The sequence below is a fragment of the Shewanella sp. SM32 genome (genome assembly GCF_025654235.1).
In the GTDB taxonomy this organism is placed as follows: Bacteria; Pseudomonadota; Gammaproteobacteria; order Enterobacterales; family Shewanellaceae; genus Shewanella; species Shewanella oncorhynchi.
In genome coordinates, this window is the sequence record NZ_JAKKRO010000006.1 from 1 (window position 1) to 115343 (window position 115343).

General features: G+C 44.2%; 111 protein-coding genes, 1 tRNA gene, 1 other RNA gene and 1 riboswitch (1 of these 114 running past the window's edge). Of the genes, 52 read left to right on the forward strand and 61 right to left on the reverse strand.

The window, feature by feature from the left end:
• The coding region (locus L5M10_RS03735; protein ID WP_263254856.1) for a transposase at positions 1–207 on the forward strand (207 nt) is incomplete at its 5' end.
• Positions 208–327: 120 nt separating this feature from the next.
• On the forward strand, positions 328–789 hold the full coding sequence (locus L5M10_RS03740; RefSeq protein WP_049821724.1) for a Fur family transcriptional regulator: 462 nt from the start codon (positions 328–330) through the stop codon (positions 787–789).
• A 335-nt stretch (positions 790–1124) separates the two neighbouring features.
• On the opposite strand, the gene L5M10_RS24215 is transcribed toward L5M10_RS03740, so the two are convergent.
• Together L5M10_RS24215 and L5M10_RS03745 are read right to left on the reverse strand one after the other, a co-directional pair.
• Positions 1125–1313 (reverse strand): Arm DNA-binding domain-containing protein, encoded by a 189-nt coding sequence (locus L5M10_RS24215; RefSeq protein ID WP_411569199.1) that lies wholly within the window; start codon positions 1311–1313, stop codon positions 1125–1127.
• Between the two features lie 985 nt (positions 1314–2298).
• On the reverse strand, positions 2299–3039 hold the full coding sequence (locus tag L5M10_RS03745; RefSeq protein ID WP_219252817.1) for a carbonic anhydrase: 741 nt from the start codon (positions 3037–3039) through the stop codon (positions 2299–2301).
• A gap of 549 nt (positions 3040–3588) precedes the next feature.
• Positions 3589–3700, forward strand: a riboswitch (yybP-ykoY riboswitch).
• Between the two features lie 92 nt (positions 3701–3792).
• On the opposite strand from L5M10_RS03745, the gene L5M10_RS03750 reads away from it, so the two are divergent.
• The 3 genes from L5M10_RS03750 (at position 3793) to L5M10_RS03760 (ending at position 7246) form a co-directional block, all read left to right on the forward strand.
• Positions 3793–4797: a sodium:calcium antiporter gene (locus L5M10_RS03750; protein ID WP_263254857.1), complete on the forward strand. Its 1005-nt coding sequence runs from the start codon at positions 3793–3795 to the stop codon at positions 4795–4797.
• Positions 4798–4889: 92 nt separating this feature from the next.
• Positions 4890–5282: a GGDEF domain-containing protein gene (locus L5M10_RS03755; RefSeq protein ID WP_263254858.1), complete on the forward strand. Its 393-nt coding sequence runs from the start codon at positions 4890–4892 to the stop codon at positions 5280–5282.
• Between the two features lie 242 nt (positions 5283–5524).
• On the forward strand, positions 5525–7246 hold the full coding sequence (locus tag L5M10_RS03760; RefSeq protein ID WP_263163183.1) for a potassium/proton antiporter: 1722 nt from the start codon (positions 5525–5527) through the stop codon (positions 7244–7246).
• A gap of 196 nt (positions 7247–7442) precedes the next feature.
• Here L5M10_RS03760 and L5M10_RS03765 read toward each other — a convergent pair whose 3' ends face one another.
• Genes L5M10_RS03765 through L5M10_RS03775 form a run of 3 tightly spaced genes read right to left on the reverse strand, consistent with a single transcriptional unit; the run spans position 7443 to position 8319 of the window.
• Positions 7443–7802 (reverse strand): hypothetical protein, encoded by a 360-nt coding sequence (locus tag L5M10_RS03765; RefSeq protein WP_263163184.1) that lies wholly within the window; start codon positions 7800–7802, stop codon positions 7443–7445.
• Entirely contained in the window at positions 7792–8007 is a 216-nt protein-coding gene (locus L5M10_RS03770; RefSeq protein ID WP_168823718.1) for a helix-turn-helix transcriptional regulator, read from the reverse strand. The genes L5M10_RS03765 and L5M10_RS03770 overlap by 11 nt, the downstream gene beginning before the upstream one ends.
• 54 nt (positions 8008–8061) lie before the next feature.
• Entirely contained in the window at positions 8062–8319 is a 258-nt protein-coding gene (locus L5M10_RS03775; RefSeq protein WP_251073342.1) for a hypothetical protein, read from the reverse strand.
• Between the two features lie 122 nt (positions 8320–8441).
• On the opposite strand from L5M10_RS03775, the gene L5M10_RS03780 reads away from it, so the two are divergent.
• Both L5M10_RS03780 and L5M10_RS03785 read left to right on the forward strand, forming a co-directional pair.
• Positions 8442–8567, forward strand: coding sequence for a hypothetical protein (locus tag L5M10_RS03780; RefSeq protein WP_263163186.1), 126 nt, complete (start codon positions 8442–8444; stop codon positions 8565–8567).
• Positions 8564–8779 carry a helix-turn-helix transcriptional regulator gene (locus L5M10_RS03785; RefSeq protein ID WP_105252880.1) on the forward strand — a complete coding sequence of 72 codons (216 nt, stop codon included), beginning with the start codon at positions 8564–8566 and terminating at the stop codon, positions 8777–8779. The genes L5M10_RS03780 and L5M10_RS03785 overlap by 4 nt, the downstream gene beginning before the upstream one ends.
• A gap of 71 nt (positions 8780–8850) precedes the next feature.
• On the opposite strand, the gene L5M10_RS03790 is transcribed toward L5M10_RS03785, so the two are convergent.
• From L5M10_RS03790 to L5M10_RS03805, 4 genes are all read right to left on the reverse strand, one after another.
• On the reverse strand, positions 8851–9090 hold the full coding sequence (locus L5M10_RS03790) for a hypothetical protein (RefSeq protein WP_263198157.1): 240 nt from the start codon (positions 9088–9090) through the stop codon (positions 8851–8853).
• A gap of 197 nt (positions 9091–9287) precedes the next feature.
• Positions 9288–9902: a hypothetical protein gene (locus L5M10_RS03795; RefSeq protein WP_263254859.1), complete on the reverse strand. Its 615-nt coding sequence runs from the start codon at positions 9900–9902 to the stop codon at positions 9288–9290.
• A gap of 227 nt (positions 9903–10129) precedes the next feature.
• On the reverse strand, positions 10130–10759 hold the full coding sequence (locus tag L5M10_RS03800) for a site-specific integrase (RefSeq protein ID WP_263254860.1): 630 nt from the start codon (positions 10757–10759) through the stop codon (positions 10130–10132).
• A gap of 136 nt (positions 10760–10895) precedes the next feature.
• Positions 10896–11339 carry an Arm DNA-binding domain-containing protein gene (locus tag L5M10_RS03805; protein WP_263254861.1) on the reverse strand — a complete coding sequence of 148 codons (444 nt, stop codon included), beginning with the start codon at positions 11337–11339 and terminating at the stop codon, positions 10896–10898.
• Positions 11340–11515: 176 nt separating this feature from the next.
• On the opposite strand from L5M10_RS03805, the gene sbcB reads away from it, so the two are divergent.
• Together sbcB and cdd are read left to right on the forward strand one after the other, a co-directional pair.
• The gene (sbcB, locus tag L5M10_RS03810; protein WP_263254862.1) at positions 11516–12934 is read left to right on the forward strand and encodes an exodeoxyribonuclease I; all 1419 of its coding nucleotides are present in this window, start codon (positions 11516–11518) and stop codon (positions 12932–12934) included.
• A 211-nt stretch (positions 12935–13145) separates the two neighbouring features.
• Positions 13146–14036 carry a cytidine deaminase gene (cdd, locus tag L5M10_RS03815; RefSeq protein ID WP_212599913.1) on the forward strand — a complete coding sequence of 297 codons (891 nt, stop codon included), beginning with the start codon at positions 13146–13148 and terminating at the stop codon, positions 14034–14036.
• A gap of 125 nt (positions 14037–14161) precedes the next feature.
• Here the strand turns inward: cdd and L5M10_RS03820 are convergent, their stop codons facing one another.
• The 3 genes from L5M10_RS03820 to L5M10_RS03830 all read right to left on the reverse strand — a co-directional run bounded on the left by L5M10_RS03820 (position 14162) and on the right by L5M10_RS03830 (position 15527).
• Positions 14162–14395, reverse strand: coding sequence for a DUF1289 domain-containing protein (locus L5M10_RS03820; protein ID WP_131524340.1), 234 nt, complete (start codon positions 14393–14395; stop codon positions 14162–14164).
• Positions 14370–14720: a VOC family protein gene (locus tag L5M10_RS03825; RefSeq protein ID WP_105252887.1), complete on the reverse strand. Its 351-nt coding sequence runs from the start codon at positions 14718–14720 to the stop codon at positions 14370–14372. Before L5M10_RS03825 ends, L5M10_RS03820 begins: the two co-directional genes overlap by 26 nt.
• Positions 14721–14822: 102 nt before the next feature.
• On the reverse strand, positions 14823–15527 hold the full coding sequence (locus L5M10_RS03830) for a DUF445 domain-containing protein (RefSeq protein ID WP_105253144.1): 705 nt from the start codon (positions 15525–15527) through the stop codon (positions 14823–14825).
• 434 nt (positions 15528–15961) lie between these two features.
• On the opposite strand from L5M10_RS03830, the gene L5M10_RS03835 reads away from it, so the two are divergent.
• The 3 genes from L5M10_RS03835 to L5M10_RS03845 all read left to right on the forward strand — a co-directional run bounded on the left by L5M10_RS03835 (position 15962) and on the right by L5M10_RS03845 (position 20652).
• Positions 15962–16342, forward strand: coding sequence for a VOC family protein (locus L5M10_RS03835; RefSeq protein WP_028760394.1), 381 nt, complete (start codon positions 15962–15964; stop codon positions 16340–16342).
• A 255-nt stretch (positions 16343–16597) separates the two neighbouring features.
• The gene (locus L5M10_RS03840; protein ID WP_263254863.1) at positions 16598–19993 is read left to right on the forward strand and encodes a DUF748 domain-containing protein; all 3396 of its coding nucleotides are present in this window, start codon (positions 16598–16600) and stop codon (positions 19991–19993) included.
• A gap of 302 nt (positions 19994–20295) precedes the next feature.
• Complete coding sequence (locus L5M10_RS03845) at positions 20296–20652, forward strand: glutathione S-transferase N-terminal domain-containing protein (protein ID WP_263254864.1); 357 nt, start codon at positions 20296–20298, stop codon at positions 20650–20652.
• A 148-nt stretch (positions 20653–20800) separates the two neighbouring features.
• Here the strand turns inward: L5M10_RS03845 and L5M10_RS03850 are convergent, their stop codons facing one another.
• Positions 20801–21490 (reverse strand): energy-coupling factor ABC transporter permease, encoded by a 690-nt coding sequence (locus tag L5M10_RS03850; protein ID WP_263254865.1) that lies wholly within the window; start codon positions 21488–21490, stop codon positions 20801–20803.
• A gap of 131 nt (positions 21491–21621) precedes the next feature.
• On the opposite strand from L5M10_RS03850, the gene L5M10_RS03855 reads away from it, so the two are divergent.
• Positions 21622–22083: a hypothetical protein gene (locus L5M10_RS03855; RefSeq protein WP_028760398.1), complete on the forward strand. Its 462-nt coding sequence runs from the start codon at positions 21622–21624 to the stop codon at positions 22081–22083.
• Positions 22084–22220: 137 nt separating this feature from the next.
• On the opposite strand, the gene L5M10_RS03860 is transcribed toward L5M10_RS03855, so the two are convergent.
• From L5M10_RS03860 to L5M10_RS03875, 4 genes are read right to left on the reverse strand one after another with little or no spacing between them, the layout of a single operon-like run.
• Entirely contained in the window at positions 22221–22400 is a 180-nt protein-coding gene (locus L5M10_RS03860; RefSeq protein WP_006081200.1) for a Trm112 family protein, read from the reverse strand.
• Complete coding sequence (gene lpxK, locus L5M10_RS03865; RefSeq protein ID WP_263254866.1) at positions 22387–23406, reverse strand: tetraacyldisaccharide 4'-kinase; 1020 nt, start codon at positions 23404–23406, stop codon at positions 22387–22389. The genes L5M10_RS03860 and lpxK overlap by 14 nt, the downstream gene beginning before the upstream one ends.
• Entirely contained in the window at positions 23407–25215 is a 1809-nt protein-coding gene (msbA, locus tag L5M10_RS03870; RefSeq protein WP_263175926.1) for a lipid A export permease/ATP-binding protein MsbA, read from the reverse strand.
• A 32-nt stretch (positions 25216–25247) separates the two neighbouring features.
• Positions 25248–27566 carry a DNA internalization-related competence protein ComEC/Rec2 gene (locus L5M10_RS03875; RefSeq protein WP_263192889.1) on the reverse strand — a complete coding sequence of 773 codons (2319 nt, stop codon included), beginning with the start codon at positions 27564–27566 and terminating at the stop codon, positions 25248–25250.
• Between the two features lie 32 nt (positions 27567–27598).
• Here L5M10_RS03875 and L5M10_RS03880 point away from each other — a divergent pair, with 32 nt between their 5' ends.
• The 6 genes from L5M10_RS03880 (at position 27599) to L5M10_RS03905 (ending at position 30744) form a co-directional block, all read left to right on the forward strand.
• Entirely contained in the window at positions 27599–28108 is a 510-nt protein-coding gene (locus tag L5M10_RS03880) for a DUF2062 domain-containing protein (protein WP_028760402.1), read from the forward strand.
• 257 nt (positions 28109–28365) lie between these two features.
• On the forward strand, positions 28366–28770 hold the full coding sequence (locus L5M10_RS03885; RefSeq protein WP_028760403.1) for a phosphate-starvation-inducible protein PsiE: 405 nt from the start codon (positions 28366–28368) through the stop codon (positions 28768–28770).
• Positions 28771–28928: 158 nt separating this feature from the next.
• Positions 28929–29231, forward strand: a complete 303-nt coding sequence (locus L5M10_RS03890) for a PilZ domain-containing protein (RefSeq protein WP_263192887.1) — start codon at positions 28929–28931, stop codon at positions 29229–29231.
• A gap of 76 nt (positions 29232–29307) precedes the next feature.
• Positions 29308–29976, forward strand: a complete 669-nt coding sequence (locus tag L5M10_RS03895) for an AAA family ATPase (RefSeq protein ID WP_028760405.1) — start codon at positions 29308–29310, stop codon at positions 29974–29976.
• Positions 29963–30307, forward strand: a complete 345-nt coding sequence (locus tag L5M10_RS03900; RefSeq protein WP_105252895.1) for a replication protein RepA — start codon at positions 29963–29965, stop codon at positions 30305–30307. The genes L5M10_RS03895 and L5M10_RS03900 overlap by 14 nt, the downstream gene beginning before the upstream one ends.
• Before the next feature lie 239 nt (positions 30308–30546).
• Positions 30547–30744 (forward strand): hypothetical protein, encoded by a 198-nt coding sequence (locus tag L5M10_RS03905; protein ID WP_113938982.1) that lies wholly within the window; start codon positions 30547–30549, stop codon positions 30742–30744.
• Here the strand turns inward: L5M10_RS03905 and L5M10_RS03910 are convergent.
• Positions 30671–30913, reverse strand: a complete 243-nt coding sequence (locus tag L5M10_RS03910; RefSeq protein ID WP_028760407.1) for a YecH family metal-binding protein — start codon at positions 30911–30913, stop codon at positions 30671–30673. The two genes, L5M10_RS03905 and L5M10_RS03910, sit on opposite strands and share 74 nt — an antisense overlap.
• Positions 30914–31041: 128 nt before the next feature.
• Between L5M10_RS03910 and L5M10_RS03915 the strand changes: the two genes are divergently transcribed.
• From L5M10_RS03915 to L5M10_RS03935, 5 genes are all read left to right on the forward strand, one after another.
• Positions 31042–32739 (forward strand): sensor histidine kinase, encoded by a 1698-nt coding sequence (locus L5M10_RS03915; RefSeq protein WP_263254867.1) that lies wholly within the window; start codon positions 31042–31044, stop codon positions 32737–32739.
• Positions 32736–33446 (forward strand): two-component system response regulator BtsR, encoded by a 711-nt coding sequence (gene btsR / locus L5M10_RS03920; protein ID WP_028760409.1) that lies wholly within the window; start codon positions 32736–32738, stop codon positions 33444–33446. Before L5M10_RS03915 ends, btsR begins: the two co-directional genes overlap by 4 nt.
• A 199-nt stretch (positions 33447–33645) precedes the next feature.
• A complete protein-coding gene (locus L5M10_RS03925; protein WP_219252149.1) occupies positions 33646–35106 on the forward strand; it encodes a carbon starvation protein A in 1461 nt (486 codons plus the stop codon).
• Positions 35107–35288: 182 nt separating this feature from the next.
• Entirely contained in the window at positions 35289–35672 is a 384-nt protein-coding gene (locus L5M10_RS03930) for a VF530 family protein (RefSeq protein ID WP_263254868.1), read from the forward strand.
• A gap of 252 nt (positions 35673–35924) precedes the next feature.
• Complete coding sequence (locus tag L5M10_RS03935) at positions 35925–36383, forward strand: FlxA-like family protein (RefSeq protein WP_263205604.1); 459 nt, start codon at positions 35925–35927, stop codon at positions 36381–36383.
• 55 nt (positions 36384–36438) lie between these two features.
• On the opposite strand, the gene L5M10_RS03940 is transcribed toward L5M10_RS03935, so the two are convergent.
• The 7 genes from L5M10_RS03940 to L5M10_RS03970 form a co-directional block, all read right to left on the reverse strand.
• Positions 36439–37383: a hypothetical protein gene (locus L5M10_RS03940; RefSeq protein WP_263138200.1), complete on the reverse strand. Its 945-nt coding sequence runs from the start codon at positions 37381–37383 to the stop codon at positions 36439–36441.
• Between the two features lie 57 nt (positions 37384–37440).
• The gene (gene ribA / locus L5M10_RS03945; protein ID WP_263254869.1) at positions 37441–38055 is read right to left on the reverse strand and encodes a GTP cyclohydrolase II; all 615 of its coding nucleotides are present in this window, start codon (positions 38053–38055) and stop codon (positions 37441–37443) included.
• Positions 38056–38327: 272 nt separating this feature from the next.
• Positions 38328–38684 carry a YibL family ribosome-associated protein gene (locus tag L5M10_RS03950; protein WP_028760414.1) on the reverse strand — a complete coding sequence of 119 codons (357 nt, stop codon included), beginning with the start codon at positions 38682–38684 and terminating at the stop codon, positions 38328–38330.
• A 114-nt stretch (positions 38685–38798) separates the two neighbouring features.
• Entirely contained in the window at positions 38799–39260 is a 462-nt protein-coding gene (gene nrdG / locus L5M10_RS03955; protein WP_263138199.1) for an anaerobic ribonucleoside-triphosphate reductase-activating protein, read from the reverse strand.
• 104 nt (positions 39261–39364) lie between these two features.
• Positions 39365–41482: an anaerobic ribonucleoside-triphosphate reductase gene (gene nrdD, locus L5M10_RS03960; RefSeq protein WP_173496522.1), complete on the reverse strand. Its 2118-nt coding sequence runs from the start codon at positions 41480–41482 to the stop codon at positions 39365–39367.
• A gap of 261 nt (positions 41483–41743) precedes the next feature.
• Positions 41744–42433: a hypothetical protein gene (locus tag L5M10_RS03965; protein WP_131524327.1), complete on the reverse strand. Its 690-nt coding sequence runs from the start codon at positions 42431–42433 to the stop codon at positions 41744–41746.
• Positions 42434–42552: 119 nt separating this feature from the next.
• Positions 42553–43041: a MarR family winged helix-turn-helix transcriptional regulator gene (locus L5M10_RS03970; RefSeq protein WP_219252156.1), complete on the reverse strand. Its 489-nt coding sequence runs from the start codon at positions 43039–43041 to the stop codon at positions 42553–42555.
• Positions 43042–43187: 146 nt separating this feature from the next.
• On the opposite strand from L5M10_RS03970, the gene L5M10_RS03975 reads away from it, so the two are divergent.
• On the forward strand, positions 43188–44198 hold the full coding sequence (locus tag L5M10_RS03975) for an NADP-dependent oxidoreductase (RefSeq protein WP_263254870.1): 1011 nt from the start codon (positions 43188–43190) through the stop codon (positions 44196–44198).
• 135 nt (positions 44199–44333) lie between these two features.
• On the opposite strand, the gene rssA is transcribed toward L5M10_RS03975, so the two are convergent.
• Positions 44334–45281: a patatin-like phospholipase RssA gene (gene rssA / locus L5M10_RS03980; protein ID WP_105252908.1), complete on the reverse strand. Its 948-nt coding sequence runs from the start codon at positions 45279–45281 to the stop codon at positions 44334–44336.
• A gap of 250 nt (positions 45282–45531) precedes the next feature.
• Here rssA and L5M10_RS03985 point away from each other — a divergent pair, with 250 nt between their 5' ends.
• The 4 genes from L5M10_RS03985 to L5M10_RS04000 all read left to right on the forward strand — a co-directional run bounded on the left by L5M10_RS03985 (position 45532) and on the right by L5M10_RS04000 (position 48647).
• On the forward strand, positions 45532–46887 hold the full coding sequence (locus L5M10_RS03985) for a DEAD/DEAH box helicase (protein WP_263254871.1): 1356 nt from the start codon (positions 45532–45534) through the stop codon (positions 46885–46887).
• Between the two features lie 203 nt (positions 46888–47090).
• Complete coding sequence (locus L5M10_RS03990) at positions 47091–47528, forward strand: DUF3010 family protein (RefSeq protein WP_028760422.1); 438 nt, start codon at positions 47091–47093, stop codon at positions 47526–47528.
• Between the two features lie 48 nt (positions 47529–47576).
• On the forward strand, positions 47577–48101 hold the full coding sequence (locus tag L5M10_RS03995; RefSeq protein ID WP_028760423.1) for a M48 family metallopeptidase: 525 nt from the start codon (positions 47577–47579) through the stop codon (positions 48099–48101).
• Between the two features lie 90 nt (positions 48102–48191).
• The gene (locus L5M10_RS04000; RefSeq protein ID WP_317630135.1) at positions 48192–48647 is read left to right on the forward strand and encodes a hypothetical protein; all 456 of its coding nucleotides are present in this window, start codon (positions 48192–48194) and stop codon (positions 48645–48647) included.
• A gap of 371 nt (positions 48648–49018) precedes the next feature.
• Here the strand turns inward: L5M10_RS04000 and L5M10_RS04005 are convergent, their stop codons facing one another.
• The 4 genes from L5M10_RS04005 to L5M10_RS04020 form a co-directional block, all read right to left on the reverse strand.
• Entirely contained in the window at positions 49019–50320 is a 1302-nt protein-coding gene (locus L5M10_RS04005) for a peptidoglycan DD-metalloendopeptidase family protein (RefSeq protein ID WP_113938827.1), read from the reverse strand.
• Between the two features lie 264 nt (positions 50321–50584).
• Positions 50585–53641 (reverse strand): AAA family ATPase, encoded by a 3057-nt coding sequence (locus tag L5M10_RS04010; protein WP_263254872.1) that lies wholly within the window; start codon positions 53639–53641, stop codon positions 50585–50587.
• Positions 53638–54783 carry an exonuclease SbcCD subunit D gene (locus tag L5M10_RS04015; protein WP_014610311.1) on the reverse strand — a complete coding sequence of 382 codons (1146 nt, stop codon included), beginning with the start codon at positions 54781–54783 and terminating at the stop codon, positions 53638–53640. The genes L5M10_RS04010 and L5M10_RS04015 overlap by 4 nt, the downstream gene beginning before the upstream one ends.
• A gap of 383 nt (positions 54784–55166) precedes the next feature.
• Positions 55167–55940, reverse strand: a complete 774-nt coding sequence (locus L5M10_RS04020) for a TSUP family transporter (protein ID WP_263254873.1) — start codon at positions 55938–55940, stop codon at positions 55167–55169.
• 156 nt (positions 55941–56096) lie between these two features.
• Here L5M10_RS04020 and L5M10_RS04025 point away from each other — a divergent pair, with 156 nt between their 5' ends.
• Positions 56097–56984 carry a LysR family transcriptional regulator gene (locus tag L5M10_RS04025; protein WP_168823676.1) on the forward strand — a complete coding sequence of 296 codons (888 nt, stop codon included), beginning with the start codon at positions 56097–56099 and terminating at the stop codon, positions 56982–56984.
• Between the two features lie 153 nt (positions 56985–57137).
• On the opposite strand, the gene L5M10_RS04030 is transcribed toward L5M10_RS04025, so the two are convergent.
• The 5 genes from L5M10_RS04030 to L5M10_RS04050 form a co-directional block, all read right to left on the reverse strand.
• Positions 57138–57533, reverse strand: a complete 396-nt coding sequence (locus L5M10_RS04030; RefSeq protein WP_105252914.1) for a ribonuclease E inhibitor RraB — start codon at positions 57531–57533, stop codon at positions 57138–57140.
• A gap of 22 nt (positions 57534–57555) precedes the next feature.
• Positions 57556–57786: an RNA-binding S4 domain-containing protein gene (locus tag L5M10_RS04035; RefSeq protein WP_263254874.1), complete on the reverse strand. Its 231-nt coding sequence runs from the start codon at positions 57784–57786 to the stop codon at positions 57556–57558.
• Between the two features lie 74 nt (positions 57787–57860).
• A complete protein-coding gene (locus tag L5M10_RS04040) occupies positions 57861–58397 on the reverse strand; it encodes a GNAT family N-acetyltransferase (protein ID WP_028760432.1) in 537 nt (178 codons plus the stop codon).
• A gap of 83 nt (positions 58398–58480) precedes the next feature.
• Positions 58481–58759, reverse strand: coding sequence for a peptidylprolyl isomerase (locus L5M10_RS04045; RefSeq protein ID WP_263254875.1), 279 nt, complete (start codon positions 58757–58759; stop codon positions 58481–58483).
• A 171-nt stretch (positions 58760–58930) separates the two neighbouring features.
• Positions 58931–60760: a DUF885 domain-containing protein gene (locus L5M10_RS04050; RefSeq protein ID WP_263254876.1), complete on the reverse strand. Its 1830-nt coding sequence runs from the start codon at positions 60758–60760 to the stop codon at positions 58931–58933.
• A 79-nt stretch (positions 60761–60839) separates the two neighbouring features.
• Between L5M10_RS04050 and L5M10_RS04055 the strand changes: the two genes are divergently transcribed.
• A complete protein-coding gene (locus L5M10_RS04055) occupies positions 60840–61349 on the forward strand; it encodes a diguanylate cyclase domain-containing protein (RefSeq protein WP_263254877.1) in 510 nt (169 codons plus the stop codon).
• A 70-nt stretch (positions 61350–61419) separates the two neighbouring features.
• On the opposite strand, the gene L5M10_RS04060 is transcribed toward L5M10_RS04055, so the two are convergent.
• The 10 genes from L5M10_RS04060 to L5M10_RS04105 all read right to left on the reverse strand — a co-directional run bounded on the left by L5M10_RS04060 (position 61420) and on the right by L5M10_RS04105 (position 74493).
• A complete protein-coding gene (locus L5M10_RS04060; RefSeq protein ID WP_113938834.1) occupies positions 61420–62667 on the reverse strand; it encodes a tetratricopeptide repeat protein in 1248 nt (415 codons plus the stop codon).
• Positions 62667–63293: an energy transducer TonB gene (locus tag L5M10_RS04065; RefSeq protein WP_113938835.1), complete on the reverse strand. Its 627-nt coding sequence runs from the start codon at positions 63291–63293 to the stop codon at positions 62667–62669. The genes L5M10_RS04060 and L5M10_RS04065 overlap by 1 nt, the downstream gene beginning before the upstream one ends.
• 1 nt (position 63294) lies before the next feature.
• The gene (locus L5M10_RS04070; RefSeq protein ID WP_028760438.1) at positions 63295–63699 is read right to left on the reverse strand and encodes an ExbD/TolR family protein; all 405 of its coding nucleotides are present in this window, start codon (positions 63697–63699) and stop codon (positions 63295–63297) included.
• A gap of 13 nt (positions 63700–63712) precedes the next feature.
• Entirely contained in the window at positions 63713–64240 is a 528-nt protein-coding gene (locus L5M10_RS04075) for a MotA/TolQ/ExbB proton channel family protein (protein ID WP_081729046.1), read from the reverse strand.
• On the reverse strand, positions 64240–65595 hold the full coding sequence (locus L5M10_RS04080; protein WP_263166763.1) for a MotA/TolQ/ExbB proton channel family protein: 1356 nt from the start codon (positions 65593–65595) through the stop codon (positions 64240–64242). Before L5M10_RS04080 ends, L5M10_RS04075 begins: the two co-directional genes overlap by 1 nt.
• A complete protein-coding gene (locus L5M10_RS04085) occupies positions 65595–66377 on the reverse strand; it encodes a DUF3450 domain-containing protein (RefSeq protein ID WP_263254878.1) in 783 nt (260 codons plus the stop codon). The genes L5M10_RS04080 and L5M10_RS04085 overlap by 1 nt, the downstream gene beginning before the upstream one ends.
• Positions 66378–66689: 312 nt before the next feature.
• A complete protein-coding gene (locus L5M10_RS04090) occupies positions 66690–67637 on the reverse strand; it encodes a class I SAM-dependent methyltransferase (RefSeq protein WP_263254879.1) in 948 nt (315 codons plus the stop codon).
• 93 nt (positions 67638–67730) lie between these two features.
• The gene (locus L5M10_RS04095) at positions 67731–70337 is read right to left on the reverse strand and encodes a TonB-dependent receptor (RefSeq protein WP_263254880.1); all 2607 of its coding nucleotides are present in this window, start codon (positions 70335–70337) and stop codon (positions 67731–67733) included.
• A 293-nt stretch (positions 70338–70630) separates the two neighbouring features.
• Complete coding sequence (locus L5M10_RS04100) at positions 70631–71842, reverse strand: porin (RefSeq protein ID WP_263254881.1); 1212 nt, start codon at positions 71840–71842, stop codon at positions 70631–70633.
• A gap of 221 nt (positions 71843–72063) precedes the next feature.
• Entirely contained in the window at positions 72064–74493 is a 2430-nt protein-coding gene (locus L5M10_RS04105) for a DNA polymerase II (protein ID WP_263254882.1), read from the reverse strand.
• A 120-nt stretch (positions 74494–74613) separates the two neighbouring features.
• On the opposite strand from L5M10_RS04105, the gene dinG reads away from it, so the two are divergent.
• The 6 genes from dinG to L5M10_RS04135 are packed head-to-tail and all read left to right on the forward strand — an operon-like array spanning position 74614 to position 80089.
• Positions 74614–76686: an ATP-dependent DNA helicase DinG gene (gene dinG / locus L5M10_RS04110; RefSeq protein WP_263254883.1), complete on the forward strand. Its 2073-nt coding sequence runs from the start codon at positions 74614–74616 to the stop codon at positions 76684–76686.
• A 9-nt stretch (positions 76687–76695) separates the two neighbouring features.
• A complete protein-coding gene (locus L5M10_RS04115) occupies positions 76696–77469 on the forward strand; it encodes a sulfite exporter TauE/SafE family protein (RefSeq protein WP_113938843.1) in 774 nt (257 codons plus the stop codon).
• Positions 77460–78128: a primosomal replication protein gene (locus L5M10_RS04120; RefSeq protein ID WP_206765984.1), complete on the forward strand. Its 669-nt coding sequence runs from the start codon at positions 77460–77462 to the stop codon at positions 78126–78128. The genes L5M10_RS04115 and L5M10_RS04120 overlap by 10 nt, the downstream gene beginning before the upstream one ends.
• Before the next feature lie 9 nt (positions 78129–78137).
• Positions 78138–78827, forward strand: a complete 690-nt coding sequence (locus tag L5M10_RS04125) for a DUF2057 domain-containing protein (RefSeq protein WP_263181115.1) — start codon at positions 78138–78140, stop codon at positions 78825–78827.
• Between the two features lie 29 nt (positions 78828–78856).
• The gene (locus tag L5M10_RS04130; protein ID WP_263254884.1) at positions 78857–79765 is read left to right on the forward strand and encodes a histone deacetylase; all 909 of its coding nucleotides are present in this window, start codon (positions 78857–78859) and stop codon (positions 79763–79765) included.
• Between the two features lie 33 nt (positions 79766–79798).
• Positions 79799–80089: a late competence development ComFB family protein gene (locus L5M10_RS04135; RefSeq protein ID WP_028760452.1), complete on the forward strand. Its 291-nt coding sequence runs from the start codon at positions 79799–79801 to the stop codon at positions 80087–80089.
• A gap of 218 nt (positions 80090–80307) precedes the next feature.
• Here L5M10_RS04135 and ffs read toward each other — a convergent pair.
• The 8 genes from ffs to pspA form a co-directional block, all read right to left on the reverse strand.
• Positions 80308–80405: signal recognition particle sRNA small type (ffs, locus tag L5M10_RS04140), an RNA gene on the reverse strand.
• Between the two features lie 259 nt (positions 80406–80664).
• On the reverse strand, positions 80665–81027 hold the full coding sequence (locus L5M10_RS04145; protein WP_173496509.1) for a ComEA family DNA-binding protein: 363 nt from the start codon (positions 81025–81027) through the stop codon (positions 80665–80667).
• 226 nt (positions 81028–81253) lie between these two features.
• Positions 81254–82447 (reverse strand): methionine gamma-lyase, encoded by a 1194-nt coding sequence (megL, locus tag L5M10_RS04150; protein WP_263144440.1) that lies wholly within the window; start codon positions 82445–82447, stop codon positions 81254–81256.
• A 341-nt stretch (positions 82448–82788) separates the two neighbouring features.
• Positions 82789–84009 carry a YcjF family protein gene (locus L5M10_RS04155; protein WP_263175956.1) on the reverse strand — a complete coding sequence of 407 codons (1221 nt, stop codon included), beginning with the start codon at positions 84007–84009 and terminating at the stop codon, positions 82789–82791.
• Complete coding sequence (locus tag L5M10_RS04160) at positions 84006–85466, reverse strand: YcjX family protein (RefSeq protein WP_263254885.1); 1461 nt, start codon at positions 85464–85466, stop codon at positions 84006–84008. Before L5M10_RS04160 ends, L5M10_RS04155 begins: the two co-directional genes overlap by 4 nt.
• Before the next feature lie 113 nt (positions 85467–85579).
• Positions 85580–85966, reverse strand: coding sequence for an envelope stress response membrane protein PspC (pspC, locus tag L5M10_RS04165; protein WP_028760457.1), 387 nt, complete (start codon positions 85964–85966; stop codon positions 85580–85582).
• Positions 85953–86192, reverse strand: a complete 240-nt coding sequence (gene pspB, locus L5M10_RS04170) for an envelope stress response membrane protein PspB (protein ID WP_006081138.1) — start codon at positions 86190–86192, stop codon at positions 85953–85955. Before pspB ends, pspC begins: the two co-directional genes overlap by 14 nt.
• A 17-nt stretch (positions 86193–86209) precedes the next feature.
• Positions 86210–86893 (reverse strand): phage shock protein PspA, encoded by a 684-nt coding sequence (gene pspA, locus L5M10_RS04175; RefSeq protein ID WP_028760458.1) that lies wholly within the window; start codon positions 86891–86893, stop codon positions 86210–86212.
• Between the two features lie 177 nt (positions 86894–87070).
• Here pspA and pspF point away from each other — a divergent pair, with 177 nt between their 5' ends.
• The 8 genes from pspF to L5M10_RS04215 all read left to right on the forward strand — a co-directional run bounded on the left by pspF (position 87071) and on the right by L5M10_RS04215 (position 95201).
• Positions 87071–88162: a phage shock protein operon transcriptional activator gene (gene pspF, locus L5M10_RS04180; RefSeq protein ID WP_263254886.1), complete on the forward strand. Its 1092-nt coding sequence runs from the start codon at positions 87071–87073 to the stop codon at positions 88160–88162.
• A gap of 69 nt (positions 88163–88231) precedes the next feature.
• A complete protein-coding gene (locus L5M10_RS04185) occupies positions 88232–89857 on the forward strand; it encodes an ABC transporter substrate-binding protein (RefSeq protein ID WP_263254887.1) in 1626 nt (541 codons plus the stop codon).
• Entirely contained in the window at positions 89857–90888 is a 1032-nt protein-coding gene (locus L5M10_RS04190; protein WP_028760461.1) for an ABC transporter permease, read from the forward strand. Before L5M10_RS04185 ends, L5M10_RS04190 begins: the two co-directional genes overlap by 1 nt.
• Positions 90875–91765, forward strand: a complete 891-nt coding sequence (locus L5M10_RS04195) for an ABC transporter permease subunit (protein WP_006081133.1) — start codon at positions 90875–90877, stop codon at positions 91763–91765. Before L5M10_RS04190 ends, L5M10_RS04195 begins: the two co-directional genes overlap by 14 nt.
• 3 nt (positions 91766–91768) lie before the next feature.
• Positions 91769–92776: an oligopeptide/dipeptide ABC transporter ATP-binding protein gene (locus L5M10_RS04200; protein ID WP_263254888.1), complete on the forward strand. Its 1008-nt coding sequence runs from the start codon at positions 91769–91771 to the stop codon at positions 92774–92776.
• Positions 92757–93542, forward strand: coding sequence for an ATP-binding cassette domain-containing protein (locus L5M10_RS04205; RefSeq protein ID WP_263254889.1), 786 nt, complete (start codon positions 92757–92759; stop codon positions 93540–93542). The genes L5M10_RS04200 and L5M10_RS04205 overlap by 20 nt, the downstream gene beginning before the upstream one ends.
• A 105-nt stretch (positions 93543–93647) precedes the next feature.
• On the forward strand, positions 93648–94850 hold the full coding sequence (gene fabV / locus L5M10_RS04210) for an enoyl-ACP reductase FabV (RefSeq protein ID WP_263254890.1): 1203 nt from the start codon (positions 93648–93650) through the stop codon (positions 94848–94850).
• Between the two features lie 138 nt (positions 94851–94988).
• Entirely contained in the window at positions 94989–95201 is a 213-nt protein-coding gene (locus L5M10_RS04215; protein ID WP_006085368.1) for a molybdopterin-binding protein, read from the forward strand.
• Positions 95202–95391: 190 nt separating this feature from the next.
• Here L5M10_RS04215 and L5M10_RS04220 read toward each other — a convergent pair whose 3' ends face one another.
• From L5M10_RS04220 to L5M10_RS04250, 7 genes are all read right to left on the reverse strand, one after another.
• Entirely contained in the window at positions 95392–97257 is a 1866-nt protein-coding gene (locus L5M10_RS04220) for a SurA N-terminal domain-containing protein (RefSeq protein WP_219234575.1), read from the reverse strand.
• A 225-nt stretch (positions 97258–97482) separates the two neighbouring features.
• On the reverse strand, positions 97483–97755 hold the full coding sequence (hupB, locus tag L5M10_RS04225; RefSeq protein ID WP_006081127.1) for a nucleoid-associated protein HU-beta: 273 nt from the start codon (positions 97753–97755) through the stop codon (positions 97483–97485).
• A gap of 259 nt (positions 97756–98014) precedes the next feature.
• Complete coding sequence (gene lon, locus L5M10_RS04230; protein WP_105252934.1) at positions 98015–100372, reverse strand: endopeptidase La; 2358 nt, start codon at positions 100370–100372, stop codon at positions 98015–98017.
• A gap of 132 nt (positions 100373–100504) precedes the next feature.
• The gene (clpX, locus tag L5M10_RS04235; RefSeq protein WP_263254891.1) at positions 100505–101785 is read right to left on the reverse strand and encodes an ATP-dependent protease ATP-binding subunit ClpX; all 1281 of its coding nucleotides are present in this window, start codon (positions 101783–101785) and stop codon (positions 100505–100507) included.
• Between the two features lie 84 nt (positions 101786–101869).
• Positions 101870–102478 (reverse strand): ATP-dependent Clp endopeptidase proteolytic subunit ClpP, encoded by a 609-nt coding sequence (clpP, locus tag L5M10_RS04240; RefSeq protein ID WP_063883148.1) that lies wholly within the window; start codon positions 102476–102478, stop codon positions 101870–101872.
• Between the two features lie 89 nt (positions 102479–102567).
• Complete coding sequence (tig, locus tag L5M10_RS04245; protein ID WP_028760469.1) at positions 102568–103872, reverse strand: trigger factor; 1305 nt, start codon at positions 103870–103872, stop codon at positions 102568–102570.
• A gap of 261 nt (positions 103873–104133) precedes the next feature.
• A tRNA-His gene (locus L5M10_RS04250) sits at positions 104134–104209 on the reverse strand.
• 231 nt (positions 104210–104440) lie between these two features.
• On the opposite strand from L5M10_RS04250, the gene L5M10_RS04255 reads away from it, so the two are divergent.
• From L5M10_RS04255 to L5M10_RS04285, 7 genes are all read left to right on the forward strand, one after another.
• Positions 104441–105925 carry a hypothetical protein gene (locus tag L5M10_RS04255; RefSeq protein WP_263254892.1) on the forward strand — a complete coding sequence of 495 codons (1485 nt, stop codon included), beginning with the start codon at positions 104441–104443 and terminating at the stop codon, positions 105923–105925.
• Complete coding sequence (locus L5M10_RS04260; RefSeq protein ID WP_172590664.1) at positions 105922–108729, forward strand: VPA1269 family protein; 2808 nt, start codon at positions 105922–105924, stop codon at positions 108727–108729. The genes L5M10_RS04255 and L5M10_RS04260 overlap by 4 nt, the downstream gene beginning before the upstream one ends.
• A gap of 3 nt (positions 108730–108732) precedes the next feature.
• Complete coding sequence (locus tag L5M10_RS04265; RefSeq protein ID WP_263254893.1) at positions 108733–109479, forward strand: hypothetical protein; 747 nt, start codon at positions 108733–108735, stop codon at positions 109477–109479.
• A gap of 7 nt (positions 109480–109486) precedes the next feature.
• On the forward strand, positions 109487–109924 hold the full coding sequence (locus tag L5M10_RS04270; protein ID WP_172590662.1) for a VPA1267 family protein: 438 nt from the start codon (positions 109487–109489) through the stop codon (positions 109922–109924).
• A complete protein-coding gene (locus L5M10_RS04275) occupies positions 109921–112104 on the forward strand; it encodes an ATP-dependent RecD-like DNA helicase (protein WP_263254894.1) in 2184 nt (727 codons plus the stop codon). Before L5M10_RS04270 ends, L5M10_RS04275 begins: the two co-directional genes overlap by 4 nt.
• Before the next feature lie 437 nt (positions 112105–112541).
• Positions 112542–112799, forward strand: a complete 258-nt coding sequence (locus L5M10_RS04280; protein ID WP_263254895.1) for a hypothetical protein — start codon at positions 112542–112544, stop codon at positions 112797–112799.
• Between the two features lie 292 nt (positions 112800–113091).
• Positions 113092–114567 (forward strand): hypothetical protein, encoded by a 1476-nt coding sequence (locus L5M10_RS04285; protein WP_263254896.1) that lies wholly within the window; start codon positions 113092–113094, stop codon positions 114565–114567.
• A 261-nt stretch (positions 114568–114828) separates the two neighbouring features.
• On the opposite strand, the gene L5M10_RS04290 is transcribed toward L5M10_RS04285, so the two are convergent.
• Positions 114829–115343: the 3' portion of a caspase domain-containing protein gene (locus tag L5M10_RS04290; RefSeq protein ID WP_263254897.1), read on the reverse strand. 460 nt of this gene lie beyond the right edge of the window; only the last 515 of its 975 coding nucleotides appear in the window; its start codon lies beyond the right edge, outside the window — the gene reads right to left on this strand; the stop codon is at positions 114829–114831.

The following is a 115343-nucleotide window of genomic DNA, read 5'->3' on the forward strand; positions in this document are numbered from 1 at the left end:
TTACGTTTGCAAAACTTACGTTTGCAAAACGACATCAATGTTCTAAGCCAGCTACGTTTAGGCCAAAAAGTCCACTTCAAGGCCAAAGAAGGCCAAGTGTTCGGGGTGGTTATCAAAATCAACAAGAAATCAGTGATGGTGGTCAGCGATGATAACCGCCAGTGGAAAATCCCACCAGGACTGGTGCAGATCATGAAAGACATCTAGCCAGGATGCTTGGCCGAAATCTATAAGGCGTCAATACGTCCTAAAATGGACGCTTACATTAGAAGGGGTGGATCAGGTAAACTGTGCAAGTATGATCATTTCAAAAAAATTGGCAGTTCTATGACAGGAAAAAATCTTGATTTACTGCGTGAAGTAGTGAAAAAGTGTGAAGAAAAAGGCATCAATCTTACCAGTAAGCGCAAAAAAGTACTTATCGTATTACAGGAACATGATGTTCCTTTGTCTGCCTATGAAATTGCCGATGTGTTAAAACAAAGTTTGGGCGAGAGTTTACCCATAATGTCTATCTATCGCATGTTGGATTTCTTAGTACAGGAACAATTAGTGCATAAGTTATTAACGGTGAATAAGTATATTGCCTGCCATCATGTATGCGATCATCACATTCACAATCAATTTTTAATTTGTAATACTTGTCAAAAAGTCACGGAGATAGCATTGCCCACTGCTCTTGTTGAACAGTTACAGTTGAATGTTAGCCAAGCAGAATTTACCTTATCGAGCCCACAGCTTGAATTAGCGGGTTGGTGTCATGAATGTCAGCAGCAACATAATAGTTAAGTTATGTACATTAACTAATTTGGAACGCTATTTATCATGGTTGCTGAACTTATCCCATACTCACAGTAACGCTATAAATTCCCCAGCCTCCGACATTCTGGTCGATAATGTCCGTCTAAAATCGTGGATATGCCAGTCTTTATTTCATATCGCGGACCAGCTCATTAATAGAAGCAACATTACCCGGTCGCTTGCCGTGGGAAAGCGCCATGGCGAGTGATATAAGTTCCACTGTTCTTATAATATCTCGAGTAAAGCGGAATTGATCGGCCTTCGAATGTGTTAAGCGGTTTCCAAAACGCATAGGGATCTATAATATTTACCCATGAATTTAGTCACGCAGGGACCAGCTTACATGCGTCAGCAAGTCCTAAATCCGGGTAGAGACCAAAGGTTAAGCACCCTGATGGATTATCAATCCTAAATCGATACTGCCATGTTATAGTCCCTGTAGGGGTAATACGAACGCTTAAGCCGTCGCGGTCTGCAAGCTCTGGTTTCTCTAAATATGGCCTGCCGTTTATCGAACTTAACTAATTGTCAGATAAAGACATTTTTATTACTCTGTGTACATCTGATTTTAGCTAATCTGACGCAGAACCCAATATATACAGATTATGTACTCACATCGAAGAACTTCATACTAAATTGATGTAAATGACAACGAATCCAATTAAAGCAATTTAACTACTGATAACATGAAGTTACATGCTTTAGAGAACGAAAATAAATGAAGATGAAAGACGATAAAGTAGGGTCGATTTTTTGGCACGACTATGGAAACATGTAATATTAACCATTGATTTATAATAAATATATGTACACACTTCGTTTAAGAACCTTCCAATATCACAGCTGCTAAACAACAAAATCACTTCTAAATTCGATACTATTTTTAATTGCAAAAAAATGTTGTCTAATTATGTTTATCTATTAAAAAGTGGTGTGCATGACAAGTGCTTAAGAACTTCCGGCTCCATACTTCTGATTACTTTAGCAGAGTGTTCTAATTCTAAATTAAGCTCAGACCAACCATCAGTGCTCATAAACTCTGCCAGTAGATAACAAATCCTAGGTGTAACGGCTCACAATCGAAATTCCTTGTGCTCGCCATTAGCGCAATCTTCGGCTCAGATTAAGTGACAATAAAATCTTACTGAGCTCACATTAAGTGATAGACAGATGACGGTCAGCTTTATTGGTAGTGCTTAATTTCAATGCAGTGTTCAGTTCACAATAGTGTTCTGTCGCGCAGAGTTTGCGTCAGCAAGGCGAGCTCCTGATCTTTGCTTCAAACCCGAGCATAACCGTAAAAGGCCATTGTTATTAAAAATGTCTCGTTAGGCTTTAGATGAGGAAAACATAACATCCAAATGAGACAGAAAAACCGTCTCATTTGGATGTATGCTTTAGGTATACTCAAAACATACATTAGCATCAGAGATAAAATTTAATAATCTCTTAGTAGAGTGCGAGGCAGACTTTTAGGGCTAGGGACTTATGTTGCCGTTATACCTCGAAAAACTCAATCTTACCGCCAGTAAGGTGATACATACTACCAACGATTTTAATTTTATTCTGGTCTTCCAGCTGTTTCAGTACCGGGCTGTTTTTGCGGATATTCTCGATAGTCAGTTCAACATTTTTCCTTGCCACAGCATCGACAAAATCGTAATTACTCCCTTTACGCTCTCCGGTGTACTCGGTTTTTTCAATAGCAGGTTTAATTTCATTCAGCAGGCCCGTCAGGTTGCCTAGTTCTGCATTATCAATAGCGCCACGTATCGCACCACAGCGGGTATGCCCCATAACCAGCACCAATTTCGCACCAGCAAGAGCACAGGCGAATTCCATACTGCCCAATATATCGCGATTACTGATATTACCCGCAACACGGGAATTGAACGTTTCGCCGATCCCCGCATCCAGCACAATTTCCGCTGGCGCACGTGAGTCAATGCAGCTAAGGATCACTGCAGCAGGATACTGACCCGTGATACTGTTGCGTTTCTGCGCCAAATAATCATGTTTCGCCGTGCGATTCTCCCGGAAGCGCAGATTGCCCTGCTTAAAATGTTCAATCACAGCCTCAGGTGTCATGCCATCACGTTCATCTTTACTGAGGGATGCCGCAAAAGAGATAGAGGGCACCGATAAGGCCGCCAGCCCAGTTACCGAAAGGGCCGAGACAGCAAGTGTTTGTTTCAGGATTGTCCGGCGTGAGGGTTGAGCAGGTTGGTTATTTTTCATAATGTTCTGCAGTCCAGTTTGTTGAGTTAACAAAGGTTGTTGCGATAGTACTGTTAAACAAATCACAGCTTCAACCTAATGATAGTGGAGACCCAGTCAACGCGATTAAATACGGGCGGCAGGGTTACAGGTATGGCGTTTTTCATTTGCAGTTATTGTGAACCATAAGCAATGGATAGCTAGCCCGAGGGATTTCGATTGCGAGCCGCCACATCTAGGTTCTTCCACTGATGCCTGTAACATTCCTGATAAACGAAATATTCCAAAATTTGTATACATACGATTATCGAAAATTTCTTCATATGCTGCCTATAATTTCGCAGCTCAACTACCATAAGTCTAACAAAGCTAAGAGAAAGGGCGCATAAAGCAAAGATCAAAAGATCACAAAATAGATCTGTCAAAGTTGTTGTTTCCCGCATACCTACTATTTTCAACTTCTGAGAAGAAAAAAATAACAACGCAAAATCAATACCATGCACAGAGTTTGAAATTATGAGCACACTAAAACCTAATGGCGACATTTACCTGCAAGAAAGGTAAAATGCCCCCATTGTCATTGGGGAGTAGTCATCCTTAGCCTCCCACTAAGGAGTCCACGTCAACAAAATTGAGGTCTAACACCTCATGGCGTGGTCAGCCTCTGCGAATGCGGAGAGCCAGGCGAGACCTTTGGCCGCAATACGCTTTCCCAGCCGGGCGAGCAGTGTTGTCGTGCCATTGGATTATTGCTCGCCCGGCCGGATTGCTCACATGATCCTTACTCTGACTCTGTTTTTCCTCTCAGCAGGTACCATTTATTTGGCCTGCGAATACTTCGTCAACGGCATCGAATGGTTCGGCCGCCGTTTGAATCTTGGCGCGACTGCAGTGGGTTCAGTACTTGCAGCCTTCGGTACAGCACTACCTGAAACGGCGGTGACCTTCATTGCCGTTGTCTTCGGCAAAACACCAGAGCAAAAGGACATTGGCGTCGGCGCAGCCATGGGCGGTCCGCTCGTTCTCGCTACTTTAGCCTATGCAGTGGTCGGCTTGGCACTGATTTACCACCATCGCCGCCTTCAACGGGAAACGTATCATGTACGTGCCGATCACGCCCGAATGAGTCACGACCAGCTCGCCTTTCTCGCAGTGTTTGCAGTGAAAGTGGCACTTGGCCTAATCGCCTTTGCCATCAAGCCGTGGCTGGGTGTCTTGTTTCTCGCCGCCTACGCAATCTATGTCTGGCGCGAAATTCAGGAGAGCGACACAGCGCCTGAAGAAGAAGAGATTGAACCTCTCAAAATTCAGCCTTCCGTGACGGAGCCATCGTTAAAATGGGCGGCGCTGCAAGCCGTGTTGTCCCTGATAGTTATAGGCATTGCATCCCATATATTTGTAGGTCAACTTGAGGCCATTGGCACAGCGCTACAATGGTCACCACACTTGGTAGCATTGCTGCTGAGTCCGGTGGCGACGGAGCTGCCCGAGATGATGAACACACTCATATGGATACGGCAAGGAAAGGAACGCTTGGCATTGGCCAATATTTCTGGTGCCATGATGATTCAGGCAACGATTCCCAGTGCGTTGGGTATCTTCTTTACGCCATGGCTTTTTGATGGCCCACTGATGGCGGCAGGAGTCATTACTGCTTTGGCTATTATTTTTTTATGGCAGCTATTTCGACGAGGCGTTGTAGATGCGCGTGCATTGGTCGCCGTAAGCTCATTGTACGGCGTATTTGCCTTGCTGATTGCGTTCTACTTCCCTCTCTAAGGAGCAAAGTGTTAGAGAGCGCTGTGCGGTATGGCGTTCCTATTTGGCTAAATTTGCCCTACACGCCAAGAGTGTAATGTTAAATTTTGTAAATGTTGCAAAAAATTGATTTAAATGAATTAGACTTTTCAGCGATCCTTGTGACCATCAGTAGTGATGATCAATGTATATGTCTCGTCACAAAAGCACTACGCACAGCGATACACCGCCCGAACGATTTGGTTGCGCACTATGGTGGTGAGAAATTTATTTGTCTATTACCGGATACTCAGCATTTAGGCGCGATGAACATAACTCATCGTCAACGCAGTGCTCGCTTTACATTTACTCTAGTTTCCAAGCGGTCACCATTAACTGGCGTTGTGCGTATTAAACCTCATCGGCATTTGAAATGGCAAACGCTTATCGAATCCGCAGATAAGCAATCATACTTAGCTAAAAAGCATGGACGTAATCAAGTCAGCAGGGCCAGCTTGCTACGGTAAACAGCATTATTGAGTGCCAATCGTAAATTTTGATTTTTTGAAATTATCAAAGTTGAAATGTGAAGTGGGTCACGTAGCATTTGGATAAATGGAATCATTGACTACAAGACCAAAATGCATCATGCATTTGACGATTTCTAACTGACAATTAGGCTTAGTGAAGTATCATTTTAGAGCTGGCGCAGTCATTAAAAGCTCTGTAATGGTTTAATTTCCCTACATTAATTAAAGAGAAACTATTTATGTTTGTGATCGATCAAATTATTCTCCTCGCCGCGATTTTGATTATTCTTGGTATTTTATCCAGTAAATTGTCTGCGAGATTGGGTTTACCCGTACTGGTGCTCTTTCTCATGGTGGGCATGTTAGCTGGTGAGGATGGCCCTGGAGGTATTGTTTTTGATAATGCACAAATTGCTCACGCGCTTGGGTCTTTAGCTTTAGCCATTATTTTGTTTGACGGTGGTTTGCAAACACCCATCGCGTCGATTAAGCAAGTGTGGAAGCCTGCTTCTGTGTTGGCGACTTTAGGCGTATTGGTGACAGCCATGATCACTGGTGCTGCAGCGGCTTATATTCTAGATGTTTCCTTACTTTACGGTTTACTGATTGGTGCCATTGTTGGTTCAACCGATGCTGCCGCCGTATTCTCATTACTGCGTAATGCAGGTATTCATATCAACCCACGCCTTAAAGCCACATTAGAAATTGAAAGTGCGACTAACGATCCTATGGCAATTTTTTTAACAGTTGGCTTATTGGAGATCATGGTCAAAGGGCTTGAACCAGGGACTGGATTATTGATGCTGTTTATCCAGCAAATGGGTATCGGCTCCGCAGTGGGTTTAGCGGCAGGCTGGTTATCAGTACGTATTATTAATCGTATCCATCTGACGACCTCTGGATTATATCCTGTGATGGTCGCGGCATTTGGTTTACTGTCCTTTGGCGTAGCAGCTAATCTTGGCGGCAGCGGCTTTTTAGCTATTTTTATCGCTGGTGTGGTGATAGGGAATAGTCGTTTTGTTTTTCAGCGCAGTACCTTTTTATTTCACGATGGTTTGGCATGGTTAGGCCAGATTGTTATGTTTGTTTTTTTAGGCTTGCTGATTAATCCTTCGTCTTTGCTGGATGTCTGGCAGGAAGGACTGATGATTGCAATCGTCCTGACCTTAATCGCGCGACCCTTGTCGGTAATCCCTGTACTGAAGATTTTTGGCTTTAATGCGCGTGAAATTACCCTAGTATCCTGGGTTGGGTTACGTGGTTCGGTGCCTATTATTCTGGCTATATATCCGCTGATTTATGGTCTGCCTGGTGCCAGTCTTATTTTTAGCGTGGTGTTTTTCGTCGTGTTAATTTCAGCGACAATACAGGGGTCAACATTACCCTGGGTTGCACGCGCTTTAGGACTTACGGAACCGCCTCCTGCGACACCTGCAGCGACACTGGAAATTACTGCTTTAGGCGATGTGGATGCTGACATTGTCGAGTATCAATTGGGCGATACCTCACGCGCTTCTGGTCGCCGTTTATCCCAAATGGCTTTACCTGACGGTACAGTAGTGGCGATGATAACCAGAGGAAACAATGTAATTCCACCTAGGGGATCAACCTTCCTGTATGCTGGCGATCATTTATTTATTGTGATGAAGCCCGATGTGCGTGAGTTTGTTGATCTGGTTTGCTCTGGTGTTGCAGAAGCCAATCATTATGAATTACCTACGGGTGAATTGAAGTTGAAAGGCTACACCAAAGTAGCAGATTTAAAGCACTCCTACGGTATTGAACTCTCTGCTAATGATAATTTGTCATTAGATGAAGTGCTACGTCAGAGCTTGACTGACGAGCCGACCTTAGGTGCAAGTAAAGATTTTGGGGAAGTAATATTGCATGTTCGTGAGATGGTGGGTTCGAGGATTGCGACAGTGGGTATCGTACCGAACTCAGCCAATGAAAACTGATACCAAAACAATAATTTGTAAAAGCATAGTTTCATTGTGGTCAATATAGAGATCACACCTAAGCTCAGTGCATCATTTAATCGCGAATGAGTTTGCATAGGTATCTGTCCGAACTTTTGATAAAATCCAGTCAACGGGTTAGCAATCTTGGTGGACAACCGTCTAACCCGCCAGCCCTCGCAAGAGGGCGTTCCTTCTAATTCATCCTATCCAGCAGTGCCATTTCGGCTTTTCTTAGCCAGAAGATATAAGACTTTTTTCTGTCAAATCCCATTAAAGCCCACTGCTCTTTACACAAGTAATGGGCGCGAATAGCACGTTTGCAGTTAATCGATAACTGTTCAACGAGCTGGTCAAAATGGGCGACGTGGGCAGGCACGTTGAGTTCATGCTTTAAGTTGCCACCGCCCAAGGCTTCGCCTAAACGGTCGCAGGCGCTGCGGTTCGAAAACCCCTTGCCCAATTCTTGGTACACCCAATAACAGCCCCAGCGATATAACCCTAACCGTAACGCCTTAATGTTCATCCTCTGCTCGGGTTCATCGCTAAAGGCCATTAGCCACCTCATTTATCTTCTTAACCGAAAGCTTAAACACATCAATGCATATCGATGTCACATCGTCATAGGGCGCATTAGTGCGGCCATTTTCCCAACGTTGATAAGTGCTGCGACTGATGCCGTAAATCTCAGCCACTTCGTCTTGGGTCATGCCCCGTAAACGGCGCCCTACTTTCAGTAAATCCGCGGCGCGACTAGCCATAAATCCTCCTGCGTGAAGTCCATAACCCAGTTGTGCTATTTGTTATTGTCATTGTCATAACCATCCCACTAACATTGGCTCGTCCGTCTCAGTGGTCGATTGGCGCATAATCTCGGGCGCCACATCATCAAACCCTAGTGTGATTAAGTGTGTGTGGGAGGTAAATGCCTTAAACCGAATCGTTTCACTCCAATATTGCGCAGTGCGAATGCTCACCGGCCCTACATCGTAAGGGAACAAAACGCTCATACGACGGACATTGAAGCGGTGATCTGCATCGGCGAGGCGTTTTATTGCAACGCGGCGGGCCATTCACAAAAGCAAGCTGACATTGCGCAGCACAATGCTAAGGCCGAAGCCTTTAAACAGCGACTGTTATCACTGCGCCCTGCTCTCACCTTCACGGCGTTTAACAGCACCAAGGAGAAATCGGCATGAAGCAATCTGCAGTCATCAAAGACGCTTTACGCCAGTGTTATACCCTGCCCCGCAAACAAGTCGGCAGCTGCCAACAATTTTTAAAACGACTCGCCGAGGAATTGGCAAAGGAAGGTAAATGATGATTTCGACCCAATCGACCGTGGATCAGCAAATGCAAGTGCCGCTCTTTCTTACCACTAAGGAAGTCATGACACGCTACCGGATTAGCTCATCAGCAACGCTTTGGAAGTGGCGAAGAAACGACGGTTTCCCTGCTCCTATCCATAATGGCCGCCATTACTTAAAAGCGTCGCTCGATAAGTGGGATGAAAAACAGCAAGTCGCGGCTTGAATTGATTTATTAAGCCTTAAGATAAAGCCCCATTTTTGGGGCTTTATTTTTAGACCTTTATCGATGGACTGTTAGGCCATAAACTCATCGCCTTCGACATTACAGCCTTTACTACCGCAGTTAGTGCCTACTGCTACAGCATCAGCGATGATAGCGGCGAGTCCTGTGCCGACCAGTACTATTTGGGCAATTAACAAGACACCATCGGTTGATATCCATGCGACCACTGTCGCGATAAATGATACAGCAGCGACTATGGCTCCAAACCAGCTTAGGCCATTGACGTTTCTAACAAAGCTATACATCGTCATTGATAACATAGCGTTTTAATGAGCTGAAAAACTGCATCTAGCAGCCCCTAAAAGAAGGCTGTAGCGATCAGTTCATCATTTTTAAGGTTAGTTCAAATGTGACTTTTAACAAAGGCTCGCTTCGCTGGATGTTCAACAACAATCGCGTTAGTGGCAATAGTGAACTGATTGAATCATTCATGCGATATTTTGATGTTTTACCGTCCCATTTTATCGGGCTGCAGCCGAGACGTTATGTACTCTAAACCTGCTTGATAGCCTGCGGTTTCTGTTGTGTCACCGTTTTTGGCTATTAAATAAGTGGCTTTAAACATCATCAGATTACAGACGGTAAGATAATAAAAATCATCGTCTTGCTTGAAAGCACAAAACTTTTTCCACGGTATGGTGATGGATTTACCGCTAGGGGGCACAAACGTTAGCGTCGAGGCTGTGGCGGTCACTGTATGGCTACCTTCTAGGCTCGCAAGGCTCTGTAAGGTTGTATTTTCAATCGTTCGATCCAGAGTAGTTATCTTGCCTGCAAATTTGTTAGCTTGATTTTCGGCGATGTTTTTTAATACAAATTTCCACACAAGAAGGTAAGTGATAGCGCAAATTGCGATTGCGATATATGTCTCTGGGGAGTGAATTTCTACGAAAAAATAAAACAGTAGTAACGGGGATAATAACGGGATCCATAGGAGTAATGCACGAATGATAAGGGCATATAACCACTTAGCTAAACGAGCATTCTTTGCAATGCGTGCTGAATTTATTCTTTCCGCGATTGTGATTAACTGTTCCCGCATGATTAAAAATTTTAGTTCCATGACGTCCTTGCTTAACGTTAATCCGAACACTGTGCCAAGTGCATGATTAATTGAGTTGAAATGACTAAACCATAAATAAAGCTAATAGTGAACAGATAACAGTTTACCTTGTGCCGAATTGAGCTCCAATGCACCTAATTACAAAAGGGTGTTTCTGCTGCACTGCAACGCAACTAATTTACATACTGAATAAGCTCACCATTTTCTGCTGTCAGCGACAAACATGCCTAACCCCTTCTTTCTAACACGACTATTTTGCTATCACCCAGAGCTTCCAATTTCAGCTTATTTGTCCACTGTTCATAGGCCGCGGCTTGATCATCTAACCAATCGTGTTTGTTGTACACCACCATCACCCCGCCTAGTAGATGGCCTAGCATCTTCTCTGTCACATGGGGCAACACCCCAGCTTCTGACATTCTGGTCGATAATGTGCGTCTAAAATCCTGAATACGCCAGTCAGGGATTTCGAGTCTTGGTTTGATCTCGTGGATCAGCTTATTTACTGAAGCGATGTTGCCTGGGCGCTTAAGATCGTTTGCTGCGGGAAAACTCCATGGCGAGTGATAGAGGTTCCACTGTTCTTGCAATATGTCGAATAAGGCGGGACTGATTGGCCTCCGGATTGGCAAATTAGTTTTGCTATTATTTATCGGGAAGGTCCAGACCATCGACTCAAGATCAAAATCAGCCCGTTTGGATTTTAATATTTCTGATATCCGCGCCCCTGTTAGTAAACATGCCTTGATGGCATTGGTTACGGCTTTGGTCGCGCGGCATTTATCAAGCTCACGTATGATTTTGCCACACTCTAGAATGGTGAGTACTCGCGAACCGACTTTGGGCGCGGAGCCCACATCACTGACTCGTAGTTGAAGGACATCAACAAGCGATATCATTTGCCGGCGAACGGACCAGCTAAGCACCGTCTTTAATTGTTTGAGTATCGCGCCTGCGGTAACTCGACTATAAATTGCCTTTTATCGAGAAAATCTATCCACTCGCCGAGTGTGATACTTTCGACTTTGCGATCAGCAAAGCATCATAGAGATGTGCTCTAAAGCAGGATTGGTAAGGAGTAACAGTTCCCAGCTTAAGTGCTGCACTTCGCGCCGATAAAAACTGTTCACAACAATCCCTCAGTGTTGTCTGGTCCACAAATGTGTTGCACTGTTTCCAAAACACACGTGGATCTATATTATTTGCCACTGAGTTCCGTAACTCAGGGATCAGTTTCCGTGCGTCAGCTAGTTTCAAATCAGGATAACGACCAAGGGTTAAGCGTCCATGTTGATTATCAATCCTAAATCGATACTGCCATGTTATAGTCCCTGCAGGGGTAATACGAACGCTTAAGCCGTCGCGGTCTGCAAGCTCTGGTTTCTCTAAATATGGTTTGCCGTTTATTGCACGTAACCAATTGTCAGATAAAGACATTTTAATTACCCTGTGTACATGTGATTTTAGCTAATCTGACGCAGAACCCAATATATACAGATTATGTACTCACATCGAAGAGCTGCATACTAAATTGATGTGAATGACAACGAATCCAATTAAAGCAATTTAACTACTGATAACATGAAGTTACATGCTTTAGAGAACGAAAATAAATGAAAATGAAAGACGATAAAGCAGGGTCGATTTTTTGGCACGACTACGAAACATTTGGAGCGAACCCAGCGAAAGACAGACCCTCGCAATTTGCGGGTATTCGCACGGATTTAGATCTCAATATCATCGGCGAGCCTGAGACATTCTATTGTAAGCAAGCCACTGATTATTTGCCGTCTCCGGAAGCAATATTAATCACAGGGATCACTCCACAGTTAGCTAATTTAAAAGGCATCCCTGAAACTGAGTTTATGGGACGAATTCAAGCGCTATTTAGCCAACCAAACACTTGTGTTGCAGGTTATAACTCACTGCGTTTTGACGATGAAGTGACCCGTTATGGCTTTTATCGGAACTTTATCGATCCCTATGCCCGTGAATGGCAAAATGGCAACTCTCGTTGGGATATCATTGATTTAGTGCGCGCTTGTTACGCATTTAGGCCCGAAGGCATTAACTGGCCGACAAAGGAAGATGGCTCTCCGAGTTTTAAGCTAGAACATCTTACCCAAGCGAATGGTTTAAGCCATGAGAAAGCCCATGATGCTATGTCTGATGTGTATGCAACCATCGCCATGGCAAAACTCATTCGCGAGAAACAGCCTAAATTATATCAGTACTATTTTGACCTGCGTCGTAAGCAAGCGGTTAGCGATCAAATCGATGTGCTCAATATGCAGCCTTTGGTTCACGTGAGCTCTAAAATTAGTGCGCGCAATGGTTGTGCAACGTTGATCTCACCCGTAGCGCACCATCCTACTAACAAAAATGCCGTTATTTGCGTTAATTTAGCCATGGATTTAACGCCGCTATTCGAGCTAGATGTCGAGCAAATTAAAACGCGCATGTATACGTCAAGGGCTGATCTTGCCGAAGATGAATTACCTATCGCAGTAAAACAAATTCATCTTAATAAGTGCCCTTTTATCACCTCGGCAAAAATCCTCAGTGATGAGCATGCCGCTCGTTTAGGCATAGATAAAGAATTTGCCAGAGAGCAGTATAAACGCCTAAAACGTCACCCAGAATTACGCGAAAAACTGGCGCTATTATTTGAGCATGATGACAGCAGAGTAACCACAGATCCCGATTTGATGCTGTATTCTGGTGGGTTCTTTAGCCAAGCTGATAAAGCAAAAATGGAAATCATCCGTCATACCCTACCGCAAAATCTAGCGGCGTTAGATTTGCAGTTTGATGATCCGCGTATTCCTGAGATGCTGTTTCGTTACCGCGCCCGTAATTACCCTGAACTACTCGATGATACAGAGTCGCAGCGCTGGCGTGAATTCTGTCAAAGTCGCTTAGCCGATCAAGACTACGTACTTAAATTAGAAAATTTGCTACAAGAAACACAAGCGGATGAGACTAAGCAAAAGCTACTTGCTGCCCTTTGTCATTATTTGCGTGAACTTTAAGTTGTGTAAATTCAAGCTTAAGTCTTTTGTTTTATAGTCTTAAGCTTATTTGTGTGCACCAATAGACTCACTCTATACGTGAGTAACATAAGTTTATCACTCTCAATAGCACTGACATTGACAGCGTATAAACGCGAGCTAACTCGCATTTATGCTGTAACAAAATTACTAGAATGTTCTTCCATGAACTTAACAAATAAGGAATAGGGAAATGCAAGATAGATTCATTCGTAGCATAACCCAACTGCCAACGCCGTTAGCCGATGCACTTATCCCAATGTTGCACCAGAATTTTGCTGGACACATTGATGCGCAGCAACTTGCTACGCTAACAAGTGCAAGCAAAATGACCGAAGCAGAAGTGTTATTAGCATTACTGCCGATAGCAGCGGCATTGGCCAAACCGCCTATCAGTGAGTTTTATGTCGGCGCGATAGCCAAAGGTAAAAGTGGCGATATCTACATGGGTGCCAACTTAGAATTACCCGGTGAAGCGTTATTTCATTCTGTACATGCAGAACAAAGCGCTATCAGCCACGCATGGCTCAGTGGTGAAAGCCAAATTGTTGATATCATAGTTAATGCCAGTCCTTGCGGTCATTGTCGTCAGTTTATGAATGAACTGGTTGAAGGGAGCAAGATCAGCATTCATCTACCCGCACAGGAAAGCCATCCTCTGGCCTATTATTTACCCTATGCTTTTGGGCCAAAAGACTTAAATGTCACTTCGCCCTTAATGGCCAAGCAACAAACTGAATTTGCACTAGATAGTGCCGATCCTATGATCATAGAAGGCTTAGATCATGCCGGTTTAAGCTATGCACCTTACACCCAAAGTTTTGCCGCCGTGGTATTAGAAACTCACGATGGTGCAACCTATTGCGGTCGCTACGCAGAAAATGCGGCATTCAATCCCTCTATGCTGCCCATGCAGATGGCCTTATCAAATCTGGCACGCCACAATCGTGAGTTTAGCGATATCAGCCGTGCGGTTTTAATTGAGTCATCTCAAGGAAAAATCAGCTTAGTTGGCGCGACTATGGATGCGCTCCATACCGTTGCCGCCATCGAACTTGAGCACATAGTGGTAGATCCAGTGTAACGTCTGCTTCAAATGCCAAGGGGGTTTCAGAATGCCAACGGCGAAATACGTTTATGCATATTTCGCCGTTCGATTATCCACTTAAAGCTTAAAAATCAATTATCGTAGGTAATTCTGACGGCTAATCATGCACCATCCTGTCTTCTACTAACCGCGTCATTGAACTTAGCCAGATACTCCCCCTTACGCTCCTCCATCCTGATAAAACAAGCTTGCCGCTCCACTTCCGACATAACGCGCCATGCTAAAATTTCATCAAGATGCCTGAAACAACCTAAACAAATATCTTGCTGATCTAAACAACAATTTCGAATACAAGGAGTGACATTAGGATCATTCTGACCAGACGGCATATTCATTGCCACAAGGTTCAACAAAATGGAATCGACGGCCTCCCGGAAAACTAAAGATGTCAGCTGTGATAATGCCACCAGCTGTTACGACAGCCGTCAGAGTCAATTCTAAGTTCTGGCTGTAGATCACAATCAGCGGGCAACCTTTTGCGAGGGTGAAATTCACATCGGCTTGATAGAATCCCCCAGTAATGCCGACATCCATAAAGCAACTGTATTCAGGGCCATAATCGACATAGGTCCATCCAAAAACCTGGCTAAAAAAAGCCTTAGAACTCGCAATGTCGCGACTTGGGATTTCCAAATAATTGATACTGTGGTGACGGTTCATAGACTTCCTTGCTATTTAATCAGGACACAAAATGATGAACATAAAATGCGTAAGTAAAAATGGGAGCCAAAGCTCCCATTCTATTCGCGGCTTTAACTCAGGTTAACCTTGGATTAAGGCTGCGGCAAGTCCAATCAGACCGCCAAACACGCCGCCCCAAATCACTAACCAACCTAAGTGCGTTTGGATCATGTCCTGAACGATTTGTTTCACCATTTGCGGTGTTAACTCGTTTAATCTTTGCTCCACTATGTTAGCAATTTTAGTTTGCAGATCGGCCATCACATTTGGCTGTTCAATTTCTTGTTTCAGCAACTCGTGAAATGCATCGCTTTGTGCCATTTCAACTAAAGAAGCTTTCATCTTCACAATAAACGGCTCTTTTAACGGCAATAAGGCATCTGTGCCACCAAACATAGACAACATGCCACCAAAGGAAGATTGGGCGACTGTGCTAATTAACGCATCAAAAGAAGGCGCTAAATCAACCTTTTCAATCACTGGCGCCAAGTCTATTTTACTCAGCCCTTCTTTTTCAGATAGGAATCGGTCGATATTTTCAGTGGTAAAAAACTGTTTCATCATCAAATGAGCAATGCCCGCCTTAAACTCTTCAAAACGAGAAGGCACGACTCCCGAACCATAGAGTCCGGGGACTTTCTCAAACAACATATAAACTGCAACCCAGTTGGTAATCGCACCCGATAAAGCAAATAATCCGACATTCAGGACAATTGCCGAATTCATCAGGTAACCCACAACGACCAAAGCAGCCGCCAATAAATTCGTCACTAAACTCTTATTCAATCTCGTATCCCCTAAGGTGGCATCGATAAGATGCAAAACTCGCCTATATTAACAAGTTAACGGGAGTCAGGTCTAACACTCAAACCACAGTAAACAAACCCGTTTTAAAATCTGTTTTCAGTGCTAAGTCTTGGCGCAAGGGGCAAGATGAAGCCCATCAACTAAGCCGCAGCGTCACTGAGCCACAAGAAGCTGATTAGCCAGCACTGAATAAAGTGAATCTCCTTGTAGAACATTAAGTTAATTTAATGTTTGCCGACCTAAAAAAGCAAAAATTTTAATTTGCCGTCTGTGAATTATCAACTTGCCTCAACTACACTCAATCAAGATAACACACAAAAAATATGGCTCAGAATACAGCCGGCACTGAACACTGACAGTTAACCTCGGCTCAATACACAAAATTTACCCAAAATAGAATAAAGGATGCGCTTATGGAATCGGCTTTTAACACTGCAGGGGCGTTAAGTTGGCATGAATTGACAACCAATAATACTGAAGAGGCTATGCACTTCTATGCTGAGATTTTTGGCTGGCACTTTAAAACCGTCAAAATGCCCCACGGCAATTATCATATTATTGAAAATCAGGGCGTCAGCATTGGGGGGATCACCGATAGTTTGCTCCCAATGCTTCCCTCACATTGGACCGGCTACATTACCGTTAACGATGTCGATCAAGTCGCTATCAGCGCAAAAAAACTTGGCGGGGATATTCTGTTTGGTCCTGAAGATATACCCGAAGTAGGCCGTTTTTGTTGGATAAAAGATCCACAAGGCGCCATTATTGCAGCGATTAGTTATTTAAATCGCTGATCAAAAATAGCCTCCAACATGGTGAGTATTGACGACTCAAATCATTAGCCATAGGCTGAAACACATGTAGTTATCAATGTAGATGATAGGTTACCACTCAGGAACGTCTTAGATCAGAAGACGTTATTGTCTGTGTAATACCAAGATTTCATTGGTAAAAATATAAATAATTTCTGGAAACATTAGCATTATTCGCTAGAATGTCCGTACTTATGGAAGTTTTTCCCTGTCTTATGCATTGGAGCCTTGATATTAATGCTGACCCAGTTATCGCAATTCAGACACTCTTTTTTTGCCCTCCCAAGATACCTGCGAGTGATTATTTACCTCACAGCAGTCTACCTTAGCTATGTCTGCACATTAGGTTTAATCCTCCCCTATGCGATAACCATGCTGGCACCAGAAAAACTCTCAACTCTGCTCGGTCGTCCCGTCACCCTCGGTGATATACGCATTAACCCTTTTAATTTCAAAGTCGAAATCGACCAACTGGCCATTAAAGAAAAAGACGACAAACCTTTTGCTGGCATTGCACAAGTCCAATTCGAAATACATTTTTGGCGATCTGTTTTTAATCGCGCCGCCGTTATCGAAAACATACACATACAAGCGCCCTACGCACATATCATTCGCGTGGAGAAAAAAGGGAAAGCTGGATTCAACTTCGACGATATTCTGCAGACCCTGAACGGGCATTCATCCACGAGCACAGAAACAGTTCCCACAGAAGCCAGCTCACCCATTCGTGTCCTGCTCAGCCAATTTGTGTTGGATGCGGGACAATTTAACTTCGATGACAAAATTACCCATGCTCAAGTGAACTACCCCAATATCAATCTAAAACTCAGTTCCCTTGATACTGAATATTTGATGGCGGCATCATCGGCATCGATAACACCAGCCATAAAAGTAAACAAAGTTGATAATACGACACCAAACGCCCAATCAACGTCTGACTCACCCATTGTGCCTATCAAGCACAATCACTATGCGATACAACTCAGTGATGATCATACTGGTGAAATCAGTTTGCAGGGGCAATTCCAATTGTTCCCGCTAAAAGTTGCGGGTGACATCCAAGTCGCCAAACTGAAACTGACACCACTATGGCGATTTATCGACGATCAATTTAATCCCGTCCTCACGGATGGCGAGCTCAGTATTAAAACTCAATATCAAGTGGATCTTGCCGAGAATGGCGAGTTACAAGTCATCAGCAACAATGGCCAGTTTATTGTTGAAAAACTTAACCTTAACGACAAAGATCGCTCAGTGGTCAAGCTCCCCATGTTTGCCCTCGACGGCATTTCAGCCAACTTGAAGCAGCAGAAAGTGCATATCAACAAACTCCACAGCGATGGCCTAACAATGAGTGCCATTTTGAACCCAAACGGGCTCGATCTTGTTGGCTTATTCATGCCTAAATCGTTAAGTGCCTCCACAACGACTACGCAGCCGGTTGCTAAACCAATCGATGCTAAGCCAGCAGATGCTCAATCGCTTGAGCGCGTACAAGTTGCGCAAGAGGAAGAAAAACGTCAAATAGCAGAGACTGCCACTGGTCCAAGCGATAGCGCAAACAAAGCAACGGAAAGCGAATTAGCCGCAACTAACGAGAGTGATAAAACAGAACAAAAGACAGAAGCGACCGCAAATGTCACCACTGATGCCACTAAAGAAACCGCTGCAGAAGTCGCTTCTGAGGCAGATCCTCTGCTGCCAATCAAGCAAACACCAGTAACGACGTCAACTGACACTTGGTTAGTGCAACTCGATGCGCTCAATATTGAAAACTATGACCTTAATCTATCGGAACAAAAGCTAACGGCCACACCGCAGCAATGGCGAGTGTATCCGCTTAATTTTTCAACTAAGGTCATAACGAGTACCTTAACCGCTCCGATTGAATATGAGCTACAACTCAGCCTCAATGATCAAGGTACTTTGAGCTCTCAAGGCCAAGTCGATGTGACGGGCGAAACCATAGATGCCAATATCCAACTCGATAAGCTGGCATTAACCCAATTTCAGCCCTATTTAGCGCCCTACGTGAATATCCAGCTCAAGAGCGGTCTATTAAGCTCAGCAGGCAAGCTGACCGCCGATGCTAAAGGCAAAGCCATTTACGGTGGCAGTGTTGAGCTCGATGATTTAGCTATTCATGACAAATTGCGTAATGCTCCACTGGTCAAATGGCAAAAGATGAATATCAATCAACTGGATTTTGACCAACAGAAAAATCAAATCAAAATTGATCACTTAGCCTTTAATCAACCCTACGCCAAAGTGGTGATAGCCAAAGATAGAACCACTAATATCAGCGATCTTATCGTTGAGGCTCCGGCTGCAAATAGCAAGACAACTAAAAACACAACCACAGCCAGTGCTAAGCAAACCGAGCTGCAAACGGCAAGCAAGACAACGCCTGAGTTAAGCCTCGATATTCAAAAAATTAGCTTTAGCCAAGGCTCAGCTTACTTTGCCGATAACTCACTGACACCAAACTTTGCCTCAGGGATTGAGTTACTTGAAGGTAATATCACTCACTTGTCGTCAACGCCAGGGACTAAGGCCTCGGTCGATATCAAAGGTAAGATAGACAAGTATGCGCCTGTAACTCTAAAAGGCGATATTAACCCTTTGCTAGATATGCCATATTTAGATCTCGACTTAGTCTTTAAGAGCGTTGAGTTAACCTCAGTCAATCCTTACTCAGGCACCTATGCGGGTTACTACATAGATAAAGGGCAGCTATCGTTATCGTTGAACTATCAACTCGATAAGAACAAGCTCAAGGGCAGTAACCATCTGATCATAGACCAACTGAAACTTGGTAAACCCAGTGACAGTGACCTTGCCACTAGCTTACCCATCACGCTCGCGATTGCCCTGCTGCAGGACCGTAACGGCGTGATTGATTTAGGTATGGAAGTCTCTGGCGATTTAGACTCACCGAGCTTTAGTGTCGGCAGCATCATAATGACGGCGATTACCAATGTAATCACTAAAGCCGTCACAGCGCCCTTCACTTTCTTAGCAGGACTCATAGGCTCTGACGAAACCTTAGATAAGATCAGCTTTGCCGCAGGCAAATTCAGCCTAAGTGAAGATGAGCAAAAAAGTTTAGACAAACTCGCTAGCGCCTTACTCGACAGACCTATGCTCAAGCTTAGCGTTGAAGGGGAAGTCGATGCCATCAATGACAGCCAAGCCATTGCTGAGCGCATCATGAAGCGTAAATTGGCTAAATTAGCCAATATCGAATTCAGTGCGTTACCTGATGATTTAAGTCCGAGCCAATTCCCGACCCAAGGGCCGCTTGCTGATGCGTTAGTAAAGCTTTATGAACAAGAAGTTAAAGCCGATCCTACCCAAATCAGAGACACTGTTATCGCAGAGGCCAAAGACGCGCAGCTTTCCGATGACGAAATCACCACCCGCTGGCATATCGCTTTATATAATCTGTCGGTAAAAGCACAGAATGTTAACGATGGCATGTTGGGTAATTTAGCCCAAGAAAGAGCGAAAGCCGTTAAAGCTTACCTTGTGGACGTGAAAGAAATTGCTCCAGAGCGGATCTTCTTGCTCGAAAGCCGAGTGAGTTTAACCCAGAATGCAGCCCAAGTGAGTCTCACCATTGATGCTCAATAACTCAGCCAATTAACTGCTTTTTATATAAAACTAAGCCCGCTAAAGTTCGACTTTAGCGGGCTTTTACCTTATGGCTAACCGTCATAACCAATCAAAAAACCATTCTTCTACAATCAAATCATCTATCTGTTAATTCACTCTAAAATGTTGGCCGTGCTTGGTGCCATAGGTTACACTCTGCGGCCTTTATACAACTGAGATCACAGTTTTTAAACGACTGGCTCTCAGACTCGCCGCACACTTTCTGTGGCGCCATGACGCACAAATGTTCTTCCACAAAAATTATCATTAAGGTCAATAACATGTTTATCATTCGCTGGATTTTAGGCAGGATTATTCTGTTTTTAAACTTCGTATTTAGCCCTAAGAGGCGCCAACGTCCACTGGCTGAGCAACAAAAAATTGATGCTCAAACTCAAGCATTAGCCCTGTATCAATATCCTGCATGCCCATTTTGTGTAAAAGTCCGCCGTGCAATGCGTCGCCAAGGACTCAACATAGTGACCCACGACGCTAAAAAAGCGCCGCATAAAGATGAACTCATCGCTCAAGGCGGCAAACAGCAAGTGCCTTGTCTGCGGATTGAAGAAAACGGTCAAGTACAGTGGTTATATGAATCAAAAGAAATCATTAACTACTTAGACCAACGCTTCGCCTAAATCACGGCGCAACGGTCAGCGCAAATATACAAATAAGTGCGTCCAATAACCTTTTCAATCGTCTGTTCAATGGGCTCCTTACAAAGGGCTTTACGTTGGAATGACAAGGTTTCGGGCGCAGTTCTTTTATTGCGTTGTTTTATCGCATTTACTTACGCCACAAATATTCACGGTCAGAATAATCAAATAACCACTGGGGCTGATACACCACCAATAGCGTTACCGCCATGCCATTAAGCAATGCCTCTGGGAATGCCAGCAAAGGGATTAGCATCAGGTAGTCGTCCACTAACACATTCCAATCGTAATCCGCCGCAGACCACAACCACGTCGCCCAACTCAATTGATGAAACACAGTTGAGAGGCCCGCATTGATAAAACCACCGACGAAAATGAATACAAAAATATGCTTAGGAAATAAATGGTAACTGCGACTGTATAGGATAAAACACAGAAACAGCGGCACGGCCATAGCGAACAAACTAAAAGCACCAAAATCAGCGGGCTGCTTTAATACAAAAAGACTAAAAAAAGCGCTAGGCAACAGCAACACTAAGGTCGCAAGACGCCAGCCGAACATCAGCATACAAGTAACAATTCCCAGAAAATGCAGATGCAACCCTGTTTGAATACTGGCATTTAACGACCACAGCGCATTGATCCCCACCAACGTCAGCAACAAACGTAATTGGAGATGTTTATCCCGCCGGAGCTGCACTAACTCTTCTTTTGGCCATATGGCGTAAATCCATAACGCCAAGAACATAAGGCATATACCTTGAGTCAGGCTCATATCCCATTCGATTTGCGCCCATTTATTTGACCAAAACGCCCACATTACTCGCCCATCCTTAATCCATTACACCTATCGGCGCGTACTCATCCTATGAGAATGCCATAAATCCATGAACTTTAGGGCCATATTAAGGTATTCTTCTGTCAGTTAATAACTAAGAGTTAAATTTGATTATGCCGTTTCGATATCTCAGCCTTGCTATCTTAAGTTGTTTCTCGCTCATAGCCTGCAGCAGTGCGCCAATTGACCCGAGTGAACTCGCCGGAAAATTACGGGATAAGTTAACGACGGATATTAAAAGCGATGGCCTTAAACTCTTCAGCTACAAAGCGCGTCTGGTCGATGAAAAGTCGACAATGAATGATACCGAGCGCCCTTTTCCACACGAGGCACGCATACGTAATATGCAAGATCCCCGTGAGCAACGTCGCGCGATGCAAGATCTACAGGACTCATTAGAAATTTGGGGGAGACAGGTTGATTTAGGTTTAATCAAAACCCTTGAAATGACGGGTTATTGCCGCGAAGGTTATATTGAATTAAGCCGAATTATCGAGCCTGGTCGAGGAGAAATCCGCGGTGAGTGCCAAGAGGGGGCAACCAATGCTGATAAACAAAAATTTATGAGCTATTAACTAAACTCAGAGTAATGAAGAAACGTGCACAGTTACCAATACAAAAAACTGAAATCGGCTAAAAATAGCGAAAACGGTAATAAGCAGAATAAAAAGCAAGCATGCGCGTATGAGACAATACGCGCATTCACATCACACTAGACTGATTCGGTCAGTGGCACAGCACGATTTTCCAATAACACAGGGATACCTTCAGTGATCGGATAAGCAAGTTTATCTGCCTTACAAATCAACTGCTGCGTCGTTTTATCGTACTCAAGTTTTCCCTTACACACAGGGCAAGCCACTATATCTAACAATTTTTTATCGAATGCCATGGAAGTTTCCTTGTTTAGCTGCAGCCACCTCGCGAAGACGTGCGAGCAGCTGTTCATCAAATTGTGGGGATAGCTTGGCATCGACCGCCAAATACCACCAGTTTTCTTGTGCAAAATCGCGACATTTAACCGCATCTTTTTCTGTCATCAACAGTGGCAAACCTTGGGCTAAATCACCTAACTGGGTTTTATCGTAGGCCTGATGGTCATCAAAACCATGGCAGAAGGCCAGTTGATAGCCTTGTGCGCGTAACGATTCAAAGAAACGCGCTGTATTACCTATGCCCGCCATCGCAACGAGCGGCTGAGACTTATCGAAAGTATTTTCACCAGACATCGCATCACATTTAACAGGCTTCACTGCCGTAGGTGTCAGTTGCATTTCGAACTGCCCTTTTGCCGCTGGGCCGCCATTACTGACGATAAAATCCACGGTATCGAGACGCCACGCGCCTTCACGCAATGGACCTGCTGGCAATAGCAAGCCATTACCTAAACCGCGCTGACCATCAATCACCACCAGCTCAATATCGCGTGCCAGAGCATAATGCTGTAGGCCATCGTCACAGATGATGACATCGACACCAAACTCAGCAATAAGCGCATTAGCCGCATCGACCCGTTTAGCGCCAACCACCATAGGCACTTGAGTACGCGCCACTATCATGGCAGGTTCATCACCCACCTCTGCCGCACTTGCACCTAAGCAAACCGATTTAACGCCTTGAATATCAACACCGTAACCACGACTGATCACACCGGGGTGAAATCCATGTTGGCGCAGTAATTCAATCAGATAAATCACAGTTGGCGTCTTACCGCTGCCACCGACGGTAATATTACCGACGACGATGATAGGTACAGGCATTGCAGTTTGTGATTTCATCCCGAGGTGAAACAAAGCGCGGCGCACATAAGTGATAACCGCGAATAAGCCAGATAAAGGTAACAATAGCCATCGCAGTGGATGGCCCTGATACCAAATTTTATTCACTAAGGCCTGCATCTAACTACCAAATTGCATTTGGTATAATTTGGCGTACATGCCATCTAATTCCAATAGTGATTGGTGCGTCCCGCGCTCGACGATACGCCCCTGATCGACTACTAAAATCTGATCGGCACTCTCGATGGTCGACAACCTGTGGGCGATCACTACAGATGTGCGGTTTTGTCTGAGGTTATCTAACCCTTTTTGAATGGCTTTTTCTGACTCAGTATCCAGTGCGGAGGTCGCTTCATCGAGGATCAACACGGGCGCATCACGTAGCATAGCGCGCGCAATCGCAATCCGCTGTCTTTGACCACCGGACAATAACACACCATTCTCACCCACTTGAGTATCAAGGCCTTGGGGCAGCTGATCAATAAACTCCATCGCATAGGCCAAGGTCGCAGCTTCAATGATCTGCTCACGAGTCGCCTCACCGAGATAGGCGTAGGCGATGTTATTGGCTATCGTGTCATTGAACAAGGTCACCTGTTGCGATACCAGTGCCACTTGATTGCGCAGCGATTTTAGCGAGTAATCGTAGATGCTGACGTCATCAAGCAGAATATCGCCGGATTCAAGGCCCGTATAAAAACGGGTCACTAAACTCGCAATAGTCGACTTACCTGAGCCAGAACGTCCAACTAAGGCTAAGGTTTGCCCAGGTTTGACTTCAAAATCGACATTCTCAAGTGCACGACGATCTTGGCTGTCATAGGTAAAACACACATTATCAAAACGTAGATGACCCTTAGCACGCTCAACAGTATAAGTTCCCGTATCGGACTCTGGCAGCGTATCCAGTAATTCAAACACTGTGGTACAAGCCGCAATACCCCGTTGAAATTCGGCATTCACTCGGGTTAAGTTTTTGATGGGCTGTAACATGGCCATCATGGCACCAAGAATCGTCGCGAAAGTACCCGCGGTAAGATCGGCTTTCATGCTGTCTAAGCTTGCCGCATAAAGTACAAAGGCTAAGGCGAATGAGCCGATAATCATGATCAGAGGCTGACTAATGGCTTGTGCCACAGCTAACTTCATATTTTGATGGCGGTTTTGATCGTTTACTTTAGCAAAACGGGTTGCTTCTGTTTCCTGTCCACCAAAGGCCAATACGTTTTTATGACCTTTAATCATTTGCTCCGTAGTCGCACTCACCCCACCCATGGCGGTTTGAATTTGCTTAGAGACCTTGCGGAAACGACGACTAACCACCGCAATGACCATGCCCATGATAGGACCAATCACAAGAATACAGAGGGATAGTTTCCAAGAGTTATAGAACATCAGCACCAGCATACCAAACACAGTCACACTATCGCGGACGATGGAAATCAAAGCACTTCCCGATGCTCGAGCGATTTGCTCAGTATCAAAAGTCACTTTTGAGATCAAGTTACCAGTATTTTCCTTATCCATATAACTGACAGGCAGGCTCAGATAATGCTCAAACACTTGCTGACGCATGTCCATGATCAAACGTGCACTCATATATGAAATGCCGTAAGTCGAAACAAAGTTGGCAAAACCGCGTAGGGAAAACATAACGATAACCACAAGCGGCGCCATCATAAGCACGTCGTTGTTTGCGTGAAAACCTTCACTGGTTGGCAATGCTATGCCGTTGGTCACCGCAGCAGGTGCGCCGCCGGAGAAACCCTTATCAATAAAGGGGCCGATGAAAGCGATAAAGGCGGCATCGACGAGACCATAAATAATTAATCCCGCAACTGAAAGCATAAACATGCCTTTCATCTGTTTTATATAGCCCAGTAATCGTTTGAAAACTGTCCACATTTCGTCTTTAGGAGATGTTGTCATTGATAACACTAAATTATGGCAAAGTAGGCATTCTACTCTGGATTAATCAAGTCACCAAATCTAAACAGAGAGTTGTACCAAAATGGCGCTAAATCACCACGATAGGTCTTAACCTCTCGCTCAGACTGCTGAAAAATCACACTAATCTGCCCTTCTATACCTGTAGTTAGGCCCATAATCTCCCGTTGCTGATACCGTTCAACCACTGTGGATTTTGGAAATCCCCAGCGATTAGCAAAACCAGCAGGAAACAAGACTAACTTGGGGGCAACAGCATCAATAAAGGCTTCAGTTGACGAGGTTTTACTGCCGTGGTGGGGCGCAACGAGCACTTCACTTTGTAACTCATACTCACCACTTAAGGCACGACTTAATAGCGAAGTTTCGATTTGCTTTTCGATATCACCCGTAAGCAGTAGACTCTGCCTGTCATCATCAATGCGTATAACACAGGAACCATTATTACCCGCTAACGCTTGAGGCGGAGAAAGCAAATTCAAGCTCAGCCCTTGCCATTGAATCTGCCTTGGGCGGCAATCTTGGCCGCTAAAGCCTGCCACGTCTGTGATCACTAAAGCCTTAGGGTAAGCCTCAATCAAAACAGGGGCACCACCTGCATGATCGTTATCGCTATGGCTGATAACAATATAATCAATCTCTTGAATGCCTTTGGCTTTTAGGAAAGGCAATATCACCCGCTCCGCATAACTGAAGTCATCACCAAAGGCGGCACCAGTGTCGTAAACCAGCCCTCTACCATTCTTTTCAATAACCACAGCTAAACCTTGGCCTACATCCAGTAAATGCATAGCCCATCGATTATTTTGAACGGGTGACCACAGCGTAATACAGAAAAGCAAAGCGGGAATAAACAGTAAACTCAGCAGGCTTAACCAAGAAGAATAATTTTTATTTTTAGGCACATAGCGCCATAACACACCACCGATGAACGCAGATAACCCCAAGGCTAATATCGTATCTGAAAGCGCTAACCAATGGGCTGGCAATTGCTGGCTTATGTCTAGCAACTGCGCATAGGGTGATAAACTCCAATCACTTAGGCGAAGCAGTCCTAACCAAGAGAACCCAAACGCAGTACCAACCCACCAGCATATAAATCCCGCCATAGCTAATGGGATAACAACAAAACTAAACCATGGCACAGCTAGGATATTCATCCACAAGCTGTGTAAACTCACACCACCAAAGAGTGCTCCTTGCAGTAATCCAAGCCCAAGGCTCAAGCGCCACTGGATGGCCCAAAATTGTAAAAGCCCCGCGCCTACACGCGTCCTTCGAGTCGACACAGCCGTAAACTCTTTGGGCTGGATGACTAAGGTATATAAAATCACCCCTAAAGCACAAAACGACAGCCAAAATCCCGCACTTAAACAAGCAAGCGGGTCGAGTAACAATACGACAAACAATGCAAACAGCAAGCGCTCCCACGCAGTAGAAAATCGCTTTAATAAACTCAGTAGCATTAACAGTAAAATCATCACGAGTGCACGCTGAGTCGATACACCAAAACCTGCAAGATAGGCATAAAATGCTGCGCCTATACCTGCCGCGACTAACGCAAAAGTCATATTACGTCGACTCTGATGTGACACAAAACGACTCAATCCAAACAAAAGGCAAGCGTATACCCATGCCGCGACAACGGAGAGGTGCAAACCGGAAATCGCCACTAAATGGCCAGTGCCAGTCTGCCTTAGTGCTTGCCAACGAGCTTGTGAGATCAAATGCTTATCCCCCAAAAGCAAGGCAAGTAAAATGTCACCTTGAGGTAAAGAGGCTAATTCAGGTGTCAATGCGCTTATGAGGTCATTACGCAATGAAGGCGAAACCGCAAGTAACTGCGCCTCAATCACTCGTCCTTTACCGACAACATGTTGACTGATTAATTGTTTTTGTTCGTTGTAGCCGCCTTGATTTAGCACGCTAGCAATGCTCTTAGGTGTCAACGTAAACAGCCAAACCTGACCCACATCGACTTCTGGCGGATCTTTCCACGTGAGTCGCAATTTTGCGTTTGGCCCTAAGATTAAATTTGGTTTAATGAGCGATATATCCAAACTTAGCCAGTCGCTGTTTCGACTAACTAGTGATATGATTTCGCCCCTTACCTGTATAGGTTGTTGTAACACTGGCAAATCCTGCCTAGATAATCCTAAGCAAAAACCAGTTAGCCATGCTACCGCAAAGAGCCCACCTGCACAGACAGGGATTTTTCGGTGTAAGATTAACGCCCCAACAACAAAGTAGGGTATGTAACTGACTGGCGGCAGCGAAGGCCATAACATCGCTGATAATAAGATGGCACTAAAGCCAAACATGAATCGATTCATAGTGAATTAAGTTAAGACAGCAATTTCAGCATATGCCAAAAAAATTAATTAAAAGATTTATGCCTAAGCCTGAAACCTTGCGTGAGCATAAACACTTACGCATGTTCGGACGCTTGTTACACAATCCCAATCTATGGGCACTTAATCGAAAATCCGCCCCAGGCGCATTTGCCGTAGGGTTATTTGTCGCTTGGATCCCAATGCCATTTCAGATGGTTGTTGCAGCGGCTTTTGCCATTCTATTTAACGTTAATATTCCTGTTTCAGTTGCATTAGTATGGATAACCAATCCCTTAACTATGCCAGTGATGTTTTATGGGGCGTATTTACTCGGTGCTAAAATACTCGGCCATGCTCCGCAAGATTTTGCCTTCGAAGCAAGTTGGCAATGGATTGAAGCATCGCTTGCGACCATAGGTCCGGCATTCTTACTCGGGTGTCTAGTGCTAGGAGTGGTTTTTTCCGCTGTCGGTTATTTGCTGATTAATAATCTGTGGAAATATTCAATTATGTTTAAGTGGCAGAAACGCAAGAATAAATAATCTTTTATATTCAAACCGCTTATGTTGGTACAACGATTTAGTCGAGGTAACAGCATAAGCGGATTAACACATTCGCTCTCGCTTCCCTTTTGTTCATCATATAAATCACCTTCTACATACAAGCACGTTAACTCCACTTTGCGCCGAATTTAAGATCGTACATATCTGTGAATTAAATCACACAGCGGCGCCTAGCTTTTCCCTAAAAACAGATTTTTGCTGTTACTATTTATAAAAACATCAAGTAGGGAATATCCATGCCTTTTTATCATCAATATGGTTCTAAAAGCCTTAAAGCCGTTGAACACTTAGTCCTATTTATTATTGCCATTGCCACCGTTGTCGCAATAGGCCAAGAAATTGTGCATATCATCTCTGTACGTATGGTCGCACTGGCCGATTTACTCTTGTTATTTATTTTCTTAGAAGTGTTAGCCATGGTGGCTAACTACTATGAATCCGGTAAGTTACCAGTACGTATGCCGCTTTATATTGCGATTGTCGCCTTGGCCCGTTACCTAATCTTAGATATGAAGAGCATGGAAGACTGGCGTATCGCAGCAATATCATTATCGACGCTAATTTTAGCAGCAACCGTGATTGTGATTCGTTGGGGCCAATTAAAAATGCCTTATCCAAAAAATCAAGAATACGACAATTAATCAAATACCTGAGTTGGTGCTATTGAAACCTAAATCAATGGCACCTGCTTTTCTCGTTTTAAAACTATTATCAAAGACCTAGCTTTCACATTGGTATTCTGCCAAAAAGCAATTATGCTAGTTTTACTGAGATCAATAATTTACGGGGCAATTGAGTTATGGGTGACCATACTAGTGGTTTTGAAGAAAAACGCACATCGCTGCGAGTCGACATGGAAGCAGAGCGCGTGGTCTTGAATTGGATCGACACTCAAGGCATGAAGCAAACAGATGAAGGTGTGTGTATCGACTTAGCAAGACGCGGCATTTTATTCGATTATAAAAATCCGTTTGCACTGGGCGAACTCATCGAAGTGACCTTTAATCCCAATTCATCCCAACAAAATACAGTTAAAGGACAAGTCTGCCGTTGCGCGAGATGCCATGACCAAAGCTACCATATTGCTATGCAACTGCTTTAATTTAACTTAAATTTCGCAGCTTTAATGGCTCTGTTCTACACTCAATGAATTGAACAATTCATTAAGGGGCGTCAGTATGATCTTGCTGGTAGGTGGTGAAAAAGGTGGTAGCGGAAAAAGTTGTCTCGCTCAAAATCTTGCCGTTTATATTAAGCAAAAATTTCAGGCAAACGTCCTCATGGTCGATTGTGATCCCCAACGCACGACTTCAGATTGGATCCAAGCAAGAAATAATGATCCAAGCCTCCCAAGTATTAATTGCATCCAACTTTACGGCAAGATTCGTAATGATTTACTCAGCCTCAATGAGCGTTTTGACTACGTAATTGTAGATTGTGGTGGCCAAGATAACTTAGCCATGCGCGCAGCTATGTCGGTAGCGACTTATGTTGTGATCCCCCTCAGACCCAAAAGACGCGATCTCAAAACATTACCCCACATGGAAGACATGCTAAGCACTTGTAAAATGGTGAATCCTAAAATGATCGCGACTATAGTGCTCACCCAATGTCCAGCGCTTCCCACACAGTTTAAACGCATTTTAGAAGCCAAAGATGTGGTGCAATCCTTTGGACTAAGGGTGCTAAATTCAGTTACATTTTGTCGAAATATTTATGATGACAGTGAAGAAAGAGGCTCTTCAGTCGTCGAAATAGAACCCGATGGGAAAGCAGCTGATGAGATCCGCGCCATAGCGGATGAGTTATTCGCAATGCCACCAGAAAATAGCTATGAGCTTAACTGATCTTAAACGTAAGAAACCTAAGCAAATCATCAAGCCGGTTTCTGTCGATGATTTCATTGAAGATGCCAATAACTACGCCTTAGGTAAGGCGAGTTTATTAGCTGCGCCCACCACACACACCATAGTTAAGGGCTTAGATAAAAAATCGACTAAGATTTATCGCCACGCGACCTTTACCCTCACTGAAAACAGTATTTCTCAGCTTGATGCCCTATCGAAATCCACCAATATTGCAAAATCTCGATTACTGCGTATTTTGATCAATGAGTTTACCCAACTCACTCCCGCACAGCAGGAGCAAATTGCAAATAAGCGCCACGATGAAACCTGAGATTCAACAAAACGATTACACGTCTAAGCGGCTAAAAACCAATCAATAAAATACAACAAAATAAAATGAGTACGCTATGGCACTGTGTATTATACCAATAATATTAAATAGTTAGTCAGTTCAGAGCCTCACTGGCATCTCAATCCAAGGCGCATTGATGCAGAAATGGTCATTCCCTTTTAAGTCAATGCAACACCGGAGTGGGATGCCTGTGTGGCTCCCGAAGGCGGCTGATGTTAATGGCATCGCGCTTTATACTGCGTTTAAGGCTTTTGACAGAGCACCGCTATGCCTTCAAGCCTTCGCCTTGTCTAAAGCTAGTTAAATTCCCGCTGAATGAACAGATATTTAATACGATGGGTATTAATGCTCACACTTTCGCCCAGCTACAAGTTGAATACCTTGGGACGTTTCGTAAAACTTACCTTTACCTATGAGTAACTCAATTAATGCTTCGGCACTCAAATCAGTTGCACTACAAGTATGGTATCGAGCCGCCGAGCCAAACTTTTGCTCCATCATGGAAATTAATTCAGGCTTTATAATAGCGGCCCCTTGAGCTACCATCAGCGCCATAACATCATGACCGTGAACAGAATTGGACATATGTCCTCCTAAAGATGCAATATTATTGTTCTTTATATCCTAACGGTTAAATTCGAACCCTGATCTCGCGCACAAACTTTCAAATGGGGACGACTGCGCCGACATCTGTGACGATAATGTGAGCCATTATGTCTTTGATCCTATTACTGACCCAACAGATGTCGCTGTACTTAGTGATCGTTTACTTAGTCAGTAAAACGCCACTGTTTAAACTGTTTGCCGAAACGTCTCCTCGTCTGCCACATAAGATTTTTATGTATCTGATTTTTTCGAGTTTCTGCATCATGGCCACTTATTTTGGTGAGCAAACCTCGGGAGCGATTGCCAACACTCGTGCTATGGGCGCCGTTTTAGGCGGATTATTAGGAGGACCGGTTACTGGTTTTCTGGTGGGGCTGACTGGTGGGCTACACCGCTACAGTATGGGCGGCTTTACTGATATAGCCTGCGCCATCTCCACCACCTTAGAAGGCTTATCCGCAGGGATGATAAGCTTCTACTTAAGACGCTCAGATAAAAGTGAGCTCATCTACAATCCATTACTCGTTTGCCTAGTGACTTTTTATGCTGAAATGATGCAAATGAGCATCATACTTTTGGTCGCACGCCCCTTCGATGATGCATGGGAATTGGTACGTCAAATCGCGCCGCCCATGTTGTTAGTGAACTCCGTGGGAGCGGCACTCTTTATGAGCATGATCCGTGACCAAAAAACCATGTTTGATAAACTCTCATCGAGCTTTTCGACTAAGGCATTAAAAATTGCCGAACGCAGTGTCGGATTACTATCAAAAGGATTTAACGAAGAAAGTAGTAGTCATGTCGCCCAAATCGTCATCGAAGAAACCAATGTGGGTGCAGTGGCCATCACGGACAGGGAAAAACTGTTAGCCTTTATTGGCATAGGCGCCGATCACCATCTCCCAGGTACACCGATTTCGTCCAAAATCACCTTAGAAGCCATCAATCAAAATAAGGTCATGTTCGCCGATGGCGTTGAAACGCCCTATGCATGCTCTATTTCTTCTCATTGCCGTCTAGGGTCAAGTCTAGTGATCCCGCTGCGCAGTGATACCGAAGTCATTGGCACGATTAAACTCTATGAGCCTAAGAATAAACTTTTTTTGAATATCAACCGTACTTTAGGTGAAGGTATTGCCCGCCTGTTATCGAACCAAATTCTTTATGGGCGTTTTGAGCAACAGCAAAATCTACTGACTCAAGCCGAACTTAAATTGCTACAGGCTCAGGTCAATCCGCACTTTTTATTTAATGCACTGAATACCATTAGCGCGATTATCAAACGTGATCCTGATATGTCTAAGCAGCTACTGCAGCAGTTATCGCAATTTTTACGGATCAATTTAAAGCGAACGACAGGCTTAGTGACGCTTGGGGATGAGCTAGATCACATCGCGTCCTATCTCACCATTGAAAAAGCGCGTTTTATTGATAAATTACAAGTCAGTATCGCGATACCTGAATCACTCTACCACTGTAAAGTTCCCGCCTTTACCCTGCAGCCAATTATTGAGAATGCCGTAAAGCACGGCACTTCGCACATGATTGAGCAAGGGCAGATTAAAGTGACTGGCAAGCTCGAAAATGATGTGCTGGAGCTAGAAGTCACAGACAATGCCGGGTTGTATCAGCCCATTGAGGGATCAGAAGGCCTAGGGATGAACTTAGTGCATAAGCGAATTCAAAATATTTTTGGCGAACAATACGGCGTGACAGTGGAGTGCGAGCCCGATCAATTGACTCGTGTCACCATAAGATTGCCCATAGAAAGCCCTGAAACATCAAATATGGATAACCGCACGTGATCACTTGTTTAATTGTCGATGATGAGCTGTTTGCTCGTGAAGAATTAGCTGACCTTTTGGGGCAAGAACACGACATCCAAATCGTCGGTCAATGCGCCAATGCTATTGAGGCATTACAGAGCATAACCAAAGAAAAACCTCAGTTAATCTTTCTTGATATCCAAATGCCACGCATTTCGGGCATGGAACTTATTGCAATGCTCGACCCCGATGACATGCCGAAAATCGTGTTTGTCACCGCCTACGACGAGTTTGCCGTCAAAGCCTTCGACAATCATGCCTTCGATTATTTACTCAAACCCATAGATGCCGACAGACTCAGTAAAACCCTCACTCGTGTGCGTAAAAATCTAACGCCTCAGGCTATGGACTCCATTACCCCAAAGAGTCTTGAACATATTCCCTGCTACAGCGGCAATAAACTCAAAGTCATTGCAATCCAAGATGTGGAATATGTGTTCAGTGACTTAAGCGGCATCCATGTGGCCAGCACGAAAGGCAAAGTCCATACCCAGTTGACCTTGAAAGTGTTCGAAGAAAAAACCCCACTGGTGCGCTGCCATCGGCAGTATTTAATTTCACCTAAGGCGATTGCTGAAATTGAGCTGTTAGATACTGGGGCTGAAGTCACCACTCATTTAGGCGATAAAGTCCCCGTATCACGCCGCTATCTTAAAAGCCTTAAACAGCTATTTGGCTTTCAATAAACACAATCCAAAAGTCATCTTAGCGATGTATTTTTAGCCATAAGATAGCCAACAACACTCACCGTTAACATACAATGGTAACCACTTAAGCTCGCCTATTGCCGCTCACACTGCATTTTCGACCACTCATTGAGATTACAAAGTTTTATATCAACAACTTGTTTACACTCGCCAGAACTCAAATGGGGAGATAACAAAAATGATGTGGTTCCTACTCTGTGTCGGTCTACTGATCGGCGGCTACTTTATCTACGGCGCCTTTGTCGAGAAAGTCTTCGGCATTAACGCTAATCGTCAAACACCCGCTTTCAGTCAAACTGATGGCGTCGACTTTGTGCCTATGTCTAAAGGCAAAGTCTATCTAATTCAATTATTAAACATTGCAGGCGTAGGCCCAATCTTTGGTCCTATCTTAGGTGCACTCTATGGTCCTGCAGCCATGTTGTGGATTGTGGTTGGCTGTATCTTTGCAGGTGCAGTACATGACTACTTCTCCGGTATGTTGTCAGTACGCAATGGCGGTCAATCCGTGCCAAACCTTGCGGGTAAGTATTTAGGAAAGAGTGCCAAACACTTCATGAACGTGTTTGCTATTGTGCTGTTACTGCTCGTCGGTGTGGTATTTATCTCTGCGCCTGCTGGCTTACTTGGTAAGCTTACTGGTTGGGATGTCAGTATCTTCGTTGGTATAATCTTCGTCTATTACCTGATTGCAACTGTAGTACCTGTCGATAAAATTATCGGTCGTCTGTACCCCTTCTTTGGCGCTTTATTGTTCTTCATGTCGTTTGGTTTAGCTTTCGCAATTATGCTATCAAGCGAGCATACCTTACTTCCTAACGTACAAGCGGGCGATTTCTTCCAAAACTTAAATCCGAACGACATGCCACTTTGGCCTGCCCTATTCATCACTATTGCCTGTGGCGCGGTATCGGGTTTCCATGCGACTCAATCACCGTTAATGGCCCGTTGCGTTGAAAACGAGACGAATGGTCGCTTCGTCTTCTTTGGCGCCATGATTGGCGAAGGCATTATCGCATTGCTTTGGTGTGCCATCGCGTTGTCTTACTTTGGCGGAGTAGAAGGGTTAAGTGCGGGCATGTCAGGTAACCCTGCCAACGTCGTCTATGAGGCCTCTACTGGTCTGTTAGGCGCTATTGGTGGCTTTATGGCTATCCTAGGGGTGATTATTCTGCCGATTACCTCAGGCGATACGGCTTTCCGCTCTGCGCGTTTGATTCTGGCTGAATTTTTCAATATGCCACAAATCTCACTACCAAAGCGCTTAGTGTTAGCTCTCCCACTGTTTGTTATCGGCGGCATATTGACCCAAGTGGACTTTGGTGTGATTTGGCGCTACTTCGGTGTAGCAAACCAAGCCACTGCAGTATTAATGCTGTGGACGGCTTCGGCTTACCTGCTACGACATAACAAACTACATTGGATTGCGACAATTCCAGCGATGTTTATGACCACTGTGGTTATCACCTTCCTACTGAACTCGTCAACCTTAGGTGCCGGTTTACCTATGACGGTATCAACCATAGCGGGCATAGTCACAACCTTAGTGATTACAGCACTCTTGATTGTGAAAACCAAAGGTAAAGGCGAAATTGATTTACCGGTTGAAACTGAGCTTAAAGAGACAGTCAAAGACTAGTCAAACAATTCAAATGACCAACCTAAAACAGGCGCTTTATTGCGCCTGTTTTGATCATACTGCTCCACCAATAGCAGCTATCACAGGTTTAAGCTAGCAAGGTATTCAAGCTTGACTCGATACCATTCCACACTGTATCAGGCATACAAAACTGCTATACTCCCGCCATAGCACATTGCAACATGCATAATATGAATCAATCGAATAACCCGCTCCACGGCATTAAACTGGAAACGATCATCACTTATTTAGTCGAGAAATACGGCTGGGAAGAATTAGGTGAAAGAATTAATATCCGCTGTTTTACCCACGATCCCAGCATCAAATCCAGTTTACGTTTTTTGAGAAAAACAGAGTGGGCGCGGGATAAAGTCGAATATCTTTATTTAAGAGCCAATAAATTACCCTTGCCGCCCCCCAAAGCAGACTCTAGCCAAGCGGCTAAGAAGCCTGCGGCAAAAATCGCGACTAAAAAGCCCACTCAAACCGCTCCTAAAAAGCCGACTAAAAGCGATAAACCTAGCACAGATGACAAAATAAATAGCCATATTTGGGGTAACAGTTAATCTTCGCCCTCTGCAGCCATAAAACGTGAACAGCCCTCACTTAAGGGCTATATTGTTAGAATGAATCAATAACTCATCGATTTTTCACTAACCCACACCTTTAATTTAATTGTGACTAATAGCGTTTACTAAGAGGCTGTGAGCCATGAAGAAACACTCTTTTTGGCCGAGCGACAAAAAGTGACTTCAGTTTTCAAATTGATGGCCGATAAAAGTGTAGCATCATCCAAATTTGCATGAATGGAGTGTTAAATGAACATTAATGGAATAAACAATAACGCAACTGGCTCAGGTTTCACCACCGTATCAGGCGCATATATCGCAGCGACACCAGTTGCAACAAAAACACCAACAGCGAATAGTGAGTCTGCTGGCTCACAAGATACCCAAGACACAGTCTCCATTTCTAATGCGGGCCGCGAGGCTTTATCCAACGACTTTGGGGCCCCTTTGAGAGAAAAAGCATTAGCTAAAAAAAATGAAGCTGAAGTAACTCCAAAAGAAGAACCTAAGACATTAATTGATGAACAAATAGACAAAATAAAAGAAAAAATAAAAGAATTACAAGAAATATTATCCAAGCTCAAGGGAGATGACTCAGAAGCTGCAGATCAGCAACGTAAAATGCTGCAAGAACAAATAATGTTACTTAGTGGCCAAATCGCCACCTTGTTGGATAAAAAGATGCAAGATAGTAAAAAGTCAGATTAACTAAAACAGTATTCTACTAAACTAATACAAGACCAACCGACTATCGTTAACCCACTTAGATGGGAAAGCTGAACATTAAACGCCAAACATTGAGCCCATCGCCACGACGATAACTGAATCCGATGCGATCAACACTCAATAATTCACCGCCTAACGGCTTAGAAAACGCGAGGGAAAAACCGGCCTCATAACTGCCTGAAACTATGGTATCTTGCTCTATCTCGCTAATAAATCTAAGTTCATTGAAATACCAATAGCCTACAGCAAAGATCCTTGGTTGCACCTGCAGATCCCACCATTGCCAGCGTGGTGCTAACCCTAAATCAACACCTGTTTGTAGTACTGCAAATTGATCAGAAAACTTACCATAGTGCTCGCTGTACCCAGCAAAGCGTAATCTCGATACCCACACAGCATCCTGCCCTGCTAAGGTAAAGTCATACAAGCTACTAATCCCTGAGGCAATAATAGCAACGTTATCGTTTTTATCGAAGTTAGTGCCAAAACCGATATCTAAATACCCTTCCATTCGAGTGTTTTCGCTCGCCTGCCAATGATGCTCAAAACCTGGGGTAACTGTCATAGTACCTATCGACGACGGCAACTCACCTTCAGTGATATCTTTGGCTAAATAATCAAAAAAGCCAAAGGAGATAGGTAAACGTAACCAAGTTTGGCTACCGCTATCTTTCTTCAAATCAAAAGTTAACGGAATACTAACGACGGTCGCATTTTGGTTTGCAGCGCGGTAAACGCCTGTGCCAAGATAACTACCAAAGGCGTAAACAGAATTTGGATTAGCGCTAGTTTCTATCGGATTACTACCATTAGCATTATTAGGTGCATGATTGATAGAAAAGTCGGAATAATCCGCTTGAGATGCAGATATGAATGTATTTGTAGCGGAAATACTATTGGCAAAGGTGGTAGGAATAACGCTCAGTAATGCCAAGCACATTAGCGACAAGCTTAATAGCAACCGACTGAAAAAATGGCTCAATTGACTTAAACCTTCCTCATTTTTAACTCAATCGGTCGACTCATCATGATGACAAAATTACTTATTTTCATCCATAAAATGATATTCAGACATCATGTGTCCAAGCTCAGTAGATTTAGTTTTTAAGTACGCTTCGTTATAACGATTTTTACCAACTTGCAGCGGTACGCGCTCAACCACTTCGATGCCAAACTCCTTCATCGCTTTCACTTTACGCGGATTATTGGTCATCAAACGCACATGCTTCACCCCTATCTGTTCCAGCATAGGCTTGATCATATCGTATTTACGTATATCCGCTTCGAAACCGAGTTGCTCATTGGCTTCAACAGTGTTGGCGCCTTTATCTTGCAGCTCATAGGCGCGAATTTTATTCAGCAAACCAATGCCACGTCCTTCTTGGCGTAAATAGAGGATAAAGCCACTGCCCGTTTCCGCAATATTTTGCATAGCAGCTTGTAACTGAAAACCACAGTCACAACGCAAGCTAAATAAAGCATCGCCGGTTAAACACTCGGAATGAATACGGCCCAACACAGGTTCATCCGCACTGAGTGTACCGAATGTGAGCGCAACATGCTCTTTACCTGATTCGGTATCTTCAAAACCATGCATGGCAAACACGCCCCAAGGAGTGGGTAACTTTGACGTCGCGACATATTTTATCGACATACTTAACCTTAACGACAACTCTCATTCCATGAGACGAATAAGATCCCTAGAAACAAAACGAGGATTAGGCACTTAGCCAACTAAGCGCACTATTCTAAAGTGTTTTCGAACAATCCAGAAATACTTTAGTGTTTTAATCAACTAAACCAAACATGAATGTCTTTTCGATGGGCAGCACGAAGGAATGGATTAAAACGAAGCAGTGCATTAAATACAGGAGCACAAACACGTGATCGACACTCGATCCCGTGCCAGTGACATCCAATCCCACATTAAAATTTTGCGGGAGCGTATCCAGTAACTTCCGTTAGCCCCATTTCACGGCCGATAGCCGTCATAGGGTGGATTACCACAAGCCCTTTGACAGACTTTTTCAGTTTGCCCATGTCCGCTTGTTCCGCTTTTGTCAAAGCACGATGGAAAGGCAAACCTTTGATATCTGACCCTTGCTTATTCAATAAGCGGGTTTGTTGCCCTTTCACACTGCCGATTTGCTTAGTGACCGCAGCGATTTCGCGTTTGAACTGGGCAATAATGACGTCATCGCCTCTTTGTTCAGCCGCAGCAAGTTTACGACGAAATTTATCTAATTTATCGTTAAGCTGCTGCAGTTCTTGCTTTAAATTCATTCTGTTACCTTAAATTACCTAAGTTAGCCACAGTAAAATCTTAGCCTGATTATGCTAGCGTCTGTGTCAAGGCCTGAGATTATAGCAGCAAGTTACAGATCCTCGTTACCGCTTTTATAACAAACGAATGATCTGATTGCTGCTACCGCGAAAGACAAGACTCGGATCGGCAAGACTTTGTTCAAATTTTCCGTCCACCAGCACATCAATATAGGCCAACACGGCGCGCTGTTCATCACTCAACTCATCGAGCACATAACCTGTCCACAGCCAAATATCCTTCCCCTTACACTCAGCCTTGACTCGTTTGACGAGCGTCAAAATGGCACTGAGATTGACAGGCAATAAAGGATCTCCGCCCGAAAGCGATAAACCACGGCGCACAATCCGCTGATCATTGAGATCGGCAATAATCCTATCTTCCATCGTCCTATCAAACACATGCCCAGAACGGGGATCCCACGTGCTTTGGTTGTAACAACCGCGGCACTGGTGCTCACAGCCAGAGACAAACAAGGTCGCACGGGTACCTGTGCCATTGACCACATCGATAGGGAAATATTGATGGTAATTCATTGATGGTCACTCATAGTGCATTTCATCTTTTAACACTGACACTCATCCCGTGGCACTATTTGATGCCACGGAATAAGTCTAACAGGCAGAATAAGGTAATAGTGTTACAAGTGTTTGATCCTGCGTTTTACTTCTTCTTGCTTGCCATAATTAAAGGGCCGCGCATCAGGACTGCCTAAGTAACCGCACACACGGCGCGTCACAGAAACCCGACTAGGCTCATGATTGCCACACTTAGGGCAAGTGAACCCTTTACTGGTACAACTAAATTCACCGGTAAAGCCACAGTCGTAGCATTCATCAATTGGCGTGTTAGTGCCATAGTAAGGCACGCGGCTGTAGCTATAATCCCAGACGTTTTCCAGCGCTTCGAGGTTATGCTGCATATTGGGATATTCGCCATAACAAATAAAGCCACCGTTCGCGATAGCGGGATATGGCTGTTCAAAATCAATTTTATCGTAAGGGTTAACACTTTTTTCCACATCGAGGTGAAAACTATTGGTGTAATAGCCCTTATCTGTCACCCCTGTGACTAGCCCAAATTGCTTCGCATCCAGTTTACAAAAACGGCTGCAGAGACTCTCACTTGGCGTGCTATACAGACTAAAGCCATAACCTGTTTCGGCCTTCCACGCATCGGTAGCCGCTTTAAGATAAGCTACAATAGCGACGGCTTTGTCCCTTAATTGTGCATCGTCAAATACATGGGTTTGGGTGCCATAGAGTGCATTCATGGTTTCATGCAGGCCAATGTAACCGAGTGAAATCGAAGCGCGGCCATTTTTAAAGATTTGCGCCACATCATCATCAGCGCGCAAGCGTACACCACAGGCGCCTTCCATATAAAGGATAGGTGCCACGCGGGCTTTAACACCATTCAGTCGCTCAATACGAGTATCCAGCGCTTTACGGGCTAATACTAATCTGTCATCTAAAATGCGATAAAACTCAGTCTCATCGCCATTGGCTTCTAAGGCAATCCGCGGCAGGTTTAAACTGACCACTCCCAAATTATTGCGCCCTTCATGCACAAGCTCGCCATTTTCTTCATAGGTGCCTAAAAAGCTACGGCAGCCCATTGGGGTTTTAAATGAACCGGTAACTTTCTCGACTTGCTCGTAGTTGAGGATGTCGGGATACATGCGCATTGTTGCGCATTTGAGCGCCATCTGTTTTACATCGTAATTGCAATCGCCCGCTTTATGATTAATACCATCGCGAATCGCAAACACTAGCTTAGGGAATACTGCAGTCTTGCGATTTTTACCCAATCCCGCCATCCGCACTTTGAGCATAGATTGCTGAATTAAGCGTGATTCCCACGACGTACCTAAACCAAACCCAAAGGTCACGAACGGTGTTTGGCCATTGGCAGTGTGTAAGGTATTGACCTCATATTCCAAAGACTGGAATGCATCGTGACATTCTTTTTCAGTTTGCGCCGTGGCAAAGGCTTTGGCGTCGGTGATCTTCCAATTCAGGGCAATTTGGTAGTGCTTGTCGTAGCTCTTAGCGACAAATGGCGCTAACACTTCATCGATACGGTTAATAGTAGTTCCGCCATAGATATGGCTCGCCACTTGGGCAATGATCTGCGCGGTCACCGCTGTCGCTGTTGAAATAGACTTAGGGGTTTCAATTTCGGCATTACCCATTTTAAAGCCGTGGGTCAACATGCCAGCTAAATCAATCAACATGCAGTTAAACATCGGGAAAAACGGCGAGTAATCTAGGTCGTGGTAATGGATCTCGCCCGCTTCATGGGCAGCGACTACATCCTTTGGCAAAATATGACTTTTGGCGTAATGTTTGGCGACTATGCCCGCGAGTAAATCCCGCTGAGTAGGAATGACTTTTGAATCTTTATTAGCATTTTCATTGAGTAAAGCCGCATTACTTTGCTCAACTAAACCACGGATTTCGAGGTTGAGTTTACTGGTCGCTTCACGGCACACATCTCTGTCGTGACGGTATTCGATATACACCCGCGCTAGGGACTTGTACGGCCCTTCCATCAGTAAATTCTCAACCGCATCTTGTAGATGGTGGATATCGACTTCAGCTAATGGCGCGACGCTCTGACTGATACACGCTGCCACTGTCGCTGCATAGTCGCCATCCTCTATTCCAACTGAGTTTGCAGCGGCATTCACTGCATCCCTTATCCTTGTTTCATCAAAAGGTGTGCGGCAACCATCACGCTTAATTACGACTGGCATTGTTCAGTTCCTCTCCATCTCGCCTAAAAATTAACACTACATCTAGTGATTTTAAAAGCATAAAACACAATATGTAGAGCATTAGGCTACAATGACGGTAAGGAGTCCATGATCCAGATCATAGTTTTTAGGATGAAATAAAAGAACAAACAAGAACTGCAGCTAGGCCCAATTATCTGAAAATTGCGCCTTGACCTGCTGATTAAACCCAGCTAGTTGAATGCGTGACAATTTGTGTTTATCACGCACTATGGATGTGAATTAACGTTTAGCAAGCGCAAGATAACTACTGAGTTGGCCCGATGCAGATTGATGTGCCCCCATAGATGAAGCGAGTTGCATCATAGATTTTAGCCCCTGCCACTGCTGCTTTTGAGCATCCGTAAGCGGAGGTTCAGAATTCAAATAATCCGTCAATTGGCTAAGGACTTTCGTGGCCTTCTGGGCTAGCACCGGCGACTGAGCATCATCCATATTGGTTAAGACGCTCTTAGCATCAACTAAGGTATTGATAAGAGGATTATTGGGTGATTTTTTAGCTAATGATTTGATTTCATCATCTAAAAAATCTTGCAACGATTGTTTAGTCGGCGTCGTTGTGCTCGGCACTGTAATACCGTTTTTCGATAAACGCTCGAGTTGCACATCCGATAAAATGCCATCTTTTTGTAAGCGCGACACCAATGCGGGAATATCGGCGACGCCAAATTGACCATCGGCAAAAAAATCCTTCGCCATCGATTGAATTTTCTGTGCGCGTTGCGCCCTTGGCGACAGCGCTATCTCATCGGTTTTACCGTTATCGGGTTTGGTAGCATCCGTCTGCGTTTTATTTGTTTCTATCGTAGTATCGGTTTTAGCCGTGCTCGTCTTTTGGCTATTGGCACCATAGGCATCGGCGATACTGGCACTGCTGCGATTAAGATTAAAGGCATTTAAAATAGAATTCATCGTCAAAAATTCGGCGTCTAAGACTCAATGACGGTTTTAAAGCAAAAACTAAGCCAATCAAGTATTAATCAGTGCAACCGCTGAGTTAATAGCATCACTATGCATAAACCAACTTATATCTAGGACTGTATATCTTCGATCAAGGCAAGACATTGCCGCCTTAGTAAATCGAGTGCCTCAGCGTCCATCTGCACTTTATCAAGCAAGGTTTGCTTCAAGGCAAGAGCTTCGTGCCTGATATCCTCTCCTTGACTTGTCAGAGTGATCAGCTTTTTCCGCTCATCTTCAACGCAGGCTAATCGCGTAATCAACCCCTTCAACTCTAACCGCTTGACGATTGGCGTTAGGGTTCCCATATCGAGTTTAGTCGCCATTGATAGCTGGGTTTGGCTGCAGCCGTTTTGACGCCACAGGGTTTGCATCACTAAATATTGAGGGAAAGTTAACTCGTATGCCTCGAGTAGAGGCCGATAAGCACGCACCAATGCATTGCTCGCAGAATATAACGCGAAACAAACATTATCGGATAAACAGAGTGGATCGCTAGAAGCTTGGCTATGAGTCTGTTTTGTAGCGTCGAGCTCAGGTTGAGGTAAGCAATTCTGCACGTTTAAGCGCCTGTCATTTAAACATAACACTATCTTATCCGATCTGCGCCACCCCATCTAGTTTGCGCGCAAACTATTTGCATTCAATCTTAAAGCCACGTAGAGTTAACATCATTCGTTTGCGCACAAACAAAAGGTGAGTTTTTATGAAGAGTATGACTGAAACCCGTGAAATCCATCTAGCTAGTCGCCCAGAAGGCATGCCTACGGCACAGAACTTTACTTTAGTAAATAAAGCGTTAGCACCGCTCGCTGATGGACAAGTGCTGATTAAAAATCTATGGATGTCGGTTGACCCTTACATGCGCGGGCGCATGGTTGATCGCAAGAGTTATGTTCTGCCCTTCGCCTTAAATCAAGTCTTAGAAGGCGGTGCGATTGGTGAAGTTATCGCGTCAAAAAACACCGAGTTCCCGGTTGGTACTAAAGTCAGCAGCATGCTAGGTTGGCGTGAACACGCAGTCACAGATACCGCAGGACTGACAGCTTTACCACTAACTACGCTTGATAATTCACATTTCCTCGGCGTACTCGGAATGCCAGGCATGACAGCTTGGACAGGACTGACTCGCATTACAGATTTAAAAACGGGTGAGACACTGTTCGTTTCCGCAGCCTCTGGCGCAGTAGGTAGCGTAGCCTGCCAAATTGGTAAACTAATAGGTGCTCGTGTAATAGCCTCTGTCGGTTCAGATGAAAAAGCTGAATTATTAAAAAGTTATGGTGTTGATGCGGTCATCAATTACAAGACTTGTGGCAATCTCACCCAAGCGTTGACAAAAGCCGCCCCAGAAAGAATTGACGTGTATTTTGAGAACGTCGGTGGCGAGCATTTAGCCGCAGCGCTGAGCAATATGAAAGATCATGGACGTATCGCTGTTTGCGGTATGATTTCGCAATATAACAACACAACTCCAACGCCTGGCCCTGACAACTTAGCCCTAATTGTAATGCGAAAACTCAAGTTAGAAGGTTTTATCGTATCCGAACATTGGGCGCATTATCCTGAGTTCACCGCAAAAATGACTCAATGGTTAGCGGAAGACAAAGTCAAAGCAGAACAAACAATTTATCAAGGGCTTGAACAAGCACCTGATGCTTTTATCGGTCTATTTGAAGGTAAGAATCGCGGTAAAATGTTGGTAAAACTAGCCTAAGTCACCAACAAAGCGGTATAAACATCTCAATATGAGATAGCAAATAGTCGGTATCGCGAAAGTGATACCGACTTTTGTTTATCTTGCAATCAAACGCTATCTATATGAAAGCTTTTGACTCTACATTTTGCATCATCAGCCTTTCCAGAGCGCAGCTTCAATCAAGTGGGCGACTTTCTCCACCGCAGCTTCGCCGGCGGCAATCGCCTCATCAGCACGGTGAAACTCCATAGTGCCGATATTTCCCACCTCTGGCACAATACAAATATCTGGTGGATCGCCCATCAACCGCGCCCGCTTATGTCTTTGCTCTAAAATACCCATAGATTGCGACATCACAGCAATCATCCCCGGATTCGATTTAGTGCCGAGCGAAAACTTATCGGTTAGGTTACTGACATAATCTCGGCCACGGGCAAATAAATCCATAAAGCCCGTTTCTTGTCGCGCTGGCATATCCATTTCAGCTTGGACAGTCCTTTGGCTGGTCATATTCACGGGTAACACTTGGATACGCCCAGAATGATAACCATATAAATCCACTGCAATCACTACATCAACGCCCATGGCACGGCTAACCGAAACAGGAACAGGATTCACCACAGCGCCATCGACTAACCAGCGTTCTCCTTGTCTGACAGGGGCTAAAATCCCCGGCATGGAGCAAGAGGCCCGTACCGCTTGCCGTAAATCCCCTTCAGTAAACCAAATTTCCTGACCAGAGTATAAGTCAGTCGCGACGGCTGCAAAGGGACGATTGAGATTCTCAATATTCACATCTCCTATACGTGCATGCAGCACATCGAACACCTTGTCTCCGCCGATAAGCCCGCCCTTACGCCATCGAATATCCATCAAGCCAAGCACGTCCCAACTAGAAAAACCGCGCACCCATTTTTCTAACTCGGGTAAATGATCATGGGCGTAAGCGGCACCCACTAAAGCCCCCACCGAACATCCAGCCACTTTATCGGGCTTAATACCCATGGCAGCTAAACCATTCAATACACCTATATGTGCCCAACCTTTCGCCGCCCCACTGCCCAAGGCAATACCTACCGAAGGGGTTGTTCCGTTAGCCATAAATCATTTCTCCTGTAACTCAATGCAGTACACGATAACGTAAAATCCTGCCATATCCACTGTCAATCGGTAAAAACGACACAATTAAGAGGTTGTAATACCAATGTAAATAAATACAATCAACAGAGCATAAATGGCACACTTTCTACATCAATCCGTGCATGAAGCAGAGATAATCACCGATGTGGATAGCTGAGCAAGGGCGATTAAGGCTATAATCTGCCCTTACTAAGATTTAGGGGATATACCTTTGCAATTTACCGATTTTTCTCTGGACCAGCGTCTGCTTCAAAGCATAAAACATATGGGGATCACAGAACCCACCGCCATCCAGGAACAAGCACTGCCTATCGCATTGGCAGGTAAAGATTTAATGGCGTCATCAAAAACGGGCTCAGGTAAAACCTTAGCGTTTTTGTTACCCGCATTGCAAAGAGTCATTTCTACCCGCTCACTGTCGAAACGTGATCCTAGAGTCTTGATTTTATTACCGACTCGCGAACTAGCACATCAGGTTTATAGTCAGCTTCGCCTCCTTGTCGCCAACACCCAATACAAGGCCATCAGCGTACTGGGCGGTGAAAACTTTAATGACCAAGCCAAAGCCTTAGCGAAAGAACCGCATTTTATTGTCGCGACTCCAGGCCGTATCGCCGATCATTTAGAACAGAAGCATCTTTTTCTCAATGGCTTAGAGTTATTAGTCCTCGATGAAGCCGACCGCATGTTAGATTTAGGCTTTGCCCCGCAGTTAAAAGCCATCAACGATGCAGCCGATCATAAACGCCGTCAAACTCTGATGTTTTCTGCCACGTTAGATCACGACGAAATCAATGATATCGCAGCAACATTACTAAAAAATCCAGCGCACGTGGCGATTGGCGCGGCTCACTCTGAGCATAACGATATTCATCAACGTATCTTTTTATGTGACCACTTAGACCATAAAGAAGCGTTATTAGCCCGTTTGCTCAAAGATGAAACCCATAAACAAGTGATTATTTTTACCGCGACGCGTCCAGATACTGAGCGCTTAGCCGCTAAATTAACCACGCAAGGTTTTGCAACCGCCGCACTCAGCGGTGATTTAAAGCAGGCCGCACGAAACCAAATCATGGACCAATTTTCCCGTGGCCAACAACAAGTCCTAGTGACGACCGATGTCGCCTCTCGTGGTCTGGATTTGCTCAATGTGTCCTTGGTCGTTAACTTCGACATGCCTAAATTTGCCGAAGAATACGTGCATCGTATCGGCCGTACTGGTCGTGCAGGCGCAAAAGGTGATGCGATATCGCTCGTCGGGCCAAAAGATTGGGACAACTTTAAGAAAGTCCAAATCTTCCTCAGAAAAACCTTTGAGATAAGCACAATTCCAGGCCTAGAAGCTAAATTTAGTGGTCTAAAAAGCAAAGCTAAACAGACGCCAGTAAAACGTGTTGCTAAAGCGGAGCTTGCTAAAGGTAAGAGCAAAAGAACCAAATCAACCACACCAGCACCGTCGCGGGATAAGCGTTTCATCACGGGCGTGGATGTCGGCGATGCTCCTATGCGTAGAAAACCTGCTGCGGCACAATTACTGCAAGATAATGATACTGAAGAAGTTTAAAACTAATTTATGCATAAAGGCCGGTGGATTTAACATCAGATATTATCTCTGATACAAATCACATAGGCATGATCTAATACTGGAAATTGACATACTAAAATTATCAGTCTGTCGCCAAGCGAATCAAAAGCGCATGGTAAACACTGATCCTCATGTCATTTCCAGCTACAATAGCGCTATTATCGATATTTTGAAGGTGTAACATGAGAGTTTGTGGTGTTGAATTAAAAGGTGGCGAAGCCATTATCAGTTTATTGAGCTATGAAGGTGAAACCTTCAATGTGCCAGAATGCCGTAAGGTGTCTTTCACCGTTTCCCAATCTGCTACCACAGAAGCTATTCGTGAGTTTCACTTCGCTTTTCATAAGCTTATGCAAGATTATCGCGTTGATGAAGTTGTCATCATAGAACGTGAGCAAAAAGGTAAACTCGCGGGTTCAGCGACAAGCTTTAAACTTGAAGCAGCCATTCAATTAGGGGAATTACCCGTCAGTCTATTGTCTCCTGTCACTATCAAAGAGCAAAACAAGCGCAATCCACCCCAAGTTGATTTCGATAGTTTAGATCTTAAAAAAGTACAGCAGTTAGCTTTCGAAGCCGCTTACGCCCATCAAAATCGCCGAATTTTTGGCAAAGTATAAGTAATGTGATGAACTCAGGCTCCGAAGTCATTCGGAGCTAAATCCTCTATGAATCCATTAAAGTACTTAAACGGTTACAGCCTTGATATTCAGCAGCAGGTACAGCAACATCTCGATGCTGGCACATTACCCAAGCTATTGCTGAAACGTCATCCTGTCATACATAGCGTTCGTAGCGATAAAGCGCTGTACGACTATACTCAGACGATTAAAAATCAATTTTTACGCCAGTCCTCCCCGCTCTCAAAAGTGATATTTGATGACAAAATTAATATTAGCCATCATGCACTTGGCTTGCATTCTTACGTAGCACGAGTTCAAGGCAATAAAATCAAAGCGAAGAACGAAATTCGCATTTCTTCGCGTTTAAAGCGTGTACCAGAACCTTTGTTGCGTATGGTCGTCGTACATGAATTAGCCCATTTAAAAGAAAAAGATCACAACAAAGCTTTCTATAATTTGTGTACCCACATGGAGCCGGATTATCACCAGTTTGAATTTGATTTGCGCTTATTATTGACTTGCATCGACGCTAACATATCCCCTTATTCTGCAGATAAAGTCGACACCTAACCTTCGTATATTTTTCGCCCAAAACTTGACTGATAATAGTTTTCATTTAGAATGTTGTAGTATCTAGCGCAGCAAAATACTGTAATGACAATGACGAAACAGAATATCGATAAAATATTAAGCAAGTGGTGTAAAAAGCAAGCTAAAAAGCTACTCAAAACACAGGCGAAATCTGTTTCAAACACAGGGAACGCTATTACATCCTCATCACATCTACGCGCGCAGACTGATAAATCTTTGACGAATAAAAAGGCTCAACGAAAGCACCTCACCCAATTACTCTCTAAGCATATTGCTCAGCAAGAATTTGCCCATAGCAATAAATCAACACTCAAAAAACAATTAAAACTCGCGAAAGCTAATTTTATTGCCGCAAATGATGCGACATTTTCATCGACTATTATTACTCGACTTTCTCCTTTACCCACGGAACACAGCTTTGCATTACGTCCCTTTAAAAAATCACCCTGTGGTGGCTGTCCCGCATTAAAAGGTAAATTGTGCAAGTGCGCATTAAAAGTGATGCAAAGGCGCCACGCAAGCTGATAGGCACGATTTAGCACTGCATATTGGGTTCTCTGTTCAGTCCTTAATAAAAAACGTTATAAGCTCTTCATCTGCACAATTTTCCTCTTCACAACCTTTTGAATGACTCGCTATACCACTTCTAACTGAAGATCCTATCTATTTTATCCCTTATGTTTTATCGCCACGACTTCGAATCGAACAAGTTTTAAGCTTTTATACAACTCGAACAGTACTCGTGATAGCAAAAAAATGCCTACCATAATAAGTATTGTGGAAACAAAAATGCCGATGAAATTTTCATTTCATCGGCATTGATAAACTCTTCTAGAAAATCAGTGCTATTGTTTATTCAAACTTTGATACTATAAATTCTATTAGCTTAGGTTTGGCTAACCTAAGTTCATTATAGCTTCACGACTCTTCACCATATTAGTGAATGTGCGTAAATCTTGATTTGCTAACTTGCTCGACATAGGAATATCGGCTTTCAACGGATCAACAGGTTTACCATTGATATGGAATTCATAATGCAAATGCGGGCCAGTCGAACGACCTGTATTACCAGATAAAGCAATCACTTGACCGCGAGTTACACGTTGACCTTTACGCACTAACGCCTTAGACAAATGTAGGTAACGGGTACGGTACTTACCACCATGTTCAATCACAATATACTTACCGGCAAACTGATGGTCCGTCACTAAACTGACAATTCCATCACCAGGTGCAATAACTTTAGTCCCGATTGGCACGGAAAAATCTGTTCCATTATGGGGAGAAATACGCCCTGTGATTGGGTGTTTGCGATGGCTGTTAAAACGTGAACTCATACGCGGTTGCTTAGCTAACGGATAACGTTGGAATGCCCGAACTAAACTCTGGCCTTTAGCATCATAATAACTACCATCAGAATATTGATATGCACTAATTTCAGAACGACCACTTTTAATACTGACGCCTAAAATTTGGCTACTTCCCGTCGGTTCACCTTCAACATATTGATCATTTACCAAAACTGAGAATTTGTCACCAGCTCGTAAATCACGGGCAAAATTCAATTTTTCTTTGAGTAAATCTTCAATTCGCTGAATATCTGCAGCGGCTAAGCCCATTTTTTGGGCTGAAACGTAGAAAGAACCTTTAATATCGCCAGTCAAAATTCGATTTTGCCAAACACCTTCAACGTTCACTTCTTCAACATTAAAACTACCGTCTTCATAACGCGTAAAAACCACTTGGCGGGCAGCGTTAAAATAAAGTTCTAATTTTTGTAACTGACCTTCACTATCAAGCCAAAATTGCATTCTGTTACCAGGTAACAAGGTATCAAGTGCCAAAATGTTTAAATCAGCTTCTAAAACCTTATACATAGTCTGCTGATCAACACCCGCCTTGGAAAATAACCCACTTAAGGTATCACCGGAAACGATAATTCGCTCAAACTGGGGAGCATTATTAATGAGTGCAGCTTGATCTAGGACTTCAGGTTCAGAAACTTGAGGGAGAATATTTTCAATATCGAGAACAACAGGGATACGCTGAGCAGTTGGCGTAACATGGTTATTATTCGGCATCAACATCGCAGCACCCATCAACAAACTACCCATTAATAGAATGTTCTTTTGGGTCGATGATAAGTTCTGCAAACGGGTTTGCGATAAGTTGATAAAGTTGGGTTTGCCTGTTTGCAACGCTTTTCACCTTTCGTTAACTTTGCGTTCTATTTTTGACCAGTCCCTTTGAGGGAAGCCCGAATTTTTTCCAACTTATATCAAAAAACCGATTATGACAAACGCTATTTCACTCTTTTGTTGCACCATTAATGAAAAACATGCGCTAGTTGGCATTTCCAACTCACTTTGTGTGTATTATCCGAATGTTAAACACGCAGGAGATACAATAAATAACACTTATAAAACAATTTGTTATTTATCGTACTCTGTGAGAATGAGCAACTAAGGCAAAACTATCGTCATTTCGCTCCCATGTGAGGTTTTATTGATGTCGATGCGGGTATTTATCTGCTCTTTCATTTCCGACACGTGCGAGATCACCCCTATCATGCGGCCAGAGGATTGCAAATCCATCAGGGTCCGAATGGCCAGTTCTAAAGAATCTTGATCTAAACTGCCAAAGCCTTCATCGATAAATAAAGTATCGAGTTTAATACCACCAGCATAGGCTTGCACTACATCAGATAGGCCTAACGCCATAGATAATGCTGCCATAAAACTTTCACCACCGCTTAAGGTAGCCACAGGACGCACTTTGGAGGTATAAGCATCTTCTACTTCCAATTCGAGCCCAGAAGCTTTGTTACCCTTGGCCCTATCTTCCTTACGCAATAAACGATAACGCCCTTTGCTCATCAGGTGTAACCTGTGGCTTGCCTCTAACAACACATCGTCAAGCAGTACACTTAACACAAAACGTTGCAGGCTGATCTTATTACCCGTATTTCCATTAGCGACATCTGCGAGGGTACCGATAACCGCATATTCATCTTCCAAAACCTTAGCTTTTGCATCGGCAATACTCAGCTGGGTTTGGGTTTGCATCAGTAATACTGTGCGAGTGTGAAGCAACTGCCATGCCTGCTCGGCAGCGTGTAATGCTTGCTGCGCGAACTCAAGCTCAGCAGCCAGCTTAATGCTATCGGGTAGTACTTTATCCTTAAGCTTAAGCGCTAACTGCTCGCACTGTGCCTTGGTCAAAGCACTGCGCTGCTGGTAAGCCTCAATTTCGCTGGCTAATGCACGCTGTTGTTCTTCATCCAGCATGGCCTCAAATAAGGCCTGTTGATCGGCAAAACCTGCTGCGACTAATTGCTGATTGAGTTGCTGCTGTGCACGCGTTTGCTGGGCTAATGCCGCCTCAGCAGCATTTTCAGCACCATTAAGTGCCGCTTTAGCCGCAACAAAAGATTGGCCAGTCTCTTGTTGGAGCTCCCTAACACTAGTGATCTGTTGCTTAATTTGGCTGATACTTTGCTGATTTTGCGCGATTGCTGCAGTTAAGGCCTCAAGCGTTGCAAGCGCAGATGGAACACTTTGCTGCATGTGCGCTAACTGCCCCTGCAATAGATCCACTTTAGATTGCAGTGCACTGTCGTGTGTTTGTCCTTGCTCTAGCTTTTGTTGTAGATGCGTTTCCTGTGCGTGCAACAATGCAATCTCTTGCTGTAACAGCTGTAACTGCTGATGGGCTTGCTCCGCTTGAGTGAGTGAGAAAGCGTATTGCGACAAGGTATGTGTATGTTCGCCTAAAGGAATATCAACCGCAGTGCCCAATTGGACCGCGAGATCTTGTGCTTGCTGTTGCAAGGTTTCTAACTGCGTTTGTAGCCCACGATATTCCGCTCTGGCTTTGCTCAGGATTTCTTGAGCATTCGTTTCAGCCTCTAGTGCTAATTGCAGCGCTTCATCACTTGGGAGCGGCTCTTGGCTTTGTGCTGGCTGTGGATGTGTTTGGCTGCCACAAACGGGGCAAGGTTCATCTTGCTGTAATTGCCGCGCTAAAATAGCGGCCTGCCCTTGGTGCCAAGTCAACAATAAGGCTTTATATGCAACCTGTGCTTGCTGATGCTGAGCACTGAGTTGTCGCCCTTTGGCTTTAGCCTCAACAAGTTTTGCCTGTGTCGACGATACCCTTGCCGCCACTTGTTGCCATTGCTGATAGGTAGACAATAACTGCTGTTGCTGCTGATGCGCTTGTTGCAATGAGAGGCGAGTTTCGCTATTGGCCTGTAGTTGCGGCAGAGCGGATTCCAATTCACGGCGTTTTTGGACTGCGGTGGTTAACTCATTTTTGCTGTTCTGAAGTTGTGTTTTCGCGCTAATGAGTTCCGTTTGCTCTTGTTCAAGGGTTTTATTAAGCCTATCCAATTCCCTGAGCTGCGGCCCTAAGGCATTCAGTTGCTGTTTAACCTGTTCCTGTTCAAGTAACGACGCTTCCAACACGGGCAAATCAGCAGCCTTAAGCTCTGCGTTATCGAAGGCTTTTTTAGCATTGGTTAATGCTGTTTTCGCATGTTCAAGGGCAAGACTTGCCGCCTTGGCTTCCTGCTCACGGGCCACAAACACCTCAAGCATGGGTGCCAAGTGCTGCGCCTGTTTAGCCAAATTCAGTTTGTAGGTTTGCGCAGCCATGTTTTCTTGCTGTGCATCAAGCGCAGCAACCGTTTGAGTTAAGGCATCAAACTGCACAAATTCGGCCAATAAATGCTGGGCGGCATCGCTGGTTTTTATCACCCATTGTTGCTGCTGTAATGCCTGTTCTTTCGCACTTTGGGCTGTTTCAAGTTCTGGCGTAAGCTTGGCTAATTCACAGCTAAGCTCGTCATCGGATGCTAAACCCGCACTTTGTAAAATGCCATCACGGCGGCTGTGTTGATCTTTCACTAAGGCGCGGATATCTGCAGCCTTACTTTTTAAGGAATCTTCAATACGTCGATATATATGCGTTTGAAATAGCTGACTAAATATCAGTTCTCTGGCTTTAGAGTCTGCCATTAACAATTCGCGAAATTTTCCCTGCGGCAACACCATCACTTGGCGAAACTGCTCCACATCGAGGCCAGTTAAGGCTTCAATCTCAGCGGTTGCCTCAGAGACTTTGCTCGCTACAAGCAAACTTTCATTACCCTCGGCGTCTATCTTATATAACTGAGCTTCGGGCTTCTGCACCGTTGAGCCGTCACCGCTTTTTTTAACCCTGTCTTGCTCTGGCACACGGCGAATACGATAACTGCAATTACCCAACTGAAAACTAAAAGTGACTTCTGTTAGCAGACTATCATCGGCCATATCGCAGCGCATCTGGCTGCCTTCACGCTCATTACCAGTGGTTTTGCCATAGAGGGCAAAGCAAATACCATCGAGCAAGGTCGTCTTACCCGCACCAGTGGGTCCATTAATCAAAAATAACGGATTAGTGCCTAAGGCCGTAAAATCAAGTTGTTGAGTCGATGCAAAGGGGCCAAAGGCTGACATGGAAAGGCTAAGTGGTCTCATGCTTGGCGCTCCTCATTGTGTAGCTTAGTCAGGAGTTCATCCATCACGGCTTGCTGTGCTTGTGTTAATGACTCGCCGGACACTTGAGAGAAAAAGTCACGGAACATGTCCATCTCGCCTTTTTTGATATGATCTCGGCTCAAGGTGACTTGTTGCTGCCCCGCCATCAGACCAGTCCGCTCTAAATGCAGCACATTAGGGTAAACGGCTCTCAATTTACCCATAGCATCTAAAATGGCATGTTTATCAAGGAGTCTGACCATAAGGTAGTCCTCACGCTTGATATCCGTTTTACCTTGGGCGAGTAATGTGGCTAACTCCCCTTCTAAGATACGGACATCGCGTATCGACGTTAATGGCAATAAACTAATTTTAATCGGCGTTTGCGCGCTAAGTTCGACTAAGGTCACCGACTTATGTTGATGTTGTTCGCTAAAGGAATACTTCAAAATCGATCCTGAGTAGCGCACATGCTCTGCACCTTTGTATTGCGGTCCGTGCAAATGCCCAAGGGCGACATAATCAAACTCAGTAAATAGCGTTGGCGATATTTTATCGGCGCCACCAATGCTCAGTGGCCGCTCAGATTCTGACTCGCTGCCACCATCCAAAAAACAATGGCTTATCACTACTTTCGGCAAACCTTGGCTATCGTGCTGGCGTACTTGTTCAAGCAATAGCGTCATTGCGGCCTCATGGCTTGCCGCCTCACACTCAAAAACTTGGCGCACTGTGGCAGGTTCGGCATAGGGCAAGGGATAAAACACCACATCACCGCTTGAACTCGATAAAGTAATGGGATGAATGTCAGCACTCAAAGGCCCAATAATATGTAACCCACTTGCCGCCATTTGTTTTGCTGCAAAACCTAAGCGCTCGTGACCATCGTGGTTACCCGCAATCATAATGACTTGTAGACCTAAATCATGCACTAAGCGGTTAAGCACATCATCTAACAGTGCGACCGCATTCGCAGGCGGAATCGATCTGTCATAAATATCCCCCGCCACAATCACGGCATCCACCTTGTGTTCATCCGCTAGAGCAATAATTTGCTCGAGCACAAAGGCTTGATCATCCAGTAGTGATTGATTGTGTAATTGACGACCTATGTGCCAGTCCGAGGTGTGGATAAATTTCATAATCGCTCTTTTAAAGAAGTGGTGGCGCTAAACCCGAGCGCACATGCCGCCCGTCGATGCAAAATAAGACTGGCAAGATAAACACTGCACTTATATCAATCGGATTAAATATGTACACAATATTTAAAATACACACCAAAACAATAAGAAGCCTAAAAAGTGTATTAAAAATGACAGGTAATACTATTCAAAAAACTTGAAAGAGTACACCTAACTCAAAGTAGGATGAGACGTTTTAAGTCGTCATTTGGCGGATCTTTTGGGTGATATCCACCTCGGCTTAACTTTTGAGCCAAGATGGACACCACTAAGATACACTCATGCGCAGCTTAAAGAGCGTCTATTGATGAGTGAGTTTTATAAAATGCTTAATATCAAATAGTTTAAGAAAATAAATTATATTGGCTCGCCAAAAGTTTAAAACTCATAGCAAGGGACATAGTCACCACCAATGGCTTGATAATCTTTGTACCTTTAGTGACCACGAGACGAGAACCCAAGGTTGCGCCAATCGCTTGCCCTGCCAGCATGACTAATCCTAATAACCAAATCACTTTTCCGCCCAAGGCAAAGAAGATCAGCGAAGCAATGTTAGTGGAGAAATTAAGTAGTTTTGCGTGGGCAGTTGCCTTCGCCAAACCAAAACCCGCTAGCGATACAAAGGCCAGCGCAAAAAAGCTCCCAGTACCAGGGCCAAAAAAGCCATCGTACAATCCCACGCCCAATGCCGCAGTAAAAGCAAATGCGGTAGGTGTCAGCACTTGATGTTCATCATCTTCAGAAATCTTTTTCGAAAATAAAAAGTAACAACCAATAGCCAAAATCAAAAAAGGTAACATCAACTCCAGCACTTCAGTATCGACGAGTTGAACTAGAATCGTACCTAATGCCGCACCGATAAATGCACAAATCAAGGCTAACTTAACGGATTTAAGATCAACCAGCCCTTTACGGACAAAGTACAGACTCGCAAAAAAACTGCCGCCACAGGCCTGCAGCTTATTTGTCCCTAAGGCAACCGCAGGCGGCAAGCCTGCCCACATAAGTGCAGGAATGGTCAGCAAGCCTCCGCCACCGGCGATTGAGTCAATAAAACCAGCCACCATAGCGACGGCAAAAAGTATCGCTGCGATTTGTAGAGTCAGTTCAAATTCCATGATGATTTATTATTCTTCTGATAAAAAAGAGAGTGATTGCCGAACATTAGACTGCGTTTGCCAAATAAATGCAAAGGAGTTATTGTCGGCACAGCGTGAGATAAACTCACACAAAATCCCGAGTCCTGTTCTGATTTTCCAGCAGTAGGAAATAAAATGTTTGCCGAACTACCGCCCCTCAATTCTCTCCGTGCCTTCGAAGCCGCAGCACGTTTACAGAGCATGACATTAGCCAGCAAGGAGTTGCATGTCACCCATGGCGCAGTCAGTAAACAAATCAGAGTATTGGAGGATTATTTAGGTTTTGCACTCTTTGTACGCTTACATAAAAAAGTTGGTTTAACCGATGAAGCCAAACGCTATTTACCCCATGTTCAAGCCGCTCTGCAAACACTATCTAGTGCTACCAGTGACTTGCGCCGTCAGCCCACTAAGCCGCAAACCTTAGCCATCAATGTGCTGCCAAGCTTAACCATCAATTGGCTCATTCCAAGAATGGAGCAGTTTAAATCCCGCCATCCACACTTGTATGTCGACTTATCCATTGGCGACTTTGCAGTGGATTTTAGCCAAGGTCGTTATGATATTGCGATCCGTAGTAGCACAGTTATCCCTAAGGGCGCGAATTATATCAAGCTGATGGATGAGGATTTATGCTTAGTTTGTGCGCCTTCGTTAGCGCCTAAGCTGCAAAATATCGAGGACATTAATCACGTCACTTTACTGAAACACACCACAAGACCCGAACTTTGGGAGTATTGGGCGGAAAAGGTGGGTTTAACACTCACCCAAGCGCAAACCTTTGGTGTCGAGCATTTTTATATGTTGAGTCAAGCGGCAGCGAGTGGCATGGGCGCAGCACTTATTCCGCGATTTTTCATCGAAGAACAACTGGCAAATGGCAGCTTAGTCATCCCCTTCGACGCCCCCTTTACCAGTCCCTATCGATATTATTTACTCACCCCAAAATCCCCAAGCCTGCCGTTAAAAGCTCAAGCTTTTATCGACTGGTTATTAGAGATTTTTGCGCCCTATCGTCATTAATCTGCATTAAGCCTATCTCAGTTCAAGCGAGGTACAATAAAGCTATAGGTGCCAAACGAGGCTATTGAGATCACTAACTGAGCGCAGAAAAACACCAATAAAAAACCACCCAAAAGGTGGTTTATTAGATTCAAGGCTTAAAGCGCATCAGAATTAGTGATTGCAATGCTCACCGTGAACATGGTCATGGTCATCATCGTCCATAAACTCATCGTCACCGTCTTGATGTTGCATTACGCCCCAACCGTCGGTCATACCGCCGAATTCGGCAGCAAAATCATTTAGCATGACTTCTTGTTCAACCAATGTATCGTACTCAGGCACCATATTGAGACAAACAATGATTTCCCACTTACCAAGCTCATCATTCAGATTCAGCTCAAGCTCGCCTTCCAAGTCAGAATTTGTTAATTCTTCTAACGCAGTTTCAGCATCGCGTTGGTCATCAAAAACCAAAAAGAAATCAACATCTAACTCTTTAGTTAAATCGATTCCCGCTTCAGCCATTGCGGCCAGCATTTTACCATTGTCATCATCTGGAAATTGCATTTCTTGCTCCACTGTTTCAGGCTTATTCTGCCGCAATGATTTGAACTGATTCACCATTAAAGCTGACGATGTCGCCCACGATAATTTTTTTACGTTTACGAGTTTCAACTTCACCGTTCACAGTGACTTGACCTTCGTCGATAAAATGTTTGGCTTCACCACCTGCATTGCTCATGCCTTGCACTTTTAATACTTTGTACAATTCAATGAAATCTTCGCCAGAATGCAAAGCCAATTGATTAATTTGCGCCACTTAATACACGCCTTCTAAAAATAAACCTGCGGCATTATACCAGCACAGTACAAAATTCGCTGAAGATAATTTGGCTAGAGACGTCTTTCATCGGCGAGTAGGCCAAAGGCTGATTCATCGAGCCAGTTTTCACCTATTTTGAATTGCTGCCTGAGTAAACCTTCAAGTCGAAAGCCACACTTTTCGAGTACTCGTGCCGATGCGTGATTATCTTTAGCACAATGCCCAACAAATTTATGTACATTAAAACTTAAACAGGCCCAATCAATGACCGCCATTAAGCTCTCAGTCGCATAACCTTTTCCGTGCCCCTCGGCCGCCAGTAAATAACCCACTTCGGCACGCTGTTCCTCGAAACTTTGACAATAAAGGCCCGTTAAACCAATAAACTGCCCAGTATCAACTGTCTCAATCACTAAGGTCAGCCAATCGCCAGAACCGTAGAACCAAGTATCGGAACGCTGCTGAAACTTACTGCGGATCACCTCTTGCGACTCTGGAACGCGTACAAAACGATTAATCTCAGGATCGTTATGCAGTGCATAAAAATGTTCCCAATCACTATCTTGTAAGCTCCTGAGTTTCAATCTATCTGTGTAGAGTTCCAGCATAGTGACTCCGTGATGAGCATATCAAACAAAACGGCAGCAAACGCTGCCGTATCAAACAAGCTGTATTAGATAAGCGGTAAAACTTACGCGCGGCTGGTCACTTCAAGTAAATGAAAGCCAAATTGCGTTTTCACGGGGCCTTGTACTTCGTTTAATGGTGCACTAAAAACCACTTCATCAAACTCTCTGACCATCATGCCAGGACCAAATGACCCCAATTCGCCGCCTTGGACACCTGATGGGCAAGAAGAGTGCGCGCGAGCAATTTGAGCAAAATCTGCGCCTTCCATTATTTGCTGTTTCAGCGCTTGACACTGCTCTTCACTGCTGACTAACAAATGTCTTGCTGTTGCCTGGACCATAGTAAAACTCCTGTAAGGATCATGAGACATTTGCCCCAAATATCATTGAGTTCCCACTAAAACATTCGTTTTAACAGGTTTTGAATCAACAGTATAAAAACTTTCTGTTGAATAAAAAAGTCTTAAAATGCCGTCACTGACAACAAAGTCAAGTAACGGCACCTTACACGGCTAAGCTTGTTTCGACGCAATCCAACGATCGATCTTGTTTTCCATGACCGCCATGGGTAATGAACCTGAAGTGAGGATTTGATCGTGGAATGCTTTTAAATCAAATTTATCACCCAAGGCTTTTTCTGCGCGGGCACGCAGTGCCAAAATCTTCAACTGACCGACCTTGTAAGACAAAGCTTGACCAGGGATCGCCATATAGCGCTCCACTTCAGCGACTATGTCACTCTCAGCCATAGGCGAGTTGTCTTTCATGTACTGAATCGCCTGTTCACGACTCCAACCTTTAGAATGAAGGCCAGTATCAACCACTAAGCGCATGGCACGCAGCATTTCATCGGAAAGCTTACCAAAATACTGGTAAGGATCGGTAAATAACCCCATCTCAATACCTAAGTATTCAGCATAAAGTGCCCAACCTTCCTCGAAAGCGGTATAACCGCTAAAACGCTGAAACTCAGGCACACCGGTCAGCTCTTGTTTGATCGCGATTTGGAAGTGATGCCCAGGAGCGGCCTCGTGCAAAGATAAAGTCGTCATCCCCCACTTAGGCTGTGCTTTGAGGTTATAAGTGTTGATATAAAACACCCCTGGACGGCTGCCATCCACCGCTGGCGCTTCATAAGAGGCTCCCGCTGCTGATTGTTCTCTAAAACTTTCAACCGGCTTAACCACGTAATCAGCCTTTGGCATCACATTAAAGTAGTTAGGTAAGACATGATTGATTTTATCTTTCAACACCATATAACCATCAATCAAACCTTGGCGATCGCTATAGAAATACTGCGGCTCTGAAGATAAAGACGCAAAAAACGCCTTCAAATCGCCCTTAAAACCGACCTGCTCACGCACCTTATCCATCTCAGATAAAATTCGCGCCACTTCACTTAAACCAATTTGATGAATTTCATCCACAGACATAGTGGTGGTCGTATGTGAGTTCGCCAGATGCTGATACCAAGCTTTACCGTTAGGCAACCCTGCCCAACCATCAGTCGCCCGCGATTTAGGTAAATAGGTTTGCTTAAAGTAATCGCGTAAGTTCGTTAACGCTGGCACGATACGCTCGGCTATCATGGCTTGATAACGGGTGGCCAATTCCGCTTTATCTTGCTCTGAAAAACTTTCGGGGAAATGCTGGATTGGCGAGTAGAAAATGCTCTGAGTCGCATCCGTCGTTAACATAGCATCTAACTGAGGAATAATGCGCTCTACCAACACTCGAGGTAGTACCACTTTACTTTCAATGCCTTGATTCATACGATTTTCAGCAAGTGCGACCCACTTGATGAAACCATCGACTCTCTGTTCCCAATTACGATAATCTTGGACAGTCTTAAAAGGTTGTGCACTTTCGCCACTTCCCAGCTGCACCATAGTAATGACAGTGCTATAGAACTGGCTTATCGGCATAAAGCGTGAAGGGAAAGTTTCGTCCACTAACGCCATATCACGGTCATAGACGAACAGGTCATAACTTAACTGTAGATCTGCAGGCAGTTGCTTTGGATCTATCGCACGCACCTGAGCTAAATAGTGAGTGTTAAGATCATGACGGGCCTTAAGGTAATCCTCAGTTAAATCCCCACCGAAATCGGCGTTATAGTCATTTACGCCGACAAAAGTAGCGTAGATGGGCTCAAGCTTTAGGTAATCTTTAAAATAAGCATCCACAAGCGCTAAATAACGCTGCTCTGCCGTTTGTGTTTCGCCCTGCACTGCTGTCATATTAGCCGAGCTATTTTCTTGAACTGCAGTGGCTTCAGGCTTAGAACAACCTTGAAGGGTGAAGATTAACGCTATCGAACCTGCCAATAAACCCAATTTCATTTTAATATTTCTCCTTTTTGGCCCGCTATTGCAGAACTGTTTCTATACTTAGTTCAAGGTCTGCTATCGGAGTTAATCTATGATCTACTCGTTCCGCAACTCAGGTTTCAGGGATCCTGAAACTGGAGTCTATAACCAAACCTATTTCATGGAAGTATTCAACCGAGAATGGCATCGTCACATGAGAGACCACCAAAGCTTGGCACTATTGTATCTGTGCCCTCACATTCATGAAACCGTCAAACAACCCCATTTACTCGAATTCTTTACTAAACAAGTGCAAGAAGCGCTATTAAGAGCAACAGATATGATTGCTAGGCTAGATCACAATCACTTTGCGTTGGGTTTGTTCAATATAGATGAGGTGGGGACGGAAGTAGTGTTAAAGCGAATAGAACAACAAATATCTGACTTTAATCAATATTTTGGTAAACATCATAAACTGACAATCGACTATAAACTGGCTGCCTGTATTTGCCTACCTACACAGGAAAGTAAAATAGAGTCACTCTTCAGTAATGTCAGCCAACTTTCACAACAACTTGAAAAAAATCATGATCAATCACAAGCTTTAATCCGCTTACAGTAAATAGGTTTATTGATACCAAAGAAAAAGCCCCTTGCGGGGCTTTCGATTCAAACACTAAACTGCGAAGTAATTACAGCGTGATATTATGCATACGTGCTTTCTCTTTAATATAAGAGATATAGCTATTTGCACTCTTCTGTGTCTTCTTATCATTCGCAGCTAATACTGCACGGTTATAAGCCGACTTATACTGTTTCAAACTTAAATGAGCCAAAGCTAATTCGAAGTTTGCTTCACCAGGATGCTCAATACCCATTGATATGGCTTTTTCAAGCACAGGGATCGCAGCTGTATATTGTTCATTCAAGTTTAATAAGCGACCTTGTTTCAAGTAAGTCTTGCCATCATTGCTGATAGCTGCAGCTTTACCGTAATACTCAGCAGCTTGCTTAAACTCTTTCGCATTTTGATAGAAACCCGCCAAAATCTCTAAAGACTTAGCGTCCTCAGCGATCATGCCTGATTTCATATGTTTCTGATAAATTTTAGCGGCTTGATAAGGAGCACCTTTTTGTGCCATTAACTGCGCTAAACGCGTAATATTGCCCGCGCTATCTAAGAAACCATTTCTATAAGCCAAATCGTAAGTTGCAAGAGACTTGTCATAGTCTTCAACCATCAAATAAAACTGTGCTAATTGAACCCACAATCTGCCATCATCCGGGAATAAAGGCACCATGACTTCTAACACGCCAACAGCATTCTTGTACTTCTTCTGATTGAAGTAAGCTGTCAGTTTCATTTGATACAGACCTTTATCAGGAGCTTCAGCTAGTGAAAGACCTTTGTCGGCCACTTCAATCACTTTATCCCACTGCTTCAGTTCTGAATGCGCAATACCAATACGGCGATACATTTGAGAATCGGCTTTACAAGTAAATTCCATCCACTTGTAATAATAAGGAATCGCTTCCTTAAACTTTTTCTCTTGTAATAGCAAATCAGCATAAAGACGCATAGTTGCAGCATGATCTGTACCACCTAAAATATCAGCTTCAACAGCTTGTTTTAGGTACTTGATCGCGGTATCCATTTTGCCTTTCTCGGCATAAAAGTTACCCAACATACGTGCAACATAGGCTTTGTCGAAGTCGTTCTTGGCATTTGCCTCTAGCAAAATAGCAATAGCTTCATCGACCTGACCATTGGTATAAGCTTCAAATGACTTCTGAACTTTCTTCGCCGCACTTTCACCCACAGCTTTAGATTGACGTTTGTCGATAGCACACTTTTCTTCTGCGACTGCAGATGAAAGAGTTAATGAACCGCCACAAACAGAAAGCAATAATAGAACTGCGATTTTATTAACATTACGCATTATTGGTTGCCTCCTTTATCTAAGGTGAAGTCTAGTTGTACTGTCATACCAGGTTGTTTCAATGGCTTGCCATCAACAATCTTTGGCTTGTACTTCCACTTCTTCAGTGCACGAATCGCTTCTTTATCAAATAAGCGTTTTGGTTCTGCTTGAATAACTTCAACGTCGTCGATACCACCGAGTTCGTTAATGGTAAAACGAAGTTGTACCCAACCTTCTTTACCATCACGCGCCGCAGCAATTGGATACTGAGGTTCGATACGAACGATAGGTGTAGCATCACCATCGCGAGTCATCATATTGCCTAATTTAAAACCACCTGCTGAGTGACCTCCTGCTTCTACACCACCCATATTGAACGACATTGCTGTGTCAATATTGCTCGAAGATTCTGGCGGCGTTGCCTCAGGCTTCTGTGGCTGTTCTGGCGGTGGTGGTGGCTTAGGCACTACCCTTGGCTTATTCTGTGCTTTTGAATCCTGTCTATCCATAGTGATTTCAATTACAGGGGTCTCGGCCGATGTTTCGCCGCGCTGTGCGCCGCCACCGACCAAGAACGCCATAAAAGCGAACAGACCAAAAGTCACAGCAGCACCAATAATGATCGATACTAGTGCTCTTAGCATATTAATCGTTCCCCGCAGATACCGAAATTTTATCTATACCAGCCGCTTTGACTTGGTCTAGAACTTTAACAACTAAGCCATGCGTTGCGTCTTTATCTGCCTGAATCAATACCGCAGCTTCAGGAGCTTCAGCTAACATACGTTCAACGTTTGCTGTTACACGTTCGATATCAACCTGACGGTTTTCCATCATGATCACGCCTGTTTTACTGACGCCGATAAAGATGTTAGCCGAAGGCTTTGAAGTCGCTTGCGAAGCTTTGGGTTTGTTATAATCCAAACCAGAAGGTTTCACAAATGACGTTGTTACAATGAAGAAGATCAACATGATAAACACGATGTCGAGCATCGGTGTCATATCAATTTGCGCTTCCTCGTCTACACTGGAATGCTTTTTACGTGCCATGTTCAATCTCTCTCTAGTGGTGCGGCATGCTGTCTTTTAGCTTTTCTAAACTGATTTTCATTTTTACATCCAGACGAGTACTAAAGAATACTCCCGATAATGCTGCAACCATCCCCGCCATCGTGGGCATAGTCGCCATTGAAATACCAGCCGCCATTAAACGAGCATTACTCGTCCCCTGAACTGCCATCACATCAAACACTGAAATCATACCGGTTACGGTACCTAACAAACCTATCATAGGACAAATAGCTACTAAGGTTTTTATCATCAGCATACGTGCATTCAAATCTTGCTTCGCTTGGGACAGCCAAGCTTCACGGATACGGTGTGCGTACCAAGAGGTGGTTTCCTCTCTAGAATCCCACGCAGATATGATAGCTTTATGTTGCTTTGGTGATATCCAATTAAGATACCAATAACGCTCAAGCATCAATACCCACATTAAGAACAATACAAACGCAACCAACCAAAGGACGTTTCCTCCAGCGGCCATGAAGCCCCTGACGGAATCCCATATGTCCATCAGGTATAGCATCATTAGTTAGCCCTCTTCTCAGCATGTGCTGCGATAATGCCGGCACTTTGCTCTTCCAAAATTTGGGTGATTGATTTGCTACGCGCAACGAGTATTGCATGTAGTAACATCAGAGGCAGAGCCGCAACTAGACCTTGCACTGTAGTAACCAGAGCCATAGAGATACCACCCGCCATCAGTTTTGGATCACCAGTACCGAACAGTTGGATACTTTGGAAGGTCGCAATCATACCAGTTACTGTACCGAGCAGACCTAACATTGGGCCGATAGCTGCAATGACTTTCAAAATTGAAATTCGAGCTTCTAATGCAGGCGTTTCTTTCAGAATAGCTTCATCCAGCTTCAACTCTAATGTTTCAACATCAACATCTTTGTTTTCATGGTAAACCTTCAGGATACGACCAAGGGCATTGTTACCTGGGTTATCAACATTCTTAGCTTGGCGTTTAACTTTTGCACCGATAGCTGCCAGCACAATGAAACGCTCAACCGCAATTAATAAACCAATAGCAAGTAATATTAGAATAATATAACCAATGGTACCGCCTGACTCGATACGATCTTCCATGCTAGCTTTGTTCGTAAAGATGTTTAACAGTACGCCACGTGCAGGGTCAATATAGAAAGGTGCTGTACCAGAGGCCGTTTCTTCCCATTTAGCAACAGCGCTAACTTGATAGCCTTCAGGTTGTTGAGATAACTGCTGAATTAAACCTAATTCAGGGTTATATACAACGTATTTACCGTCAGCCGTTAAGTTATAGGCACCAACACGATGAATAGTCGTCGTTTTCACGTTACCATCAATTTCGGTAACAGAACCTTCAAATTTAACCACTTTGCCAGATTGCGCCATTTCAAATAGCTGCTCTTGCCAAAATTGTTCTAACTCTTCAATTTTTGGCAATTGCTTACGGGCACCTAAATCAGCGATAAACTTATCGCGATTTGGGAATTGAGCACTGATGTTTGAGCTTGCCAGTTTACCAGCGAAATCACCGGCTTCACCTTTAACTACACCAAACATTTCACCCAAGTCACCTTGAGCCGTTTTTAGATCTTCTTCTAACTGAGCAATTTTACGCTCGTTATCTAAGAACGCTTGGTTTAAATCTTTACCACGTTGCTTTTCAGCAGCTAACGCATTTTTTTCTTTTTGCAGTAAAGCGGCCTTATCGCCACGCTCTGCTTGGAACTCTTGCTCACGCTTGCTGTTGACTTTACCTTCTGCAGCGCGTTCAACTTTAACTTGTTGCAATAATTGGTCAATTGACTTAGGCGCATCAGCAGCGCTCGCCATACCAGCAGTTAAAGAGAAACTTGCAGCCAATACAGCTGTAGTAATTAACTTCTTCATTATTGTGCAGTCTCCGCAGCAGGAATTGGTAACGCGAATAGATCTAGAGCGCCTTGTTTACGGGCAATGCGGATACCTTTGGTCAGTTCACGCAAATAGCTGTCATCTAACTTATCCCAACCTTTAGATTCGGAGTTATACATCCAGCCAGTCTTTTGATCTAAACTCTGTGCATAAAGAGCCACACGACCTAGGTTGAAGAAGTCAACTAACACTTCTTTCCCATCTAGGTTTAACTTACCTTGGTTTACTGCAACTGCACTACCATATTCGCGTTCGATGCTATAAGCATCAAGGATTAAACGGTATTTTTCTGCTAATGTCACTTCAGCAGTATTAAGCAGTGTCTTTAGTTCTTTTACACGATTAGCACGAACTTCAGAGTTAAAAGGCAAATCTAATTGAACAAACTGTTCTAATGATTCCACCATTTTAAACATTAATGGCACTACGCCTTGGCGAAGTTTATCAACACCATTAATGTCTACTTGCACTGAGTCCATCGTCTTTTGCTGGTCAGCGACCAAGCTTGCGACATAATCGTTATATGACTTCAGTGATTCGCGCTCATCAGCAACAGAACCATACTCAAAGAGCATGTCTTGTGCTTGATCGAAATACTTATCAACGTTCTTCTGCGACGCAGCAGCATCAGCATGGATTTGACCATCTGCTTTCTGTACGTCGGTAAGAGGATCTGCAACCACGAAGTTACTGCTCGCTAATGCCAGCACGCCAACAAGTGCAGTAGCGATTTTTGTTCTATTGCTTACCTTGGACATAGTTCCCAACCAATTTGAAGTGAATAAAAAAGGTTTAACTTACACTTAACAATGTTTATATTTTTAACAAATTAAGACAAATTAATGTAAGTATCTCTTTATCTTGTGATTGTTTATTTTTTTCTTCCCTTTCCTACACTATTAAAGCGTAGACCCGCTGGCATCATTCCATAAAATGTTGACCGGTGTCAACATTTGAGATTGCTGAAAAGTTGCTAATTATGGTGCTTTTAAACAGATAACCTACTAATGGCTAGTTTGTGTACATTTCTAACGTAAAACCCTTTACATTCGATGTAAGTAAAGAATGCTTTATGTTTTTTGAAAAATAAAATGCCAAGCAAGTAATTGTGCATCCGTTGACTTTAAGGTTGTAGCAGACACGAACTCAACCCCCTCATTAGATAGAATTTTTCGCATTGAAGTCAACTTGTTTTCATCAATCGCCGCGCACACTAATTCTTCAAGTCTAAGCGCTAAATCACTGAGTTGTTTTTGAACAAATTTAAGATAATCTTTTTTCTTGTCTACAGACCAATAAAGCCCTTGTTTGAAAAAAGTCGTCACGTAATTCAATATTTCTGAATCCATTAGTGCAGCTTCATTAGAGGCATGTAATTCACCAATAGATTGATTAATATCGTTACGCAACGCCTCACACATCTGATCGTTTTTTATTCTATTTATATCGATTTTAGTCGTGACTTGACCCATTGAGTCTGCAAGTGAATACAAATTATCCACCAGCTTTTTTGTAGTAACACTCTGTATAAGCAATAAAATTTTTTTATTTCGATGGATGATCATCGAATTATGATGATGGCAGACAAGGCATAATCGTCCACCTACCCTCAAAATATTTGCGACGGCTACTAATGAGGCAGATAAGTTGGAATATTCAATACCAAATTGAGAAGTCACTAAATCGACAGGATCACTAAAAGGTAAGGACTCACAGTTTATTTCGCCAATCAGATCTATTTTAATCAAACTGTTATTATCAGGCTTTATAAGCTGTATTTTTGCAATATCAATACCGCGAACACGACCGTTTACATTAGATTCATCTAAATGGCTTTTAAGTAATAAGGGTAAAGCGCCATTACCCGTTGCAATATCTAGCACTTCAAAATTTGGCCTTAATTCTTTAAATATTGGAAGCCAAATATCTTTTAGTATTCCTGCATAATTACTGCTGAAATCAGTTCCAAACGAAGTTAAATGGCCCTGTTCCCAATACTCACTCCAGTGTTGACTCACATAACCCCCTGAGAAAATTTCACGTTTTTAACGACTAGAAATATAACAAAAAGGCCAGCAATTTGCTGGCCTTGTAAATGTTTTAACGGTTTGTTAGAACTTTAGAGTATAGCTTGCACGATATTCACGACCGTAGTTGTTATACAACTCTGGGTTATCGTACGAACCAGAAGAACTCAATACAGGATCTTCATCAGTCAGGTTATTAACACCCAGCAATACTTTGCCATAGCTACCGATATCATAGCTGTAGCTGATATTGTGGATTAACCAAGAATCTAACTTACCTTCTTCTTTATCTTCATTGGTTGAGCTGGTGTAGTTCATGTTCCACGAGAAGGCGTTGTCACCAATTTTATATACTGTAGTGAATACAGATCTATAGTCTGGTTGGCCATTCCATCCGGCGGTATCAACGGAGCCTGCACCACCTTCAACTTCTTCATCATATTTAAGTATGAAACTGTTAGTCCAGTTTACTGAAAAGTCACCAAACTCAGTGTCGATGTTACCATTAAGTGCAACGTCAATACCTTCAATTTGTAACTTATCGCCGTTACCATAGCCAGTACCCACTTCATAGGCTTGACCTAGGCCGCCTCCAGTACCGGGTGCGCGTAACACATAGAAAGTCTCATCAGGAGCGAGCGAGCCAGAAGCGATACCTTCCATAACGTTGGTAATACTGCGCTGACTGATTACGTTATCGATATTTAAATCGAAATAGTCAACCTTAATACCGAAGTTATCAACGATATCCCAAGCAACACCTAGGTTAATATATTCAGAAGTTTCAGGACCTAATTCACTATTTGCAGAGATAAATGTATCGTACTGTGTTTCTAAACACTGAGTGTCGCTAATGCCATTAGAACGACAATACGCATAGTCAGTACCATATTCCGCACTAAACGTGGTAGCCGCATTTAATTGATCTAGGCCTGGAGCTCGGAACGCTTCTGAGTATGATGCACGAACAACAACGTTATCTAGCGCTTGCCAGCGAACAGCAGCTTTAGGCGCAACGTTACCACCAAAATCGCTATAATCGTCATAACGGGCGGCAAGGTTTAATTCAATCGTTTCAGTAAGAGGTAATACAGCTTCATAAAACGCGGCCCAAACTTGACGATCACCGCCAGCAGAGTTACCAGCGCTGCCACCGACTAAACCTGCTTCAGATTGTGCGTCATATACAGATGTAAAGTCTTGATCGAAGTATTCCATACCAAAATAATGCGCAATTGCACCTGCTGGTAAACTGAATGCATCAAAACCGATACCTGCGTTCCATTGCTTAAACGTTGCACGATCTTGCGTTAACGTTGTAGCCTTCATGTTATTAACGCCAGCTTCAGAGCCGAGATCAATACCATTGGCTTCGTTATATGCTAAACCTGAATAGCTAAGGTAATACTCACCGATAGACTTGTTATCAGCGATATTGTGGTGATAATAAACTTCCCAAGTTGCATCATTCCATGCACTAATACTACCGCGTAAACCAGTTAAATAATCTTGGTTGTAATCATTGACGTTACCGTCACGATTGCCAATATCTACCCAACGGAAATATCCTGTAGCACCATCTTCACCATAAGGGTTATGTGGGTTATCAGCAGTCATGTTGTTCCATGTTGCAGCTGGTGGCGCATAGCGACCGAAAGAGCTGTTTTGAGTAAACATGATGCGGCCAAACCACTCTACATCTTCGGCAACTTCATAGTTAGAATCAACATAGACAGTATTACGATCTACAGAAGCTTTGTTGTACGAAACGTTCGCAGGAGCAAACGCACAGTATGTATGACCAGCGCCTGATACGTTGTCAGCTTTAATCGTTTGGAATTTATCAGAACCATACTTAGCTTCTAAATCATCACAAAGTGGTGAAGCTTGCTTCATTGTTTTATCAGGGCTACGAATCGTTGCACCGTATTGGCTCCAACCGATAGCCTCTTCGAACTGGATTTCTCCATCACCGTTTAAATCGTTCAAACTAGGAGCCGTGTAAGAGCGATCTGCATCTCTAATACCTTCACGATCCTGATGATCAAATGCAAAGGTCAAGTTACCTTTATCCATCTGATAACCAGCAACAACAGAGAACTCTTTACTTGTCATACCTTCATCTTGGTCACGAGCACCCGCACCAACGTTAAACTCAAGACCTTGGTAGTTCTTTTTCATGATGATGTTAACAACACCAGCAATCGCGTCTGAACCATAAGTAGAGGAAGCACCGTCAGTTAGAATTTCAATGCGCTCTACTGCCGCCATAGGAATAGCGTTTAAGTTTGCAGATGAACCACCTAATGTTGGAGAGCCAGGGAAACGCTTGCCATCGATTAACACAAGTGTGCGACTTGAGCCTGCACCACGTAAATCAATAGTCGCTTGTGACTGAGCAGAACTACCTGAACGTTCAGAGAATGAACCAAATGAGTTTAAGTTACTATTTCGTAGAGCATCTGCAACGGTAAAGTTACCTTCGACTTTCATATCTTCAGTCGTAATAGTCGTTACTGGTGATGCACCTTCTAGGTCAGTACGTTTAATTCGTGAACCTGTAACTTCAATACGCTCGACTTTCGCACCATCTTCAGCCGCCAAAGCAACTGGAGCCGTAAATGCAGCAACTGCTACGCCGCTAATTAAAGCTAAGCGTACAGAATTAGCGAGTAAATTATGTTTTAGCATTGTCAATCTCCCTGGAAATATTATGTCTTTATTATAATCCGCTTATTTAATAAACGGTTTCAAACTGAGGTGTCTCGGACCCCTCGCTGGAAACAATAAAATCACATATAGAACCTTTAAGCAACAACAAATATACAAACGATACAATCAAGAGACAAAACGCGCATTATATGAACATATCTATCGAGTAGAGACTTTAAAACAACCAAAAAAAATGCCAGTCATTTCTGACTGGCATTTCTGTATAAAGAGAGTTCGGCATTAACCGATTTATACCCTATAAAATTAAGACTTTAGAGTGAATAGCGAATACCAATTGCCACACCGTCATCTTCAGAAAGCGCCATTTTGGCTTCCTGATCTTTATCGGCGCTAGTAAAATCGCTGTAATCTTTACGTGCTTCTATGTAAAGCACAGTGTTCGGGTCCCAAACAAAATGCAAACCAACCACCACAAACTGACGTTTAAACACGTCTTTTGGATCAGCATTAAAGTTAGGCTGAATAACGTAATCGTCACCTGCGTCTAATATGTTGTACGATATAAATGGACGTAATCCGTTATCAAACTTAAAAGAAGCTAGTGTTTCAACACCATAGGCATCTTTAATTAAGCGGCCAATGTTATCTGTATCATGGTTTTCTTGTCTATTGACGTTTGCTGCGACATATAAACCATCATTATCGAAATTACCCCAAGTGACTCCAGCACCATAGATAAGATCAACTGCAGTTGATTGCGTGCCATTACCAAAGCTTACGTCAAACTCACCACGGTTAACACCCGCTGTTAATGTCAGCATGTCAGTCGCTTTATAGGTCAGCGCGCCACCATAGGTGTAGTTATACTCGACTTGTTGCGCCGCTTTATCGCCACTTTCCCAGTTTGTTTGACACTGGCTTTGGGAAATATCAGCGGTAGTATCGCACGTATAGAAACTGCTGTTTTTAAACTGGGCTTGAACTGCGAAGCTAAGATCGCCAAAGGCATTACGATACTGAACCGTTTTATCACCACGACCCACACCGTTTACCGCGCCATCATCTTTATTAAAAGTGTAAACACCGGCAGTGTTACCGTCCCATACAAAACCGTAGTTGGTATTATAAACGACATCGTACCAAGCACCCCATTGCTTACCGATAGTTAAGGTACCGTATTTACCATGGGATAAGCCGGCATAACCTAAACGATTGTAAAAGAATTCTTCTTGCACCGATTCGAAGCGATTATTGTAAACAATATCGCTATTACCCACTGGGTTTACACCCCATTCTAGTTTTGCAAAGGCTTTCCAACCGTCGGTCAATTCACGGTTAAAACCGAAATTAATCCGTGAGGCACCATTAACAACTTCTGTTTCGTCTTGAGTGTTAATCACGCGAGCATCGATAAAGCCACCGATTTCTACGGCATTTTTATTATCTTTATAGATCTCGATAGCAGAGACAGAGGGGACTAGAAATATTGCTGCCAGCGCAGTGGCTACTAACGTCTTGTTCATTTGGGGCTTAACCTTTTTGTTTATGTTCTACCAACGTCATTCCGTAGTTATATTTCCTTACAATTTCAGCTTAAAGGGTAGCAAACTTTCAATATCTCCTCAAAGCGAAACCTAAAATATATGCAGACTGGCATCACAAAAATAAAGCAGTTAACATCAAAAAAACCTATAACACCGCTTTATTAACTATAAAATTAAACACAAAAAAAACAGTTAACGCCCTATATTAACAACAGTTGTTTTGATGTAATACTCATGTAGTTTAGTTTCATTATTGAAAACACCGGCTCGGCAATAGGGCCAATTTGCTTGTCGATATAGTATTGATAGTCGATTTTAGATGTTCTGTACTCAACGGACTCTGGACCGTTTACAGTGATTAGATAATCTATTTGTGCTCCCCGCTTGCCAAAAGCAGCATTACCTGTCACATCACATAATTGCTGGGCAACCTTTACATGTGGAGAAGACTTAGCCGTATAGTCTTCAATATTGCGCCGCATGCGTTTACGAAATACCAAATCATTATCCAACTGGCCATTGAGCAGTTTTTCAAACACGCTAGTTAAATAAATACTGATATCCCTTTGGTTAAACATGCGCTCATAGAGTGACGCTTGAACTTTACGTGCTAAAGGGCTCCAATCACTGCGCACTTGTTCCATACCCTTAAAGGTGAGCTCAAGTTCATCACTCGCATTGCGCCACGCGCCAACATAACGTTTTTTACTGCCTTCTAATGAACCTCTTAAGGTTGGCATAAAGAACTGCTCGTAATGCCGTTCAAACTGTAACTCGAGAAAGCTCTCAACTTGGTGATCAGCACAGATTTTAGCCTGCCACTTAGCATTGATAGCCTGCGCTAGCGTTTTACCTAAAGCGTTAATGTCAGAAAGATCAGGCTCGCTGCCAAGCCAGACAAAGGTCGAATCCGTATCGCCGTAAATCACTTGATAGCCCATCTCTTCTATCCATGCGCGGGTTTGTTTCATGATTTGATGGCCGCGCATCGTGATCGAACTTGCCAACTTAGCATCATGGAACACGCAGCCTTGAGAACCTAAAACCCCATACAGCGAGTTCATAATAATTTTTATCGCTTGGGATAACGGCGCATTGTGCTCACGCTTGGCCTTTTCGCGCTGCTCAGATAAGGTTTGAATTAGCTTAGGTAAAATAGGCTGTTGCCGACTGAAACGGCCGCCAAGAAACCCCGCAACACATTCAGACTCGGGCAACTGCAAGCCTTCAATTAATCCCTTAGGATCGATCAAAAAGGTGCGAATAATGGAGGGATACAAGCTTTTAAAATCGAACACTAAGATGTGTTTATAAAGACCCGGCACAGAATCCATCACATAGCCGCCAGGACTTTCAATGCCCTGACTCACAGGCTCAGCAGGAGCGACATAACCCGCGCGATGTAAATGTGGTAAATACAAATGATTAAACGCCGCCACCGAAGCCCCTACCCGTCCCAGTTCTAAACCTGTCAGTTCGGCACGCGCGAGGGCAAAATCCCACAATTGAGTGTGAGTAAAAATATCCCATACTAGGCGGCTATCGGTAAGATTGTAATGGGCTAAGGCTTGTTTATCGGTCTTAAACAGCTGGTCAATTTCTTCAACGCGGTTATCGACGTTATGAATGGCCTTGCCTTCACTTAATAGTTGCCGCGACACAAATTCAAGCGAGAAACGCTCAAAGTGATAAAAAGCAGCTTTAAGCCAATCGATACCATCGAGTACCACACGGCCCGGTAAGACTAAGGTTTCTGGGCGAAACTTATTGTCAACTTTCCAATCGAGCTTAGCGCCGCCGCGGCCAATGGTGAGCGGAATACGATGTAATAATGCACGGCGTGACAATAGCGCGAGATCGAAACTCACCACTGACCAACCGATAATAAAGTCAGGATCAAACTCATGGAACCACGCGATTAATCGATGGATCAGCGCCGCTTCATCGACCACCCATTCAATATATTCGGGGGAGTTTGATTCAGCTTCGCCTACCATAATCACTTTTTCATAAGTCTGCTTGAGGCTGCCTTGCCCCTCGTCTCGGCCACTGTCTTGACCATATAGCGCGACCGAATAGAGTAAGCCCTCAAAGCTGCATTCAAAATCCAGTGAGATACAGCGGAAATGTACAGCCGTTAAAGGGGCAATAGTCTTAGCCCGCTCGGCGATAAACACGGGCAGCGAGTTAGCCTGAAGACTGTCGCTATTCAGCGCAGAGAAATGCCCTAAAAATGCCACATCCAGCGCCACAAACCGCTCGATTAAATAACGCTGTTCAGGGCGAATATCCGCTTCAAATAAAGGGATATCGGCATCTTTTGCGATGCGCTGTAAGGTACGTAAGCTGTTGCTCGATTTAGCATAAACTCCACTGACGGCGCCGCCTTTAAAGCTTTTGAGCGCTAACGGCACAAACCGCAATGCTTGACCCGGCGTTTGTAACTGTAAAGCCGCCACATCCGTTTGATGACAAAAACAAATGTGTTCAGTGTCTTGCACTTCCACCAGCACAGGGCCTTGGGCTGTCGCCAGATAATACTGCAACACTAAACTCCCATGACGATGAATCGCATGGCGTGTTAAGACTCGACCTTGTACACTAACGGCCGTTGTTGCCTCTGGCTTCATCGCATGGGTTCCCAAATCGTATAGCTACTCAATTTAAATGCCACCAAATGGCAGAAAAGTTTCTTAGGCTATGCAATCACTGTTATTATGTACAGCATTAATTCGATAAAGTAGTGACGCATGTTACCTGACAATGTAAAAACCCAGATCCGCGCCATCTATAAGGATATCGCTACCGCCTTGCCTCATTTTAGGCCGCGCCGCGAACAAAACTATATGGTGGCGGAAATCTCTAAGACCCTCGCCGGCGACTATGACAAAGATAGGCGCATCATTGTGGTCGAAGCAGGGACTGGTATCGGTAAATCATTGTCTTATATTCTCGGTACCATCCCACTGGCATTAGCGAGCAAGAAAAAAGTCTGTATCGCCACCGCGACCGTTGCCTTACAAGAACAATTACTGCATAAAGACTTGCCCTTCTTCCTTGAGCAATCCGGCTTAAATTTCCGCTTTGGCCTAGTCAAAGGTCGACAACGTTATGTGTGTCTTTCGAAACTGGCGATGCTCATCGGTGACGACAACAGTACACAAATGGCCATGTGGCAAACTAAGCCTGACAATAGCCAAGTGGCTATGATGCATGGCCTGTTAAAAGACTATAACGAAGGTCGCTGGAACGGCGAAATCGATACCTTAGCCGTGCCGCTGCCCGATCATCTGTGGCAACAAATCGCCTGCGACAAACACAGCTGTCATCGCCAAGTCGCCAGCCACAGAAATTGCCCGTTCCATAAAGCCCGTGAAGATGTCGATACTTGGGACGTGCTCATCGCCAACCACAGCTTGTTATTTGCCGATTTAGAATTAGGTGGCGGCGTGATTTTGCCCGATCCAGAAGACGTGTTTTATGTTATCGACGAGGCACATCACTTACCGATTGTGGCGCGGGATTTCTCCAGCGCACAAGCCACGCTGAGGGGCGCCTGCGACTGGCTCGAAAAAATTGGCAAAACCTGCGCTAAGTTACAAAACCAAATAAAGAGCAACAACATCATTGCCCCTGCGCAGGCAATGCAAGATCACTTAGGCGATCTTATCGCCCAGCTCAATCAAGTGGCTCACTACTGCGATACCCAGACTAAGCACTTTGCCAATCCTGAAAACCGCCTGCGTTTTGAGCACGGCAAACTGCCGGGCTCATTACTCATTCTGGCTGAAAACCTTGCTGTTACCTCTAATCTTGCCCTCAAGCAGTTTAATAAAATGCTGTCACTGCTAGCAGAGGCGATTAAAGATGGCGACATTCCTAAACATCAATCCGAAGCACTATTAGCCGAAACCGGATTTATGCTGCAAAGGCTCGAGAATCTACAAAAATTGTGGAGGATGATGGCCAAGGAAGATAAACATAAAGGTGCCCCTATGGCGCGCTGGGTTGAGCTCATCACAGGTAAACAAGTGGATTATCTGTTTAGCGCCTCACCTATCGAAGTCGGCTTTATGCTGGAATCCATGCTATGGCAGAAAGCCGCGGGCGTGGTTTTATGTAGTGCCACACTGCGCGCACTCAATAACTTCGACCATTTCGTGCATCAAGTAGGTTTGTCACTCAACGATGGCAGTCGTTATTTAGCCTTACAATCGCCCTTCGATTACCCCAATAATGCGACACTTTATTTACCCAAAATGCGCACTGAGCCGACGGATGATGCCTATACGGCTGAACTTGCCGAACAAATCATCACCCTTATTGAAGGCGAAATGGCAACCTTAGTGCTATTCGCCTCCTACTGGCAGATGGAAAAAGTGGTTGAATTACTTGAAGGTAAACTCACCACTGAGCTACTTATCCAAGGCAATGCGCCACGGCAACAATTGTTAGAAAATCATAAAGCTAAATGCGATAAGGGCGAACCAAGTATCTTGTTCGGCACCGGCAGTTTCTCTGAAGGTCTCGACTTGCCCGGCGATTATCTGACTAACTTGATCGTCACTAAACTGCCCTTTGCCGTACCAACCTCGCCCGTTGAGCAAGCGCATGCAGAATATGTCAAAGTCAAAGGCGGTAATCCCTTCTTACAACTGACGATCCCAGATGCTTCACGTAAGCTTATTCAAAGTTGTGGTAGATTACTGCGTAAAGAGCAAGATTATGGCCGAGTGACTATTTTAGATAGGCGGTTAGTCACTAAACGCTATGGTAAGTCCTTACTGGATGCCTTACCGCCCTTTAGACGTGTTATAGAGTAGGATTAAAATTTGGAGTTGTTACTCGAGCCCAGTCATTGGGCCCTGTTGGCAGTCATAGGTCTTATCGCTGGATTCATTGATGCCGTCGTGGGTGGCGGTGGCCTCTTGTCGATCCCCGCACTGTTAACCTTAGGTATTGCACCGCATACCGTATTAGGCACCAATAAGTTAGCCGCAAGCTTTGGCTCTTTTATGGCGGCTTGGACCTATTATCGCAAGCACCTCTTTAAACCCTCATTTTGGTACATGGCTTTTATCGCCACCTTTATCGGCGCGGTATTGGGCAGTTTCTTAGTCTATTTAGTCGATACTCAATGGCTCGAAAAAGTCCTACCCTTGCTGATTATTGGCATCGCCATTTACAGTTTAGTCAGCCCCAATGCGATGTCAGACGTTAACTGCCAAGCACCAACCAGCAAGCCACCAGCCAAGCAACAATGGCTACAGGGGCTGGCTTTAGGCACTTATGATGGTTTTGCAGGCCCAGGCATTGGCGCATTTTGGACCGTCACATCTGGCTCTTTGTATAAACTGCCTTTACTGCACAGTTGCGGCCTCGCCCGTGCGATGACCTTCACCAGCAACTTGACCGCATTGACTATCTTTGGCTGGCTTGGGCAGGTACAGTGGCAAATAGGTTTGTGGATGGGATTGTGCATGATGTTAGGCTCATTTATCGGTGCCCGCTGTGCGATTAAATTTGGCATGCCCTTTATCCGCCCACTGTTTATTTTGATCGTGCTAATGATTGCAGCGAATTTGGCATGGAGCGCATGGTTGTGAACACCCAACAATTAATGGTGATGCTGAAAAATCAGCTTAAAGCCTTAGAACAAGAAGTGCTGCAACACGATAATCGACTCGCGCCGCCGCAGCGTAAACTCCTGCAAGAAACGGAGCGTTTTAATCACTCGCTGTTTGTCCAACACGGCGCCCAACTCGGCCCCTGTATTGAACAAATTCGTAGCAGTATTATGCAGCTCGAAAAACAAATTAAGCTTAAACTCGCCCCCCAGACCATTGCCCTGAGCTGTGAGCGGATCCAAGATAGATTCACCGCAGTCAAACGAGCCTTGCTGACCACTTCTATTGACATTAAGTCTAAAACTCAGCAGCGTGCCAGTAGCCGTGCCCGTTTTGCACAGCGCCAGAATCAGTCTCACCAAGCAAGTGGTTTCGATTGGATCGCCAATAACGTGATGCAAAATAGTCATGAGATCTACGAAGAATTGAACAAACATCTTAATTGGGCGAAAAAATTTGAACAAAAAATTGAAGAAATGGAATCAAAACTTGAAAACTGTCATAGTGCTGACAAAATAAAATTGCAAAATGACATCCTTTTGATGCATCGTCGTCTAGGGAAATGCAGGCAAGCTATTAGTTATATAGAAGATCGCATTCAAATATTCGAACGCCCGTATCAGAGTAATAACCGTTAAGGAGTAACAATGAAATCACTTTTGCCAATTAGCAGCCTGCTAGTATTACTCGGATCTGCCTCAGCCTTCGCTGCAGATCTGAACATTCCTATGTCATTTGAGTACCTTGCTCTTGATGGTAAAAAAGTCGAGTCGAGCGTATTTAACCATAAAAGCAGCTTAGAATTGGCCCCCGGCACTCACAAAATCGCCATTCGTTACCATGAAATGGTAGAGGATAATTTTAGTGACAGCCAAACCTTTGTTAAGTCAGCACCTTTCATCGTTACTTTAGATGTTGATGGCGACCATCAATATTATCTGCAAGCGGCCGAAGGTGAAGTCGTTAAAAAGCCTAAAGTTTACGCGCAAAACCCACAAATCAAATTAACCCGTAGTGACAAAGGCAACGTCAATTACCAAGTGGTGAATACCAATTTAGAAGAAGAAAGCTTCGTCTCTCGCCTTTTCAGTGGTAATCAAGCCGTTGACGTATCGGGAACTGCCGCTGCAGCAACCGGTGCAGCTGGCGCAGTGGTTGCCGTTGCACCAGCACCCGTGACAGCATCGGCGACCGTTAACGCAACATCACTCACGGCCCCCGTAGACACCTCTAAAGCAGCAGGAGCCAACCCACAACAAATGTTGCAATACTGGTGGCTACAAGCGGATGAAAAAACCCGTAAAGAATTTATGAGCTGGGCAATTTCACAGCTATAACAACTTGCGATAACGAGGTTTAGTCAATATTGACTCTGATCCCACTGGTTTATCACGCCAGCGATTCCAAGCTGGCGCTTCCTCCCCATCACAGATTTCCCACCACTAAATACGCACATTTACGGCAGTACTTACTCGATAACCACATTGCCACGACTGCACAATTCCACGCACCAACGGCCATGACTGCAGAAGATGTAATGCAAGTGCATCAACGCGAATATGTAGGGCAATTTATCGCGGGTACCTTGCCAACAGCAGCGCTAAGACGGATTGGTTTCCCGTGGAGTGAAGCCTTAGTTGAGCGTACCTTGCATTCTGTGGCTGGCACCACACTCACAGCTTCATTAGCCATAAATCAGGGTATTGCCCTGCATCTCACGGGTGGCTACCATCACGCCCATTACGATTTTGGCAGCGGCTATTGTATTTTCAACGACCTTATCCTCGCGGCCAGAAATGCCATCGCAAGCCATCAAGTACACAAGGTACTGATTTTTGATTGCGATGTGCATCAAGGTGACGGCAGTGCAACCCTCAGCCACCAACATCAAGGGATCATCAGTTGCTCGATTCACTGCAAAGAGAATTTCCCGAATCGTAAGCAGCATTCCCACTATGATATTGAGCTAACCAAAGGCAGCGATGACAATCTGTATCTCGAAACCGTGGAGCAAACACTCGCCCTCCTTATCCGAATCCATCAACCAGATCTGATTCTTTATGATGCTGGGGTCGATATTCATCAAAATGACGATCTTGGCTTGCTCAATATCAGCCAAGAAGGACTGTTCAGACGGGATTTAACTGTGTTATCAATGGCAAAATCGGAAAATATTCCAATTGCAGCCGTGATAGGCGGCGGCTACAGCAGAGACGCACTACAATTAAGCCAAAGACACTGCCAACTTTTTATTGCGGCAAATCATTTGTGGTAGCAAACTCAATGAAAACCGTCATGGAGCATAACAATGCAACTCGAAATCCGTAATTACTACGAAGTTCTTTTAATGGAAATATTGTCAGATGAAGGACTTATGGACGAACTTCCTGAGGACTATCTCGCCGACTTATGTTGCGTTACCTTAAATCAACTGCCTGTGCGCTACATACGCCACCTCGTCGATACTTACTTCTTTGAAGACTATAACGAGCTGCAGGAATTAAAGCGTGAGATCCAAACCGCACTCGAAAAGTCCCGCGCCTTTCTTAAACAAAATCTGCAAAAAAGATTACAGGAAGAAGCCGAAGCAAATCGCTAATCTTGCTAAGAGTTACTATTGAGAGCATTTTTAGCCGTTGCAGTGGCAAGAACAGAGGCAGGTAATGGATTATCTCATTGTGCAGAAATATTAATGCTATAAATGATTAACGGCAGAAAACGGAAATAGCCTGTAAGCTAATATATTGAATAATATAAATTGAGTAGATATAGAGAAGTACAACGGAAATAAACAGAGGGAAAGTTGAATTGGAGGTTCCCCTAGAGCCGACACCCCGGCACACGAGTCGCTTGCTGCGGTTGCTCCCTTCCGGGCCTGGCCGAGTTCACAAGTTATCATTGCGGGGGGACCCTAGGGTCACCATAACTTCGAACATTACTTTGAATGACATAAACCAAAGCATTGCTTGAACGCGGAGGATTATCCCCCATGGACCCTATGGGATCAAGCGCTAATCGATAAGATCTCTTAATATCCCACCTAACTGCACAATCTATAAGCAAATGGAGTGATTGAAATGATAAAAGCCTGCAAATGCAGACTTTTATATATGTTTTACTGAATCTCTTATCATAAAAATCAGCAGGCTACACCGCAATCATCGCCAAAGGTGGTTACAACTTGATCAAATGGCGATTTTGCTCAATTATCTTAGCCCCAACACCAGAGACATTGGCTAAGTCATCTATAGCATTGAACTTACCATTTTTAGTGCGATAGTCGACAATCGCTTGAGCCTTTGCGGCACCAATCCCTTTGAGTACGAGTAACTGCTCGGCTGAAGCGGTATTAATGTTGACTTGAGCGGCATCTGGCATAGCTTTCTTCACATCCGATGCCATTTCACCCGCTTCAGTTTTAGCCTGTACTTTCACGGCGGCCTTGGTTGGGGTTTCTGTTGCGATTGCTGGGCTTGCCAAAAAAGCAGTTAATGCTATGGCACTCATAAAAGCTGGTATACGATTTGTGGTTTTCATAACAATTCCTCTATTCCATGATTTGCGGCCTTTCGTCCTACTTCCGTGGCCTCAAATCAAAAATAGTCTAAGCTGTCCCGAAATACCAAATCGGCGTCATAAATATTCACTATCGCTAAACTTCTGTCTTCAGCTCAATGAGCCAGTGCTTGACTATGATAAAAAGATGCAAAAAGCATCCTTTTATCATTCAAATAGCTAACGGTCTTTAAAATAACAACATTCATTAAGCTAATCGAGCTAGCGCTTGGTTCAAGTCGGCGATGATGTCGTCACAATCTTCTAAACCAATAGAGATCCGCAGCAAATTATCACCAATCCCAGCCGCCGTTCTTGCCTCTGGCGTATAAGGTGAATGCGTCATCGATGCAGGATGTTGGATAAGGGATTCAGCGTCACCTAGACTCACCGCAATTGAGAACAACTTTAGATATCCGACAAAGGCCATAGCTTCTTCTAAATTTGCGGCCAGTTCAAACGCGATAACACCACCAGCACGTTTCATCTGCTGGCCAATGAATTTATGCCCTTGATGAGATTTAAGCCCGGGATAATACACACGTGTAATGCTTGGATGTTCCGCCAAAAACTCTGCCACGCGCTGGGCACTATCGCAATGGCGCTGCAAACGCACATCTAAGGTTTTAAGGCCGCGTAAGATCAGCCAAGCATCATGTGGCGATATCACAGCGCCAATATCCTTTAAAATTTCATACTTCACTTTATGGAGCTGTTCTTCACTGCCACACACTATCCCCGCAATCACATCGCCATGGCCATTGAGATATTTAGTCGCACTGTGGACCACCAAATCAATGCCAAAATCCAGCGGTCTCTGCAGTAATGGCGTCATGAAGGTATTGTCGACAATACTGACCAACTGATGACGTTTGGCAATATTCGCAATTGCAGCTAAATCAAATACCTGCAAATGCGGATTGACAGGGGTTTCACAGAAAATGACCTTAGTATTGGATTTGATCGCCGCTTCTATTTCTGTTACCGATGAAAAGTCCACTAGGGACACTTCAATACCAAAGCGAGCAAACTGAGTCGTCATTAGCGCATAAGTACAACCGTATACGGCATTCGACGCCACTAAGTGATCGCCCATCTGCAAATTAGCCAGCAATGCGGCGGATACTGCGCCCATACCAGAAGCAGTTGCGGCTGCGGCCTCTGCCCCTTCTAAAATCGCCATTTTACGTTCAAGCTCGGCAGTTGTCGGATTACCTAAACGCGTGTAAATATACCCCGACTCATTACCCGCAAATCGCTCACCACCTTGCTGTGCAGACTCAAACACAAAAGTCGCACTTTGGTAAAGCGGCGTCACTAAGGCACCAAAGGCCTCTCGCTCATGGCCGCCATGAATAACCTGTGTTGCCGCCTTCCACATCTTGCCTGACTCATCTTGCATACCTAGCTCCTTGTCATTGGCATTGAGCAGTTCCCGTTCTTGATTGATTGTTGGTGTGGAGCGCTCAATGCCCGCATTATGGATAATCTAATAGATAAGTTAATGAAACATTAGCCCTATCGAATAAGCCCTACCATAACGCGGCCAAGCACTTAAGCCAGTAGCATGACAAAAATAGCAGCGATCAAAGGTGTAATTAACTTGTTACATAGCACTTTTACGTCGCACTTCGTCATTCTCTTTATCTGCAAGAATCATAAAAAATGCGCCAAGGAACAAGTCCATTAGCGCATCTACTTTCGGCTATTTGAATCATTTAATCATATGATATTCAATAGCATCTACTCTTTAGACTTATCTTTAGATGACCGCGATACCCTATCATCAACATCGGCGAACTGGCCTTTTAATGCGTCGCGGCCTTCCTTGGTAAACAGCTTGCCTGAAAACTGCTTAAGTTCGATCAACAATTCCTGATGCACTTTAGACAATTTAGGCCTTTGCTCCTCCCTAAACACAATCGGCCGACACAGCGCCATGGCTTGATATCCAAGGCGCGCCGTTAACATGCCGCCCCCTAAACCTTGGGCCAAGCGAGCAGATAATTTACCTGTCATTTCAACCGATAACAGCTGTGTCCCTAAATCAGTGACTAACTCACTAGTGCCCGCATAAATAATATTAATGATGATACTGCGGATAAGTTTAATCCGGCTCCAATAACCTAACTCAATGCCATAACAACGGGCCACATCGCGCAGCATACGTTGATTACGCCAGAGGATAATCGCCATATCGAGCACTGCTAACGGACTGGCCGCCAGTAGCACTGCCGACTCGGCAGCATATCTTCGCACGACTTTTTTGGCCAGTTCATCCCGCTCAGTCAGCACTAAGTCCTCGAATAACAATACTTTCTCAGCATCATTATGCTCATCTTTTAATGAACGGCGAAGTTGCTGCAACCCTTTGCTGTCGCCATAGTGGCAAACGATATTATCGATAAAGCTGTCTGCTTCACCCATTTGCATGCTCTGCGCTAGCCTTGCACCTGTTTCTTGAGTATCGGCGACCTGTTTGAGTCGCTTGAGCTTACGGTATTCACTGACTGCGCCCGCCAATGCCCACGCACTGACAACCCCAAGCACCACACCATAAAAACTGAACAACCAAGGGCTCTCAAGCCAAGCATCCCTCAGTCCTAATCCTGTTTGAACTACTACGAGCAGCAATAAACTCGCTACTGCCAGACGAGCGAGCCAAGACCAACGGCGTGATTTTACAAGTTGAGGCGATACCGATTTAGCATCGATCATTTTTGGATGGGATGACAGCGTTTCATCCATCAATTCCTCAATATCAGCAGCCACTTCTTGCACTGGCGTATGCGGATCAAAGGCTTTCGCCCCTTTGAGCTCCTCTTTGCTGGGTTTGAGCTCCACGACTTCTGGGTCAAACAGCTGCTGCTTTTTCAGCGGCTTATGTTCAACTGAGTGTGCAAATGAGTTCGCAGAAGAATTAGAAGCCTGCTCGTTAGCGTTATCCGATAGCTTTAGCGTCATTCCAACTTATCTCCCAGTAAGTACTGCAGCAAATGATCGAGACGAATATGGTCAAAGTGCACTTGAGATGGGTCAACATTGGCATTGCTCGGCGGTGCAAAGCCGACAAAGTTAAACCCTTGTTCACGCCAAAAATCGGGCTCAGGTAAGCGAGTGGGCACTTCGCCTGGAAACAAGGTCAGGGCTTTACCGTTGAGTCCCATCCCCTGCACGACTTCCACCTCGCCCTCTTGGGTCGTTACCATGCCATGGCGAGTCGCCTTGATGGCGCTAATCGCCATCGTCTCCACTTTACAACCATCGAAACTGGCAAAATGCTGGCTGTGTTTCAACATATCGGTCAGCAGGGACAAAACATGGCTCTGCTGATCGCGAGTCACATGGTCAACCTTGCTCGCGGCAAACAACAAACGGTCGATGCGGGGGGCAAATAAACGCCGTAAATAACTCGATTGGCCAAACTGAAAGCTTTCCATAATGGCATTGAGCGCCGCGCCCATATCCTCAAATTGCTTTTTACCGCGATTCAACGCACTAAAACAGTCAACGAGTACTAACTGCCGATCAAAACCAGCAAAGTGGTTTTTATAGAAAGGCTTAACCACTTTAGCCACATATTCTTGATAGCGTTTTTCAAGTACATGGAATCCACTGTGTTTATCGCTTTGCGAAAGCTCAGCAAACTTTTCATCATTAACCAATAACAGGGGGAAAAAAGCCAATAAGGGAGCCCCCTGCCATTCACCCGGCAATAACATGCGCCCAGGTTGCGCTTGGTAATAACCTTGCACGTGCACTAAATCATTGAGTAATAGCTGATATTGATCGGCAATCTGCTTTAATTGCTGTTCATCGGCGCTCGCGGCTAAATCCAATGATGTCAAAGATTGCTCAAACTCGGCATACAAAGGCGAGCTTTTAAGATGCTCGATGCGAACTTGTTGAGCACGGCACCAAGTAACGAAGTCTTGGCGCAACATAGGTAAATCGAGTAACCATTCGCCAGGATAATCGACTATGTCTAAATACAAGGTGGCGGTATCAGAAAACTTGGCCAGTAAGCCCTTCTTAGGCTGGTATTTAATCGCCAATCGTAACTCAGAAATAGTACGGGTAGAGGCTGGCCAGGTCGCAGGTTCGGAAGTGAGCGCTAACATGGCGCCTTGATAATCAAAACTGGCGATTTCAAGATCCGGCTGCATGGCACGCTTAACACCGAGCAAACGCTGATCGCGGCTCACCTGCCACAGTGGCAAAGCGCTGTTGTTGCGGGCGTGGGATGAGGTTGAGACAGGTCCAGAATTGAGTAACTGATTGACTAACCCCGTGATAAATGCGGTTTTTCCCGCACCAGAAAGCCCAGTCACGGCCAAACGTAAATGCCGGTCTGCGGTGCGATGTAGCAGGGATTGGCCCTTTTGGGTTAATTTATGGAGCGAGGCATCAAGCATTCCCATAGAGACTTCCCTTATGTCGAATGATGTTAACTTATGTCAAGTGATGTTGACTATACACTGGAATGGAGCAGAGATTAAGCAACAAGGGCGGACATGGCCGCCCTTTAGAAGGGTTACAAACTATTGATTTGTCTTTTTAAATCAAAGTTGTCAGAGGTGACATGGCGTTCTAAATTTTGTAGCCTGACTTCCAGACTTCGAAATTGACGACTCACGTCGCTTAGCGCTTGCTTTGCGGGTTCTCCCGACTGCCACGGCTTCTTCTTCACCTCGATATCGTCTCTATCGTAATGCTTTTGCGGCTTGATGTCTAAAATCACCCACAAAGCGACATAGATGATAAATACCACACCTGAGCCGCCGAGTAAGAAGATAGACACAGTCAGCACTCGCACTAACCAAGTTTCAATCGCAAAGTACTCGGCAATCCCTGCACATACACCCGCTATTTTGCCTGACTGGGGAATGCGGTACAAAGTACGGCCATTAGATCCTCTCATGTTTCCCCCTCCATTCGGGCGATTCTGTATCCAGAATGGCCTCTAAGGTCTCGATACGCGCCGCCATTTTATCGGCCTTGGATATCAAATCATTGAGTTGTGAAAACTCTTCCTCAGTGAGTCCCTGGCTCACTTGTCGCTTACTGCGATAATGAAGAACTAACCATATTGGCGCGACTATCACCATGAAAATAATAATCGGCGCCATTAGCACGTCCATATCCATAACTCACCTCTGAATTGTTATTCTTTTGACTTAATTGGCGCTTTACCTTTTACCTTGGCTTTGAGCGCTGCCAGTTCTGCATTCACAGAATCTTCCGCTTCTAGCGCCGCAAACTCATCGGCTAAGGTCTTCTTGCTGCCAAGATCGTAAGATTCAACTTGGGCTTCTAAGCCTTCGACACGGCGCTCATATTGCTCAAACTTGAGCATAGCATTGTCGATCTTGCTTGAATCTAGCTGCTTTTTCACTTCTAAGCGTGATGACGCGGTTTGAGTGCGCAAAATAATGGTCTTTTGACGCGCTTTTGCATCGAGCAGCTTTTCTTGCAACATGCCCACTTCATCTTTCAAGCGTGCGATATGTTCATCGATGACGGCTAACTCTTGATTCAGCGTATCTGCTAAACCGGTCGCTTTTTGTTTTTCAACTAAAGCGGCTTTCGCTAAGTCTTCACGGTCTTTGGACAGTGCCAGTTCAGCCTTATCTTGCCAATCTTGCACTTGCTCTAACACGCGGTTGATACGACGTTGCAGCTCTTTCTTTTCAGCTAACACTTTAGCTGACGTAGAACGCACTTCAACGAGTGTGTCTTCCATTTCTTGGATAATCAGTCGAACCATTTTTTCTGGGTCTTCGGCTTTATCCAGCAATGCGCTGATATTAGAGTTAATGATATCGGCGAAACGAGAGAAAATTCCCATAATCCTATCCTCAAATTGATGTTGGTCTCGTATAAGGTAATACACTAACCGTGCCAACTTTAACTTCTTATTTAAATACAGCAAGTTAAACAAAATATTAACTTTTACTTCCTTTTACGCTTCAAGCCACTTATTATCATTTTCACCAAATTTTAGCGCGAAAGACTAAAAAATATCGTGGATAATAAATTTCAGCAAGACAACCTTATCGGTCAATCCAACGCCCTACTCGAAGTGTTAGAACATGTGTCGCAAATAGCGCCTCTGTCTAAACCCGTACTGATTATTGGTGAACGTGGTACAGGTAAAGAGCTTATTGCCGAACGCTTACATTATCTGTCTAAGCGCTGGGATCAAAGTTTTATTAAGCTAAACTGTTCATCTTTGAGTGAAAATTTACTCGAGAGTGAATTATTTGGCCATGAGTCAGGAGCCTTTACTGGCGCCAAAGGCAAACACGAAGGCCGCTTTGAGCGCGCCGACGGGGGCACCTTATTCCTCGACGAATTAGCCAACACTTCAGGACTTATCCAAGAAAAGCTCCTACGCGTTATTGAATATGGCGAATTTGAGCGGGTCGGCGGCAGTAAAACCGTGCAGGCTGATGTTCGGTTAATCTGCGCCGCCAACGAAGATTTACCATCACTTGCTGACGCAGGCGAATTTCGTGCCGACTTGCTCGATAGACTCGCCTTCGATGTAATCACTCTGCCCCCACTGCGTTGCCGCCCAGAAGACATAATGACGCTGGCGGAATATTTCGCCGTTGGCATGGCGCGCCAATTAAAGCTGCAGCTGTTCAGCGGTTTCAGCGCCCATGCGGTCGAGCAATTAATGACCCACGACTGGCCGGGTAATATCCGTGAACTTAAAAACGTTGTAGAGCGCAGCGTTTACCGTAATGGCGGTGAAAATAGGCCCATCGATCATATTACCCTCGATCCCTTTGCTTCACCGTATCGGCCTAAAACGCGGATCAAGACCCGCGAACGTCAAACCACCTCAGTCGCGCCAACAACTATTGCCAGTACGCCACAATCTGCGCCGACATTTGAGGCTGAAGTGCAAGTCAATACTGAGTATTCAACGAATTGCTTTAATTTTCCGCTGGATTTTAAAGAGCAAACTGAGAAGTACGAAATGGATCTGATCCAGCAGGCACTCTCAAACAGCCAGTATAACCAAAAGAAAACCGCCGACATGCTCGGATTAAGCTACCACCAACTGCGTGGCATCCTTAAAAAGTACAATTTACTTGATAAAGCATAAGCAGATTGCCCACGGGGGAGATGCACTGCTAAAATAGCCGTTCATAGTCGATAAAATAATGATTTATAAATGAGTGTGCTAATTAGACGCCTGTGCCTAACAACTGCAGTTTCTTGCATGAGTTGGTTGTTGGTCGCGTGTGGCCCCCAACGACTCCCTTCTGGTTTGGTGTATTGCTCCGAAGGGAACCCTGAGTCTTTTAATCCACAATTGGTGACATCTGGCACGACAATCGATGCCACCTCGCATCAAATTTATAGTCGCCTAGTGGATTATGACACCCAGTCAGGCAAGCTTGTCCCTGCCTTGGCGACGAGTTGGGCCATGTCTGATGATGGCTTAAGCTATCGTTTCACTCTCAGGGAAAACGTGCAGTTCCAGCATTCAAAGCGTTTTTACCCAACTCGCCCCTTTAATGCCGACGATGTGTTGTTCTCCTTTAATCGTATTATCGATACCCAGCATCCTTATCATTTTGTCTCCCGCACGGGTTATCCCTTCTTCCAAAGTATTGGCTTTTCTCAGCAAGTTAAAGGGATAGAGAAGATAAACGATCATGAAGTGGTCTTTTACTTAACTCGCAAAGACGCTTCTTTTTTGTCAAATTTAGCCACCGACTTTGCGGTGATCTTATCAAACGAATACGCGCAGCAGCAGTTAGCTTTAGGTCATCCTGAAAACGTCGACCACTTTGCCATTGGTACAGGACCGTTCACCTTAGTGCAATACGCTAAAAACGAATATATCCGCTATCGCCGTAATCCCGATTTTTGGGGAGAGCCAGCAAAAATCGATATGCTGGTATTTGATATCACGCCCAAAAGTACAGTTAGGCTCGCTAAGCTTATCGCCGGGGATTGCAGCGTTTCTGCGCTGCCCAAAGCAGGTGAACTACCTGTTATCAAACAGCATCAAGAATTAAACATCGAATCACAACCAGGTCTTAACGTGGCATTTTGGGCCTTTAATACGCAAAAGCCACCGTTAGATGATGTTCGCGTACGTCGTGCACTGGCCTATGCTGTTGATAAACAAAATATCCTGCGAGCGGTTTATCAAAATACTGCCATTGAAGCCACCGGCGTTCTGCCGCCAGCATCATGGGCCTACGAAAATAACAAAGGACTTGTCGATTACAATCCGCAAAAAGCACGCGACCTATTAAAAGAAGCCGGTATAAAAAATCTCAGCATTAATATTTGGGCCATACCGGTTGCCCGCGCTTATAACCCCAATTCGTTGAAAACGGCCGAATTAATTCAATCCGATTTAGCAAACATCGGCGTAAAAGTGAATATCATCAGTTACGATTGGAGCGTATTTAATCAGAGACTGAGCCGCGACGACTATGATTCTGTGCTGATTGGCTGGAATGCTGATAACAGCGATCCCGATAACTTTTTTACTCCGCTGCTGAGCTGCGCAGCAATGCAATCAAACAACAATCGTTCTCGCTGGTGTAACCCTGAGTTTGATGCCATCTTAAACAGCGCAAGGGAAGTATCAGATCAAGCGGAACGTAAAGTGATTTATCAACAAGCAGAAGCCTTTTTAGCTGAACAAATACCTATGCTGAGTCTGGCCCATGCCAAACGTGTAGCGTTAACTCGCAGTGATATCAAGGATATGCAGCTTACGCCTTTTGGTGGGATTTCCTTCACCCATACTAGCCAAGCACCACAGGAGGCGAATTAATGTTTACATACCTACTGCGTCGCCTCAATTTATTTCTTGCTACTTCGTTAGTCATGGTGGGTGTCTTATTTTACGCTACAGGCTTGTTTCCAGTTGAGCGCACCTATGCACTCACTGGCATACATACACCGACGGCGACCCAACTGGTTCAAATAGAACAAGACTACAAATTAGATAAAAACCAAGCGTGGCAATTTATCGCTTACCTACAACAAAGGCTTAGCGGTAATTTAGGGATTTCAGTCACGTCACATCAAGAAGTCGCCGAAGAACTCAGTGCCGTCCTGCCCGCCTCCTTCGAACTTGCTGTGATGGCGGGCATTATCGCAATTTGCTTGGGCGTGCCCTTAGGCGTGCTCGCCTCCCAGAGTCAACATAAGCTCACCCAAAATACCATTATGGCGATTACCCTAACGGGCTACTCTGTACCCGTATTCTGGTTAGGTCTGTATCTTTCGCTTTGGTTTGGCGTCGATCTTGGTTGGTTACCAATTTCGGGACAAATCAATTTGCTCTATGAAATCAAGCCCGTCACTGGCTTTATGCTAGTAGATACCTTGTTGTCAGAGTCAGAATACGGCATGTCGGCATTTAAAGATGCCCTGCTGCATATCATTTTGCCAGCCACAACACTGGCCGTGTTACCTTTTACTGTAGTGGTTCGTAGCACCCGTTCGGCAATGGTGAATGTGATGAATCAAACCTTTATCCGCGCAGCCGAAGCCAGAGGCATGCATACTGGCACGATTATACTGCGCCACGCCCTGCCCAATGCGCTGATCCCCGTACTTAAACATTTAGGGCTAATGCTTGGCTCATTTGCCAGTTATGCCATAGTGGTTGAAATGATTTTCTCTTGGCCTGGTGTAGGATCTTGGCTAGTTTCAGGGATTTACCAACGGGACTATACTGTTATCCAAGGTGGAATTTTGGCCGTGGCCCTATTGATTATCTTCCTAAGTATCTTGATTGAAGTGCTGCACACAGCCTTTAATCCACTGAGCAGAAAAGACCTTTATGCCACCAGTTAAAATTTATCAAGAAGATCAAATTGCCTCCCCGACTATGCGGGTTTGGCTTAACTTTTCGGCTAATCCTTTCGCCTTAGCGGGTCTATGGACGATTGCATTTCTGCTCTTGCTAACCCTGTTTGGCCCTATGATTGCGCCCTTCCCACCAGAGGCACAAGATCCAAGAGCCTTGCTGTTGCCACCCTCTTGGGACCCTTCAGGGACAGTGGCGCACTTTTTAGGGACTGACGATCTCGGCCGCGATATTTTTAGCCGATTATTACACGGCGCGCACTTGACCTTTGGCATGGCGCTGCTGATCGTCGTTACCGCATTATTCACAGGCTTTATCATAGGGTCGTTGTCGGGCATGATGCGGGGCTTAAAATCCAGTATTCTCGGGCACTTACTCGACGCGCTGTTATCAATTCCCTCATTATTGATGGCCATTTTAGTGGTCGCTGTAATGGGACCAGGGCTTGAAAACGTGTTCTGGGCCGTCGGGATTGCCTTAACCCCACAATTTGTGCGCTCCATACACCAGTCAGTGCATGAAGAATTACAAAAAGAATATGTCACAGCCGCACGTTTAGACGGCGCGAACTCGATGCAAATTTTTTGGTATGTCATTATGCCAAACGTGTGGGAAGTGGTGATTATTCAAACCACACTTGCCATTTCAGCTGCTATTTTAGATATCGCTGCCCTGGGTTTTTTAAGCTTGGGCGCACAGGCGCCGAGTCCAGAATGGGGCGCAATGGTCGCCCAAGGGATGGATAATTTACTAACTGCACCTTGGGCCGTAACTATCCCAGGCTTAGCGATTCTTTTCAGTGTGCTTTCCATTAACTTGGTTGGCGATGGCCTACGGTCGGCGCTTGCGCCCATCAGAAACTAACTTATGCCCTTACTCGACATACGAAATCTAACGATTGAACTCGATACGCCCCACGGTAGAGTGCGGGCGCTAGAAAAAGTCAGCTTAACACTCAATGCGGGCGAAATTCATGGGCTAGTGGGTGAATCTGGCTCAGGACGAAGTTTGTTAGCCAGAGCGATTTTAGGCATCCCCGGCCCCAACTGGACTATTACTGCAGACCGCATGATGTGGGATGGCAATAACTTGATGGCCATGAGCTCAAAAGAGCGCCGTAACCTGATGGGTTCAGACATGGCAATGATCTTCCAAGATCCGTCTGGCAGCTTAGATCCAGCACAAACCGTTGGCAGTCAGTTAATGCAAGCTATGCCTAAAAATCCCAACGCCTATTTTTGGCAACGGCGCAGGCATGCAAGACTTACAGCACAGAAATGGCTGCATAAAGTCGGGATCAAGAATCCGCGGCAGGTGATGTCTAGCTACGCATGGGAATTATCCGAAGGTGAGTGCCAAAAGGTGATGATTGCGATGGCGGTTGCTAACCAGCCTCGCCTCTTGATTGCAGACGAACCCACAAGCTCGATGGAGCTCAGCACTCAGGCGCAAATTTTCAGATTATTATCCCAATTAAATCAATTACAAAACGTATCGATTCTATTGATCAGCCACGAGCTGGAAACCTTAGCCCAATGGTGCGATCACTTATCCGTGCTCTATTGCGGTCAAGTCATGGAATCTGGGCCGACGGACGAAGTGATTAAGCAGCCTTATCATCCTTACACTAAGGCGTTACTCGAAAATATGCCCGACTATTCAGGCTCAGGTGGTCACAAGGCGATTATGCCTACCCTACCGGGTTCTGCGCCCGCCTTACAGCATTTGCCAATTGGTTGTCGTTTAGGGCCACGTTGCCCTGAAGCACAAAAAAAATGCGTTAATCAGCCAAATTTGAGTCATATCAAAGACCGCTATTTTGCCTGTCATTTCCCTTATCACGGCGAAACCCATAATGACGACCCCACTGCTTAAAGTTAATGACCTTTATAAAAGATATGATACTGGTTATAGGGGCTTTTCCCGCCAATATAACGATGCATTAGCGCCCGTATCCTTTGAACTCGAACGCGGTGAAACCTTAGCGATAGTGGGTGAGGCGGGTTCAGGTAAAAGTACCCTCGCCCGCATTTTAGTCGGCGCAGAGCCCCGCAGTGGCGGCGAGATTTTTTTCGAAGGTGAAGCCTTAGACAGTCGCGATATAAAACAAAGATGCCGCTTAATTCGGATGATTTTCCAAGATCCGAATACTTCACTGAACCCGCGCCTAACGATTGGTCAATTGCTCGATGAGCCGCTGCGTTTCAACACCCAAATGTCTGCGCAATCGCGGCACACCCAAGTGGTCGATACCTTACGAAAAGTAGGTTTATTACCCGAGCATGCGGAGTTTTATCCGCACATGATTTCCGAAGGGCAAAAACAACGAGTCGCAGTAGCACGAGCCTTAATGCTCAATCCTAAAATTATCATTGCCGATGAAGCCTTAACCGCTCTGGACCTTTCGGTGCGTTCGCAAATTCTTAATTTGCTGCTAAAACTGCAAAAAGATCTCGGCTTGTCTTATATCTTCGTGTCCCATAATCTCAATATTATTCGCCATGTCAGCGATAAAATTATGGTACTGCACAAAGGTGTAATGGTTGAAAAAGCTGATACAGAACAAATATTTAACTCACCAAAACATGAATACACTCAGAGGTTGGTCCAAGAGCAGAGTCTGTTTGTTCACAAACGCTAAACTGCTCCAACCACTTAAATAATCAGGTGAATTGGCTAAAAATAGGTGCCATTTACCCGCCGAAATATTTATCCTATTGGTCATTTTGATAGAAGAAGCTTAAATATGATTATCAAACCAAAAATTCGTGGATTCATTTGTACCACTACACATCCTGTCGGTTGTGAAGTAAACGTTCAAGAACAAATCACCTTAACTAAAGCAAAAGGCAAAATCGCTAACGGCCCGAAAAAGGTATTAGTAGTCGGTTCATCAAGTGGTTATGGTCTGTCTTCACGTATCGCAGCCGCTTTTGGTAGCGATGCCGCAACGATTGGCGTGTTCTTCGAAAAGCCTGGTACTGAAGCGAAACCAGGTACTGCAGGTTGGTACAACTCTGCCGCTTTCGACAAATTTGCTAAAGCGGAAGGTTTATATTCTAAAAGCATTAACGGCGATGCCTTTAGCCATGAAGCTAAACAAAAAGTCATCGAGCTTATCAAGCAAGATCTCGGTGAAATTGACATGGTTGTTTACTCACTGGCATCACCAGTGCGCAAACTCCCAGATTCAGGTGAGCTTATCCGATCAGCTTTAAAACCCATTGGCGAAACTTACACAGCAACTGCCGTTGATACCAATAAAGACTGCATCATTGAAGCCACCGTTGAGCCAGCAACTGAGCAAGAAATTGCCGATACTGTCACCGTTATGGGCGGCGAAGATTGGGAACTGTGGATCAAAGCCTTATCTGAAGCCGGTGTATTAGCCGATAACTGCAAAACCGTAGCCTATAGCTATATAGGTACAGAACTGACATGGCCAATTTACTGGCACGGCGCCCTTGGCAAGGCCAAGATGGATCTGGACCGCGCTGCAAAAGCGTTAAATGAACAACTGTCAGCCACTGGCGGCAGCGCAAATGTTGCAGTGCTAAAGAGCGTTGTGACTCAAGCGAGTTCGGCCATTCCTGTCATGCCTTTATATATCGCTATGGTATTCAAGAAAATGCGTCAGGAAGGTCTCCATGAAGGTTGTATGGAGCAAATCTATCGCTTATTCAGTGAGCGCCTATTCCGTGCCGATGGTGCAAAACCTGAGACCGACAGTGATAATCGCTTACGTTTAGATGACTGGGAACTGCGTGAAGATATTCAGCAACACTGCCGTAATTTGTGGCCACAAGTGACCACAGAAAACTTATCAGAATTGACTGATTACCGTGAATACAAAGCTGAATTTATTAAGTTATTTGGTTTTGGTATCGAAGACATTGATTACGATGCCGACGTTAACCCATACGTTGAATTTGACGTTATCGAACTCTAATCAACTCGATAGCGAATCACTGCTTATCACAAACGTTAAACGCCACTTTTTAGTGGCGTTTTTATTTATAACTCCCAGATTAAGATGCGCTACACTAGCTGCAGTTGACCCCTAATAATCCCTCAATAAGGAAAATCAATGAAAATTAGCGCAAGAAACACCCTCAGCGGTACAATCAAATCCATAGAAATGGGCGCTGTAAACAATGAAGTGACAATCGAACTTGCACCCGGTGTCGTACTGACCTCTGTGGTGACTAAAGCTTCCTGTGAGCGCCTAGGGCTCAAAGTGGGTGATTCGGCTTATGCCCTCATCAAAGCCAGCAGCGTAATGATTGGCGTTGATGATTAACCATTCAATTCAGTAACGTGGCGATTGAAGTAATGGAATATGGAGTCTGACAGTGTTGCTATAGCGGATATCCTTCGAACTTCATTGGTAAACTTTATCGAATTAAAAAACAAAAAGGCCAAGTGAACTCACTTGGCCTTTTCTATTTAATCAGTCGGATAGCAAATTTAATTCACTATCCTCACTGAAATTATTCTTCTACAGGGTAAAGCACCTTGGCATTGGCTTTAAGCGAATCGATCAAGCCACGGTAGTCTGCTTCACTGTATTGTGCGTTCAGACGTTGTTTAAGTGCATTAACTAGCTCATCACTCACGCCTTCTGCAGCGTTGACTTTATCCAGTGCAACCACAGCATAACCGTTTGCTAAACCAACGGTATCGACAACAGGAGTTGTACTTGGTGTTGGCATTTGGAACGCTTTGCCTACAATCGCAGCATCAACATCTTGCGCGCCACGGCCTAGTTTCGCTTTAGACACTAAACCAAGATCAGTTGCACCCGCTTTAACTTGTGCCATCAGTTCCTGTGCTTTTGCACGGGCGGCTTCGTTTGCTTGATCTTGCTTCAAGCGCTCAGTGATGTTGGCTTTCACTTCAGCTAAGGCCAAAGTACCCGCATCGTGATGTTCTTTCACTCGGATAACAACCACATGGTTAGGTTCAAGCTCAATCACTTCACTGTTTAAACCTTTCAGCATCACAGTTTCAGAGAAGGCTGCTTTAACTAAGTCAGGCTTGTTTAGCTCAGCAGGTGCGTTATCGCGAGAAAACAGTGCTGTAGTCTTAACATCAACGCCAACAGCTTTTGCGGTTTCAGATAGTGTATCTGGCACTTCATAGCTGGTATCCGCTAATTTACTTTGTAAGCTATAGAACTGGTCAACCGCTTTCTTATCTTGCAATTGAGCCACTATCTTAGCTTTCACATCAGCAAACGGTACAGTCGCGCCAGATTGCACATCTAATAGCTTGATAATGTGGAAACCAAAGTCTGTTTTAACCACCGCAGAATGTTGGCCTTTATTTAATGCAAATAAAGCGGCATCAAATGCAGGGTCCATTACACCAGGTTCAAACCAATCCAGTTTACCGCCCTTCTCTGCACTCAAAGTATCATCAGAGTTAGCTTTAGCCAGATCAGCAAAATCGGCACCGCTATCTAATTGCTTAGCGAGATCTTCAGCCTTGGCTTTTGCTGCCGCTTCATCGTTACCTGGCATAACCAAAATATGCGCGGCAAGACGCTTCTCGTTAGAAACATATTGTGCTTTATGTTCTTCGTAATACGTTTGTGCTTCTTCATCAGAAACTGGATTATTTTTAGCAAAATCAGCAGCATTCAGTTCAACATATTCTAGGCTCACCATCTCAGGGCTCATAAACTGCCCTTGGTTTGCGTCGTAATAGTTTTTCACTTGCTCGTCAGTCACAACCGCTGTCGCTAAGAACGGCGCAGAATCGACGATAACATAGCGCACATCACGGGTTTGGCCTTGTAACTCAGCCAATTGCTTAGCTTCGCCAGGTAACACGAATTCAGTACCCACAAGGGCTGCAGTTAACTGACGACGGGTCATATCGACACGCATCATGTCTCTGAAAGTCTGTGGCTGATAACCTAACTGACGCAGAATCGCCTGATAACGATCGTTATCAAATTTGCCATCAGTTTGAAATGCCGGTTCAGCTCTCATTGCAGCAACAATTTGCTCATCAGATACACGTAGACCCATAGCCTTAGCAGCTTGATCTATCAACTTGTCAGCCACTAAGCGTTCTAATACGCTCTGCTTAATGCTTTGTAAGTATTTTTCGTCAGCAGATAACGCAGCAAACATTTCACCTAGCTGTTGCTCCATGCGAGAGCGCTCGCTCTGGTACGCCTGCTCTAGCTCGGCTTTAGTGATCTTGTCACCGTTCACTTCTGCCGCAGGCACATCAGTTGTTGAACCTAAGTAACTACTGACTCCTGCAAATGCAAAAGATAAAATCACAAGTACGAGAATGCCTTTAGCAATCACGCCTTGCGAACCATCGCGGATCTTTTCTAACATCAGATTTCTCGCTTGTTGCGATTAACAAAATAAAAAGGCGCATCAGGTTGAGATGCGCCTTTCTGTAATTTATGGGGAATATTCAGACGCTACCACTGGTAAATTCTAAAACCCCGAGTAATGGTAGAAATTAAGCTTCATATTCCATTACTTTCAATTCGTAAAAAGCACTGATAAACAGTGCTTGTCATTACGAACGCCTTACAAAGGCTACGATATTAATGATTAATTAACAGCGTCTTTCAGTGCTTTACCAGCTTTGAATGCAGGAATTTTAGCTGCTGCGATTTTGATTTCTTCACCCGTTTGTGGGTTGCGACCAGTACGCTCAGCGCGTTCACGCACTTCAAAAGTACCAAAACCAACAAGAGAAATTTTATCACCTTCTTTCAGACCTTCGGTCACAGCAGCGATAAAAGAATCCAGTGCTCGGCCAGCAGCGGCTTTAGAAATGTCAGCACCAGATGCGATTTTCTCGATTAGTTCAGATTTGTTCATGTCATCCCCTTGAATGTAATTTTTTTGCGCCGCAACCAAATCCGTCTCTAGAGCGGTCTGCGGAGGCTTTTATAACAAGCTTGAATTCAAAGTTCAAGCTGAGTTCGAAAACCAAAGAATTAAAACTGGATACAGCTCAAAGCCAGTTGCGCCAAGGGCTTGGAGCAGCTGGCTCTCCACAGACCTAGGCTACCACAGGTCTGCGCTTTGTTAAGCCCCTTTTTTCATTTTTTTTAACGTGATAGCGCAATTTCTTGCGTTATGCCAAGTTTTTAACCACTTCGAAGCCTTCCACCGGCCTTTCTAGTGCCAGTTTTAACACTTCATCGACCCAGCGCACGGGACGAATTTCTAAATCGGCAATTACATTGGCAGGAATTTCTTCCAAATCACGCTCGTTTTCTTTTGGAATAAGCACCAATTTTATGCCGCCGCGGTGTGCTGCCAGCAGTTTTTCTTTCAAACCACCGATAGGTAACACTTCACCACGTAAGGTTATTTCACCTGTCATGGCCACATCAGCACGCACGGGGTTACCCGTTAAGCTTGATACTAACGCGGTACACATAGCCGCACCAGCAGATGGACCATCTTTGGGTGTCGCACCTTCTGGCACATGCACGTGGATATCACGCTTCTCGTAGAAATCCGCATTGATACCTAATTGTTCCGCGCGGGCGCGAACAACTGTCATCGCTGCTTGAATCGACTCTTGCATCACGTCGCCAAGGGAACCGGTATAGGTTAACTTCCCTTTACCTGGCACTGAGGTTGCTTCAATCGTCAGTAAGTCACCGCCCACTTGAGTCCACGCTAAGCCAGTCACTTGACCGATTTGGTTCTTAGACTCGGCTTTGCCGTAATCAAAGCGCTGCACACCAAGGAAAGACTTAAGATTCTCTTGGTTGACAGTCACAGACTTGACAGACTTATCGAGCAAAATCATTTTCACGACTTTACGGCAAATCTTAGACAATTCACGCTCGAGTGAACGCACACCCGCTTCACGGGTGTAATAACGGATAATGCCAACGATAGCACTATCATCTACTTTAATTTCAGTGGCTTTTAAACCATTGCGCTCAATTTGCTTATTCAGCAAATGTTGCTTAGCAATATTCAGCTTCTCGTCTTCGGTGTAACCCGACAAACGAATGACTTCCATACGGTCAAGAAGTGGCCCAGGAATATCCATAGAGTTTGACGTTGCAACAAACATCACATCGGATAGGTCGTAATCGACTTCGAGGTAATGATCGTTAAAGGTCGCATTTTGCTCAGGATCTAACACTTCTAATAAAGCAGAAGCCGGATCGCCGCGCATATCTGAACTCATCTTGTCGATTTCATCGAGCAAGAATAACGGGTTTTTCACGCCGACTTTAGCCATCTTTTGAATGACTTTACCCGGCATAGACCCAATGTAAGTACGGCGATGACCACGGATTTCCGCTTCATCACGCACGCCACCGAGGGCAACACGCACATACTTACGACCGGTCGCCTTAGCGATCGATTGACCTAGCGAGGTTTTACCCACACCTGGTGGCCCCACTAAACACAGGATTGGCCCTTTAAGCTGACGCACTCGGCTTTGGACTGCCAAATATTCCAAGATACGTTCTTTGACTTTTTCAAGGCCAAAATGATCGGTGTCGAGTACTTCTTGGGCTTTGGCTAAATCACGTTTGATTTTAGAGCGTTGGCTCCAAGGCACAGCCGTCATCCAATCGACATAACTGCGAACAACCGTCGCTTCAGCCGACATTGGTGACATCATGCGTAACTTGTTAAGCTCGGCGAGGGCTTTCTCTTTCGCCTCAGCGGGCATATTAGCCTCTTCAATCTTACGATTTAAGGCTTCAAATTCGTCATGGCCTTCATCTAGGTCACCCAGTTCTTTCTGGATGGCTTTCATCTGTTCGTTCAGATAGTACTCACGCTGACTCTTTTCCATCTGTTTTTTAACGCGAGTCCGGATACGTTTCTCAACCTGTAATAGGTCGATCTCCGATTCCATCATCGCCATTAGATATTCCAGACGTTCGCCGACGTTGACCATCTCAAGCACAGATTGCTTATCTTCAAGCTTAAGTGGCATGTGTGCGGCCATAGTATCGGCCAGACGCGCCGCTTCATCGATACCCGATAAAGAGGTCAAGACTTCTGGCGGGATCTTTTTGTTCAGCTTGATATAACCTTCAAACTGACCAATAGCACTGCGCACTAACACTTCTTCTTCTTTGTCTTCCAGCGGTTCTGATTCCAGATACTCAGCCTTAGCAACAAAAAATTCTGTTTCTTGGGTATAACGGGTAATACGGGCGCGACGACCACCTTCAACCAGCACTTTGACTGTACCGTCTGGCAGCTTAAGTAACTGTAAAATAGAGGCAACCGTACCCACTTCGAAGATGTCATCTTTTGATGGTTCATCGAGCTCGGCATCACGCTGCGCCACTAAAATAATTTGCTTATCCTGCGCCATTGCCGTTTCGAGACATCGAATAGATTTTTCTCGTCCGACAAATAACGGAATTACCATATGGGGATAGACCACCACATCTCGCAGTGGCAGCACGGGGAGTTCGATATGCGCTTCACGCTCTTGGGTCATAGTTCGATTCCGTTTTGGTGAAATGGATTAATACTGGAGTATATTGGGACGCTTTATGGAGTTTCAATGGCTAATACGAAAAAAGGAGTCCATTGGACTCCTTGTTTTTCAGTTTATTAGCGATCAGTACAATTATTGTTCGCCTGATGCCACTTGGGCCTCATTGTGCTCGTAAATCAAGATTGGGGCAGATTCCCCTTTCACGACTGATTCATCCACAACGGCCTTCACCACACCGTCAACGGATGGGATATCGTACATAGTATCCAGCAGAATACTTTCAACGATGGAGCGTAGACCACGGGCACCTGTCTTGCGAGACATGGCTTTGTGAGCAATCGCTTTAAGCGCATCTTCGCGGAACTCAAGCTCTACCCCTTCCATCTCAAATAACGCACTGTATTGCTTAGTTAGGGCATTTTTAGGTTGAGATAGAATTTGTACTAAAGCTTCTTCATCCAGCTCAGTCAGAGTCGCAACCACTGGTAGACGACCAATAAACTCAGGGATTAAACCGTATTTGACTAAATCGCCAGGTTCTACTTGTGATAACGTTTCAGAGATCGTCGCCTTCTCTTTCTCGCCTTTCACCTGTGCACCAAAACCGATACCCGAGCCAACGTGCGCACGTTGCTCAATCACTTTCTCAAGCCCTGCAAATGCACCACCACAGATAAACAGGATCTTAGAAGTATCGACTTGTAAGAATTCTTGCTGTGGATGCTTACGGCCACCTTGTGGTGGAACCGCGGCAACAGTACCTTCAATCAGCTTAAGCAGTGCTTGCTGTACACCCTCACCCGATACGTCACGGGTGATTGATGGATTGTCTGACTTACGGCTAATTTTATCGATTTCATCGATATAAACGATACCACGCTGCGCTTTCTCAACATCGTAGTCGCACTTTTGCAGCAACTTTTGAATGATGTTTTCAACGTCTTCACCCACATAACCCGCTTCAGTCAGCGTAGTAGCATCTGCCATAGTGAAAGGCACATTGAGTGAGCGCGCAAGGGTTTCAGCCAGTAGGGTTTTACCGCTACCCGTTGGACCGATAAGCAAAATATTACTCTTGCCCAGCTCGATACCATCTTTAGGCGATGTATTTTTTAAACGCTTATAGTGGTTATACACTGCCACAGAAAGCACTTTTTTCGCTCTGTCTTGGCCAATAACATAATCGTCTAAATGTGCACGCAACTCATGTGGTGTCGGTAATTTATCGCTATCACGCTTTGGAGAGATTTCTTTAATCTCTTCACGAATGATGTCGTTACATAACTCAACACATTCGTCGCATACATACACTGATGGGCCAGCAATGAGTTTTCTGACTTCATGCTGGCTCTTTCCGCAAAAAGAGCAGTACAGCAATTTACCGCTGTCACCATTATTTTTGTTGTCGCCCATTAATTACCTCATTTGCAGTCTGCTCTACTGCCTGTCTTAAATTTGCTTAACTTTTACAAAGCATAGCTCAGTCAAAAGCAAAAATCAGCCGCGTTTCGTCATCACAGAGTCAACTAAGCCATATTCGACGGCTTGAGTTGCACTCATGAAGTTGTCACGATCGGTATCGCGTTCAATCACTTCGAGCGGTTGACCTGTGTGTTCAGCGAGCATTAGGTTAAGCTTATTTTTAATGCCTAAGATTTCTTTGGCATGAATAGCAATATCTGATGCTTGACCTTGGAAACCACCCAGCGGTTGATGGATCATCACGCGAGAGTTTGGTAAACAGTGACGCTTACCCTTCTCACCACCGGCTAACAAGAAAGCGCCCATACTGGCGGCTTGGCCGATACAGACAGTGCTAACATTCGGTTTGATAAACTGCATGGTATCATAAATCGCCATGCCTGCGGTGACAGAACCACCAGGGGAGTTAATGTATAAAAAGATATCTTTATCTGGGCTTTCTGATTCTAAGAATAATAATTGCGCCACGATAAGGTTTGCCATGTGTTCTTCAACTTGACCTACCAAAAAGATAATCCGCTCTTTCAACAAACGAGAATAAATATCGTATGAGCGTTCACCCTTAGCAGTCTGTTCGATCACCATAGGCACTAAAGCACTTTGTATGTCTGACGCATTATGCATTATTCACTTCCCTAAATAAAAATGGCTCGCATGAGGAGCCTCATACGAGCCATTATAAATGGCGAACAGCTAATCAAGTCAAGCTTAGCTTATGCGCGACCGGTAGCCTTGTTCATAAATTCTTCAAAAGCGACTTGTTTTTCGGTCACTTTGGCAGATTTCAACAGTGCTTCAACCGCTTGCTCTTCTAAAGCAACGTTGCGCATGTTTTGCATCAGCTCTTTGTTGCTGTTGTAATAAGCAACTACTTCACTTGGATCTTCGTAGGCTGAAGCCATAGAAGCGATCAAGCCTTGTACGCGTTCATCTTCCGCTTTCAGTTCGTTAGTCTTGATGACTTCGCCTAATAGCAGACCGATTTTAACACGACGTGCAGCTTGTTCAGTGAACAATTCAGCTGGTAGTTCTGGCATGTTAGCCGATTGGCCGCCAAAACGTTGCATGGCTTGTTGACGCAGAACGTTAACTTCGCCATCGATCAATGCTTTTGGCAAAGTGATATCGTTGTTAGCTAACAGACCATTGATCACTTGCTCTTTCACGTTAGCTTTTAACGCTTGCTCAAGTTCACGGTTCATGTTTTTACGGATTTCAGTTTTAAGGGCTTCTAAGCCACCTTCGCTGATACCGAACAGAGCAGCAAACTCATCGTTTACTTCTGGCAGGTTAGCCGCTTGCACTTCAGTCAGCGTAATCGCAAACTTAGCCGCTTTACCTTTCAGGTTTTCAGCGTGATATTCTTCAGGGAAGTTCACGTCGATAACAAATTCTTCGCCCGCTTTGTGACCTAAGATACCTGCTTCAAAACCAGGGATCATACGGCCGCTACCTAATTGCAGTTCGAAATCATCAGCTTTGCCGCCTTCAAATTCTTCACCGTCAACTGAGCCAACAAAGTTCATTTTCACTTTGTCGCCATCAGCAGCTTCACGTTCAACAGCAGCGAAAGTCGCGTGTTGTTTACGTAAGGTTTCAATCATAGTGTCAACGTCAGCGTCAGTCACTTCAGCTTTTGGCTGTTCTACTTCGATTGCATCTAAGCCTTTCAGCTCAACTTCTGGATAGATTTCAAAGGTAGCGATAAATTCGAATTTTTCGCCATCAGTAGAACCAGGAACAAAAGTCGGTGCACCCGCTGGGTTTAACTTCTCAGCAATAATTGCTTCGATGAAGTTACGTTGCATCACTTCACCCATGATGTCTTGACGAATCGCTGCGCCGTAACGTTTGTTTATAACAGTAACAGGCACTTTACCAGGACGGAAACCTGGGATACGAGCACGCTTAGCTTCACGTTGTAAACTGTCTTTAACCAGCTTTTCAATTTGTTCAGCAGGAACAGAAATGGTCAGGCGACGCTCTAGGCCTTGGGTTGCTTCAACAGAAACTTGCATTGTTTTACCTCGAAATTTGTCTAACGTCCTTTGTAATAGCCGATTCATCAACTATTCAGGTATTCGTTTCTTGATCATTAAATTTGACTACAATGCCCACCACAACTGGCTTTAGGCACAGGTCGCTCATAGTTGATATCTATCAAGACGCGACATTATAGCCACCGTTTTCTGCAGAGTCGAGCCTCAACAGCCGAATCTGGGGTATAAAAAAAGCGACACAAGGTCGCTTTTTTTAATTTGTACTCAAAGTACTAAAAATGGGGTGACTGATGGGGCTCGAACCCACGACAACCGGAATCACAATCCGGGACTCTACCAACTGAGCTACAATCACCACTGAAACTGGTACGCCCGGCAGGATTCGAACCTGCGACCACCCGCTTAGAAGGCGGGTGCTCGTAAAGGGGGCGTTTGCTGGTTACTAATTATTACCAGCCCTCGTTAAGATGCGCACATTATAGGGAGCGAAAATTAAAAAGCAATAGTTTTTTTAAAATGTTTTTAACTTGTAAAACCCCCAAACTATAGTTACTATAAATTCATAGAAACTATTCAACAAAAATTTATGACTAAGGCTCACGGTAAACACCACATCGCACTAAAACAAGAAGTTCATTTAATGAACGGCTTAGTTGTGCCTGTTTTGTATTTGCGCACACAAGATGGAATAAGGGCGTGTCAATCCCTAATGGATTATTTTCTACAAAATCCAGAACGCTCAATACAGTGGATGCAGTGGCGAGTAAGAGCCGTAGGGTTCTTTTACGACTATTGCCAAGAACTAAAAGCTAATGGTCTTTTCAATTTTGAAGGTAATGAGCCAAGTCTTCATCGCAAGGTCATGCGGATGTTCTTGTTTGCTTTCATGCGTGGAACAATCGATCATAAAACAGCAAAAGATCCTTTAAAGCTGTATTGGCCTGCTGCAACGCCAGACGTAACCAAAAGGCTCGCATCCGCATTAGAGGATTTCATCGACTTTTGCCATGTGAATGACTTGATTGATAAGGATATCCTACAGTCACCTGAACGTGATGCCATGAAAGATGAACCAACCACGTTAACCTTCCTTTATAGAGCAATTAAGATTAAACAAAATTCGTTTTTGTCTCATGTGAAGAATATTGGTCAAATAGCTCAAAGGCTAGAGAGGCAGAATCGTCGCTCCATCATAAATATAAATACTGAAACATCCTCTCCTATAAAAACCGACATCAGATTTCCTCAAGAACTAGTAGCACCTTTTTTCAAGTATGGGTTTGTAAAAGATCCAGACGCGCCATTACTAGAAGATCAAAATGATATTACAGGTAAAATGGCAGCTCTATTGCTGTTCTTTGGTGGTTTAAGGATGAGCGAGCCGTTACATCTATGGGTTAACGATATTGTCTTAACTTCGCAATATGGGCACAGAGTCTTCTTAAGGCATCCAGAACAAGCTGAAACATTCATTATCGGTGAAAAGAAGACCAGAGAGGCATATCTAAAGTCGTTGGGGTTACAATCGAGAAGGCAAAGCCAAATCAAGTCTTATCACGCAGGATGGAAAAACCTTGCCGTTGATCAATTTAAAACTTGTGAATGCTTCTTCCTCCATCAAGGAGCATCGGATCTTTTTGCGAGCATGTACGGTTATTACATTAATAACTACAGGCCAAAGATGATAGCGACCTATAAAAATAACGGCAATATTGAACACCCGTTCTTATTCGTCAGCTCAGGCTTCAACAGAGTAACTGGAGAAAGCTATGTCGGAGCACCTTATAGTGAGGCCGCATTTGATTATTCTTGGGAGCAAGCGTTAAACAGGGTTGAACATGCAATCGGAGAAAAGATCCCAAGAGGCAAAAGGTACGGGACAACTAAACATGGCGGTAGGCATTTTTATGGTGGGTTATTAAGCGATGTAAATGCCCCACCGAAAGTGATACAAGCTTGCCTCCACCACGGTAGCATTGAATCTCAAGAAAGATATAAAGCGCCAACAATTGAAGGTATACAAGCGGCCCTGAATGAAGTCAGAAGTCTGGTGCAAGGAATAATAATATGAAGCAGGATCTCAATACAGCGCTTCACGAATACCTAGTTATAGCTGATCAAAATGAAAGGATGTCTTTTCACTCTTTCGCACAAAAATCCTCCATTTTTGTTGAAGCTTTCAATCTGATGACCCCCTTAAAGGCCTATGGCAATGCTAAATCAACTAGCGCTATAGACCATATCGACATAGCCGTCTCGGTTCTCCTGATTCTACTTAAGCAGACTTATAGAGTTCACACTCTCACTGATATTACCTATAAGGTTTGGGAAGAGGCCCTAGACACCATAAAAGAACCCAAACATCAATATAACGACGACATCCCAGAAAGATTCCAAACAGGGTGTCGAGCCATTGCAAAAATATTAGATCACATCCATAAAACAAGTGACTTTAGTTTTTACGCAAAGATTCATCGCACCAACAAACACACTGCACTACAAGTACCTGAAAAATTCTTCTCCCCTGACTTGGCCGAATGGGTAAAATACTTTTTTGAATATGTAGATTTTAAGCATATCAAGGGGACTAGAAAGTCTGAGGCTTTATGCCTGAACTTTCTCGAATACTTACAAACAAAAGACAGTTCGTTACACCATCCTATGGCCTATCTAGCAAAGGATAGATCCAAAATCTTTCTTGAAGAATTCAGGGAAATGTTCAAGCACAAACTCGTAGATCCTTTCCTCTACGTATTTCATGACTTTTCTATGTACATTATTGATGAATATATGTCGGATATAGAAGGGGATGAAGTAACTCATTTAGGCTACCCGATCATCACAGAGCGCCAAGTAAAAGCAAATTCAGGTGCAGTTTTCGGCAAGACTAAAACAGAGTCTACAAAAGAGTTAATACCACCATCGATTCTATACAAAATGAAAGAAGTTTTGACCGAAAATGATTACGCATTTCCTAAGTCATTGTCCAGTCACTATTTCATCCATACCGATTCTGAAACTGGCGAAACAAGCGATGTCTGGAATATCGTTCCCACCTACTTTCTCTTATTGATGCTAGAGATCCCAATTCGAAGAATTCAGGCGCAAATGCTTGACTCCGGTGAAGGTGACGAGCATAAGTTTGATCTTGATTCGATGACTTGGGTCGAAAACGACTCTATTCATAGCGGCTATTGGAGATCTATAGGGGCATCCAATACGGCTCGCGGTGTCGTTACCAAAATAACCCTTAAAGATGAAAAGTCGGCGTATCAAATAACGAAGGACGGTGCTGGTTTTTACATAAACACCAATAAAACTGCCGATATAAAAGTGGGATTTGGCGAGCACTCTGGATACACAATACCCTGGCAAAACCAGGCTCTAATTAAATATTGCAATGAGTTAGTAGAGTGGCAATCAAAGTATAATCCGCTACTCGAACCCACAGCGTATGCAGATCTTCCTGCTAAAGTGTCAGGTGAAAAAACAGTGTCAGCATCTGTTATCGCTGAAACTCCAGATCGTTTCTACTTGTTCAGAAATCCAGGTGGTGACGATCCGAGACTGCCCGTTACACATAACGTCCTAATGAAGTTCTTTAACGAAACCTTAGCCGAAGTAGAGCGCCAACTCAGAGCTGAAGCTTACGACGTGACATTAGTTACAAACTGGAATGGCAAACAACCAGCGACATGTAAATACACTATGCACGGCCTAAGGGTTGCTGGACTGTCAGCTCTGTCAAAAGAAGGTGTTCCTCTAGAAGTCCTCAGTAAGTTGGTGGCAGGTCATGCTTCCATATTTATGACCCTGTACTACATCAAGTATTCAAACGCTGAAGTCAATGAATGCTTAACTGACGCAAGAAAAGAAATAGAAGATAAGATTAAGGAAGACTTGGCTAAATGGCTAAATGATGCAACGTATGATGAAGCCAAAAGGTATTTAGCTGCAAATGACGATAACGCAATTAAAGCCGCTCTAGCCAACCAAAACATCAATATTTTAGGAGGGATACCTTATGGAATGTGTCCCCATTCAGGCACGCGCTGTAATGATGGTGGAGAGATTGTAAAGGCCGCCAACAAAGCCCAAGCAGCACAATATGCTCCAGTTAAAGGCGGGAAGGAAAACTGTGTTATGTGTCGTCATTTCGTCACGGGTAAGCCTTGGCTTATTGAATTATGGCTACACACCAACAAGCTCTTCGAGCTTGCCCGCAGCATTCAAATTGACATAGACAAGCTCCTAAAAGATTTAAAGTCACTGAATTCTGAACGATATGCCTATGTTAAAAGAGGTGAAGCGCACCTCATTCCATCAAGCGTATCCACAGACATAAAGTGTGTACAGGCTCTCATAGATAACAAAACAGAAGCCCTCGATGACGTACTTAACAGCTCTCATGCCGCCTATAAGCTTACTGAAGAAGTGAGAGTTTTGCCTGAATTTGACCCTTACAACGAAAACCCAAATAGTGATCAAAATGCACTAGTTAAATCGGATCATAAAGACGATGCACAAGTAGGTTTTGCTGTGTCCACTGATTTTATAGCTCAAAACCATCTAGTCACTGCCAGCAGATTGTACCCTCACGTTGCAGACAAAAGGATGGAGCTTGAGAGAAATAATTTCACAGATCAAATATTAATGAATAACGGCATACGCCCTATCAGTCTATCCCCACTAACCGAAGAGGAAAAAAGATCCGCATTAGATGCAGTATCTAATTTTCTTATACGCAGGGTTGGTGCCGCAGAGTGTGAACAGCTTCATTCCGGTGCAATCACACTAGAGCAATTGGGTGTTAAAGACATCTGCATCCCTGACCTTCCAACAAAATCTAAATTGATCGCAATACAGGAGGTTTAGCACATGTCTAATACCGATAATGATGGAAAAATCGTTATATTTGATGACGATTCATTTAAAGCAAGAAAGAAGCAGATAGAGGCTCTTTGCAAGACAGATAAGTCACTAGGCAAGCTGCAAGAAGTTGAGGCTGCATGTAAGGCTATAACTGACATGGGAGGCAATTTAACCAAAGCGGCAGTGCTTAAAAGGCTTGCCACCAACGGTGCCCCAATGGGGCGTTCAAGTATTTATAATGACTGGGAGGATGGAGCAGAGAACCCATATAAATCACTCTGCGAGGCATGGGATAAATACAATGTTATCAAGAAAGCCAATAAAAATCTCCGCTCTGGAAAGAAAGCGTCTGCGAGCGACAATGAAGGTAGTTTAAGTGCTGCTGCTCTTATCGAAGATAAAGATCTAGCAGCAATACCCGATCTTACCATTAGGCATAAATTTTCTTTGTTGTTCGGTGAATTGGTCTCACTAAGAAATCAGTTAAACATGGCGCGGGAGATTAAAAACCTACCATTAATTAGCGCTACCGGAGCACCGGAAACAGAATCCCGTCCTTACGAAGAGCGACCAATGCTTCCAAACATTAACGACTATGACAAAGAGGTCATCCAATCATTTCTAAACATCACCAGTGCAACCCCTTTCGATTTTGATGATGAAGGCTGTCTTGTTTCAACACAACCAATATGCCGAGACCGGACGCTTAGTATGCCTGGCTTATACTCTATCTTGAAAAAACTCGCAGGTTAGAATAACTATGGCTAATGGACAGCAAAAAGCACAGCAAAATCTAGAGGCATTCGAGGTTTGGCGAGCAACGCAGAGTGATGACAATTTTAAACAAATAATCTTCCGTGGACAGTTAAATCGTGGCGAGATTGCAAAAGCGATAGGTTGCGGTAACTCAGCCCTAAACCAAAACCCTGCGTTAAAAACTGCTCTTGGTAACTTGGAAGGCGAATTACGCAAAAGAGGGGTTCTTCCACAACTAACCGAGAAAGCGAAAGAAGAAGCTAATAAACCAAAACAATACGACCAAACAACTAACCGTAAGCAGATGGACTCTAAGCGAGTATCGTCGTTAGAGGCTGAAAACATCGAGCTGAAAGCTAAAGTCAAGGAGCTAGAAAGTAAGCTAGAGCGATTTGGCGAACTGTCTGAAACCCTTTCTGAAATGGGATTCATGCCACGATGAATTTTGCTTTACATGAAGACCAAATGCGTGTCACCAGCATCCCTTACAGCTCGACCAATATGGTGATATTCAGTGGCGTGCCACTGGAAAAAAACTCATACAAAACCAACAGCGGTAAGTATTACGTCACCATAAAAGCAGATCCTGATTCAATCCCCGTTCAACCCGCACTCGGTCAACACTGGTCAGTGAAGGGAACTCGATTGGTAGAGGAAGTAGAAACAGGTGATTTCGTGATGCAACAGCATACCTATGAATCACCAGAACACATCGAGTGCAGCCTGCCTGAAACAGGCGAACAGATTATTCGCTTTATTGCCAGAGAAAGTGACTTCAAAGGTATCGGCGAAAGCAAAGCGAGAGCACTCTGGGAGCTGCTAGGTAAGAACTTCCACTCAACAGTTAGACAAGACACCCCTGAATCAAGAAAACGACTTAGAAGCGTCCTGAGTGAAGATTCTATCAATGCGTTATTTGAAGGTTACGCCAAATATAAGAACCTAGCCTACTGCAACTGGATGACCGTTCACAAGATACCAGCAAGTATTCAGCAGCGCTTATTAAAGCATCATGGAGAAAAATCCATTGAGGCTATTAAACAAAATCCCTATGTTCTAATTGGTTTTGGGATGTCATTTGAACAAGTCGATCTTATGGTCGCAAATTGCGACTTCAAACTTGAGGTCACAGATGGTGACCACAAGAGGCTCAGCGCAGCACTTGAAATCGCTATTCGAAGGGAAATCGAAAAAGGCGACACATACACAACACAGGCAGCTTTACGACCATACCTAACCAAGCTACTCAAGGACAAAGAGTTGGTGAAGGAAGCATTCAAGGCAGGCCACGACAAAGCACAATACATCCTAAACCCTGACACTGGCTCTTATCATCCAACAGCACAGTTGTTGATGGAAAATGTCGTTGCCAAACGACTTAAAGCACTAGCTAACCAAAACGACCTTTATGACGAATATGCAAATTCTGCATATTGCTCTGCGGTTGATGAATTGCCTTACGAGCTAACCAAGAAACAAATTGAAGCAGTGGTAACGTGTTTAGATAACGCGGTGAGTTGCATCACGGGCGGAGCTGGCACAGGCAAAACGACTGTACTTAGAACCGCACTTCGCGCCTACCATCAAATGGGATTTGAAATACATGCGGTAGCGCTGAGTGGCCGAGCAGCTATGCGATTGCATGAGTCAATTGGCTTTATCACCTCAACTATCGCTAAGCTCTTGCGTGAAGATCCTATTGAGCCAACCTCAGACCAACAAAAGCATCTTCTGGTAATAGATGAAGCCAGTATGATTGACTTGCCAACCATGTATCGCCTGGTCAACCATATTCATCCATCGGTTCGTATTATCTTTACTGGCGACCCAGACCAGTTACCGCCGATAGGTTGCGGCAAGGTACTTGCTGATATCGTTCTATCTAAAGCCATTGCAAACACAATGTTAGATATTGTTAAGCGACAAGAAGGCTCAACGGGCATTCCCGAATACTCGAAGCTTATCAACAGTGGAATAGTACCAAAGAAGTTAAGTACGGGCGCTATTCACTTCCACGAGACGAACAAAACAAACATCGCCCAAGTGTGTGGGGAGCTGTACCAGCAATCACCTGAAAACAGCCGTGTTATGGCACCGACTAAAGCCCTCGTTGCTGAGATAAATAAACTTATCCAAGAAGCCGTCAACCCTAATGGAAATAGACTTGAGTTCGAAATGCACGGTGAGAGATTCTTTCAAAATCTTAGATTGAATGATGCGATTCTATTTACCCAAAACCACTATGACAAAGGCATTCAAAACGGCTCGCTTGGCACGCTAACCCATGTTGAGTCATCAGGTGAAAACTATGGCGAGGTAACGCTGGATACGGGCAATAAGATTGAAGTCACGCAAGCTGTACTCGATTGCATGGAGTTGGGTTATGCAATAACCCTACATAAAGCCCAAGGCTCGCAGTTTCCTAGAATCATTGTCGCACTACAGAAAGGCAAGATAGTCGATAGAGCATGGCTATATACTGCAATAACCAGAGCAGAGTCTGAAATCCACATTGTAGGTTCAGCCAATGACTTCAGGCAAATAACCGAGTTTCCGAGTCATTCCCACCGTCGTAACAGCTACCTTTGTGAACTATTAATGTCGGAAGACAATATAGTTTGATCGATTCCAATAAAGTCTGATCATTTACAATAAAGTTTGTATCTTCACCTCTGTCAGTTCACTTGGCAGAGGTGAAGAGAACCGACTATAGCAAACACGTCTTTGCCCCAGGAGGCCCGATTGTAATAAGACGATGCCCCATTGTGTGTCAGAGAAGCCTTCCGCCGCCCATATGGCACAAGTCAGTTGACCAAATTATAGTAATGATTAAAGTGTTCAAGATTAACGGTGAAGAATAAAAAATGAAATTGTCGCAAAGCGGGGCGTTAGTAAAACACATGGAGTTTTAGATATTGAACATCGCGATACTTAGAGTTTGTGGAAAGTGTGAGGACTTGGAAAGATTAAGGGAAAACTATAAATTCGAAGTATATAGCCAGTGGAAAAAAGGGGCCCCTATATCTAAGACTAAATCGTTCTCTGAATCAGGTTTTAAGGTGTCGATCCCTGATGGGAACTCTCCGAGTGATATGATAGAAATTTTGTCATCTCTACTATTAGATTTATCCATAAAAGGGATTAATTTTAAAGATTTTGATGTGACAGCTACGATAGACATTGGGTTTAGTATTGGTGAAGAAAATCAGTTTGCTGCTATATATGATTTGTCTCTGGGGTTCCTTGAGTTAGCAGTACAATGCGGCGTATCGATTAGTCTTTCTGGTTATCCTGTCGATGAAGACGATGAAGACTGAATGCCACTGCTAGGCAGACAGTGTTTTAATTCGATTGGAGTGGACCTTGATTTTTAGCTTGGAGATAGCCTTTGCGATGGATTCGACTGGATCTATTTCGACGATGCCCCAAAACGAGTTTCGCATGACTGAACCAGCTCTCCTTGGTACTAGCTTGTTGACCTAATTTTTGTAATGCTAGAAAGTGACGACTGAAACTGTGGCGATTCAAAATGAGGTTGATATGATTGGGCGAGCAGGCTCACAATATCTTATCAATAGGTGTCAATAACGATTGGATTTGAGAAGTGGTATGACAGACAAGGTATTAGACGTAAAACTAGAACTGTCCCCAGAAGACTGGCTTTCTTGGACTGATGAAGCATTCAATGAATGGAGAAGGGAACATGATTTTCCTCGCATTGTGAACTTTCTTTTTGAGACTCTTCCATACTTTTCTATTTGGCTTTCAGAGCAAACTGGGTTAACAACACAAGATTTGGTATTTCATGGACCAGCACGATTCATAAGGCTCTACGGAGAGCCAATGAAGTTTATTGAGCATGACGTAAGTTTAAGCTTGGATAGCCATCCCCCCAAACCAATTTTACGTTACTGTTTCGAAAAGAAGGGTAAAAATCAATTTAGAAAGAAAAAGGTGACTAGACAGGTTGATTTTTGTAGCTACATTGATTGGGCTTATAAGAACAGGAATTGGGTATTTTACAAAAATCCATCAAGCATTGAAGATTTTGTTAGATGCCTAACGCCATCTGGAAGATCTTGTAATACGTCGACTTTCATAAATAGCGATTCAAGTATTGAGTTCAATATTCCTTCTTTTATGCCCAGTGTCACTATCGATGAAATTCTTTCCAACATTAAGCAGAGGAGTGCTCCCCCAAGCCTTAAGTTGCTAAAATTAGGAGGTGGAGGTGTGACGGATGTTGATGGGGTTGTGGGTAAAAAAAACCTTGAATTTACCAATATTGATAATCTCACCCTCATTAATCCGATCATTACTAGCCTTCAGGATATTTCATTCTCTACGTTGCGAAATCTAAAAATTCATGGGCAAATTCATGCTGCAAAATTTCATCAATGTTCAATTGAGATTGATGTTAGTAACGGAGGTATTCTTGAATGCAACTTTGAGTATTGCGACTCAACGATTAGTTTAAATGAGTCAAAACTATTCCGCTCATCAATTCGTGAAAAGCATCTGAGATTAAAGCTGAAAGATACAGAAGTTTCGGGTTGTTCCTTTGAATACTTGGATATATGTGGTGGTTCTGCCGCAGAAAGAAGGAAATTCCATCAATCTGCGAAAATGACCTACTCGCATCTAGGCTATCCGGACCTTGCTGGTAAGCATTTTTATTTGGAGCAAAAGGAAAAGCGGAATGGGTTATGGAGAAAACTCACTGACATAAGTAGTCGGGAAGGAATAGGGAGGTGTTTATTCACTCTGTTCGATTTTATATGGATGACGTTTCAAGAAATATATTGGGGATATGGTGAGCGGCCATTCAATATAATTCTATTTTCATTGTTTGCAGTCATAAGCTTTTCTTTGTTTGGGTATTTTAATCAATCATCATCAACAGCTATGGATTTTGGTGATTCATTGATATTTTCCTTACAGGCATTCACTAATATTAGGATAAAAGATGTCAATCAAGGTTCTGACGTAATAAACCTGACAGGATCAATTATGTCATTTTTTGGGGTCATGTCAGTTGGTTTGCTAGTTGCATCTCTTTCAGCGAAAACAAAAGATTATAACTAGGGTATTAATATTTGTGTATGCATTAAAAAAAGGATGATGACAAATGAAATTCAGCCCCTTTACAAGGGTGTGCAATCTGATATCAAGCAGTTGACGCTGGCGTTAACCCATAGAAATTTTGGCTATTTGCATTCTGAGGTTGGAATTCAACACTAGATAACAATTATTACATAGCTCAAACTAATCATCGTTTGGTTGGAATCCCTGCGAATTAGCACTAATAAACAACCTGTATATTGGTTGGAAATGTGACGATTGTAATTAGATTCTATTCTTTTCAACCAACCTTCTATAATGTTCACCAAGAGCGGTTAGCCTGCACGATTTACTTTCCATCGCAGCATTCCACATATGATCCGCTCCGTCAGGCACAAGGAGGTTTAATCGGTTATATTTCTGAAGTACAGAAAATATTCTTGTGTTTTCTTCAACTGGGTTTGGCATTCCTTCATCCCTACCTTTCATTTCAGGTTCAAACGTAGGATCAAGAGGAAATGAATATCCAGGAGTGGGGAACAATGTTGTAATCTTTCTTAAATCCTCAATGGATATAGCAGGGGAGGATTTTCTTAACGACACAAATTGCTTCACGTTTGTTTTGAAAACAGGGCGTTGTTCCCATGCCCCAAGTGATTGATCAATATGAGCATAAATACTCCCTGGGGTAATGTCGCCTGTTAAGTTGGCTGCACTACCGCTTAGTGCATCAACCAACAACGTGGTAAAAACTCCACGTCCATTTTGCTCTGTAGCGTACTGGTCTTTAGTTGAAGCTG

What these genes read in the sequence shown, in the direction of transcription:
- L5M10_RS03740 (WP_049821724.1), top strand. Translation starts at nt 328, where the DNA reads ATGACAGGAAAAAATCTTGATTTACTGCGTGAAGTAGTGAAAAAGTGT.
- L5M10_RS03745 (WP_219252817.1), bottom strand. Translation starts at nt 3,039, where the DNA reads ATGAAAAATAACCAACCTGCTCAACCCTCACGCCGGACAATCCTGAAA.
- L5M10_RS03750 (WP_263254857.1), top strand. Translation starts at nt 3,793, where the DNA reads ATGATCCTTACTCTGACTCTGTTTTTCCTCTCAGCAGGTACCATTTAT.
- L5M10_RS03755 (WP_263254858.1), top strand. Translation starts at nt 4,890, where the DNA reads ATGTTGCAAAAAATTGATTTAAATGAATTAGACTTTTCAGCGATCCTT.
- L5M10_RS03760 (WP_263163183.1), top strand. Translation starts at nt 5,525, where the DNA reads ATGTTTGTGATCGATCAAATTATTCTCCTCGCCGCGATTTTGATTATT.
- L5M10_RS03765 (WP_263163184.1), bottom strand. Translation starts at nt 7,802, where the DNA reads ATGGCCTTTAGCGATGAACCCGAGCAGAGGATGAACATTAAGGCGTTA.
- L5M10_RS03770 (WP_168823718.1), bottom strand. Translation starts at nt 8,007, where the DNA reads ATGGCTAGTCGCGCCGCGGATTTACTGAAAGTAGGGCGCCGTTTACGG.
- L5M10_RS03775 (WP_251073342.1), bottom strand. Translation starts at nt 8,319, where the DNA reads ATGGCCCGCCGCGTTGCAATAAAACGCCTCGCCGATGCAGATCACCGC.
- L5M10_RS03780 (WP_263163186.1), top strand. Translation starts at nt 8,442, where the DNA reads ATGAAGCAATCTGCAGTCATCAAAGACGCTTTACGCCAGTGTTATACC.
- L5M10_RS03785 (WP_105252880.1), top strand. Translation starts at nt 8,564, where the DNA reads ATGATGATTTCGACCCAATCGACCGTGGATCAGCAAATGCAAGTGCCG.
- L5M10_RS03790 (WP_263198157.1), bottom strand. Translation starts at nt 9,090, where the DNA reads ATGACGATGTATAGCTTTGTTAGAAACGTCAATGGCCTAAGCTGGTTT.
- L5M10_RS03795 (WP_263254859.1), bottom strand. Translation starts at nt 9,902, where the DNA reads ATGGAACTAAAATTTTTAATCATGCGGGAACAGTTAATCACAATCGCG.
- L5M10_RS03805 (WP_263254861.1), bottom strand. Translation starts at nt 11,339, where the DNA reads ATGTCTTTATCTGACAATTGGTTACGTGCAATAAACGGCAAACCATAT.
- sbcB (WP_263254862.1), top strand. Translation starts at nt 11,516, where the DNA reads ATGAAAATGAAAGACGATAAAGCAGGGTCGATTTTTTGGCACGACTAC.
- cdd (WP_212599913.1), top strand. Translation starts at nt 13,146, where the DNA reads ATGCAAGATAGATTCATTCGTAGCATAACCCAACTGCCAACGCCGTTA.
- L5M10_RS03820 (WP_131524340.1), bottom strand. Translation starts at nt 14,395, where the DNA reads ATGAATATGCCGTCTGGTCAGAATGATCCTAATGTCACTCCTTGTATT.
- L5M10_RS03825 (WP_105252887.1), bottom strand. Translation starts at nt 14,720, where the DNA reads ATGAACCGTCACCACAGTATCAATTATTTGGAAATCCCAAGTCGCGAC.
- L5M10_RS03835 (WP_028760394.1), top strand. Translation starts at nt 15,962, where the DNA reads ATGGAATCGGCTTTTAACACTGCAGGGGCGTTAAGTTGGCATGAATTG.
- L5M10_RS03840 (WP_263254863.1), top strand. Translation starts at nt 16,598, where the DNA reads ATGCTGACCCAGTTATCGCAATTCAGACACTCTTTTTTTGCCCTCCCA.
- L5M10_RS03845 (WP_263254864.1), top strand. Translation starts at nt 20,296, where the DNA reads ATGTTTATCATTCGCTGGATTTTAGGCAGGATTATTCTGTTTTTAAAC.
- L5M10_RS03850 (WP_263254865.1), bottom strand. Translation starts at nt 21,490, where the DNA reads ATGTGGGCGTTTTGGTCAAATAAATGGGCGCAAATCGAATGGGATATG.
- L5M10_RS03855 (WP_028760398.1), top strand. Translation starts at nt 21,622, where the DNA reads ATGCCGTTTCGATATCTCAGCCTTGCTATCTTAAGTTGTTTCTCGCTC.
- L5M10_RS03860 (WP_006081200.1), bottom strand. Translation starts at nt 22,400, where the DNA reads ATGGCATTCGATAAAAAATTGTTAGATATAGTGGCTTGCCCTGTGTGT.
- lpxK (WP_263254866.1), bottom strand. Translation starts at nt 23,406, where the DNA reads ATGCAGGCCTTAGTGAATAAAATTTGGTATCAGGGCCATCCACTGCGA.
- msbA (WP_263175926.1), bottom strand. Translation starts at nt 25,215, where the DNA reads ATGACAACATCTCCTAAAGACGAAATGTGGACAGTTTTCAAACGATTA.
- L5M10_RS03875 (WP_263192889.1), bottom strand. Translation starts at nt 27,566, where the DNA reads ATGAATCGATTCATGTTTGGCTTTAGTGCCATCTTATTATCAGCGATG.
- L5M10_RS03880 (WP_028760402.1), top strand. Translation starts at nt 27,599, where the DNA reads ATGCCAAAAAAATTAATTAAAAGATTTATGCCTAAGCCTGAAACCTTG.
- L5M10_RS03885 (WP_028760403.1), top strand. Translation starts at nt 28,366, where the DNA reads ATGCCTTTTTATCATCAATATGGTTCTAAAAGCCTTAAAGCCGTTGAA.
- L5M10_RS03890 (WP_263192887.1), top strand. Translation starts at nt 28,929, where the DNA reads ATGGGTGACCATACTAGTGGTTTTGAAGAAAAACGCACATCGCTGCGA.
- L5M10_RS03895 (WP_028760405.1), top strand. Translation starts at nt 29,308, where the DNA reads ATGATCTTGCTGGTAGGTGGTGAAAAAGGTGGTAGCGGAAAAAGTTGT.
- L5M10_RS03900 (WP_105252895.1), top strand. Translation starts at nt 29,963, where the DNA reads ATGAGCTTAACTGATCTTAAACGTAAGAAACCTAAGCAAATCATCAAG.
- L5M10_RS03905 (WP_113938982.1), top strand. Translation starts at nt 30,547, where the DNA reads ATGGCATCGCGCTTTATACTGCGTTTAAGGCTTTTGACAGAGCACCGC.
- L5M10_RS03910 (WP_028760407.1), bottom strand. Translation starts at nt 30,913, where the DNA reads ATGTCCAATTCTGTTCACGGTCATGATGTTATGGCGCTGATGGTAGCT.
- L5M10_RS03915 (WP_263254867.1), top strand. Translation starts at nt 31,042, where the DNA reads ATGTCTTTGATCCTATTACTGACCCAACAGATGTCGCTGTACTTAGTG.
- L5M10_RS03925 (WP_219252149.1), top strand. Translation starts at nt 33,646, where the DNA reads ATGATGTGGTTCCTACTCTGTGTCGGTCTACTGATCGGCGGCTACTTT.
- L5M10_RS03930 (WP_263254868.1), top strand. Translation starts at nt 35,289, where the DNA reads ATGCATAATATGAATCAATCGAATAACCCGCTCCACGGCATTAAACTG.
- L5M10_RS03935 (WP_263205604.1), top strand. Translation starts at nt 35,925, where the DNA reads ATGAACATTAATGGAATAAACAATAACGCAACTGGCTCAGGTTTCACC.
- ribA (WP_263254869.1), bottom strand. Translation starts at nt 38,055, where the DNA reads ATGTCGATAAAATATGTCGCGACGTCAAAGTTACCCACTCCTTGGGGC.
- L5M10_RS03950 (WP_028760414.1), bottom strand. Translation starts at nt 38,684, where the DNA reads ATGAATTTAAAGCAAGAACTGCAGCAGCTTAACGATAAATTAGATAAA.
- nrdG (WP_263138199.1), bottom strand. Translation starts at nt 39,260, where the DNA reads ATGAATTACCATCAATATTTCCCTATCGATGTGGTCAATGGCACAGGT.
- nrdD (WP_173496522.1), bottom strand. Translation starts at nt 41,482, where the DNA reads ATGCCAGTCGTAATTAAGCGTGATGGTTGCCGCACACCTTTTGATGAA.
- L5M10_RS03965 (WP_131524327.1), bottom strand. Translation starts at nt 42,433, where the DNA reads ATGAATTCTATTTTAAATGCCTTTAATCTTAATCGCAGCAGTGCCAGT.
- L5M10_RS03975 (WP_263254870.1), top strand. Translation starts at nt 43,188, where the DNA reads ATGAAGAGTATGACTGAAACCCGTGAAATCCATCTAGCTAGTCGCCCA.
- rssA (WP_105252908.1), bottom strand. Translation starts at nt 45,281, where the DNA reads ATGGCTAACGGAACAACCCCTTCGGTAGGTATTGCCTTGGGCAGTGGG.
- L5M10_RS03990 (WP_028760422.1), top strand. Translation starts at nt 47,091, where the DNA reads ATGAGAGTTTGTGGTGTTGAATTAAAAGGTGGCGAAGCCATTATCAGT.
- L5M10_RS03995 (WP_028760423.1), top strand. Translation starts at nt 47,577, where the DNA reads ATGAATCCATTAAAGTACTTAAACGGTTACAGCCTTGATATTCAGCAG.
- L5M10_RS04000 (WP_317630135.1), top strand. Translation starts at nt 48,192, where the DNA reads ATGACGAAACAGAATATCGATAAAATATTAAGCAAGTGGTGTAAAAAG.
- L5M10_RS04010 (WP_263254872.1), bottom strand. Translation starts at nt 53,641, where the DNA reads ATGAGACCACTTAGCCTTTCCATGTCAGCCTTTGGCCCCTTTGCATCG.
- L5M10_RS04015 (WP_014610311.1), bottom strand. Translation starts at nt 54,783, where the DNA reads ATGAAATTTATCCACACCTCGGACTGGCACATAGGTCGTCAATTACAC.
- L5M10_RS04020 (WP_263254873.1), bottom strand. Translation starts at nt 55,940, where the DNA reads ATGGAATTTGAACTGACTCTACAAATCGCAGCGATACTTTTTGCCGTC.
- L5M10_RS04025 (WP_168823676.1), top strand. Translation starts at nt 56,097, where the DNA reads ATGTTTGCCGAACTACCGCCCCTCAATTCTCTCCGTGCCTTCGAAGCC.
- L5M10_RS04030 (WP_105252914.1), bottom strand. Translation starts at nt 57,533, where the DNA reads ATGCAATTTCCAGATGATGACAATGGTAAAATGCTGGCCGCAATGGCT.
- L5M10_RS04040 (WP_028760432.1), bottom strand. Translation starts at nt 58,397, where the DNA reads ATGCTGGAACTCTACACAGATAGATTGAAACTCAGGAGCTTACAAGAT.
- L5M10_RS04045 (WP_263254875.1), bottom strand. Translation starts at nt 58,759, where the DNA reads ATGGTCCAGGCAACAGCAAGACATTTGTTAGTCAGCAGTGAAGAGCAG.
- L5M10_RS04050 (WP_263254876.1), bottom strand. Translation starts at nt 60,760, where the DNA reads ATGAAATTGGGTTTATTGGCAGGTTCGATAGCGTTAATCTTCACCCTT.
- L5M10_RS04055 (WP_263254877.1), top strand. Translation starts at nt 60,840, where the DNA reads ATGATCTACTCGTTCCGCAACTCAGGTTTCAGGGATCCTGAAACTGGA.
- L5M10_RS04060 (WP_113938834.1), bottom strand. Translation starts at nt 62,667, where the DNA reads ATGCGTAATGTTAATAAAATCGCAGTTCTATTATTGCTTTCTGTTTGT.
- L5M10_RS04065 (WP_113938835.1), bottom strand. Translation starts at nt 63,293, where the DNA reads ATGCTAAGAGCACTAGTATCGATCATTATTGGTGCTGCTGTGACTTTT.
- L5M10_RS04070 (WP_028760438.1), bottom strand. Translation starts at nt 63,699, where the DNA reads ATGGCACGTAAAAAGCATTCCAGTGTAGACGAGGAAGCGCAAATTGAT.
- L5M10_RS04075 (WP_081729046.1), bottom strand. Translation starts at nt 64,240, where the DNA reads ATGATGCTATACCTGATGGACATATGGGATTCCGTCAGGGGCTTCATG.
- L5M10_RS04080 (WP_263166763.1), bottom strand. Translation starts at nt 65,595, where the DNA reads ATGAAGAAGTTAATTACTACAGCTGTATTGGCTGCAAGTTTCTCTTTA.
- L5M10_RS04085 (WP_263254878.1), bottom strand. Translation starts at nt 66,377, where the DNA reads ATGTCCAAGGTAAGCAATAGAACAAAAATCGCTACTGCACTTGTTGGC.
- L5M10_RS04095 (WP_263254880.1), bottom strand. Translation starts at nt 70,337, where the DNA reads ATGCTAAAACATAATTTACTCGCTAATTCTGTACGCTTAGCTTTAATT.
- L5M10_RS04100 (WP_263254881.1), bottom strand. Translation starts at nt 71,842, where the DNA reads ATGAACAAGACGTTAGTAGCCACTGCGCTGGCAGCAATATTTCTAGTC.
- L5M10_RS04105 (WP_263254882.1), bottom strand. Translation starts at nt 74,493, where the DNA reads ATGAAGCCAGAGGCAACAACGGCCGTTAGTGTACAAGGTCGAGTCTTA.
- dinG (WP_263254883.1), top strand. Translation starts at nt 74,614, where the DNA reads ATGTTACCTGACAATGTAAAAACCCAGATCCGCGCCATCTATAAGGAT.
- L5M10_RS04120 (WP_206765984.1), top strand. Translation starts at nt 77,460, where the DNA reads ATGGTTGTGAACACCCAACAATTAATGGTGATGCTGAAAAATCAGCTT.
- L5M10_RS04125 (WP_263181115.1), top strand. Translation starts at nt 78,138, where the DNA reads ATGAAATCACTTTTGCCAATTAGCAGCCTGCTAGTATTACTCGGATCT.
- L5M10_RS04135 (WP_028760452.1), top strand. Translation starts at nt 79,799, where the DNA reads ATGCAACTCGAAATCCGTAATTACTACGAAGTTCTTTTAATGGAAATA.
- L5M10_RS04145 (WP_173496509.1), bottom strand. Translation starts at nt 81,027, where the DNA reads ATGAAAACCACAAATCGTATACCAGCTTTTATGAGTGCCATAGCATTA.
- megL (WP_263144440.1), bottom strand. Translation starts at nt 82,447, where the DNA reads ATGCAAGATGAGTCAGGCAAGATGTGGAAGGCGGCAACACAGGTTATT.
- L5M10_RS04155 (WP_263175956.1), bottom strand. Translation starts at nt 84,009, where the DNA reads ATGACGCTAAAGCTATCGGATAACGCTAACGAGCAGGCTTCTAATTCT.
- L5M10_RS04160 (WP_263254885.1), bottom strand. Translation starts at nt 85,466, where the DNA reads ATGGGAATGCTTGATGCCTCGCTCCATAAATTAACCCAAAAGGGCCAA.
- pspC (WP_028760457.1), bottom strand. Translation starts at nt 85,966, where the DNA reads ATGAGAGGATCTAATGGCCGTACTTTGTACCGCATTCCCCAGTCAGGC.
- pspB (WP_006081138.1), bottom strand. Translation starts at nt 86,192, where the DNA reads ATGGATATGGACGTGCTAATGGCGCCGATTATTATTTTCATGGTGATA.
- pspA (WP_028760458.1), bottom strand. Translation starts at nt 86,893, where the DNA reads ATGGGAATTTTCTCTCGTTTCGCCGATATCATTAACTCTAATATCAGC.
- L5M10_RS04185 (WP_263254887.1), top strand. Translation starts at nt 88,232, where the DNA reads ATGAGTGTGCTAATTAGACGCCTGTGCCTAACAACTGCAGTTTCTTGC.
- L5M10_RS04190 (WP_028760461.1), top strand. Translation starts at nt 89,857, where the DNA reads ATGTTTACATACCTACTGCGTCGCCTCAATTTATTTCTTGCTACTTCG.
- L5M10_RS04195 (WP_006081133.1), top strand. Translation starts at nt 90,875, where the DNA reads ATGCCACCAGTTAAAATTTATCAAGAAGATCAAATTGCCTCCCCGACT.
- L5M10_RS04200 (WP_263254888.1), top strand. Translation starts at nt 91,769, where the DNA reads ATGCCCTTACTCGACATACGAAATCTAACGATTGAACTCGATACGCCC.
- L5M10_RS04205 (WP_263254889.1), top strand. Translation starts at nt 92,757, where the DNA reads ATGACGACCCCACTGCTTAAAGTTAATGACCTTTATAAAAGATATGAT.
- fabV (WP_263254890.1), top strand. Translation starts at nt 93,648, where the DNA reads ATGATTATCAAACCAAAAATTCGTGGATTCATTTGTACCACTACACAT.
- L5M10_RS04215 (WP_006085368.1), top strand. Translation starts at nt 94,989, where the DNA reads ATGAAAATTAGCGCAAGAAACACCCTCAGCGGTACAATCAAATCCATA.
- L5M10_RS04220 (WP_219234575.1), bottom strand. Translation starts at nt 97,257, where the DNA reads ATGTTAGAAAAGATCCGCGATGGTTCGCAAGGCGTGATTGCTAAAGGC.
- hupB (WP_006081127.1), bottom strand. Translation starts at nt 97,755, where the DNA reads ATGAACAAATCTGAACTAATCGAGAAAATCGCATCTGGTGCTGACATT.
- lon (WP_105252934.1), bottom strand. Translation starts at nt 100,372, where the DNA reads ATGACCCAAGAGCGTGAAGCGCATATCGAACTCCCCGTGCTGCCACTG.
- clpX (WP_263254891.1), bottom strand. Translation starts at nt 101,785, where the DNA reads ATGGGCGACAACAAAAATAATGGTGACAGCGGTAAATTGCTGTACTGC.
- clpP (WP_063883148.1), bottom strand. Translation starts at nt 102,478, where the DNA reads ATGCATAATGCGTCAGACATACAAAGTGCTTTAGTGCCTATGGTGATC.
- tig (WP_028760469.1), bottom strand. Translation starts at nt 103,872, where the DNA reads ATGCAAGTTTCTGTTGAAGCAACCCAAGGCCTAGAGCGTCGCCTGACC.
- L5M10_RS04255 (WP_263254892.1), top strand. Translation starts at nt 104,441, where the DNA reads ATGACTAAGGCTCACGGTAAACACCACATCGCACTAAAACAAGAAGTT.
- L5M10_RS04260 (WP_172590664.1), top strand. Translation starts at nt 105,922, where the DNA reads ATGAAGCAGGATCTCAATACAGCGCTTCACGAATACCTAGTTATAGCT.
- L5M10_RS04265 (WP_263254893.1), top strand. Translation starts at nt 108,733, where the DNA reads ATGTCTAATACCGATAATGATGGAAAAATCGTTATATTTGATGACGAT.
- L5M10_RS04270 (WP_172590662.1), top strand. Translation starts at nt 109,487, where the DNA reads ATGGCTAATGGACAGCAAAAAGCACAGCAAAATCTAGAGGCATTCGAG.
- L5M10_RS04275 (WP_263254894.1), top strand. Translation starts at nt 109,921, where the DNA reads ATGAATTTTGCTTTACATGAAGACCAAATGCGTGTCACCAGCATCCCT.
- L5M10_RS04285 (WP_263254896.1), top strand. Translation starts at nt 113,092, where the DNA reads ATGACAGACAAGGTATTAGACGTAAAACTAGAACTGTCCCCAGAAGAC.